Source organism: Wolbachia endosymbiont (group B) of Chesias legatella, from assembly GCF_964026945.1.
Classification (GTDB): domain Bacteria; phylum Pseudomonadota; class Alphaproteobacteria; order Rickettsiales; family Anaplasmataceae; genus Wolbachia.
Genome location: NZ_OZ034711.1, coordinates 922742 through 1038084 on the forward strand (window position 1 = coordinate 922742; position 115343 = coordinate 1038084).

The 115343-nt window shown below is 34.2% G+C and carries 93 protein-coding genes, 2 tRNA genes and 12 pseudogenes (2 of these 107 running past the window's edge); 46 read left to right on the top strand and 61 right to left on the bottom strand.

Annotation, left to right across the window (positions count from 1 at the left end; genetic code table 11):
• A protein-coding gene (topA, locus tag AAGD65_RS04245) for a type I DNA topoisomerase (RefSeq protein WP_264682680.1) crosses the window boundary here: on the bottom strand, window positions 1–838 show its start. The gene continues 1613 nt to the left of window position 1, outside the view; 838 of the gene's 2451 nt are visible here — the first part of the coding sequence; its start codon is at window positions 836–838; its stop codon lies off the left edge, out of view.
• Between the two features lie 657 nt (window positions 839–1495).
• Between topA and AAGD65_RS04250 the strand changes: the two genes are divergently transcribed.
• Together AAGD65_RS04250 and radA are read left to right on the top strand one after the other, a co-directional pair.
• Complete coding sequence (locus tag AAGD65_RS04250; RefSeq protein WP_064085808.1) at window positions 1496–2767, top strand: MFS transporter; 1272 nt, start codon at window positions 1496–1498, stop codon at window positions 2765–2767.
• Between the two features lie 66 nt (window positions 2768–2833).
• Entirely contained in the window at window positions 2834–4177 is a 1344-nt protein-coding gene (gene radA, locus AAGD65_RS04255; protein ID WP_264682222.1) for a DNA repair protein RadA, read from the top strand.
• Between the two features lie 107 nt (window positions 4178–4284).
• Here the strand turns inward: radA and AAGD65_RS04260 are convergent, their stop codons facing one another.
• Entirely contained in the window at window positions 4285–4539 is a 255-nt protein-coding gene (locus AAGD65_RS04260; protein WP_264682220.1) for a hypothetical protein, read from the bottom strand.
• 584 nt (window positions 4540–5123) lie between these two features.
• Window positions 5124–6035 carry a signal recognition particle-docking protein FtsY gene (gene ftsY, locus AAGD65_RS04265; RefSeq protein WP_264682218.1) on the bottom strand — a complete coding sequence of 304 codons (912 nt, stop codon included), beginning with the start codon at window positions 6033–6035 and terminating at the stop codon, window positions 5124–5126.
• 176 nt (window positions 6036–6211) lie between these two features.
• Between ftsY and iscU the strand changes: the two genes are divergently transcribed.
• Genes iscU through AAGD65_RS04285 form a run of 4 tightly spaced genes read left to right on the top strand, consistent with a single transcriptional unit; the run spans window position 6212 to window position 9317 of the window.
• Entirely contained in the window at window positions 6212–6595 is a 384-nt protein-coding gene (gene iscU / locus AAGD65_RS04270) for a Fe-S cluster assembly scaffold IscU (RefSeq protein WP_006012607.1), read from the top strand.
• Between the two features lie 5 nt (window positions 6596–6600).
• Entirely contained in the window at window positions 6601–6987 is a 387-nt protein-coding gene (locus AAGD65_RS04275; RefSeq protein WP_006012614.1) for a HesB/IscA family protein, read from the top strand.
• Complete coding sequence (locus AAGD65_RS04280; protein ID WP_006012616.1) at window positions 6980–7438, top strand: iron-sulfur cluster co-chaperone HscB C-terminal domain-containing protein; 459 nt, start codon at window positions 6980–6982, stop codon at window positions 7436–7438. Before AAGD65_RS04275 ends, AAGD65_RS04280 begins: the two co-directional genes overlap by 8 nt.
• The gene (locus AAGD65_RS04285; protein ID WP_264682204.1) at window positions 7416–9317 is read left to right on the top strand and encodes an Hsp70 family protein; all 1902 of its coding nucleotides are present in this window, start codon (window positions 7416–7418) and stop codon (window positions 9315–9317) included. Before AAGD65_RS04280 ends, AAGD65_RS04285 begins: the two co-directional genes overlap by 23 nt.
• Window positions 9318–9320: 3 nt before the next feature.
• Here the strand turns inward: AAGD65_RS04285 and lepB are convergent, their stop codons facing one another.
• The gene (gene lepB, locus AAGD65_RS04290; protein ID WP_007302623.1) at window positions 9321–10106 is read right to left on the bottom strand and encodes a signal peptidase I; all 786 of its coding nucleotides are present in this window, start codon (window positions 10104–10106) and stop codon (window positions 9321–9323) included.
• Between the two features lie 199 nt (window positions 10107–10305).
• On the opposite strand from lepB, the gene AAGD65_RS04295 reads away from it, so the two are divergent.
• Window positions 10306–10662 (top strand): TrbC/VirB2 family protein, encoded by a 357-nt coding sequence (locus AAGD65_RS04295; protein WP_007302624.1) that lies wholly within the window; start codon window positions 10306–10308, stop codon window positions 10660–10662.
• 2 nt (window positions 10663–10664) lie between these two features.
• Here the strand turns inward: AAGD65_RS04295 and AAGD65_RS04300 are convergent, their stop codons facing one another.
• Window positions 10665–11663, bottom strand: a complete 999-nt coding sequence (locus tag AAGD65_RS04300; protein ID WP_264375491.1) for a pyruvate dehydrogenase complex E1 component subunit beta — start codon at window positions 11661–11663, stop codon at window positions 10665–10667.
• A 60-nt stretch (window positions 11664–11723) separates the two neighbouring features.
• Window positions 11724–13055: an ankyrin repeat domain-containing protein gene (locus AAGD65_RS04305; protein ID WP_264682195.1), complete on the bottom strand. Its 1332-nt coding sequence runs from the start codon at window positions 13053–13055 to the stop codon at window positions 11724–11726.
• A 325-nt stretch (window positions 13056–13380) separates the two neighbouring features.
• On the opposite strand from AAGD65_RS04305, the gene uvrA reads away from it, so the two are divergent.
• Window positions 13381–16194 (top strand): excinuclease ABC subunit UvrA, encoded by a 2814-nt coding sequence (gene uvrA / locus AAGD65_RS04310; protein ID WP_010405033.1) that lies wholly within the window; start codon window positions 13381–13383, stop codon window positions 16192–16194.
• A gap of 51 nt (window positions 16195–16245) precedes the next feature.
• The gene (locus AAGD65_RS04315) at window positions 16246–16950 is read left to right on the top strand and encodes a ComF family protein (protein WP_264682192.1); all 705 of its coding nucleotides are present in this window, start codon (window positions 16246–16248) and stop codon (window positions 16948–16950) included.
• Window positions 16951–17116: 166 nt separating this feature from the next.
• Here the strand turns inward: AAGD65_RS04315 and AAGD65_RS04320 are convergent.
• A pseudogene (locus tag AAGD65_RS04320) lies at window positions 17117–17196 on the bottom strand (IS630 family transposase); the annotation flags it as partial.
• Window positions 17197–17444: 248 nt separating this feature from the next.
• On the opposite strand from AAGD65_RS04320, the gene AAGD65_RS04325 reads away from it, so the two are divergent.
• The 5 genes from AAGD65_RS04325 (at window position 17445) to AAGD65_RS04345 (ending at window position 25612) form a co-directional block, all read left to right on the top strand.
• Entirely contained in the window at window positions 17445–18404 is a 960-nt protein-coding gene (locus tag AAGD65_RS04325; protein ID WP_264682189.1) for an ankyrin repeat domain-containing protein, read from the top strand.
• Window positions 18405–18702: 298 nt separating this feature from the next.
• The gene (locus tag AAGD65_RS04330) at window positions 18703–20034 is read left to right on the top strand and encodes an AAA family ATPase (RefSeq protein WP_264682187.1); all 1332 of its coding nucleotides are present in this window, start codon (window positions 18703–18705) and stop codon (window positions 20032–20034) included.
• Window positions 20035–20267: 233 nt separating this feature from the next.
• Window positions 20268–23456, top strand: a complete 3189-nt coding sequence (locus tag AAGD65_RS04335; protein ID WP_264683383.1) for a glycoside hydrolase TIM-barrel-like domain-containing protein — start codon at window positions 20268–20270, stop codon at window positions 23454–23456.
• Window positions 23457–23544: 88 nt separating this feature from the next.
• Window positions 23545–24693 carry a hypothetical protein gene (locus tag AAGD65_RS04340; RefSeq protein ID WP_264683381.1) on the top strand — a complete coding sequence of 383 codons (1149 nt, stop codon included), beginning with the start codon at window positions 23545–23547 and terminating at the stop codon, window positions 24691–24693.
• Window positions 24694–24784: 91 nt separating this feature from the next.
• Window positions 24785–25612, top strand: coding sequence for a hypothetical protein (locus AAGD65_RS04345; RefSeq protein ID WP_264683379.1), 828 nt, complete (start codon window positions 24785–24787; stop codon window positions 25610–25612).
• A gap of 80 nt (window positions 25613–25692) precedes the next feature.
• Here AAGD65_RS04345 and dnaQ read toward each other — a convergent pair whose 3' ends face one another.
• From dnaQ to rpsD, 7 genes are all read right to left on the bottom strand, one after another.
• On the bottom strand, window positions 25693–26352 hold the full coding sequence (gene dnaQ / locus AAGD65_RS04350; RefSeq protein ID WP_372436136.1) for a DNA polymerase III subunit epsilon: 660 nt from the start codon (window positions 26350–26352) through the stop codon (window positions 25693–25695).
• A gap of 831 nt (window positions 26353–27183) precedes the next feature.
• Window positions 27184–28047: a lipoyl synthase gene (gene lipA, locus AAGD65_RS04355; protein ID WP_149168839.1), complete on the bottom strand. Its 864-nt coding sequence runs from the start codon at window positions 28045–28047 to the stop codon at window positions 27184–27186.
• Entirely contained in the window at window positions 28040–28354 is a 315-nt protein-coding gene (gene rpmB / locus AAGD65_RS04360; RefSeq protein ID WP_007302640.1) for a 50S ribosomal protein L28, read from the bottom strand. The genes lipA and rpmB overlap by 8 nt, the downstream gene beginning before the upstream one ends.
• Window positions 28355–28408: 54 nt before the next feature.
• Window positions 28409–28732: a DUF721 domain-containing protein gene (locus AAGD65_RS04365; protein ID WP_006012687.1), complete on the bottom strand. Its 324-nt coding sequence runs from the start codon at window positions 28730–28732 to the stop codon at window positions 28409–28411.
• 267 nt (window positions 28733–28999) lie between these two features.
• Window positions 29000–29194 carry a Fe-S cluster assembly protein IscX gene (iscX, locus tag AAGD65_RS04370; protein WP_226080047.1) on the bottom strand — a complete coding sequence of 65 codons (195 nt, stop codon included), beginning with the start codon at window positions 29192–29194 and terminating at the stop codon, window positions 29000–29002.
• A 20-nt stretch (window positions 29195–29214) separates the two neighbouring features.
• Window positions 29215–29301: transfer RNA gene (locus AAGD65_RS04375), tRNA-Leu, on the bottom strand.
• A 10-nt stretch (window positions 29302–29311) separates the two neighbouring features.
• Window positions 29312–29926, bottom strand: a complete 615-nt coding sequence (gene rpsD, locus AAGD65_RS04380) for a 30S ribosomal protein S4 (RefSeq protein ID WP_006012690.1) — start codon at window positions 29924–29926, stop codon at window positions 29312–29314.
• A gap of 113 nt (window positions 29927–30039) precedes the next feature.
• Here rpsD and tkt point away from each other — a divergent pair, with 113 nt between their 5' ends.
• From tkt to gatC, 3 genes are all read left to right on the top strand, one after another.
• Entirely contained in the window at window positions 30040–32004 is a 1965-nt protein-coding gene (tkt, locus tag AAGD65_RS04385) for a transketolase (RefSeq protein WP_264683375.1), read from the top strand.
• A gap of 147 nt (window positions 32005–32151) precedes the next feature.
• Complete coding sequence (locus AAGD65_RS04390) at window positions 32152–33072, top strand: ribose-phosphate diphosphokinase (protein ID WP_264683373.1); 921 nt, start codon at window positions 32152–32154, stop codon at window positions 33070–33072.
• Window positions 33062–33415 carry an Asp-tRNA(Asn)/Glu-tRNA(Gln) amidotransferase subunit GatC gene (gatC, locus tag AAGD65_RS04395; RefSeq protein ID WP_052264736.1) on the top strand — a complete coding sequence of 118 codons (354 nt, stop codon included), beginning with the start codon at window positions 33062–33064 and terminating at the stop codon, window positions 33413–33415. Before AAGD65_RS04390 ends, gatC begins: the two co-directional genes overlap by 11 nt.
• Window positions 33416–33453: 38 nt before the next feature.
• On the opposite strand, the gene AAGD65_RS04400 is transcribed toward gatC, so the two are convergent.
• From AAGD65_RS04400 to AAGD65_RS04425, 6 genes are all read right to left on the bottom strand, one after another.
• A complete protein-coding gene (locus AAGD65_RS04400) occupies window positions 33454–34710 on the bottom strand; it encodes a Tol-Pal system protein TolB (RefSeq protein WP_264683402.1) in 1257 nt (418 codons plus the stop codon).
• A 446-nt stretch (window positions 34711–35156) separates the two neighbouring features.
• Window positions 35157–36791 (bottom strand): ribonuclease J, encoded by a 1635-nt coding sequence (locus tag AAGD65_RS04405; RefSeq protein ID WP_264683371.1) that lies wholly within the window; start codon window positions 36789–36791, stop codon window positions 35157–35159.
• A gap of 169 nt (window positions 36792–36960) precedes the next feature.
• Window positions 36961–38079, bottom strand: a complete 1119-nt coding sequence (gene dnaJ / locus AAGD65_RS04410; RefSeq protein ID WP_264683370.1) for a molecular chaperone DnaJ — start codon at window positions 38077–38079, stop codon at window positions 36961–36963.
• Window positions 38080–38161: 82 nt separating this feature from the next.
• A tRNA-Arg gene (locus tag AAGD65_RS04415) sits at window positions 38162–38239 on the bottom strand.
• 262 nt (window positions 38240–38501) lie between these two features.
• Complete coding sequence (locus AAGD65_RS04420; protein WP_264377944.1) at window positions 38502–39014, bottom strand: hypothetical protein; 513 nt, start codon at window positions 39012–39014, stop codon at window positions 38502–38504.
• Between the two features lie 77 nt (window positions 39015–39091).
• Window positions 39092–42169: a phosphoribosylformylglycinamidine synthase subunit PurL gene (locus AAGD65_RS04425; RefSeq protein WP_264683369.1), complete on the bottom strand. Its 3078-nt coding sequence runs from the start codon at window positions 42167–42169 to the stop codon at window positions 39092–39094.
• A 108-nt stretch (window positions 42170–42277) separates the two neighbouring features.
• Between AAGD65_RS04425 and AAGD65_RS04430 the strand changes: the two genes are divergently transcribed.
• From AAGD65_RS04430 to fumC, 3 genes are all read left to right on the top strand, one after another.
• Window positions 42278–45196 carry a PD-(D/E)XK nuclease family protein gene (locus AAGD65_RS04430; RefSeq protein WP_265042279.1) on the top strand — a complete coding sequence of 973 codons (2919 nt, stop codon included), beginning with the start codon at window positions 42278–42280 and terminating at the stop codon, window positions 45194–45196.
• 214 nt (window positions 45197–45410) lie between these two features.
• Window positions 45411–46817: an ankyrin repeat domain-containing protein gene (locus tag AAGD65_RS04435; protein ID WP_264683366.1), complete on the top strand. Its 1407-nt coding sequence runs from the start codon at window positions 45411–45413 to the stop codon at window positions 46815–46817.
• A 188-nt stretch (window positions 46818–47005) separates the two neighbouring features.
• Window positions 47006–48394: a class II fumarate hydratase gene (fumC, locus tag AAGD65_RS04440; RefSeq protein WP_264683365.1), complete on the top strand. Its 1389-nt coding sequence runs from the start codon at window positions 47006–47008 to the stop codon at window positions 48392–48394.
• Window positions 48395–48407: 13 nt separating this feature from the next.
• On the opposite strand, the gene AAGD65_RS04445 is transcribed toward fumC, so the two are convergent.
• Window positions 48408–48908 (bottom strand): IS630 family transposase, encoded by a 501-nt coding sequence (locus AAGD65_RS04445; protein WP_306794344.1) that lies wholly within the window; start codon window positions 48906–48908, stop codon window positions 48408–48410.
• 10 nt (window positions 48909–48918) lie between these two features.
• Window positions 48919–49266, bottom strand: a complete 348-nt coding sequence (locus AAGD65_RS04450; RefSeq protein ID WP_264336399.1) for a transposase — start codon at window positions 49264–49266, stop codon at window positions 48919–48921.
• Between the two features lie 131 nt (window positions 49267–49397).
• On the opposite strand from AAGD65_RS04450, the pseudogene AAGD65_RS04455 reads away from it, so the two are divergent.
• Window positions 49398–49527, top strand: a pseudogene (locus AAGD65_RS04455) (IS6 family transposase); the annotation flags it as partial.
• 148 nt (window positions 49528–49675) lie between these two features.
• On the opposite strand, the gene AAGD65_RS04460 reads toward AAGD65_RS04455, so the two are convergent.
• A complete protein-coding gene (locus AAGD65_RS04460) occupies window positions 49676–50431 on the bottom strand; it encodes an Rpn family recombination-promoting nuclease/putative transposase (protein ID WP_264683363.1) in 756 nt (251 codons plus the stop codon).
• Window positions 50432–50882: 451 nt separating this feature from the next.
• Complete coding sequence (locus AAGD65_RS04465) at window positions 50883–52160, bottom strand: IS4 family transposase (protein WP_264683173.1); 1278 nt, start codon at window positions 52158–52160, stop codon at window positions 50883–50885.
• A 109-nt stretch (window positions 52161–52269) separates the two neighbouring features.
• Between AAGD65_RS04465 and AAGD65_RS04470 the strand changes: the two genes are divergently transcribed.
• Window positions 52270–52713 (top strand): hypothetical protein, encoded by a 444-nt coding sequence (locus AAGD65_RS04470; protein ID WP_264683362.1) that lies wholly within the window; start codon window positions 52270–52272, stop codon window positions 52711–52713.
• A gap of 21 nt (window positions 52714–52734) precedes the next feature.
• Window positions 52735–52983 carry a hypothetical protein gene (locus tag AAGD65_RS04475; RefSeq protein ID WP_264683361.1) on the top strand — a complete coding sequence of 83 codons (249 nt, stop codon included), beginning with the start codon at window positions 52735–52737 and terminating at the stop codon, window positions 52981–52983.
• A gap of 1203 nt (window positions 52984–54186) precedes the next feature.
• On the opposite strand, the gene AAGD65_RS04480 is transcribed toward AAGD65_RS04475, so the two are convergent.
• From AAGD65_RS04480 to AAGD65_RS04500, 5 genes are all read right to left on the bottom strand, one after another.
• Window positions 54187–54633: a hypothetical protein gene (locus tag AAGD65_RS04480; protein WP_341810893.1), complete on the bottom strand. Its 447-nt coding sequence runs from the start codon at window positions 54631–54633 to the stop codon at window positions 54187–54189.
• 175 nt (window positions 54634–54808) lie between these two features.
• On the bottom strand, window positions 54809–55171 hold the full coding sequence (locus tag AAGD65_RS04485; protein ID WP_264683357.1) for a hypothetical protein: 363 nt from the start codon (window positions 55169–55171) through the stop codon (window positions 54809–54811).
• A 437-nt stretch (window positions 55172–55608) separates the two neighbouring features.
• On the bottom strand, window positions 55609–55845 hold the full coding sequence (locus tag AAGD65_RS04490; protein WP_139686560.1) for a hypothetical protein: 237 nt from the start codon (window positions 55843–55845) through the stop codon (window positions 55609–55611).
• 4 nt (window positions 55846–55849) lie between these two features.
• Window positions 55850–56122 (bottom strand): ankyrin repeat domain-containing protein, encoded by a 273-nt coding sequence (locus tag AAGD65_RS04495; RefSeq protein ID WP_264683355.1) that lies wholly within the window; start codon window positions 56120–56122, stop codon window positions 55850–55852.
• A gap of 131 nt (window positions 56123–56253) precedes the next feature.
• Window positions 56254–57243, bottom strand: coding sequence for a ribonucleotide-diphosphate reductase subunit beta (locus AAGD65_RS04500; RefSeq protein WP_006013958.1), 990 nt, complete (start codon window positions 57241–57243; stop codon window positions 56254–56256).
• Between the two features lie 129 nt (window positions 57244–57372).
• Here AAGD65_RS04500 and AAGD65_RS04505 point away from each other — a divergent pair, with 129 nt between their 5' ends.
• Window positions 57373–57711 (top strand): outer membrane protein assembly factor BamE, encoded by a 339-nt coding sequence (locus AAGD65_RS04505; RefSeq protein WP_029237605.1) that lies wholly within the window; start codon window positions 57373–57375, stop codon window positions 57709–57711.
• Between the two features lie 52 nt (window positions 57712–57763).
• Here AAGD65_RS04505 and AAGD65_RS04510 read toward each other — a convergent pair whose 3' ends face one another.
• On the bottom strand, window positions 57764–58291 hold the full coding sequence (locus tag AAGD65_RS04510) for a hypothetical protein (protein ID WP_264683351.1): 528 nt from the start codon (window positions 58289–58291) through the stop codon (window positions 57764–57766).
• Window positions 58292–58487: 196 nt separating this feature from the next.
• Between AAGD65_RS04510 and recO the strand changes: the two genes are divergently transcribed.
• A complete protein-coding gene (recO, locus tag AAGD65_RS04515; RefSeq protein ID WP_264683349.1) occupies window positions 58488–59216 on the top strand; it encodes a DNA repair protein RecO in 729 nt (242 codons plus the stop codon).
• A 22-nt stretch (window positions 59217–59238) separates the two neighbouring features.
• Here recO and AAGD65_RS04520 read toward each other — a convergent pair whose 3' ends face one another.
• The 6 genes and pseudogenes from AAGD65_RS04520 to AAGD65_RS04545 all read right to left on the bottom strand — a co-directional run bounded on the left by AAGD65_RS04520 (window position 59239) and on the right by AAGD65_RS04545 (window position 70479).
• Entirely contained in the window at window positions 59239–60615 is a 1377-nt protein-coding gene (locus AAGD65_RS04520; RefSeq protein WP_264683348.1) for a PleD family two-component system response regulator, read from the bottom strand.
• Window positions 60587–60877: a hypothetical protein gene (locus AAGD65_RS04525; RefSeq protein ID WP_010401887.1), complete on the bottom strand. Its 291-nt coding sequence runs from the start codon at window positions 60875–60877 to the stop codon at window positions 60587–60589. Before AAGD65_RS04525 ends, AAGD65_RS04520 begins: the two co-directional genes overlap by 29 nt.
• 5 nt (window positions 60878–60882) lie before the next feature.
• A complete protein-coding gene (locus AAGD65_RS04530) occupies window positions 60883–65553 on the bottom strand; it encodes an NAD-glutamate dehydrogenase (RefSeq protein WP_264683346.1) in 4671 nt (1556 codons plus the stop codon).
• Between the two features lie 27 nt (window positions 65554–65580).
• The gene (gene clpB / locus AAGD65_RS04535; RefSeq protein ID WP_264683344.1) at window positions 65581–68142 is read right to left on the bottom strand and encodes an ATP-dependent chaperone ClpB; all 2562 of its coding nucleotides are present in this window, start codon (window positions 68140–68142) and stop codon (window positions 65581–65583) included.
• A 388-nt stretch (window positions 68143–68530) separates the two neighbouring features.
• Window positions 68531–69152 (bottom strand): annotated as a pseudogene (locus tag AAGD65_RS04540) (IS6 family transposase).
• A 142-nt stretch (window positions 69153–69294) separates the two neighbouring features.
• Window positions 69295–70479, bottom strand: coding sequence for a hypothetical protein (locus AAGD65_RS04545; protein ID WP_341810894.1), 1185 nt, complete (start codon window positions 70477–70479; stop codon window positions 69295–69297).
• 245 nt (window positions 70480–70724) lie between these two features.
• Between AAGD65_RS04545 and AAGD65_RS04550 the strand changes: the two genes are divergently transcribed.
• The 3 genes from AAGD65_RS04550 (at window position 70725) to AAGD65_RS04560 (ending at window position 73279) form a co-directional block, all read left to right on the top strand.
• Window positions 70725–72002, top strand: a complete 1278-nt coding sequence (locus AAGD65_RS04550; protein ID WP_264683173.1) for an IS4 family transposase — start codon at window positions 70725–70727, stop codon at window positions 72000–72002.
• A gap of 418 nt (window positions 72003–72420) precedes the next feature.
• Window positions 72421–72768 carry a transposase gene (locus AAGD65_RS04555; protein ID WP_264336399.1) on the top strand — a complete coding sequence of 116 codons (348 nt, stop codon included), beginning with the start codon at window positions 72421–72423 and terminating at the stop codon, window positions 72766–72768.
• Window positions 72769–72796: 28 nt separating this feature from the next.
• Window positions 72797–73279, top strand: coding sequence for an IS630 family transposase (locus AAGD65_RS04560; protein WP_252154099.1), 483 nt, complete (start codon window positions 72797–72799; stop codon window positions 73277–73279).
• Window positions 73280–73399: 120 nt separating this feature from the next.
• On the opposite strand, the gene AAGD65_RS04565 is transcribed toward AAGD65_RS04560, so the two are convergent.
• The 3 genes and pseudogenes from AAGD65_RS04565 to AAGD65_RS04575 form a co-directional block, all read right to left on the bottom strand.
• Entirely contained in the window at window positions 73400–74818 is a 1419-nt protein-coding gene (locus tag AAGD65_RS04565; protein ID WP_264683266.1) for an AAA family ATPase, read from the bottom strand.
• Between the two features lie 918 nt (window positions 74819–75736).
• Window positions 75737–76293 (bottom strand): annotated as a pseudogene (locus tag AAGD65_RS04570) (hypothetical protein); the annotation flags it as partial.
• Complete coding sequence (locus AAGD65_RS04575) at window positions 76242–78173, bottom strand: ankyrin repeat domain-containing protein (RefSeq protein WP_264683264.1); 1932 nt, start codon at window positions 78171–78173, stop codon at window positions 76242–76244. The pseudogene AAGD65_RS04570 and the gene AAGD65_RS04575, both read right to left, overlap by 52 nt.
• Window positions 78174–78433: 260 nt before the next feature.
• Here AAGD65_RS04575 and AAGD65_RS04580 point away from each other — a divergent pair, with 260 nt between their 5' ends.
• The 4 genes from AAGD65_RS04580 to AAGD65_RS04595 all read left to right on the top strand — a co-directional run bounded on the left by AAGD65_RS04580 (window position 78434) and on the right by AAGD65_RS04595 (window position 87690).
• Window positions 78434–79480, top strand: a complete 1047-nt coding sequence (locus AAGD65_RS04580; protein WP_264683263.1) for an RDD family protein — start codon at window positions 78434–78436, stop codon at window positions 79478–79480.
• A 194-nt stretch (window positions 79481–79674) separates the two neighbouring features.
• Window positions 79675–84120, top strand: coding sequence for an ankyrin repeat domain-containing protein (locus AAGD65_RS04585; RefSeq protein WP_341810895.1), 4446 nt, complete (start codon window positions 79675–79677; stop codon window positions 84118–84120).
• 120 nt (window positions 84121–84240) lie between these two features.
• Window positions 84241–84489 (top strand): ankyrin repeat domain-containing protein, encoded by a 249-nt coding sequence (locus AAGD65_RS04590; RefSeq protein ID WP_264683398.1) that lies wholly within the window; start codon window positions 84241–84243, stop codon window positions 84487–84489.
• A gap of 957 nt (window positions 84490–85446) precedes the next feature.
• Window positions 85447–87690, top strand: a complete 2244-nt coding sequence (locus AAGD65_RS04595) for a hypothetical protein (RefSeq protein ID WP_264682441.1) — start codon at window positions 85447–85449, stop codon at window positions 87688–87690.
• A 336-nt stretch (window positions 87691–88026) separates the two neighbouring features.
• Here AAGD65_RS04595 and AAGD65_RS04600 read toward each other — a convergent pair whose 3' ends face one another.
• A complete protein-coding gene (locus AAGD65_RS04600) occupies window positions 88027–89355 on the bottom strand; it encodes an IS4 family transposase (protein WP_264682442.1) in 1329 nt (442 codons plus the stop codon).
• A gap of 118 nt (window positions 89356–89473) precedes the next feature.
• A pseudogene (locus AAGD65_RS04605) lies at window positions 89474–90696 on the bottom strand (IS256 family transposase).
• A gap of 77 nt (window positions 90697–90773) precedes the next feature.
• Between AAGD65_RS04605 and AAGD65_RS04610 the strand changes: the two are divergent.
• From AAGD65_RS04610 to AAGD65_RS04640, 7 genes and pseudogenes are all read left to right on the top strand, one after another.
• Window positions 90774–91047: pseudogene (locus tag AAGD65_RS04610) on the top strand (transposase); the annotation flags it as partial.
• A gap of 581 nt (window positions 91048–91628) precedes the next feature.
• Window positions 91629–91757: a hypothetical protein gene (locus tag AAGD65_RS04615; protein WP_019236598.1), complete on the top strand. Its 129-nt coding sequence runs from the start codon at window positions 91629–91631 to the stop codon at window positions 91755–91757.
• A gap of 87 nt (window positions 91758–91844) precedes the next feature.
• Window positions 91845–92159, top strand: a complete 315-nt coding sequence (locus tag AAGD65_RS04620) for a hypothetical protein (protein ID WP_341810896.1) — start codon at window positions 91845–91847, stop codon at window positions 92157–92159.
• Window positions 92160–92236: 77 nt separating this feature from the next.
• Window positions 92237–93073, top strand: coding sequence for a radical SAM/SPASM domain-containing protein (locus AAGD65_RS04625; RefSeq protein WP_341811028.1), 837 nt, complete (start codon window positions 92237–92239; stop codon window positions 93071–93073).
• A gap of 5 nt (window positions 93074–93078) precedes the next feature.
• Window positions 93079–94407 (top strand): B12-binding domain-containing radical SAM protein, encoded by a 1329-nt coding sequence (locus tag AAGD65_RS04630; protein WP_341810897.1) that lies wholly within the window; start codon window positions 93079–93081, stop codon window positions 94405–94407.
• A gap of 1 nt (window position 94408) precedes the next feature.
• A complete protein-coding gene (locus AAGD65_RS04635; protein ID WP_007301907.1) occupies window positions 94409–94819 on the top strand; it encodes a GNAT family N-acetyltransferase in 411 nt (136 codons plus the stop codon).
• Window positions 94820–94831: 12 nt separating this feature from the next.
• Window positions 94832–96076: an MFS transporter gene (locus tag AAGD65_RS04640; protein WP_341810898.1), complete on the top strand. Its 1245-nt coding sequence runs from the start codon at window positions 94832–94834 to the stop codon at window positions 96074–96076.
• Window positions 96077–96385: 309 nt separating this feature from the next.
• Here the strand turns inward: AAGD65_RS04640 and AAGD65_RS04645 are convergent.
• Window positions 96386–96523, bottom strand: a pseudogene (locus AAGD65_RS04645) (IS982 family transposase); the annotation flags it as partial.
• A gap of 78 nt (window positions 96524–96601) precedes the next feature.
• On the opposite strand from AAGD65_RS04645, the pseudogene AAGD65_RS04650 reads away from it, so the two are divergent.
• The 4 genes and pseudogenes from AAGD65_RS04650 to tnpA all read left to right on the top strand — a co-directional run bounded on the left by AAGD65_RS04650 (window position 96602) and on the right by tnpA (window position 98672).
• Window positions 96602–97650 (top strand): annotated as a pseudogene (locus AAGD65_RS04650) (IS481 family transposase).
• 22 nt (window positions 97651–97672) lie between these two features.
• Window positions 97673–97795: a hypothetical protein gene (locus AAGD65_RS04655; RefSeq protein ID WP_264683275.1), complete on the top strand. Its 123-nt coding sequence runs from the start codon at window positions 97673–97675 to the stop codon at window positions 97793–97795.
• Between the two features lie 79 nt (window positions 97796–97874).
• A complete protein-coding gene (locus AAGD65_RS04660) occupies window positions 97875–98204 on the top strand; it encodes a hypothetical protein (protein WP_341810899.1) in 330 nt (109 codons plus the stop codon).
• A 26-nt stretch (window positions 98205–98230) separates the two neighbouring features.
• A pseudogene (gene tnpA / locus AAGD65_RS04665) lies at window positions 98231–98672 on the top strand (IS200/IS605 family transposase).
• Here tnpA and AAGD65_RS04670 read toward each other — a convergent pair.
• Window positions 98655–99068, bottom strand: a pseudogene (locus AAGD65_RS04670) (transposase); the annotation flags it as partial. The pseudogenes tnpA and AAGD65_RS04670 sit on opposite strands and share 18 nt — an antisense overlap.
• Window positions 99069–99365: 297 nt before the next feature.
• Between AAGD65_RS04670 and AAGD65_RS04675 the strand changes: the two are divergent.
• Window positions 99366–100226 carry a PRANC domain-containing protein gene (locus AAGD65_RS04675; protein ID WP_264683274.1) on the top strand — a complete coding sequence of 287 codons (861 nt, stop codon included), beginning with the start codon at window positions 99366–99368 and terminating at the stop codon, window positions 100224–100226.
• A 9-nt stretch (window positions 100227–100235) separates the two neighbouring features.
• Window positions 100236–100529 (top strand): hypothetical protein, encoded by a 294-nt coding sequence (locus tag AAGD65_RS04680; protein ID WP_264683273.1) that lies wholly within the window; start codon window positions 100236–100238, stop codon window positions 100527–100529.
• 200 nt (window positions 100530–100729) lie between these two features.
• Here AAGD65_RS04680 and AAGD65_RS04685 read toward each other — a convergent pair whose 3' ends face one another.
• From AAGD65_RS04685 to AAGD65_RS04760, 16 genes and pseudogenes are all read right to left on the bottom strand, one after another.
• Window positions 100730–102226: a recombinase family protein gene (locus tag AAGD65_RS04685; protein ID WP_341810900.1), complete on the bottom strand. Its 1497-nt coding sequence runs from the start codon at window positions 102224–102226 to the stop codon at window positions 100730–100732.
• Window positions 102219–102659: a DUF2924 domain-containing protein gene (locus tag AAGD65_RS04690; RefSeq protein ID WP_264683225.1), complete on the bottom strand. Its 441-nt coding sequence runs from the start codon at window positions 102657–102659 to the stop codon at window positions 102219–102221. The genes AAGD65_RS04685 and AAGD65_RS04690 overlap by 8 nt, the downstream gene beginning before the upstream one ends.
• A gap of 4 nt (window positions 102660–102663) precedes the next feature.
• Window positions 102664–103125: an ankyrin repeat domain-containing protein gene (locus tag AAGD65_RS04695; protein ID WP_264683226.1), complete on the bottom strand. Its 462-nt coding sequence runs from the start codon at window positions 103123–103125 to the stop codon at window positions 102664–102666.
• Window positions 103126–103151: 26 nt separating this feature from the next.
• Window positions 103152–103862: an ankyrin repeat domain-containing protein gene (locus AAGD65_RS04700; protein ID WP_264683271.1), complete on the bottom strand. Its 711-nt coding sequence runs from the start codon at window positions 103860–103862 to the stop codon at window positions 103152–103154.
• Between the two features lie 167 nt (window positions 103863–104029).
• Window positions 104030–105196: a phage tail protein gene (locus AAGD65_RS04705; protein WP_264683227.1), complete on the bottom strand. Its 1167-nt coding sequence runs from the start codon at window positions 105194–105196 to the stop codon at window positions 104030–104032.
• Window positions 105197–105300: 104 nt separating this feature from the next.
• Entirely contained in the window at window positions 105301–106050 is a 750-nt protein-coding gene (locus AAGD65_RS04710; protein ID WP_264683228.1) for a hypothetical protein, read from the bottom strand.
• Between the two features lie 162 nt (window positions 106051–106212).
• Complete coding sequence (locus tag AAGD65_RS04715; protein ID WP_264683229.1) at window positions 106213–107004, bottom strand: baseplate J/gp47 family protein; 792 nt, start codon at window positions 107002–107004, stop codon at window positions 106213–106215.
• Between the two features lie 2 nt (window positions 107005–107006).
• Window positions 107007–107342: a GPW/gp25 family protein gene (locus tag AAGD65_RS04720; RefSeq protein ID WP_019078516.1), complete on the bottom strand. Its 336-nt coding sequence runs from the start codon at window positions 107340–107342 to the stop codon at window positions 107007–107009.
• Window positions 107339–108157: an ankyrin repeat domain-containing protein gene (locus AAGD65_RS04725; RefSeq protein WP_341810901.1), complete on the bottom strand. Its 819-nt coding sequence runs from the start codon at window positions 108155–108157 to the stop codon at window positions 107339–107341. Before AAGD65_RS04725 ends, AAGD65_RS04720 begins: the two co-directional genes overlap by 4 nt.
• 60 nt (window positions 108158–108217) lie before the next feature.
• Window positions 108218–108472 (bottom strand): PAAR domain-containing protein, encoded by a 255-nt coding sequence (locus tag AAGD65_RS04730; RefSeq protein ID WP_264683269.1) that lies wholly within the window; start codon window positions 108470–108472, stop codon window positions 108218–108220.
• A complete protein-coding gene (locus AAGD65_RS04735; protein ID WP_264683268.1) occupies window positions 108472–108936 on the bottom strand; it encodes a phage baseplate assembly protein V in 465 nt (154 codons plus the stop codon). Before AAGD65_RS04735 ends, AAGD65_RS04730 begins: the two co-directional genes overlap by 1 nt.
• The gene (locus AAGD65_RS04740) at window positions 108923–109396 is read right to left on the bottom strand and encodes a hypothetical protein (RefSeq protein WP_264683267.1); all 474 of its coding nucleotides are present in this window, start codon (window positions 109394–109396) and stop codon (window positions 108923–108925) included. The genes AAGD65_RS04735 and AAGD65_RS04740 overlap by 14 nt, the downstream gene beginning before the upstream one ends.
• Window positions 109393–109885, bottom strand: a pseudogene (locus AAGD65_RS04745) (phage tail protein). Before AAGD65_RS04745 ends, AAGD65_RS04740 begins: the two are co-directional and overlap by 4 nt.
• Before the next feature lies 1 nt (window position 109886).
• Window positions 109887–110066: a hypothetical protein gene (locus AAGD65_RS04750; RefSeq protein WP_264683463.1), complete on the bottom strand. Its 180-nt coding sequence runs from the start codon at window positions 110064–110066 to the stop codon at window positions 109887–109889.
• Window positions 110067–110144: 78 nt separating this feature from the next.
• Window positions 110145–111488 carry a group II intron reverse transcriptase/maturase gene (gene ltrA / locus AAGD65_RS04755; RefSeq protein ID WP_264374788.1) on the bottom strand — a complete coding sequence of 448 codons (1344 nt, stop codon included), beginning with the start codon at window positions 111486–111488 and terminating at the stop codon, window positions 110145–110147.
• 506 nt (window positions 111489–111994) lie between these two features.
• Window positions 111995–112180: pseudogene (locus tag AAGD65_RS04760) on the bottom strand (hypothetical protein); the annotation flags it as partial.
• Between the two features lie 167 nt (window positions 112181–112347).
• Here AAGD65_RS04760 and AAGD65_RS04765 point away from each other — a divergent pair.
• Entirely contained in the window at window positions 112348–113625 is a 1278-nt protein-coding gene (locus AAGD65_RS04765; RefSeq protein ID WP_264683173.1) for an IS4 family transposase, read from the top strand.
• Window positions 113626–114105: 480 nt separating this feature from the next.
• Here the strand turns inward: AAGD65_RS04765 and tatC are convergent, their stop codons facing one another.
• Window positions 114106–114861, bottom strand: a complete 756-nt coding sequence (gene tatC, locus AAGD65_RS04770; RefSeq protein ID WP_264683340.1) for a twin-arginine translocase subunit TatC — start codon at window positions 114859–114861, stop codon at window positions 114106–114108.
• A 3-nt stretch (window positions 114862–114864) separates the two neighbouring features.
• Window positions 114865–115343, bottom strand: partial view of a type I glyceraldehyde-3-phosphate dehydrogenase gene (gene gap / locus AAGD65_RS04775; RefSeq protein WP_019236363.1) — the final stretch only. 493 nt of this gene lie beyond the right edge of the window; only the last 479 of its 972 coding nucleotides appear in the window; its start codon lies off the right edge, out of view; it ends in the stop codon at window positions 114865–114867.

Here is a 115343-nt window from a genome sequence, read left to right on the forward strand (position 1 = left end):
TTTTCACATTAAAATACAGTTTATTCACTGCATCTTGCTGAAGACTTGAGGTGATAAATGGAGGAAGCGGGTTTCTCTTAACTTGCTTGCGTTCTACTGTGCTTACAGCATACTGCCTTGACTCGATCTCCCTGACTAAGTTCTTTGCCTCTTCTTCATTTTTAATATCAAATTTTTCTAGCTTTTTATTGTCATAGTGGCTTAGCATAGCAAAAAAAGCCTCATCTTTGCTATTTTGCATTTCTGCCTTTATGCTCCAATACTCCTGTGTTATAAACTTACTGATTTCATCCTCTCGTTCGCATATAAGCTTTAATGCAACAGACTGCACTCGCCCTGCAGATTTGCTTCCCGACAATTTTGTCCACAGCAGCGGTGACAAGCTAAATCCAACTAGATAATCCAAAGCTCTGCGTGCTTGCTGTGCACGCACTAAGTCCATATTAATTTCACGTGGATTTTTTATAGCTTCTTGCACTGCTCTTTTTGTTATTTCGTTAAAGACTACTCTATGAATGTTGCTTTCATCATTGATTGCTTTTCTTTCCTTTAGTGCCTCTATCACATTCCAAGCTATTGCTTCTCCTTCTCTGTCTGGATCTGTTGCAAGGTATATATCTGATGTTTTACTAGCTTCCTTGACTAACTCTTTTACATACTTTTCTGCTTTTTCAATAATCTCATACTTCATGGCAAAGTCATTATCAGGATCAACAGAACCATTCTTCGCTGGCAGATCTCTGACGTGGCCAAAGGATGCAGCCACTTTAAATTCTTTACTCAAATATTTACCTATCGTCTTTGCCTTTGCCGGCGACTCAACTATCAATAATGCCATAATTATTAGTACTTAAAGGTAATATGTTGAAATATATAGAATAAAAAGTAAAAAAATATTTTAATGGTCTTCTCAGTTTTTTAAGTGAATTGTTTTAATGTTAGCAAAAAACCTAATGAAAGAGCCTACTTTACAAATTTTCCCAACTCCCTTACCATAAGGATAACGCTATACTATTTATCTTCGTCTGTGCAGATTAAACGACAAAAGCATAACGCAGTTGTCGTCTTATTTTTAATTTTTTGCACTATGTGCATCTTATTTCTTTACAAAACTTCCAGTTTTTTAACCATATAAGCTGAAACGGGCTGTTTAAGACAGGCCAATTTTCAGGAGTCACAACTAGCTAATAGGGGGTTTCTTTTGTCTTTTTTCTACTTGGTAAATTTCTTGATATTTGTAGCTAAAGTAATTTAAGAGAGGTGTCATCCCAGTGCTCCGACACTGGGATGACAAGAAAAGGAGTACTGGAATGACAAGAAGGACATTCCACCATGTCATTCCAGCGGATGACCAGATTTTTTTATTTGATCCCAGACTGGCTGGTTATGCAAGTTCCAATTTTAATAATATTTACATATAAGCCATACGCTTGAGTTGCAAAGTTCTAAAAAGCAGCCAAAATAAAAATAAGTAGACATTTACAAATTAAACTAAGTGTACAATCAACAAACAAGAGTATTGATTGCAACAATACTCTGTAGAATCGCAATATGGTATGACCATATGCTCTTTATTGATCTGGTTAATATAATTAGTAGAGAATTTTGTTATGCAAAAGATATCTACTACAGCATATTGCAATTGTTTGGAATTGCAGGACTGGGTGCAATGGTAAGACCACTTGGTGCATCTGTATTTGGTCACATTGGTGATAGGTATGGAAGGAGAATGGCGTTAACGATTGCTATCTTGCTAATATCGATTCCTTCTAGTCTCGTTGCGTTTATTCCAAGTTATAGTAAAATAGGAATAACCTCTACTATGTTGCTTCTTACAATCCATCTGATACAAGGGGTTGCACTTGGCGCTGAGCAAGGAGGTAGCTCTGTTTATCTCATAGAGCATTTACCTAATAAGAAAAAACTAGGAATGTTTTTTGGAATAATAAGTTTTGGTCGCTCTATTGGCATATTGCTCTCTGTGGTTGCAGTGATCATTTGTAAAAAAACCACTGATTTTAACGCTTGGGGTTGGAGGCTGCCGTTTATTTTTTCAGCCATTTTAGGATTAATAAGCGCATATAGTATATATACACTAGGAGAAACTCCAGTGTATGAAAAAAATCGAGAACAAAGAAATTTACCTAATGTACCAATAATAGAGCTTACAAAACGCTATAAAAGAGCCCTGATACTTGCCATTTTAATATCTGTACCTGTTAATGTTGCTGTTGGATTTACCATATTTCTTAGAACAATTGCAAAAGAAATAGTGTCTGTTGAAACTTATGTAACAACGTATGTCAACGAAGTTGTACTCATTATAACCAGTATATTAATGCCGATATCTTCAATAGTGCTTGGAATTTTAGCTGATAAAACAGGAAGAGAACGCACTGCAATCTTATTTATAGTGATAACAATGGTAATATGTTGTCCTATGTTATCTATTGCATATTACTATAAAAGCTACCTAATAATTATGTTGAGTGTGATGGCTCTTTCTATAATCGAGAGGGGTATTAATCCTATAGGGATAGTTACTGCTGAGCTTTTTCCTACTAATGTTAGATTTAGTGGTGTGAGTTTATCACGTAACATTTCTTATGCCCTGCATGGTGGATTTACTCCTATGATATGCACTTGGTTTACTATAATGTTTCCTAAAATAGACTTTGCTGCTGGGCTTTATGTAATTTTTTGCTTATTAGTCAGCTTAGTAGCAATATTGCAAATAAAACCACAAGATAAAAAGTGTGATTGGTAATTTTCTCTATTTAAATTTATTTCACTTATTTAGCTAATTTTTATTACAATTATAATTTTGGCTTTTATGAAAACTGCATACGTATGTCAATTCTGCGGTCATAGCACTGGAAGGTGGGTAGGAAGGTGTATTGCATGTGACAGTTGGGATACGGTTGTCGAAGAAATAGTACTAAAAACAGAAACGAGAAGTACATCTGCACCAATTTCAATAAAAGCGTTATCAGATAGTGAAATTATTACCCCCGATCGTTTTTTAACAGGAATAGAAGAGTTAGATAGAGTTTTTGGTGGAGGTATCGTTCAAGGTGCTAGCATTTTAATTGGTGGTGAACCTGGAATTGGAAAATCTACTCTTTTGCTTAGGATTGCAGCTAATGTTGTACAACTTTCCTCTTTTGAATGTCTTTATGTATCTGGCGAGGAATCTTTAGAGCAAGTGAGCCTCAGAGCAAAGCGTCTTAAGATAAATGAACCTAAAATTAAGCTTTTATCTACAGTATCTTTAACTGATGTAGTAGCAACAATAAGGAAAAATAAAAGTATTAAGTTCTTGATAATTGATTCTATACAAACTATGTATGATAGCAAAGTCACATCAGCACCAGGAACTGTAACTCAAGTCCGTACCTGCGCTCATGAATTGACTGTTCTTGCAAAGCAATATGGTGTTTCTCTCTTAATAGTTGGCCATATAACGAAAGATGGACAAATAGCGGGACCTAAAACCCTGGAGCATATGGTAGATACAGTACTATATTTTGAGGGTGAAAATAGTAATCAATATCGCATTTTACGTACTATTAAAAATAGATTTGGCCCTGCAAATGAAATTGGTGTTTTTGAGATGTCTAAAGCAGGACTCATGCCTGTTGATAATCCATCATTATTATTCTTGACCGTACATGATAGAGAAGTAGTTGGCAGCGCCGTATTTGCAGGAGTTGAAGGCTCAAGACCAATCTTAATGGAAGTGCAAGCATTAATAGCAAGGACTAATATGGCAACTCCAAGAAGAGCAGTAGTTGGTTGGGATATTAATAGATTAGCTATGATAATCGCGGTTCTAAGTGCTCGTTGTAAAATGTTTTTGCATGATAAAGAAGTATACCTAAACATTGCGGGAGGACTCAAAATACAGGAACCATCAGCTGACCTTGCTGTTGCTGCTTCCCTTATTTCAAGTTTAGTAAATTTACCGCTGCCAATTTCTTCAATAATCTGCGGTGAGGTTGCACTTTCAGGAGAAATTAGAAATGTTTCGCATGCTGATCTCAGACTAAGGGAAGCACAAAAGTTAGGATTTAAAAAAGCGATTATGCCTAAAAATGGCAATTATTCTTCTCATGATATTGAGATAATTAAGCTTGGTCATATAAAAGAGTTAAAAGAGATCTTCAATCACAATTAAATATTATCTGCATGAACATTTTGCTTGTGAGAAGGATGTCATCCCAGCTTCCATAATGTCATCTGAGTAGGTGACACTGGCTTCTTTTTTTACTGTTTTTACTGTAATTAAAAATTCATTGGATCTTGATTATATATTTCCTCTGCTATAAGCAATAATTTTTCGCTCTCATCAAAGAGACTTTTTGCTCTAGCTGCTAATTTCTCACTAATTTGTGAATGAGGTTTAAAAACTTCAGAACTGTGCCTCTGAATGCATTCGTCGACGCATCGATAGTATTGATCTGTATAGCCATCTCTGTAGTTATAGCATTCCATGTAACATTGAGTCTTTGCATATTCTGTTGGTGCTTTTTGTTTCATAATATACTCCTTAATTAAAAACTAATACTTATATTAGCATACAAGTATAAATATTGTATTTATATTATTATAATTACTTTTCAAGTATACATGGCAAGTTGAAGTGGTTTTTGGTTGCCCACAAAACATATTAGATCCTTATTTCATATTTTTTAAAATATTTTTTTTCTTATACTTTCTTTATAAAAACCATGGGCGCCCATTATTAGCTAAAGTAAAGATCAAGTATCTGGAATTCTGGACATAAAATCCTCCTGTATAAAAAAGAGTTAGGAAAAAATGCAGTGCACATACGACAGATATACACTGAAGAATACATTCTTTAATAAGTTTGATTAAAAAGTCTGCAGACTAAAGATAGATTTTGAGCTCTTAAAATATCTCTATTTGTAATTATAATGAGATTGAAAATATGCGGAAGTAATTTTTATACGTTAACGGCTCACCCAACCCACTTGCAATCTGGATCCCAGACTGGGATGACAAGAAAAGGCTACTCAAATAGGAAGTACTGGAATGATACCATCTAAAAACGGCTTCTCATGATAATTAAGCTTGGTCATATGAGAAAATTAAAGAGATCTTCAATCACATTTAAACAGCGCTTCAGCAAACTCTTTGCCAGTAAATTCCCTCAGGTCTTCTATACTTTCACCAATTCCTATAGCGTGTAATTTCACCTTATAAGCTTCTGCAAGCCCAATCACTACTCCACCTTTGGCAGTACCATCTAGCTTTGTTACAATTAACCCGGTAACACCAACCATTTTACTAAAGGCCTCTAATTGGCTATAAGCATTTTGGCCAGTAGTTGCATCAAGAACTAAAATAACATCATGAGGAGCAGTATCATCCAATTTCTTTATCGTTCTATGTATTTTTGACAGCTCTTGCATGAGATTTACATTGTTTTGTAGCCTTCCTGCTGTATCAATTAAAACAACATCAACGCTATCTTTTATCGCTTGATTTACAGCTCTATATGCCACACTTGCAGAATCGCTACCGTGCTCTCCAGTAACAATAGAGCAATCAGAACGTTCTGCCCAAATATTTAATTGCTCACTCGCAGCAGCTCTGAATGTGTCGCACGCAACAAGCATAACGGATTTTCCTTTTTCCTTATATTTATGGGCAAGTTTACCTATAGTTGTAGTTTTTCCATTACCATTCACTCCGCATACCATTATTATGTGTGGTTTTTTATTCAAAATGAGCGGCTGCACAACAGGGTTTAATATTGTTTCTATTTCGCTCATTAACTGCTGTGTGATAATGTTATGTTCAACTTCTGATTCAAATTTGATACTTGCGAGCTTATCAATAAGCAATCTAGAAGTTTTATGACCTATATCCATGCTAATCAGCAGCTCTTCCAGATCATCTAAAAGCGACTGATCTAATTTTTTTTTGCTAGAAAAAATATTTTTTACTCCATCACTAAAACGGGAGGAGGTTTTTAATAGTCCTTGATAAAGATTACTGAATAAACTCAAGAAATACTCCTTCTAAAATTACCATATAAAGAATGACATGCACTATATGTATTTGTAAAGTAAATACACTCGTAACCTATATATTTTGTGAGTAAAATGTACCGCTTGCTAGTGTATTTTACTTTAGTTTTTAACCTAAATATGTTATAATGTAAGTAATGGTTTACGGGTAATCTATGAGTTATAATGAGAAAATTTTAGATCATTACGAAAATCCAAGGAATGTTGGTTCTCTGGATAAAAATGATCCAAATGTTGGTACTGGTCTAGTTGGTGCACCATCATGCGGAGATGTAATGAAACTGCAAATAAAGGTCAACGATAAAGGTGTTATTGAAGACGCAAAATTTAAAACTTTTGGTTGTGGTTCTGCTATAGCTTCAAGTTCTTTGCTTACAGAAATGATCAAAGGAAAAACTATTGAGGATGTAACAAAGATAAAGAATACTCAAATAGTGGAAGAATTGTCTTTGCCGCCAGTAAAGATACACTGTTCAGTACTTGCTGAGGATGCTATAAAAGCTGCTATTCATGATTATCAAAATAAACAAAAACATTGAGGAATATGAGTGAATTTCAAGGAGTAAATTCTGTTAAAAAACCTATCACTCTAACTGCAAATGCAGTAGAGAGGGTAAGGTTTTTATTGGACAAAAAGAAGCATGCTAACCTTGAAGAAGCAATAGGAATAAGAGTTCTAATTAAGCAAAAAGGATGCTCTGGTTTAAAATATGATATTGAATATGCATATGATGTTCGTCCTTTGGAGTCGGTAATTGAAGAAAGCTGCAGTGATGATCAAAAAGTCAAGGTGCTGATCGATCCAAAATCTATCATGTTTATCCTTGGCTCTGAAATGGATTATGTAGAGGAAAAATTCTCATCAGGTTTTATTTTCAAAAATCCTAATGAGAAAGGAAAATGTGGTTGTGGAGAGAGTTTTCATGTCTAGCAACCATTTCACATTATTTGGAATTGAACCGGCTTTTAACATCAGCTTTGATGAGCTGGAGAAAAAATATATTGAGCTAAGCAAAACTGATATAAATGAAAGAGAGTCCAAAAATATGGAAAATATCAACAAAGCTTATCAGGTACTGAAGTCACCGCTAAAGCGTGCCGAACATTTGTTGGATCTTTTTGACGTACAAAGCAAAAAAGAGCATCTTGATCCTGAAATATTAAATGAATCAATGGAAATAAGAGAATACTTTCTAGACTGCGATGATTTACAATTTGCAAGTAGGATGATTGATGAAAAGGTAAAAGATTGTACTAAAAACCTAATTAATGCTTTTGCTACAAAAAATTTTGATGAAGCTGCTACGCAAGTTTTTAGATTGAGATATTTATATAAGTCATTTGAGGAGATAAAGGAAAATGCGGCCAGTTCAAATTTCTGAACCAAGTTCAAATGAGGTGGTTTTTGGTATAGATCTTGGAACTACTAACTCTTTAATTGCCATGGTAAATAAAGCTGGCAATGTAGAAATATTTAAAGATGAGCAAGGTCGTGAACTATTACCTTCTGTCATTTCATATGAAAAGGATATACTAAAAGTAGGCTACGATGTTAGCAAGAATGCTATCTGCTCTATAAAACGCTTAATGGGTAAAAGTGTTAAAGACTTGCATAAAGAAGGTATCAATTGTGAAATAGATAACGAAAGTGAAAAAGTTATTAGGGTAAAATGCTCAGAGGAAAAGTATCTTACTCCTATTGAGATCTCTGCTGAGATACTAAAAACTCTATGCAAGAGGGTAAAAAAATTCACAGGGATGAAAGTTAACAAAGCAGTGATTACTGTACCAGCTTATTTTGATGATTCAGCACGTAACGCAACCAAATATGCAGCAAAATTAGCTGGCATAGATGTTCTTCGCCTCATTAATGAACCAACCGCTGCAGCACTTTCTTACTCCATTGAAAAGAACAATAACAGTGGCATATATGCAGTTTATGACCTCGGTGGTGGAACATTTGACATTTCAATATTAAAATTACATCAAGGAGTGTTTCAAGTTCTTGCAGTTGGTGGTGATACTAAACTTGGTGGTGATGATTTTGATCATCTACTTAGTTTAATCGTGCTTGAAAAGTATAGAGAACAGGTAGGTTTAAATAAAAAATGCTCTAGTGTCATCCCGGTGCTCCGACACTGGGATCCAGAAAGTTTGATTGCAAGTGAACACACCAGAAAGTTATATAATAAGAACTGGATTCCAGTGTCAAGCACTGGAATGACACCATCTGATACAACTACCTACAAATTACAACATTCATACACTAAAACTGGTATCTGCAATATACGTGCTATAAAAGAGTACCTAAGTGAAAATGCATCTGGCACTTTTGAATTCAGCATCAATGGTGAATTATTTAAGTGCAAAATTACCAAAGAAGAATTCGAGCAAGCAATCAGTCCTTTGGTTAATAAGACTATAAATATAGTTACTCGTACTATAAGCAACATAGATCTTAAAATCGATGATATAAAAGGGGTAATTTTAGTTGGTGGTGCAACTAGAGTGCCATTAGTGCAAAATTCACTAATCAAACTCTTTGGCAATAAAGTGCTGAATGATGTGGATCCGGACAAAGCAGTTGCCAATGGGGCAGCTTTGCAGGCTCATTATTTAACTTCAAACTCAAAAGATAGGAATATTCTCCTTGATGTGCTGCCTTTATCACTTGGCATAGAAACTATGGGGGGAATAGTTGAAAAAATTATACCAAGAAATACACCACTACCAGTTTCAGAAATAAAAGAGTTTACAACTTACGCTAACGGGCAAACAGCAATGAAAATTCACGTTTGTCAAGGAGAACGTGAAATGATAAAAGATAATAAATCTCTAGCACGATTTGAACTCAAAGGTATACCACAATTGCCTGCAGGTTCTGCAAAAGTTGAAATAGGATTTACAGTTAGCATTGATGGAATATTGACTGTCACTGCAAGAGAAAAAACTACTGGAGTCGAACAGACAGTTGAAATAAATTCAAGCTCTGGCTTAAGTGAAGAAGATATTCAAGATATGGTCAATCAGTCAGTAAGTAACTTTGATGAAGATATGAAGGCTCGTTCCCTTGCAGAGGCTAAAATTAACGGTAACAAGCTCATACATCTAGTTGAAAATGTTTCCACTGAGCAAAAGTTAAAAATTTTACTACAGAACGCAAAAGACGCTTTACAGGAAAATGACTTAGACAACATTAATAATGCTATCTCTGAGTTAGAAAACTCTGCTTTAGAATTATGCGAATCAGCAGACAGATAGAGTTCATACAACTTTGTGAAGTACCCTGTCAAATCTCAGAGCAATAGGTAACCTAAAATCAAACGGCAACCAATCAACTTTGCCTAATTTAAACGATAAACCAACCATGCTTACGCGTCCAACTATATTTTCAGTTGGTATTAACCCAATTTCAGAAAACCTGCTATCAAAAGAATTATTTCTATTGTCTCCCATAACAAAAAATTGATCATCAGGCACATAATAAACTGGAGTATTGTATGATAACTTATTAGAAAGATTATCTATTAGAATTTCATGCTCCTTGCCGCTCGGGAGTGTTTCGATGTATCTTGCTATATTACGCTTTGACTCATAATCAAAAAAATTTTCAATTTGTCTTCGCTTTACTTTCTGATCATTTAAATATAACTCCCCCTCTATCATTTGCACTTTATCGCCCGGTATTCCTATTACCCGCTTAACAAATCTAATGCTGTCATTTCTTGTAGGCTTGAAAACTATTATATCACCACGCTCCGGAGGGGTATAAAAGATTCTACCGCTAAAGATGTTTGGAGAAAATGGAAAAGAGTGTTTACTATAACCATATGAATATTTACTAGTAAAAATATAATCTCCCTCAAGTAGAGTGCTTTTCATTGAACCAGAAGGAATATGAAATGGCTCAAATAAAAAACTACGTATTGATAGCGCAATTAGTAGCAAAAAAAACAGTGAAGATAAAAACTTTCTCGTTCTTGCTATCCGGTTCTCTCTCAATTCTTTCAATTTTATTTTCTTTATAAATTTAAGCTTATCATAACACATAAAAGTGGTAATGTGAAATTTTACTCATGGGTGTTATTGCTCTTTTTCGAAAGTCGAAATAAGCTCTCAAGTAATTGACAGTGATTGATAACCAATAGACATCATTTGCTATGCAATATTGTATAAATCACAATGCTAGTTTTACTGAAAATTATACTATTTTAGATATAATTATAATATTTAAACTTAAGGTATAGGGATGAACCCTACAATTAGAAAGGTTTTTTGTATTCTACTTATAGTATTATTTATTTCTTTTTCTCATGTTGGAAGTGCTGCTAACTCTAATGACGATACAACTGCTCAAGTAATATGTAATATTATTGGCTACGTTTGGGGAATAGGTGGACCGCTTATGACCGTAGTGATAATAGGAGCAGCTTTACTTGCAATATTTGGTAGAATGCCGTGGCCTGCTCTTTTCGCCCTCGGTGTATTTTGCGCTGTGTTTTTTGGCGCTAAAACTATTGTCATAAAAGTAATGGGTGGTATAAACTCTACAAATGCCTCTTTTATGGAAGAATGTGGAACGGGAGATAAAAAAAAGAGTCAATAGGACTATTTCTTTCTAAAGCAGACTTGGTGCACAGCTTCAACTATATCTTCCACTTGTGGTAATGCTTTCTTTTCTAGGTTTGCAGCATAAGGTAAGGGGACATCCTTGCCGGTTACCCGTACAACCGGAGCGTCAAGGTAGTCAAATCCTTGTTCCATAACCATGGCTGAGAGTTCTGCTCCTATTCCTGCAAATGGCCAACCCTCTTCTATGCTTACTAATCTATTGGTCTTCTTAATAGAGTTAATAACTGTTTCAGTGTCAAGTGGTCTTAAGGTTCTGAGGTCGATAACTTCAGCTTCTATTCCTTCACTAGAGAGTAAATCTGCTGCATTTAACGCATCCATTAGTTTCAATGAAAAAGCAGTGATAGTTACATCCTTTCCTTCCCGTATAACAGCAGCTTTGCCTATCTCAAGTAGATAATCTTTGTTTGATAGCTCAGAGTCAGGAACTTCATGCTCATGTCCATAAGCGATCTCGTTTTCTAGAAATATTACCGGATTAGGGTCACGAATTGCAGCTTTAAGCAGACCTCTGCAATCGGAGGCAAAGTAAGGTGCTATTACTTTCAACCCTGGAACATGCGAATACCAAGATGCAAAGCACTGAGAATGTTGTGCTGCAACTCTTGCTGCAGCACCATTTGGTCCACGAAATACTATAGGGCATCCAAGTTGTCCACCCGACATATAATTTGTTTTTGCTGCGGAATTCACAATTTGGTCGATAGCCTGCATAGAAAAATTAAAAGTCATAAACTCGACTATTGGCCTCAGTCCAGCAAATGCTGCTCCAACAGCAAGACCAGCAAATCCATGTTCAGTAATGGGTGTATCAACTACCCTATTTTCTCCAAACTCTTTCAGTAATCCTTTCGTTACTTTATAAGCACCATCATACTCTGCAACTTCTTCACCCATGATAAATATATCAGGGTCATTTTGCATTTCTTCTCTGATCGCTGTGCATAAAGCTTCTCTTACACTTAAGATTGCCATTTGTAAACCTGTAGATTTCAACTGAAATAACTATATCAAAATTACCAGGAAGCGCACAAGTTAAGTTTTACAAGCATCATGTTGCATTGAGCATTGAATACTTACTTCTTTTAATTCAGTAGGTTGCGGTGATAGTGCGTATGTAACTCCACCGACTATCAATGAAGACATCACAGAAGTTGCAATCATCAATAGAATTGGTAATTGGAAGGCTATACTAAAGGCAACACCTACTGTCAACATGATTGCAAAGTTTACAGAAGCAATTTTTAAGAAAGACAGTTGTCTTTTTTCTGTTTTTTCTAGTAATACTTTATTTGCTTTGGTTTTGCTTAATTCACTATTAAGTGTTGTATTCTCGTTTTCCAGATCTTTTATTTTTTGCTTTAGTGATTGATTCTCTTTACTGAGCTTATCAACTATTTCTAACCGAGTCTCATGTCCAGCTACGTCACTCTTTGATTTTTCTAGTTCTTTCTCAACATGTTTTAATTCTTTACCTGGCTTTTCTAACTTCCGAATTTGGCTATCTTTCAACTGAACTTGAGTTTGCAGGCTTTCTAAAGTTTGGTTATCAACTTCATTAGCTGCCCCGTCGTAATTTATTTCGGAGTAGGAAGAAGTATCAAACGTAGTTTCAAGTGCTAAACCGTTGTCGTCACTACTAACGCTTTCACCAATAGGAGTCTGTTTACCACTATATGTAACACTTCCTCTTTGCGGTGACTCAAATTTTTCTACCATATTCTTAACACCAGCATGTAAGTATTGCTCACTTACTATACTGTCACTACTTTCGCACGTAACAGGAGCCTGTGCACCACTACGTATGGTATTGTATTGTTTCACAGAATTTATAACATCTGCTGATACATCAGTTTTTTTCTCATGCTTTGTATAAAAATTTTGTTCTGCTTTCTTTAACATTTCCTCTATAGCTTCTTTATTCTCTGTATTACCAACTATCTCTCTTGGAGTCTTATTTTTGCTTTTTAATGAAGGATTGACTCGATTGTCATTTAGTAACCGTTTTACCATGTCTTTATGTCCACAAGAAGCAGCAATATGCAAAGCAGTTAGCCCATCATTTTTAGAGCCATCTTTTACTCGAGCGCTAACACTTGCTTTCTTTTTTAGTAAAAGTTCCACTATTAACATATTGTTGCATGCTGTAGCAAGATGTAACAACGTCCAATCTTCTGCAGCTTCTTCTAAAATTTTTATACTAAATTGATGTTCTTTACTAAAATTTTTACTAAACTTGTTGTACTCTCCTGCATCTTTTCCTTTTAACTCATTCTTTATTCTTTCAAGTAAATTATCTTCATCCAAACCTCCACTTTTACTTACCTCATTTATTATTTCAAAAAACTTCTCCTTCTCTATTGCCACAACCTTTCCCTCTCAATTTATTTTTATCACTGCATAATCTCACAAAAAAGTTAAATTTATCAAAATTCTATATTTTATATAAAATAAAATTTCCTGTTTCCAAAAATTGGTAAGCATGTTTTTGATGAGATTGTAGAAAACATACTTTTATGACACCATTTGTTGTACGAACTAACTTGGCGAAAACAGATGTTCATATAGTTGTGTGGCAAAATGTTTTGCACTAGTTATGCTACTTCGTTTTCCATAACAGTTAAAAAAATTAGTAGCAAGTTGTTGTGAGTTTATGTATTTTGAGGCTGTAATGGTCAAAGGTACATGAAGTATGATCAGAGTTAAAGGTGCAAGAGAGCATAATTTGCAGGGTATTGATGTCAATATACCAAAAAATAAGTTAGTTGTTATAACTGGACTAAGTGGTTCTGGTAAGTCTAGCCTTGCATTCGATACGATTTATGCAGAAGGCCAACGCCGATACGTCGAAAGTCTATCGGCTTATGCACGTCAATTTCTTAATATTCAAGATAAACCAGATGTTGAGTCAATCACAGGCCTCTCTCCTGCAATATCAATTAATCAAAAGTCGATCTCAAAAAATCCAAGATCAACTGTTGGAACCGTTACTGAAATTTACGATTATGTACGTTTGATATATGCACGAGTGGGAATACCTTATTCGCCTGTAACTGGGTTGCCAATAACGAAACAGGCTGTATCTCAAATTGTAGATACTATTATAGCATTACCTTTAGAAACTAAAATATATATACTTGCTCCTATTGTGCGTGGCAGAAAAGGAGAGCACTTCAAAGAGATATTGGAAATTAAAAAGCAGGGTTACGTGAGACTAAAAATAGATGGTGAAACATACAATATAGATGACTTGCCTAAACTCGACAAAAACAAGAAACATGATATTTTTGTTATTGCAGATAGAATCTCCATGTCAGATGATATAGGAAATCGACTACCAGGCAGTATAGAATCAGCATTGAGGCTGGGCCATGGCTTAATGTATGCAGAAATAGTGAACTTACCTGATAACCACAATTCCGAGTATAAAAATGGTCAAACTTTAACTTTCTCAGAGAATTTTGCATGTCCTGAGTCTGGCTTTACTCTTGAAGAAATAGAGCCAAGATTGTTTTCTTTTAACAGCCCCTACGGTGCATGCAGTTCATGCAGTGGGCTCGGTAAAAAACTAAGTGTTGATGCAAAGCTAATAGTGCCAGACGAAACGCTCTCGATATCTGAAGGTGCTTTAAAGCCAATTGGATCAATGTTCCGTCAAGTGCATACAAACTATGGATTGCTAAAAAATGCAATTCTATCACTGGCTGAAAATTGCAAATTTAGCCTTGATGTTCCGTGGAAGAATATAGACCAAAAAGTGAAGGATTTAATACTTTTTGGCTCTAGAGAAATGAAATTTCAAGGTTTGGTCAGTATCCTAGAACGCCAGATGGATTACGATGCATCACTTATTGATAGGTATTGTTCTGTTACTGACTGCAAAGAATGTGCTGGCTATAGATTGAGAAAAGAAGCACTTACAGTGAAAATTGACGAAAAACATATAGGTGAAATATCAAGGCTCAGCATCGATGAATCCCTTAAGTGGTTTGGAAATTTATCAGACAAACTTACAGAACAACAAAGGCAAATTTCAAATAAAATATTAAACGAAATAATCAAAAGGCTGACATTTTTAAAGAATGTAGGGCTAAATTACCTTACACTTGACCGTGAATCTAGCACTCTCTCTGGTGGTGAAAGCCAGAGGATCAGGCTTGCTTCGCAAATTGGCTCTGGTTTAACAGGAGTGCTATACGTGCTTGATGAGCCCTCAATTGGCCTTCATCAATGTGATAATGATCGATTAATTACCACACTTAAAAATCTGAGAGACATGGGTAATACTGTGATTGTTGTTGAACATGATGAAGACACAATAATGGCTGCTGATTATGTGATTGATATTGGTCCTGGAGCTGGCGTGAATGGAGGAAAAATCGTTGCAGAAGGAACACCAGATCAGGTACAAAAAAATTCAGAAAGCATAACAGGACAGTATTTAAGTGGAAAGAAGGAAATTTCAATTTCAAAAAGAAGAAAGCAAACAACTCAGTTCATAAAGGTAGTTAATGCTTGTGAGAACAACTTAAAAAATATAAATGTTGAATTTCCTATAGGGAATTTTATTTGTGTTACTGGAATATCAGGAGGAGGGAAATCAAGTTTAGTGATAGAAACATTATATAAATACTCAGCACACAAGATAAATCATTCATCTGCAAGGCATGGTCAATGCGACAAAATAGAAGGCCTTGAGTATATAGATAAAATTATAGAAGTTGATCAATCGCCAATTGGTAGGACCCCAGCATCAAATCCAGCAACATATGTTGGTATGTTTACTCACATCAGAAATTGGTTTGCAGGTCTCCCAGAGTCGAAGGCACGAGGTTACAATATAGGCCGATTTTCATTTAATACCAAGGGAGGAAGATGTGAAGCTTGTAAAGGTGATGGGCATTTAAAGATCGAGATGCATTTCCTACCGGACGTTTATGTGAAATGTGAGCAATGTAGAGGACAGAGGTATAACCGAGAAACATTGGAAGTTACTTACAAGGGAAAATCAATTTCTGATGTGCTTGATATGACAATAGATCAAGCATGTGACTTTTTTGAAAATCTTCCAATGATAAAGGAAAAGTTGATTTCTTTACAGGAAGTAGGGCTTGGCTATATAACGCTTGGACAGTCGTCAACAACGTTGTCCGGGGGTGAAGCACAACGAATAAAGCTGTCTAAGGAACTATCAAAGCGATTTACCGGGAAAACATTGTATATTCTCGATGAGCCAACAACTGGGTTACATTTTGAAGATGTAAATAATTTACTGAAAATACTCCATAGGCTAGTTGATTTAGGAAATACTGTTATAGTTATTGAGCACAATTTACATGTTATAAAAACTGCTGATTACATAATAGATATTGGTCCAGAGGGTGGAGTAAAAGGTGGCGAAGTGGTTGCTGTAGGAACTCCAGAAAAAGTTGCACAGACTCCAAAAAGCGTTACAGGCAAGTATCTTAAAACATATTTATTGGATCAAGTATCGACTATTTCTTAATAATTAGGTTATGAGGAGCATTTTAAAAGGTATACCTAACATATTTAATTCATGAATCTTCTCTTATTAAAAAAAGCTACAGATCTCATATTTCCAAACGTATGCGTAAGTTGTGAACGTATAATTGATAAAAGTTATGATTTATGTAGTGAATGCAATAAAAAAATCAATTTCTTAACTAAGCATTATTGCAATGTTTGTGGTGTAGTAATTCCAGATAGTTTTTATACATGCGGCAAATGCATCAGTAATCCTCCGCCATTTAAAGTATTAAGATCAGTTTTTGCCTACGATGAACATAGCAAAAATATGATTATAAATTTTAAATTTTTTGATAACTTAAACTACATGAAAGTCTACGCAAAGTGGATGTACAAAGCTAACAAAGACATGTTTCAAAATGCAGAGGTCATAATTCCCATACCGCTACATAAAATACGCTTATTTAAACGTAAATATAATCAAGCAGCATTGCTCGCGAAGGAATTAAGTAAGTTATCTCATTTATCTTATACACCATTTGCAATAAAACGTATTCGTCACACCAAACCTCAAGCTGGTCTTTCACTTAAACAGCGTGAAAAAAATTTGAAAAATACTTTTAAAGTAAGTAACAGCGAAATTATCAAAAACAAAATCGTGATATTGGTTGATGATGTAGTAACAACTGGCGCAACCGCAAGGTCTTGCTCTCAGGAAATTTTAAACTCTGGTGCAAGAGAAGTGAGAGTGCTATCGCTTGCAAGAACTATATGAAAATCAGCTTTAAGGTATAATTTTCATTTTTGAAAACTGTTTAGTGTCTTAGTAATAACTTCTATATCATTCCTCTTAAAAAAAAGTCTAGTTATAGTGTATACTGAGTCTATAATTATAGCTCTTTTTCTAATAGTTCGAATAGCTGAATATTCTTTCTGGCTCAATTTTTTATAACAAACCAATGGTTTGATTAAAATCAGGAGAATATGGAGGCAGATATATAACTTCAGCACCGACATTTTTTTATCTCTGGATTATATTAGAAATCGATATTGTACAGTCAACATAAATTTTTTACTTCCGTGTTTTTTCTGTTGTTGTTTATAATGGCTATAGTTACATCACATATTTCTTCCAATTAAATGTATCAGTTATTTATTGTAAATTACTGACTTTTTCAATGGTTTCTTTTTCTAAATAATTCCTAAAAATGTGTTTACTTTTGTTTGTAATTGTGTAGTAACTGCATCGTAAAGTTATAGGAGGTAAAGATGAATTTTGAAAATCTAAAAAAAATATTAAGTGCAATTGATAAAGATGCAAGTGTAAATAAAGATAATGTAGTTAATAAAATAAAAGAGGTATTACAAAGGGAAGATGCAACAGCGTATCAAGAGTGGAAAAATAAAAATTTTAGTATAAATCATACATTCATCCAAAGTGATCCTGATGCCGAATTTACATTATTAATTGCAGCTGCAGCAGCTGGCTGTAAGGATTTAGTGAATGTTTTATTAGATAGGCATGCGGATGTTCATGTAGAAGGTGAAAATAGAGAGACTGCCTTGCATCATGCCGTTTATAGTGGATGTGTAGATGTAGTAAATGCTCTACTAAAAAGAGGTGCGGATGTTAATATAAAAGATAGAAATGTTTGTACTCCTTTGCATTGTGCCACTAAAAATAACCTCGTAGAGGTAGTAGATGCTCTACTATACGGAGGTGCGGATGTTAATATAAAAGATGAAAATGGTTGTACTCCTTTGCATTATGCTGCTGCAAATGGCTATATGGAGATAGTAAATGCTTTGCTAAGTAGAGGTGCAGATGTTTATGAGAAAGATAATTTTCAGAAAACCCCTTTATATTATGCCATTATAAATCACCAAGAAGGTACGGTAGAGGATATAGAAAGGTTTTTGAAAAGTAAGGTAGTAGGAGATAGTGTTGTTGTTGGTGGCTTAGTTGCCATGTTAGGGAATTTTGTAGCATCGATGCTTTTTATAACCGAGACAATGGAAGGTACATTAACATCTGTTATGGCAGCAATAGCTGTATCTGCATCAACAGCATTAACATCTGGTTATGCTAAATATCTAATATCAAAATTCGATAACGAAATAAAAGAAATAAAAGAGCGACAAAACGTAATGGAAGGGAGGCAAAGCTTAACAGAAGGGTGGCAAAGTGTAGAACTACAAAGCATATGTATACATAATGCTCTTTCGTAAATTTTTACTTCCGCACTTCTTTAGTGTTGCTTATAATAACTATAGATTTAGATCTTAATTAGAGGCTTTAATTACCTACTTTAAGTTATTGAATTTCTTATCATAGCATCTATCATTCCAGTACCCTGGAATGATAGAAAAAGAACACTGAATTAAAAATACAACATACCATCTTATATCTCTTAATACTTCATAATACCTCAATTATAGATTGATTAAGGATGCCTTAAGTTAGTCTTGCTTTACTATAAAAAGCTTGTATTATTTAAAAATTAACTATTAATCTATAAACTAAAATATGTTTAGTAGAACTAATATACCTTTTCTTATAGCTGGTGCTATTGCTTCTCTTACATTAATTACATCTGGAGTTTTTGCTGTAGCTCCTTACGTTGCATTTTTATCTTCAGTTGCAGCTTTAAATATAGCTCCCCCTGTTATTTTTATTTTATTTGCGCTTTCTGCAGTAGTAATTGTGTTTTCATATAAAATGATTAAACAAAATAAAAAATCTCAAGAAAATTCGAAAGCTGAAGTCGAAGAGCCGAATAAAGGGTTAAGGGAAGAAGAAAATACGCGAGCTCCAATTAAAGAAGAATTAGAGAATGAAGAGGCTAAAGAAAATAAAAAGAAGCTTAGTGATCTAGAAAAAAAAGTCGAGAGAATTTCAGATAGTTTTGTAACGAAAGATAAAGTGGAGGGGTTAGAAAAAGAGGTTAGTGATCTTTCTGCAAGGTTAATTAATAGTCCTGCAACAAAAAATGAAGTAGAAGCAAAGCTGAGTATGGAATTTTATGCAAAAGGTGAAGAAAGAGGGTGGAATACAACATTTAGTGATATTATATTACCAAATGACACAAAAGAAAAATTGAAAGAGATTTATAAGTCAAAAAGCAGAGGATATCTCTTGTATGGTCCACCAGGGACTGGTAAGACTAGTATTGGTAAGGCAATTGCAAATCAAACTAAATCTCTATCTGCTTTTATATTTATTACTGCGTCTTGCTTGTCTAGTCAAAAGAATATAGATCTAGTTTTTGAGAAAGCAGAGACAAACAATCCTTGTATAATTTTTATAGATGAGATTGACGGAATTGGTCTAAATCGCGATAGTGGTTGTAACAAGAATGTAGAATCTTTAACTTATTTACTCACTAAATTGGATGAAAAGTTTTTATCTTCAAAAAATATAACGGTAGTTGCTGCAACTAATCATAAGAAACATTTAGATTCTGCGCTTATTAGAGGTGGTCGCTTGGGCATCCATATTAATGTTTCTGCGCTAGAAAGGGATAGATGTAGAAAAATACTAAAGGAACACCTAGGAAATTTAAGCGTTAAAAATATTGAAACCATTGTAACTAATACTGATGGTTTCTCAGTAGCAAATCTGATTGCTTTAATGGATCTTATAAAAAATAAAAAAGCTAAAGGAGAGAAAATAAGTTCTTTTCATACTCTATGTAACAAGTTTAAGAAGGATCATAATATTAAAGATGAAAACAATAATACGCGAAAGTCTTCGTCTGAAAGCTCATCCTCATCTAGAAGCTTCTCTAGAAGCTCGTCAGTGAGCTCTTCCTTGAATGACGTATTCACTCAAGGAAGTACACAGCAAATCCAGCAATAAGGAGCTTTGCTACACAGTCTGGCCATGCAAGTGACACAATTCAAATTATGTCATTCCAGTGCTTGACAATAGTTTTTATCCAGAAGGGTCATTGAACTTCTAAAAGGGTGTCAGCTACTTGGATGACATCATTATAGAGTACAAAAGCATCAGCCCCTTTTCTCCAATATCAGCTACTGACATTTGCTAACTCAACAATTCAAAAAAATCTATCAATTAAAAAGGAGGACATTATGTCTACAATAATTTTATCATCAATTTTAGGTCAAGCTGGCAGTATTTTTGGCCCAGTTGGCCGGATTATCGGCTCAGAGCTTGGAGCGCTGCTTGGTGCACAGCTCGATAGTGCAATGTTTGGTCTTGATGCTGAGCAAAAGGTAACGCATGGGGCGAGGCTGAAAAATCTGCAAGTTCAAACCTCAACTTATGGCAAAGCAATTCCAATTATCTATGGCACTGCTCGCGTTGCTGGAAACATTATTTGGTCACAGCCAATCAAAGAAGAAGCGATAACTACCAAAATCGGAAGAGGTATAAATGTTGCGTATAACTACTATGCAACGCTTGCAATTGCAATCTGCAAGGGGAAAGTGGAAAAATTAAATAGGATCTGGGCGAATACAAAATCGCTTAGTTTTGATGAAATAGACTATACTTTTTACCACGGCAGAGAAGACCAGAACCCTATGTCATCAATTGAAGGTGAGAAGAGTCTGCCAGCTTATAGAGGAATATCTTATATAGTTATCAAAAATTTCCCTCTAACGGACTATAACAATCGCGTCCCGGTGTTTACATTTGAAGTGCAAACTGCATTAAAATCAAGTGGATTTTCAGTGGCAGAAAATATTAAGAATATCAATATCATACCAGGTTCAGGGGAGTTTGTGTATGATACGAAAATACAGAAGAAAATTGCACGAGAAAGAATAAGCAGTAGTCAATATATTCCCTATGGACCGGCACAAAGAGTAAATCACAATAATCACACAAAAAAGAGCGATGCTATGCTTTCTTTAGACCAATTGAAGGAAAGTTTACCAAATGTTGAATGGGCATCGGTAGTGGTTAATTGGTTTGCAAGCAGTTTGAATATCAAAGATTGTAAAATATATCCTGCAGTTGAATTTCAAGACGATTCTGCTATAGTGCCTGATGATTGGCAAGTGGGAAATATAACCAGGGATAATGCCCAGCTCATTTCAAAAGATAATCATGGAAATCCAAGATATGGTGGTACAGTTAGCGATTCAGCACTAATAAGATATATAGAAGAGCTGCATAGCAGAGGTTATAAGGTGATGCTCTATCCAATGCTCTTGCTTGACACAAAAAACAAAGAGTGGCGAGGAAAATTGAGCGGTACTCCTCAGGATATAAGTGATTTTTTTGAGAATCAGTATAGCAAATTCATAGAGCATTACACGAGCATTGCCAAACAAACTAAAGTGGAAGGGTTTATTATTGGTTCTGAGTTTGCTCAGCTTACCAGAGTAAAAGATGTAGAGGGTAACTATCCTGCAGTAGCAGAGCTAGTTAAAGTTGCAAAGCAAGTAAAACTTCAGCTTGGAAAAGAAGTAAACGTAACTTACGCTGCCGATTGGAGCGAATATCATTCATATGATGGTTGGTATAATATGGATGAACTTTGGTCTTCACAGTTCATCGATGTTATTGGCATAGATGCTTATTTTCCACTCACCGATGGCCCAGAACCTCCTTTTGGCTATTCCGCGAAAGATGTAACGGGTGGTTGGAGCAGTGGAGTAGGGTATGATTATTTTTACGATTACTCAAAAAGTGATCCTGAGAAAATAAAGTATAATGACAGCGAATATGCGTGGAAAAATATCGAGAAATGGTGGAGTGAAGTTCATGTAAATCCAGGTGGTAGTAAAACAAAATGGCAACCAAAAATGAAGAAAATATGGTTTACCGAATATGGATTTCCCAGTATGAACGGCTGCACTAATGAGCCCAATGTGTTTGTTGATAAAGGTAGTATAGAGAGTAAATATCCACGATACTCAAACGGAGAGGTGAGCTTTCTTTCGCAGAAAACTGCAATCGAAGGAACATTAAAAAAGTGGCAAAGCTCAGAAATGGTGGAGAAAATGTTCCTCTGGGCGTGGGATGCAAGGCCATTTCCTTATTTTCCCAACTTGTGTGATATGTGGACTGACTGCCATAATTGGCAAACAGGGCACTGGATTCAGGGAAAAATTTCACAACTTAATGTTTCCGATGTTTTGTCTGATCTGTTGCAAAAGGTAGGTCTCAAAGGCGATCAGTTTGATACAAGTGATGTTAAAGGATTACTATCTGGGTATGTAATAAATGATCAGCAACCCGTACGCTCAATTATTAAAATGCTGCGAAGGTGCTATTTTTTTGATGTGGTTGAACAGAACTCAAAACTGAAATTTATTCAAAAGGGCAGGGGAGTGAAAACTGAAATACCAATTGGCGAGATGGTTACCAATAACGTTGCAAAACTTGTTAATATTAGTCAGCTAGATTTAAATAGTAAAGTCAATGTTGTCTATTTTAACCGCAATTTTGGCTATCCAATTGATGTGAAATATGCTGAACTGCCAAAGCAGGGCAATGCTGCAACAGTTGAAATACCTCTCATTATGGAGGAAGGGGAGGCGCAAAATATAGCTGAAGTTTTACTTTATTCTTCGTGGCAAGAGAGAAATGTATACAACTTTAAGCTCCCGATAAAATATGCATGGCTTTTACCAAGTGATGTCATAGCAATTTCAGATGGCGAGAAAAGACATACGATGAGAATTATAAAAACAAAGTTTGAAAGCATGTCCATTCAAGTAATAGGAGTTGGTTATGATCCCTCTATATACAAGCTCTCTTTTCCTTCAACAAGATCACTTATGCTTAAAGAATACCCTCCTTCTCACATCAGTAAATCTATCGTAGAAATGATAGATTTACGGTATATTAAAGATAATATCGCAAGTTTTACTTTAATTAGTGAAGAGGAAGGTTGGAAAGGAGCAACGCTTTTTATTTCGTATGATGATAAAAATTATAAGCCCATCGCGAGCGCAAATATACAATCTACTTACGGATATGTAATCGAATTTACCGATGAGGGAATTACAGTAGTACTGCGTTTTGGTAAGATAGACGTCATGAGTCCAACTGTGTTAGCGCTGGTTGGAAAAGAGGTAATAAAATTCGAAAGAGCAAAGCTCATAGGTAAGAATAAATATCAGCTTATCGACCTAATTAGAGGCCAAGAGGGTACTAAGAAATATGAACACACCTCAGGTGAAAAATTTATTCTACTTGATGATTCAATAATTTCTTTTGAAGTGCAAAAAGGTAGAAAGTTTTATCTTAAGGCAGTCACTTACGGTGATTCATTAGATAATACGGAAACAAAAATTGTAAACTGAGAGAGCGTAAGTGAAATCTTAATGTCTAGTTGCATTTTATTAAAAAATCCACTATATTATAAACATAGCAATATAGTGAGGTAAAATAATGATCGGTAATGTAAAAAAATTATCAAATGAAGCGCCAATAATACTAACTTGGGTACCAAGAGTATATGGTGCATCTTTACCAGATGGTAAAAACAGTGACTTTAATTACTTAGATATAATAAAAAATCATAAATTAATAAATAAAGAAGAGAGGGATATATATTTGATTATCAACGGTCCTGGATTCAAAGAAAATCAAATAGATGATTTAAAATGTGAACTGAAAGGAATTGAAGGAGTACATGTTATAGACTTGCATCAGTATGACTGGAGCGAAATAGATCAAGGATGGAAGATAGATGGTAAAGATACTAGTATCAAAGATTTCTTTAGAGATATGTATAACATGACAGATGAACAAAGAACATACTTTGCTGTTGAAATAGATACTTTTAGATTAGTTGCTCTGGCACTCTTAAAGCAGTTTACAGGACACGAAGGTGGGATATATATAGATTTTGATTCTTTAAAAGCCATTGACTCTCATATAGGGAAGGATATAACAATCCCTGAGGGAATTTTGTTAGGGCAAATTACTGCACATGTTAATCAAGAGACCGGCAAAATTATTAAAACGGATTTAAATAATGATCTGATTGCAGTAAGTTGTCCACATATAGCGATTAATATTTTATCTCAATATAAAAGCGCAATACTGAGTCAAGAAAAAATGTGCTATGAGTTAGCAGGGCGTTTATCTAATCTTGCGAAAGAAGAAAAATCACGGTTTTTTGCTATTTATAAAGAATTGGGAGAGAAACAGCTGTTAGATGATGAAGCGAAGAAAAAAGGGAAGAGTGTTATAGAGGAATTAGATAAGATAGAGCGCAAAATAGTTGATCTAAGAAATGGTAAGATAAGAGAACTATATGATCCGCTAGTCTGTCATTATTCTAGGTATCGTGAAATAGGTTTAAATTTAGGTCAATTTTATACCGTGGAAGTAGTCCGTAATGGATTGATCGGTCAAGACGAAAGCAAACTAGGGCTATTTTTTTTCGAAAAGAACAATGGCAATTACGTTTGTACAATAAATGGTGACCTATCCTGGATGAAGGGAAAAGATCTATACCATGAACGAGTAGATAACAAGCTGGAAGGAGCAGAAGTAGACAGGGTAGCAATGCGCTTGCATAACAGTTGTTAAAGATAGAAAGTCCTTTAAAGCAAAGGTTCTAAATAATTGACAGTCAATAAAATATAATACTAGTATTAATCTATGTGATAGAGGGAATAATATGGCAAAAAAAATAGTTAATGCATTAAAATCTGAAGTGGAAAAGCTCAAGTATGCTGATTTAAAATCTGTGCCAATAAAATCAGATTGTTGGAACTCTGGTTACAACACATATATTGACCTTGGTAGATCACACAACCTTACTATTAATGAGAAAGAAGTGCCTAATGAGCTTATTGAGAAGCTATATTCAAAACATAAAGATCTCATTTTAGAAGATGAGAATGGAAGAAAGAACTATAGTCCATTTCTTAAGCAAATTTTCATAAAAATATTTGAATATGCTGGTGCAGAAGTTCCGAGTGACTCTATCATGGAAGAATTGATAACTAACTATCATCAAGAAGGGTATAATCATTTTCTGTTTCTTCATATATTAAAGGCTCTTTCTCCATTTGGCTTACTTGTGTTAGATTCTAGCATAACAATAACTTATAGTATGGATTGCCGTGACTCCAATTGTCTAAAATTTAATTTTAGCATGGATTGTATAAAGGTGTGCAGCAGTGATCTTGTTAATGATATTAAAACACCAGGTTTTTGCAGTTCAGTAGAATTTAAACTAAAATGTAAGGGTCGAAATGTAACATATGAAGATGGTAAAGTGCTTATTACTATTCCGAAAGAGCTGAAAAATCATAAAGCAAGTGGTAGAAGTTTGTGTGACATTACTATTGAGTATTTTCAAGAATTTTTTGGAAATTTGGGATTTAAATTTGAGACAAAAGTGGAACATATTCTAGGTGAACCACTTAAAGTGTTAAAAGATGTAAATACATACCATGATAAGAACTTAAACTTGAACCAACAGTTAAGTAATTCAAGATAAGATATTGAGATTCGCATTTTTAAAGCTAGAAAACACATTCATTGAGAGAATAATTTCGCTACTGAAAGCAAAAGGCGTTTTTACAATCTTCTATCTACTACTCCCTCATGAACAGATACGTTAATCTCATCTAACTGCTCACTAACTTCTTCATTACTTGGCAAGTGTCCTCTAAGAGATAAGTTACGTACTGCATGCTGACATCGATCCAAAGGAGTTTGTAATCGCTCAACATATACTTTTGCTAGCAACTCAGCGTCAATTAGCGCTCCATGTAACTCCCTGCTCTCTAGCGATATACCAAAACGCTCACACAATGCACTTAAAGAAGCCGGTGGTCCAAATTTCTTTCTTGCAAGCGGTAATGTATCTAACACTCTGTCTGAAGAGATTAATTTGGCATTCAGTTTACCAAGTTCCATGTTCAAAAATTTAATGTCAAATCCAGCATTGTGAATTACCAAAGTATCGCTAGATATAAAATTAAGAAATTCAGATGCAATCTCTGAAAATAATGGCTTATCCTTTAGAAATTCTTCGCTGATACCGTGAACTTTAAATGCACCTTTGTCTATGCTCCTTTCTGGGTTGATGTATCGATGGAATACTTTGCCTGTTGGAATATGATTAATTAGTTCTACACACCCTATTTCGATAATTCGATGGCTATTGACATCAAGACCTGTAGTTTCAGTGTCAAGTACTATTTCACGCAGCCCATCTTGTTTGGAAAGTTCTATACTTAACCTACTACTAGGATCTGACTGACTATTGGTAGCTTGTATCGTTTTTTTTCTTTTAGCTACTAATTTTTTTGTAGCACCTTCACCATCTTTTACTCTAGAGTGTCCAGGCGCTTCGGTTATTGAGCTTTTTTTTATACTATCAAGGATAACTTCTTTATCATTTAAGAATTTTTTACCGTTACCTTCTACATAAAGTGAGGTGAGATTTTTGAGTGCTATATCTCCTCCATAGTGGTGGCGCCACACTCCAACAATGTTGTTGTTTTCTACATTTAATAAAGTAAGATTTGGGAGACGTTTGCTGCCAATCAAAAATGCAAAACCTATGTCTCCAATATTGTTATTACTTATTTCAAGTAAAGTAAGGTTTTTTAGATTGCTTTTACCTATATATCCTGCACCTTCAAAACCAAGTTTATTGTTCCTTAGAGTAAGCGAAGTAAGATGTGTAAGTTTACCTAACTCTTTTACATCTTTACTATCAATCTCTACATTTATTAAATTAAGCTCGTTAATATCTTTTTTATTCTTTAGAAAGTTTACTAGATCTCTTACATCAATCTTAGCACTTATATCTGATATTGTTAAAGCTTTATCATGTACATATCCACTAAAACCCACCTTACCCTCTGTTAATATACTATGTAAATATTTTAACTGGCATCTCAGTAGCTGTCAATTGCTTATATAAGATCTTAAACAGCTGGTTTAGGTGCTGTAAAATTCATACTTTTTGTGATCAGCTAAGTAAAAAGTCAAGCCTAGGGCAACTCACTAAGCTTTCCTGACTTATTGTCCCAAATTTGGGACAATAAAATCGAGATGTCAATTACAGGACTTGAGCCTGTTAAAATCTTCTTCAGCGTGATATGATGAACGGGTTAATGGACTTGATGCAACTACCAAGAAGCCTTTAGAATAAGCAATATATTTATAATGCTCAAACTCTTCTGGAGTAACATATCTATCAATTTTTGCATGCTTTGGAGTTGGTTGCAGATATTGACCAATTGTAATGAAATCAACTTCGGCGCTACGTAAATCATCCATAACCTGAAAGATTTCTTCTTTTGTTTCTCCAAGACCAACCATAAGCCCTGACTTCGTGAAAAGTTTAGAATTAATCTGTTTCACCATCTTTAGCAAATATAGTGAATGAAAATAACGAGCTCTTGGTCTTATTTTTGCATACAGCCTTGGTACTGTTTCGATGTTGTGGTTATAAACATCAGGTGATGCAATAGCTATTGCTTCAAACGCTCCTTTCTTATTTAAAAAATCAGGAGTGAGGATCTCTATTGTTGTTTCCGAAGTTATCTTTCTAATTTCTTCTATACACCTTATAAACTGATTTGCACCACCATCTGGTAAATCGTCACGGTCAACAGAGGTAATGACAACGTGCTTTAAATTTAACTTTTTTATTGCTTTTGCTAAATTTTCTGGTTCGTGAGGATCGAGCTTATCAGGAATGCCAGTTGCAACGTTGCAAAACGCACAAGCACGAGTACAAACAGAACCGAGAATCATCACAGTAGCATGACGTTTATTCCAACATTCACCAATATTTGGACACGCAGCTTCTTCGCATACTGTATGTAAGTTATGTAGCTTAACAGTGTTTAAGGTTTCATTGAATACTTTACCAGCTGGAGCTTTTGCTCTGAGCCATGTAGGCTTACTATGCATCTGAAACAGCTAGCTCTACCTCTTGTTTTGCTAAAACTTTCTTTAATCTTCTTTTTATCTTTTGCGCTTCTTTACTTAGTTTAATTGTTTTTGTGTTGAGCAAGAAAGCATCAAGATCACCTTTGTAATCTATAGTTCTTAAAGTTCTTGTCGCTATACGAAAGCTAAACTTTTTTTCTAATATATTACTCGTTAATGTAACCTTATGTAAATTTAAGAGAAAGGTACGCTTTGTTTTACGATTTGAGTGCGATACCTTATTACCAAAAGACTTTTTTCTATTTGTTAATTCACAAATTCTACTCACTTCAATATACCAATTTATCCTATGTAACTAGGTTAACCTTATATAGTTAAATAGTCAACTCCCTTGCTTGATTTTTATACCGTATACTGCTTTATAGCCAAAAAACACTGTAATTTTTTCTATTACAAGAGAAACCATATGCTGCATTTCTAATGCTTTACTGCCATTTGTTACTAACAGATGCAGAACACCAGAATTTACGTTTTGTGCGTATGAGATCTTTTGTGGTTTTGTACATTCTGCTAATTCCTCTCCAACTATACTTTTCCAGTTTAAAATAAGACGTATTTCATTTTTGCTGATCTTATTTTTCATGCATTTTAATGCATAGTTTTCTATTATAGATTTTAATTTCTTTGGCCCGCTATATTTAAACATCTTTCCAGTGCTTAAAATTAAATTATATTACAACTTTCTTATACAAAAAACTAACTTATTGTTTTCATGATCCTCGGCCTCACACATAAAAAGCAGTATTTGTATATCTAGCATTTGCCAGAATTTTGTGTTTCCTACCTTGTAATCATTTTTAATTTTAATTTGTTAAATTATTATGAAGCTAATTAAAATTCGAGTAAAGTATAGTATTTCCAAGAAAATTATCTTTTTACTGTATGCCGTAATTTTCTTATAGCTATCTGTTTTTTAAGATCTTTCTGCAATCCAAGCTGCTTGAATGGCCTCTAATATTTTTTCATTACAATACTTTTCATCATCATCAAACTCTTCTAAATCCAAGACTTTTCTTTTAAGTTCAGTGAATCTAATACTAATTATATCTTCACTTGGAAATTTCTCTTCTAGAGCTTCTGCAATATCTTCTATATCAAGCCATTTCATACTTTTTTAATAAATTAAACTGGTGCCCATGGGGAGACTTGAACTCCCAAGGTCGCAAAACCCACGGATTTTAAGTCCGCTGCGTCTACCGATTCCGCCACACGGGCCTTATGTTGTTTATCTAGAGTAAAATTCTACTACTAAATTGACTTCCATGTCTGCTGAATAGGGGACTTCGGAATATTGAGGCGCTCTCAAATACTTCACTGAAAGTGCTTTGCTATCTGCCTCTAAATAATCTGGAGCCTTACGTTCTTGTTTTTGTTCAGCCTCTATTAATATAGGAATTTTTGCTGCTCTTTCCCTTATTTTTACTATATCACCAGGCTTCACTCTATAACTTGATATGTTAACCACCTTATCATTAACTGTAACATGTTTATGAGATATAAGCTGTTTTGCCGAGTAAATTGTTGGCACAAAACCAGAGTGATATAAAACAGAACTTAACCTTGATTCCAAGGCACCAATAAAATTATCAGCCGTATAACCCTTTCTTTTGTAGGCATCTAAAAATGTACGTCTAAGCTGCTTACTTGAAATTGCATAGTAGAACTTAAATTTCTTATGTGCAGCAAACTGCTTACCAAAATCAGATAACTTCTTAAATCCAAGAATACCATGCTGACCTGGAGGGTATTTTCTTTTATTGACTGAATCTTTTGCTCTACCCCATAAGTTTACACCAAGCCTGCGACTGATTCTATACTTTCTATTGATAACAGTTGTCATACAAAAATTCTCACAATCTAACTATAAATTATTAATGATTTTAACATTAAGTGTCAACTTGTTTTTGCCACTATGATATAGTATACTTCACTTTTAAGTTTTCCTATTAATACATGAATCATCTACTACTAAAATCCATGGCAAATGCTGTCCGCTTTTTATCAATTGATGCAGTACAAAAAGCAAATTCTGGACATCCAGGTATGCCACTTGGCATGGCAGATGTTGCCACTGTATTATTTGCTAAATATCTAAACCATAACCCTGATGATTCTCAATGGATCAGTAGAGATCGTTTCGTCCTATCAAATGGTCACGGTTCAATGTTGCAATACTCTATATTATATCTGACAGGCTACATTAGTATAGATGAACTAAAAAACTTCAGGCAACTTACATCAAAAACTCCAGGTCACCCAGAATTTGGCTTAACTTCTGGTATAGAAGCAACAACAGGCCCGCTTGGTCAGGGATTTGCCACTGCTGTTGGCATGGCACTTGCTGAATCGATTCTTGAAAAGCAGTTTGAAATCAGTCACTACACTTATGTAATGCTAGGAGATGGTTGTCTTATGGAAGGTATAAGCCATGAAGCAGCGTCCCTTGCTGGGCATCTTAAATTAAATAAGCTGATAGCACTTTTTGACGACAATGACATCTCTATAGACGGCTCTACTAGCCTCTCTTGCTCTGATGATGTAGAAAAGCGTTTTTCAGCGTATGGATGGAATGTTGACAAAATCGATGGGCATGACTTTGATGCTATATCCCTTGCAATAGAGCAGGCGCAAAAGTCTGATAAACCTACACTAATCTGTTGCAAAACTATTATCGGAAAATTTTCGAGCCGTGCTGGCACATCTTCTGCTCATAGTGGTGCCTTTACAGAGGAAGATGTAAAACAGATGAGAGAAAAATTAAATTGGGACTATGAACCATTTCATGTACCAGAAGATGTGAGAAACGCTTGGATAGAAACAGTTAAGAGGGCAAAGCAAAACTATACATCCTTGATCAATAAAGAACTACAAAGAAGACTTGAGAAACGTTTGCCGAATAATATCGAGAGTGATTTGGCTAACCTGAAGAAACAAATATGTGAGCTAATGCCAAACGAAGCTACTCGATCTTCTTTTGGCAGAGTAATGAAACTATTAACTGAGTCTATGCCAGAACTAATTGGTGGCTCTGCTGATCTTACCGGTTCAAATTGTACTAAATATAAGCACATGCAGCCAATAGATAGTAATAATTATAGTGGCTCTTATGTCCACTATGGAGTGAGAGAGCACGCTATGGCAGCTTGTATGAATGGTATGGCTCTTCATGGTGGAATTATTCCTTATGGTGGAACTTTTTTAGTATTTTCCGATTACTGCCGCCCTGCTATACGTCTTTCAGCTTTGATGAAACAGCAGGTTATATATGTAATGACTCATGACTCGATTGGAGTAGGGGAGGATGGTCCAACTCACCAGCCAATAGAGCATTTAGCTTCTTTGAGAGCTATACCAAATCTGTATGTTTTTAGGCCAGCAGATGCAATTGAAACTTTGGAGTGCATTAGCATTGCACTTGAAAAAAAAGAGTCACCTGCACTATTTGCGCTTTCAAGGCAAAATATTAATTACATGCACTCTTATACTGACCAATTGGTCAACCTATCAAAATTTGGTGCATATATACTATGCGAATATTCAGGGAAGCTAGAAGTGACGATATTTGCTACCGGATCTGAAGTTGAAATTGCAGTTGAGGCAAGAGAAAAATTACAGGAAAAAGGTGTAGGTACAAGGGTCATTTCTATGCCGTGTTGGAGGCTTTTTGACGAGCAAAGTGATGAATATAAAGGGGTAGTATTAAATAATGACAGCATCAAAGTTGCAATTGAAGCTGGAAGTGAAGTGGGTTGGCATAAATATATAGGTTCAAACGGTATATTTATTGGCATGAAAAATTTTGGAGAATCAGCACCTTATGAAGCTCTTTATAAGCATTTTAATATTAGCGCTGATTATGTAGTAAAATGTGTTTGTGAAAACGCTTTTTATCATTCCACTGCCCATAAAATTACTTAATGAACTCAGCAAGTGCCGTTATTATGATAAGAAAGCTGGTGAAATGTTTCGAGTAACTTTTTCGTTTCTATGATCCACTTGGCGGCAAGAATAAAGTTTTAATCGTTCCATGGTTTCTGTATAATTTTCAAAACTTAATTGATATATATGAAGGTAATAATAGGTAGCGCTAGTAAACAATTAGGAGATTCAATAGCAAGTGGGCTAAATGCTCAGCTATTCCCCAATCAGGTGTCAAGATTTGCCGATGGTGAGGTAAATGTAGAAGTAGCAAATGATCTACGTAATCAAGAAGTATATATAGTACAATCTCTTTCTTCCCCTGTAAATGATAACCTTATGGAGCTTCTGCTTACAATTGATGCAGCAAAGAGATCTGGAGCCAAGAGAATAACAGCTATTATTCCTTATTACGGATACAGTAGGCAGGACAGGGTTATTAAAAACAATAATATGCAATCTGCTTTAAGTGCTAAATTAACTGCAAATCTTATTCAAACAGCTGGTGCAAACAGTGTTGCTGCTATTGATTTGCATTCAAGTCAAATTGAAGGTTTTTTTGATATACCAGTTACTAATCTAAGCTGTTTTGAAGTATTTGTTAACTCTATATACAAGGAAAACTTGGCAATAGTTGCGCCTGATGTTGGAGCAATTGGCAGAGCTCGTGCTTTTGCAAAGATTTTAGAGGAAAAACACAAGTTGGATAATAATATTATTATAGTAGATAAATATAGAGAAAAAGCAGGTACATCTCAGGTAATGAATGTAATCGGAGAAGTTGCAAACAAAAATTGTGTCATTGTTGATGATATAGTTGACTCTGGCGGAACATTATGTAATGCAGCTCTTGCTTTAAAAAACCGAGGAGCAAAGTCTGTAGTTTCGTGCATTACACATGGAATACTTTCAGGAAATGCAGTTGAGAAAATCTCTTCCTCTTCTCTGGATAAATTAGTAATTACGGACACCGTATTTCACAAATTTGAAAAAAATGATAAGATAGAGGTTGTTTCAATTGCAAATATTTTAATTTGCTTTATGCAAGGAGGTAAAAGTGCCAGCTAGATCAACAGAAGATGTTATCACTTCGTTAATAGAATTTGCAAATAAGAGAAAAATAACAATTACTAAGGAAGAAATGCTTAAAACTGCACAGCTTGTGAGGATTAAGTTATCCGATGATGAGATTAAATACTACTCAAAAGAACTGACAATGCTGGATTGGATACATGATACTTTGTTGAAAGTTAATACTGAAGGTGTTTCTCCTATGCGTTATGGAACTATAGATAAGGATGTCCATGTACGCGATGATATTATAAATTCTCAAAACATTAAAGAAGAAATATTATCCAATACAAAATCGGAGCATGGGTATTTCGTAGTACCGAAGGTTATAAACGATTAAGATAAAGCAAGATTTATACCGATTTTATAGATCTACTTTCAAAAATAAGACCAATCTGGTAAAGAAGCATTCGTTGGAGTAAAAACCATTTTTTGATTTTTCTTTACTAAATCTACTAAATATAATTTAGAGTTGCTTGGTGATTCTGCGTTAGTAAAGATAATTTCTCTGCCATTTGGTAGCCATGCCGGAGATTCAATTTTATGTCCCTCTGAAAGCAAGCGCTCTTCTTTGCCATCTGGCTTCATAACTCCTATGTAAAATTTTCCTGACTGAATTTTTGTAAAAGCTATCAGATCTCCTTTTGGCGACCAAACAGGTGTAGCATATCTTCCATTTCCAAAACTAATTCTCTTGGGTTTTTTGCTTTTTTTAGTGAAATCTATGATATATAGTTGCTGACTTCCACTTATATCAGAACTAAAAACCATGTACTTTTGATCTGGAGACAAAGAGGGAGAAGTACTTATAGCTGAACCTTTAGTAATTTTTTTTGTTCGTTTACTGCTTAAGTCTAGAGATAATATATTTGTTTCACCACTCAATGAGTGGGAAATAAAAAGAGATTTACCATCAGGAGAAAATCTTGGTGCAGAAATAACTCCTTCAAATGCGCTGATTATTGATTCAGTGTTATCTTTTAAATTTTTTAATATTATATAACTTTTACCATTTGTGTATGAGATATAAACAATACCCTTTCCATTTGGTGAAAATCTTGGTGTTGACACAAATTTCTCACCATTTGTTAAGTACTTTATATTACTTCCATCTTGATTCATCACAGCAATTTTACGTACGGATTTATAATTGCTATCTTTTTCTTCAGCAATATACGTGATTTTTGTGTTGAAGTGCCCTTTCTCACCAATCAGTCTATCATGTATCACATCCGAAACGAGGTGAGCAATTTTTCTCCAGTCTTTTGCCGGAAAAACAACTGACTGAGTGAGTAATTCTCTGTTTGTAAAGCTGTCAGATAAACGAAAAGATAGCTCTAAATTTCTGTTTGATACTTCACTTAAACTTACTGTGACTACAGTATCGCTTTTCCAAGACTCAACTTTCGTGTTACGTTTCACATTAAATAAGCCACAATTAGATAGATTTGTTTCAATTACTTTTGTGATGCTTTCGCTTAGCTCACTTTCCACTTCTGTCTTGCATGCACATTTAGATACAACAAGATCAATATTACCAATATTGCTTTTTTTTATATCGACATATAAAACAGCTTTTGTGGAATAAGGAATAAATAACGAAATAAATAACACCAGTTGAACGAATAGCTTCATTAGATTTCTTGCATTACCTCCTGTCATCTCAGCAAATAGCTTACTTTTGAAGTTAAACTGCATGACAGTAGAGTAAATCAATTTCTGCAGTACTTGACACTGGAATCCAGAAATTTGACTGCAAGTAAGTGCACTGAGGTGGCAAGCATAAAAGTAGCTGTTTTATTCTAAAATAAACGTCTTTGACAAGGTTGCATGAAAAACTGGATTCCAGTGTCAGAGCACTGGGATGACACTCTACTGGTGGAGATTGCTCTAAAACTACAATGTTTGCCTGGGCGTTGAGATGGCACCCTTCTGGTAGATTCAAATCACAATGTTTATATAGTTGTGTGATCTGACACTGATTTTTTTTTACGGATTCCAGTATTTCATGCTGAAATAACATCAAAGAATACATTGTTAACTTCTTACTCAAATAATGGTTAATAAAAAGAGGTATATTTCTATACCTGTTCTATTTGGACTTCAATTATAGGTCTTTTTAGTAAATATTCCTTTAAGATACTAAATATTGAACTTTCAATCTTATTTCTTATTTTTTTTATCGGTTGTGGACTAAATGCTGACTCAACCTTCTCTATGATCTTTTGCATAATGGCTGCATCTTCTTGCGCTTCGAAAACACCAGGTGCAAATACTTTTGGCTTAGCGAGCAATTTGTTTTTCTTATTCACAATTGCTGTTACTACAATAACCCCAGCATCTCTCATTCTCTCACGCATCTTTATAACGCTGCATTCTGGATGGCGTAGCAACGTACCATCAATACCAAAGTAGTCAACATCAATTGAACTAACTTTTTCTCCATTCTCCAAATTAACAATATCACCTGGTGCAATCATTATTGCTTTTTTCACACCGCACTCTTTAGCGAACTTTACATGTGCATCCGTATGAATATACTCACCATGAACTGGAATAGCTATCTTAGGTTTTATCAAAGAATACATTTCCCTTAGCTCTGCTTTTACTGGATGTCCGGAAGCATGAACATTCTCTGTTTTTTCAGTAATAACTTCCACTCCCATCTCAATAAAGGCATTGAGCATGTTATGTGCACGAGTTTCATTGCCAGGAATGATTTTTGATGAAAAGATCATGGTATCACCTTGCTGCATTTTAAATGTTTGATGACTCTTAGCGGCAAGTCTTGAGGTAGCTGCCAGTGGCTCACCTTGACAACCTGTGCAAAGTAGCACCAGCTTTTCCCTTGGAAAATTTACTGCCTCCTTTGCTTCTAGAAACTCAGGAGAATCAGTTAAATAACCACTATCCTGAGCAACTTTCACTATTCTCCATAAAGATCTGCCAAGTAAAACCACTTTTCTATTTAGTGCTTTTGCAGCTTGGCTTATTGTTTCAATTCGCGCCACATTCGAGGCAAATAGCGAGACAGCAACCAATTTTTTAGACCGCTTTATTATATTGTAAATATTATCATAAATTTCACTTTCTGATTCAGGGTCGTGTTTGCTCAGTATGTTTGTTGAATCACAAATTGCTGCAAGTAGATCACCTTTATCGCCAATTTCTTTTAAACGCTCTATATTAGAAATTAATCCAACAACAGGTTTTGGATCAAATTTCCAGTCCCCAGTATGAAGTGCACTACCTGCTTCAGTGCTAATTAATATTGAATTTGCCTCAGGAATTGAGTGAGTTACATTTATAAACTCAACGGTAAAAGGACCCAAATTTATGCTGCCATTTATGTCTACCTCTTTCACAGGTACCACACCTTCCAATCGAAATTCTTTCAATTTTTCTTTGAGAAAGTTAACCGTAAACTTTGTTGTATATATGGGACATTCTAACTCTTCCCACAGATGAGGCACTGCACCACAGTGATCCTCATGTGCATGTGTAATTATTATTCCAAGCAAATCTTTTTTTCTTTGAGCAATAAAATCTACATCAGCGATGAGCAGCTCAACACCTGGCATAGTTTCATCTGCAAAACCGATACCAAGGTCGATCATAATCCACTTGCCTTGATAATGATATAGGCTAACGTTCATCCCAATTCTTCCTACTCCTCCAAGAGGAAGAAATAAAAACTCATTTTTGTTTATGTTCATTAATTTTAAATTATTAAAATGCGAGGATAGCAAAACTTCGACCTTAAATAAAGGAATTTATCACTTTTGCATAACTTAAAAAAATCTTTTCACTAAAAGAGAAGGCTTTCAAATTGGTAAAAAGAATTAAGTGTAGACAGCTACCTCTTTATATCATTTAGCAAATTTCTCATTTTTTTTTTACTTTTCCAAAGAATCCTTCAGATTTCTGCTCTACACTTTCATGTTTCTCTTCCTCAAGCGCTTTTAATAGCTCAATCTGCTTTTGGGTTAAATTCTTTGGATTTAAAGTCTCAACTATTACCTGTACGTATAAATCACCACGAGCATGTGAGTTCATATATGGCATACCCTTTTCCCTACAACGTAGTTTGGTACCAGTTTGAGTGCCTTCAGGGACCTTTACTTTTATTTTAGCTCCATCAATTGATTGAATATCGATTTCACCACCAAGTACTGCTAGTGTCATTCTTATAGGCACTTTACAGTGTAAATCTGCTCTATTGCGAGTGAAGATCTGATGAGTAGCTATTTTCACACATACGTATAAATCTCCGCTTTTTCCACCTCTTGCTCCAGCTTCTCCTTTACCACTGACCCTTACCTTAGCTCCTTCTTCTATGCCTTTTGGAATTGAAACGGAGATATTTACTTCATCTCTTTTACGCCCACTTCCACCGCATTTCTTACATTTATTTTGTATTATTTCTCCTTCCCCATAGCATGTAGTACACGTTCTTTCAATGGTAAAAAAGCCCTGTTGAGTTCTAATTCTACCGCTTCCCTGGCATGTGTTGCACTGAACTGGTTTGATTGCTCCTTCGCTACCTGTGCCTTGGCATGTATTACATTTTATATTTGTCACATAATGTATAGGTGCTTGTATTCCTTTAAATGCATCTTCTAAGGTAATTTTAAGATCGTAGCGCAGATCTGCTCCAGATACTCCTGTTGTACTTCTTTTTGTTCTTGACCTACTTGTACTGCCGCCGAATCCTCCACCAAAAAAATCGTTAAATATATCGCTAAAATCCCCTCCAGCTTGGCTGAAATCAAATCCACCGGAAGCACCATCGTGACCATAACGATCATAACCTGCTCTTTTTTCAGAGTCAGATAGAACTTCATATGCAGCTGTTACTTCTTTAAATTTTTCCTCTGCTTCCTTATTACCAGGATTTCTGTCAGGATGATATTTTAATGCTAGTTTTTTATATGCTTTTTTTATCTCGTCAGTACTAGCATTTCTGCTCACTTCTAGCAGATCATAATAGTCTTTTTTGTTCATATATAATAGCTCAGTATTTTACCTTTAAAGATAGGTATTACACATATGAATTTCAAGTATGACCTCTATTTCCTATAAAATATGGTGCACCCTGAGCGACTTGAACGCCCGACCTTTTGATCCGTAGTCAAATGCTCTAATCCAACTGAGCTAAGGGTGCTTGCACAAAGTTGACTTTAACAGATTTTATAGCTTATTTCAATTGGTTTAGCTAAAAATAAAACTCTTATCATGTATGAAAACTGTAAGAAATTGTACTAGCTCTCTTAAAGGATAACTTAAGTTAACAGTTTCCAATTACTTTGATTTTAGAACCGCTATCCGAATAAAAGCTTTTCATATTATACTGCCAAGCTGCTAACAAATAGCGGAATGACGGTTATAGTTAAATCTAAACTATTTTGGCTATATCAGAAGACGGGTTATGCAGAAACCTTAAAATACTTCTTGCTTGCCAAGGAGAATAAATACATTCCTACAAACAAGCAGATACTCAATATCGATGCATAGGAAAACTTGAAAATTAAATCTTTAATATATCTTGATAAGCATTTACCTGCAGAAATTTTGTATAGTAGTCCAACACAAACAATCGTACTATCAATGACTGATGCTATAATTAAAGTGATGAAATTTGCCATATGAAAATTCAATTTCGACTTTAATTCTTCAAAAACAACTATGCTTGAGAGAAGAGAGATTAAAATTGCAGTATATAGAACCAGTATCATAAAACTAAAATTTTGCAATTTAAAAAGACAGCATATCACTGTACACACTATTAAGCTGTAAGTAGCTTTGCTTCTACCATAAAACTCAACCATTGAGTTTACAACTAAAGTAGCTCCCACAAATAAGGCAGCACATATCATTAATTTATTTGAAGTGTTAAGTAAAGAAAGACTGATAAGCAAGAGTATTGATAAAATGGACATAATCACCTACCCAAATTTAATAATATGCATTTATTTTAATCAGACATTACACATAATGAAAAATTTGTCTAGCGTAATCAAAAGTTATTTAAACTAGTACCTAAGTCTTTCAAATCTATTCTTATAATATCCTTTATATTGAGAGCTTTCTCCTCTGTCACTTTTCCAATACATGAAAAAACTATACCTTTAAACAATTCTTCAAACTTCCGCTGATTTTGCGGGGCAATGGTTACTAATATTCTACTTTGCGATTCAGAAAACATTATTATCTTGTTTATTATGTCTGTATTTTGTGTTTTTCCTATTGGTACTAGTGAAAGATCGATTTCAGCACCAAGGTCTCCTGCAATTAGCGATTTTGCCAAAGCAATAATTAAGCCGCCTAAGTTTGGTGCAATTGCAGAGACAATTATGCCATCTTTTATTGCCTGGTTGTAACGTTCATACAACTTCCTAGCGCTCTTTGCATTAACTTTTGGCACGTTGTTATTATCTATTCCACTATATAACTGATATTCAGATCTACCAAGCTCATCGTGGGTTGTACCAAGCACATATATCAAGTCCCCTGGCATTTTCACATCAAGCGATACCGCATTTTCAATATTGTCTATAACTCCAATTGCTGAAATGAGTAGTGAAGGTGGTGCAGATATCATCACTTTCTCGCCATTTTCATCATATCCCTTAAAGTCGTTAAACATACTATCTTTTCCGGATATAAATGGTGTTTTAAATGCAGTTGCAAAGTCGTAACAAGCCTCTGCAGCTCTCTTTAGTTGCCACAGCCTTTCTGGATTATAAGCATCACACCAGCAAAAATTGTCGAGCAACGCTAGATGATTTATATTTCCTCCTGCAGCTACGTAGTTGCGTATTGCAGTGTCAATCGCACATGCTGCCATGTGATAAGTGTCAATTTCTCCATAACTTGAGCCAAATCCCTGCGATTTTACAACACCTTTGTTTGAAGAAAGGACTGGCCTCGAGACAACAGCTTCACTGCACACTCTTCCCTTGCCTTGCAGTGGTTTCAGTATTGACGATCCTTGAACCTCATGGTCATATTGCACCACTATAAACTCTTTGCTGCGTATGTTTGGTCTGCTTAGCATTTCTTTTAGTGCAAAGGTGTCATTCCAGTGCTTGACACTGGAATCTATCTCAAGCTCAACTCTGCCATCGCACGTATTTTTACATAAAGTTTTAGATTTATTTGCAGACAAAGCCTGCTGGATTCCAGTGTCAAGCACTGGGATAACAGGAGAGAATTCTGGAATGACAGCGTATGGGTTAGATTTTCCAGACCATGGCTTTGTCTGTAAATGCATTTTAGGATTACCATCATGCAGAAATTCAGTTTCGATGTCCATTATTACTGCCCCTGGGGGACATTTAACAACGGCTTTGCCACTTTTGTTGAATTCTCCAATTACACAGACCTCCACATCATGTGTTTTCATGATTTGCTTAAACGCAGGAAGATTTTCTTCTGGCACTGCTAAGGTCATTCTCTCTTGTGATTCTGATATCCATATTTCCCACGGAGCCATACCATCGTTTTTAAGGAGAACCTTGCTCAAATCAACTTCAAATCCGTCTTTTCCCATTTCACCAATGGACGATGATAGACCGCCTGCTCCATTATCCGTTATTGCATTATAAAGACCAAGATCTCTTGCTTTTACGACGGCGTTGGATAATTTTTTTTGTGTTATAGGATCACCAATTTGCACAATTGTTGAAGGGCTGTTTCCCGACAATGCCTCTGAAGAAAAAGTTGCACCGTGAATTCCGTCCCTTCCAACTCTTCCACCAATAATTACGATTTTATCACCGTTTTTGGGTTCTTTTATGTGTGAAGGTGCATTATTTATATTCCGTGGAATAATTCCGATGCTTCCAACAAAAACTAATGGCTTTCCACAGAATCTATCGTCAAAGTATACCGATCCAAGTTGCGTTGGAATACCGGAGCAATTACCAGCAACATTAACACCGTGAATCACTTCTTTCATTATATATTTTGGTGGTAAGATTTTATCAGTACGCTCTTTATCTCTATAAAGTTTGCCTTTTGATTCTTTGGCAAAGCAAAAGTAATAAGTATTCATGATAGGTTCTGCACCTTTGCCAAAACCGACTATATCTCGATTAACTCCAAGCACTCCAGTCATTGCTCCACCGAACGGATCGAGAGCTGAAGGACTATTGTGAGTTTCAACTTTATCTACAATCAAGTAATCGTCATCAAAAATTATTCCTCCTGCGTTGTCGGAGAAAACTGACACGCATATGTTAGAATTTATCTCACGCGTTGCACGCTTAATATAATGAGCATATAGACCATCTTTTATTTCATCAATAGGGGAGCAAAAAATATTGTGTTTACAATGTTCAGACCAAGTCTGTGCCAGAGACTCAAGTTCAATATCATATGGATTTCTACCGAGTTTTTTAAAGTAATCCTTTATAGCTTTCATTGCTGCCAGCGAGAGCCCTAAAGTGCCATTACCATCGATTCCATCTCTGCTGATTTTTTCAAGCTCTTGGTCACTTACATTGAGTTTGACAGATTTTGCTCCATTATTACCTGGTGTCATCCCAGTGCTTGACACTGGAATCCATTCTTTTTTTTCCTGGTCACGCGCTGTAATGACGCCAGGTGGGGTATTTGGTTTACTGTAATACTTCCAATGGCAATTGCCGTTTTCTTTATAGACAAGTGTGCAATATTCAGTAATAGGATTGAATTCCTGTTTTATGTCATCTTCGGTTGGAAAACCTCCTTGACTTAGAATCAATTTTGAACTTCTTGCCTTGATAGAAACACTTTCATCAATGTGGCCTTTGCTCATTAGATATTCTCTAACAATTTGTTTTGCCGTGTTTCCTACGTTATCGGTCATGCCAGGTAAAAAGCTTATCTCCAAGCCCCACTTTTCTTGTGATTCTATGAAGTTATATTGAAGGTTTTCATTGTAGGAATAATAACGGCAGTCTTGTATGACTTTATTATAAAATAGCCCACAAATTTCTTCATGTAATTTTGATGGTAATTCTTTGCTTATGTAAATCAAGTAAACATTAACTACCCTTCTACGGCCAACTTGTTCACATTTATTAAAAACTTCTATTCTGATGTTTGCCATGTAATATTGTGAAAGACTTTAATATATCATAGCATAAGAAACTGCGAGCACATTTATATTTTAAATAATTTCTATACAATAAAAGTGTTGTATTAATTGTTACTGTTAGTGGGAAGAGTTTTTACTGTTAATGTGAATGAGTCCCTTTTTGATGTTCTGGTTCAGCACATATTTTCTGAATATGAAAGAGAAAAAATTCCCGAGATAAAGATCATACTTCCCTGCAAGAGGGATGTGATAGCATTGCTGAGTGCATTCAAGAATTACAGAACTATAATTTTGCCAGAGATAGTTTCACTAGAAAACATTGATGAAGAAGATTTAATATTAAATCTTGATAGAGTTAAAGTTATTAACCCGACAAAGAGAACGCTGCTACTCATTCAATTTATATTGGAGTGGAATAAAAAACACAATGATAGTTTTCCAATCGATCTAGTTTACAGTTTGCCGTCATTACTTCAATATACCCAAATAGCGGATTGTTATCAGCTTGATGAGCATTCAAAGAAAATGGAGAATTTCATAAACTTACTTATCAAAACTTGGAGTAACACTTTAAAAAATTTAGGAGTAGTAGATATACTAAAGCATAAGAGTGACTACATAAACAATATGATAGCCTCCCTGAAGAAAGATCAGCATATGATCTTTATTGGAATTGGAAAGGAGGAGATTTATAAGTTGTTGATTAAAGCTGTATACGACCTGCCATTTGGAAAGATAATTTTACCTAATCTGAATTTGAAAATTAAAGAGAAAGATTGGCAATCACTTGATAAAAAACATTATCAATATTGCCTGAAAGATCTGCTCGATTATTTAAGTATAGGCAGAGAGGATGTAAGTTTTCTGCCAGAAGCTTGTTCTGATGTCATTCCAGTGTCCAGACACTCGGATCCAGAAAACTTAACTTTAAATGAGTGCACCAGGTGGCTGTACAATAGAAACTGGATTCCAGTGTCAAGCACTGGAATGACATCATCTACTACTCAAATTACCTGCAAATTACAATGTTCGTACACTAAAAATCAGAGGGCTGGGATGACAGGCAGTCCTGAACTAGATTATGTCTTTGATACAACTGCCGATCTAAGTAAAGTTAGTAATGGATATATTGGCAATATTGAAGTCATCACTTGTGATTCCAGAGAGGAAGAAGCACAGGTGACGTCACTAATTATGGAGAATGAAGGTTATGAAAACGTTTCTTTGTTTGTTTTTGATAAATTACTTGCAGTTCGTATGGTGTGCCCCATATCGAAAAACTATTCTTATGTGACGCTTCTGCTTTATAGTATTGAGATTTTGAACTCAAAATGGAACGGTGTGGCATTGCTTTCTCTTCTTAAACATAGGCTAGTGACTTTTGGTTACGCTCAAGAAGAGTACACTCGTATTTTATCTGAGTTTGAGATAGAAGTATTGCGTAGCTTTGATATAAATGGTCTTAAGGATATTATCAACGCTATTAGTACTTGTAAAAAGCTAAGATATAAAGAAGATATATTAATTATTATCAGTAGATTAGAAACTATATTTAATCTTTTACTTAATCTTATAAATTATCCTATTTCTGATATAGCAGCAGCTCATTTACAGTGTGTTAATGTGCTTTCTAATGTGAATTTTCTAGAGCTAAATGGTGAAATAGGTAATTTTACTCGTGATTTCTTAAATGCATGTGACGGTATAGCAATTGAGTGTTCCTTAGAGTTATATAGTCAAATCCTGATATTATTTTTAAAAAGGAAGTTTTTTTCTCCAGAAAATAACTTTGATAAATTTAGCTTATATCAAAATAAAGTTGTAATACTTGCTGGATTTAATGATATACCAAATTTTCAGAATCCGTTTTTGAGTGCACTGAATAGAGAAAAATTTAACCTTCCTTCTGTGCAAGAAGAGCAAGGGTACTTTTTGTATACTTTGCGCAATTTATTTGGTGCCGGCAAGGTTTATATTACGAGGCTAGTGAGTGATAGAAAATCAATTCTATTGCGCCGTTTGGAAGTTCTGTTACAAGAACCAAAATATCCTTATCGCAATTGGCTAAGAATATTAAATACACCTGAGTGCATTGTTCCATGTACTCAGCCTATGCCAAAACCTCAAGCCAAAGTCAGAGAAGGAAAAATGCAAGTGATGTCTTGCAGTGCGGTAGAAAAACTGATTCGTAACCCTTATTCATTTTATGTTGAATACATACTGAACCTTAGACAGTTGAAAGACTTAAATTTTAAGCCATCGATATTGGAGTTTGGCACTATGGTACACAATATTCTTGCAAGATATTTACGCAACGAAAAGTCGCTGATGAGTATTGCACGAGAAATATTCTCGTCTAATCGATTCCACTTTTCAAATATGTGGTGGGTAAGGTTGCAGAGGATAATTCAATCTTTTGTTGAGTTTGATAGGACTGGAAACAATCAAGTTGAGTTGGAGAAGAGCTTTTCCTATCCGATATTTCATATTCCAGCGCGTGACACACAACTGCGCGGATGCTGTACAACTTCCACTAAGAATAAGGGTGTCATCCCAGTGCTTGACTACTTGGATCCAGAAAATTTGATTGCAAATGAACACACCAGACAATTGTGTAATAAGAGCTGGTCAGATACTCGAATGACAGAAGAAATTTTATTGACAGCAAGATGTGATAGAGTTGAGTATCTACCAGGTGGGCAAGTAGCAATTATAGACTATAAACTTGGTTCACCACCTTCCAATGAGGAAGTTATGTCAGGATTTTTCCCGCAATTAATTTTACAAGCTTTAGCAGTGGAATACACAACAAAAAAAGAAGTCTCGGAGCTTGCTTATTGGAAACTTGATTATGATAAAATAAAGGTTATTGCTTTGAAAGATTATAGACAAAAAATGCATGAATTTCAGAATATTCTACCAGATTTCTTATCTAATTATTTAAGAGATACTACTCCCTTCATTGCCTCTCCTTATTTTGATAAATTCCTGAGATTTAACATCTACAAACAACTAGAAAGGATAGGGGAGTGGTTATAAATTATATCTCCTCTCATCCAGATCAAAATAGCTGGTTGTACAGCTGGTTTACTAAGTGCAGTAGGAGAATTACTAGATTGTGATATAGACTCATCTTTGCTAGACTCAAACAACCATAAAAAAACACTAAAAAGTGATTCAATCAATTTTAGCCATTAAAACTTGAATAGTGGCTAAAATAGCTTTAAATTGTATATTTATTTTAGAGGGGTATATGCCATCACAAAAACAGCTAAATGCGCAGCTAATTGATGCTGCTAAAAAAGGACAGCTAGATTTTGTTCAGCAAGCTATACAGGGTGGAGCAATTATTAATACAATAGATGATGATTATGGGAGAACTGCTTTAATATGGGCTGCTGACAATGGTCAACTAGAGATATTACAATACTTGATAGAAGAGGGAGCAAATGTTAATGCAGAATCTCCGGGAAACATAACTGCTCTAATTCATGCTGCTGCCCATGGTCATCTTGAGGTAGTACAACTTCTAATAGCAAATGGAGCTGATTTAAATGTGAAACGTAAAGGTCAATTCTCTGCCCTAACATATGCTATTGTAAATGGCCATACGGAGATAGCAAAGCTTCTAACTAGATATCATTTAATAGCTAATCTTGATATGTCAATACCTCGCTTACCTCTTCCTACTTGTATACCAGAGTTATCATCTTATTGGTATGACTGTAAGGATGAGCTCAATAAAATGAAGGAAGAAGATAGTGAATTATATAATTTTCTTGTAAGTAAGAGAATTAATGAACAGGTAAGAATTTGGACAGAGAGTGAGACAATACGAAATATTTCACAAGATAGATTAAATATAGAATACTCAATCTATGCTAAAGATTTAACAGGTAAAATAGAATTAGTGATATTTTTTCTTAACAACAGGGAAATAATCAATTCTTTATCGCGGTATTATAAGGTAAGAATTCAAACAATTGATCAGGTAAAAAGGCTACTTGATCGTTTCACAAGAGAACATGTAGAGCTTGAAGTAGAAATTGTTCCAGCACAATTAAACTTTAATACTCAAGAGTTACAACCCCCTAAACTAAAAACATTATCATTTGCACAAATGATTAACAATCATGCAGGATTATTTTCAGCTGCCAAAAATGGTCAATTAGAAACAGTAAGATACCTGATAGAAAAACAGAAAGAAGATATTAATTCAACAGATCACTATGGAAGAACTGCTCTAATGTGGGCTGCTGGAAGTGGCTATTTAGAGGTAGTAAAGTACCTGATAGAAACAGCAAAAGCAAATGTTAATGTGAAAGATGGCTATGAAAACACTGCTCTGAATTATGCTACTAGAAACGGGCATTTAGATGTAAAAGAATATCTGAAAAGTCATATACAAAAAGAGCTACGGAAGAAATACGTCTGCATTGGTGTTAGTGGTATAGTAGGTTATGTTGCAGGTATGACAATATCATGTTCTGCGGGAGCAGTGATTACAGTTTGTGCAGCATCAGCGACCGTTAGTCTAGCGTTAGGTGCAATGTTGGGTTATATGATTGTAGAAGTAAAAAAAGAGAAAGCAAACAAAGGTATAGCTTCTGCGCTTAAAGATGTTTTCACTATTCAAGCTCTAAGTAGAATAGCCTTATAGAGAGTGAAAGTAGGTTTATTGCTTAAGGTTGCATGATTGCCTTAATAACAATAAAAAAATAATAGAAGCAAAAGATATGGCTTGAAAATTTTCTAAGGTCTTCACTAAAAATGTCTCAACTTGACACTGAAATACAATTTGATTTAATTAATTCATATATGTAGTGTCAAGCACTAGAATGAGGAAATATGGATAAAAAAGTTAGAATAGAATCAGATAGCTTAGGAGAAGTAAAAGTACCAAGTGAACATTACTGGGGAGCGCAGACTCAGCGTTCTTTGGAAAATTTCAAAATTGGTACAGAGAAAATGCCAGAGTTTCTGATTAAAGCGCTAGCAATAGTAAAACTTGCAGCAGCACGTGTTAACATGAAGCAGGGTAGCATAGATAATAGAGTAGGGGATGCAATCTGCTCAGCTGCAAAGGAAATAATAGACGGTAAATTTAATAATCAATTTCCACTTGTTGTTTGGCAAACCGGATCTGGAACTCAGACTAACATGAATATGAATGAAGTGATCAGCAATCGTGCAATAGAAATTTTGGGCGGTGATTTAGGTAGTAAGTCTCCAGTGCATCCAAATGATCATGTAAACTGTGGTCAGTCATCAAATGACACTTTTCCAACAGCAATGCATATAGCAGTAGCAGAGCAAATAAACCGCTTGCTTATTCCCAATCTTGAAGAATTATATAAAGCGCTAAATAATAAGGTTCATGAATTTAAAGATATAATAAAAGTAGGGCGTACTCATCTGCAAGATGCAACTCCTCTAACACTTGGGCAGGAATTTTCTGGCTATGCAGTTCAGATTAAAAAGGGAATAGAGAGAGTAAAGTCAACTCTGATCAATGTATATGAACTTGCACAAGGTGGCACCGCGGTTGGCACGGGAATCAATACTAAAAAGGGTTTTGCTGAGGATTTTGCTAAAGAAGTGGCAAAAATCACTAATTTTCCATTTATTTCAGCAAAAAATAAGTTTGAAGCACTAGCAGCAAATGATGCTTTAGTTGAGCTCAGTGGAGCACTCAATACAGTAGCAGTAAGCTTGATGAAAATTGCAAATGATATAAGGCTACTTGGTTCTGGTCCAAGATGCGGAATTGGAGAAATAATGTTACCAGAAAATGAGCCTGGCTCTTCAATCATGCCGGGTAAGGTGAATCCAACTCAATGCGAAGCGGTGACTATGGTATGTGCTCAAGTTATGGGAAATCATGTTGCCGTGACAATTGGTGGCTCAAATGGTCACTTTGAATTGAACGTGTTTAAGCCGGTGATAATTTACAATGTTTTGCAGTCTATAAGACTTTTAGCTGATGCAAGTTTAAATTTTGCAGAGAAATGCGTAGTTGATATTAAAGCAAACGAAGAAAGAATAAAGGATTTACTAAATCAGTCGTTAATGCTAGTTACTATATTAAATACGCATATAGGATATGACAATGCAGCAAAAATAGCGAAGCTTGCTTATAAAGAAAATATCACTCTAAAAGAAGCAGCAGCAAAACTTCAACTGCTCACTGAGGAGGAGTTTGAAAGGATAGTGAAACCAGAGGAGATGGTAGGTTAAACTATAGTATTTTCTAAAATGAATGATAAATTTCCATTATGGTATTACCAACCAAAAGTTGTAAGTCTGTACATTTATACATTAGAGGTCTGAGGCGGCTTTTGATGGTATGCCAACAGTGTTCTATGGGATTCAAATCTGGTGAATATGTTGGAAGATACAGCACATGACAGCCAAAAGACTCTATTAATGATTTTGTTTTAGTGGTCTTATGAAATGTAGCATTATCCATAACTATGGTTGTGCCAAGTGGCAATTTAGGTAATAACATCTTCTCCAACCATATATTGAATACCTCTTTGTCACACCCACCTTTGAAAGTCATTGGTGCAATAAATCTCATTCCAATCCACCCGGCTACTATACTGATTCTCTCTCGAGTTCTCCCTGGAATATCTGCATAAATTTTCTTTCCTCTTGGAGCACGTCCATATTCTCGGTATAACTTATTATCAACTCCTGCTTCATCTATATATAAGATGCTGGAATGGTCTATTTTTGAGATTTTATCAATAAATTGCTGCCTATCTTCTTGATTGCGCTCTTGATATAGTGTGACTTTTTTTTAAAGTAATTTTTAGCTGTTTTAGTCTATACCAAATTGAATTTATTCCAAATCCAAGATTTTGTTTCATCTCTGCCAGAGTATGATCTGGATTCTTTGTAACATATTCTTCGAGTATTTTTGGGTCTATTTTTCGAATAAAGCTACCGTTTTTAGATGGCTTTAGGCTTTCACCAGCAGCTTTCTTTTTTAACCAGCGGTACAGAGTTGCTATTCCTATCTCCATGAGCTCTGCTATCTCAACCTTTGTCTTCCCTTTTTCTATCATCAATACTGCCTTTTCCCTTAAATCCACACTATATGCCATTATAACTCAAATACTTCATTATACCTTTATCATTTACTTTAGGAAATACTATACCACCTTTTTTAGGGTTCTGTCGCATTTGTAGGGAAGTAGAAAGAAGAATGATATAATTGTCTAAAGAAAAAGCAAAGATGTTTCGTATCAATCAAAAATTGTTGCCATATTTCAAAGGATTTAGCTTTTCAGCGGATGTTATCTGTATACATGAAATGTCGATTCTCTTTGAGCTATCGAGATTTGGAAGAAATGATTACTATAAAATTTAAGTTGTGTAAAGGATAAAAAGTTATCCTTTACACAGAGTTCTTTCCCAAATTAGCGATTCCAATCTATTTCTATATGGTAAGTTTAATATAGATTAATACTATGTAAAGCATAATTTTATGTTTACATGAATTTTTCTGAAAGTTCAATTTAGTATTAGCTTTTCAATCTCGTCAACTGCAAGACCAGTGGATTCAACGATTAGGTTAACAGTTACGCCAGCTTTAAGTAGATTTTTTGCTATTTCAATCTCTCTTGTCTTTTTACCTTCCTCTCTACCTTCCTCTTTAGCATCATCAAGTTTTTGAGCAAGAACAGCCTTCTCGTCACGAATACGCTTTATTTCCTGTTCATAGGCTATAAATTCTTTTTCTGACCAGTTAAATTGGTTTAGCTCTTCATATGCTTTTTTGATTATTGCATCACTTCCTATTATTTTTTCTAGCTCTTCTTCACTAGTCTCATCTGCATATTTAAAGAAGTAGACCCATTTCTCGACTATATTTGAAAGTTGATCTTCCTTATTTTTTGGAAATTTTGGCAGTTCAATAAATGTAAAATAAAAATTTTTTAAATCGTGTTCATTAGTCTGTTCATCTCTAATAGTATGATTTGATTTATACTCAGACTTGTTTGGAAACAGAACACAGTCTGCTATAGCAATAAAGATAATTTCTTTAAGATCATGATATTGATCACCTTTATCAGCTTGCCTTGAATACGCTTTAGCAGCATAATATTGAGCACGTTTTTCAAAGCCTTTAGTTTTAGCAACTTGGTCAGGTAAGGAAGCAGTATTACTACTACTCCCTCCCTTAGAAACGCAGCATGCAGGTTTCCCCACACTACGCTTGAGCCCCTTATCTAAGTTCTTCTTTTCTCGAACCGGCTTGTCTTTCATAAATCCTCAGAATACATCAACTTTAGTGGTGACACTAACAGTAGAGAACCTTCTCTTGAAAAGGAGCTTGCTAACATTCTTGTTCGTTTTACTCTCTCATCAAAATACTTTTTCCATTTTAAGTCAAGGGGATTTGCATCCGCTCTGATTTTAACATGTCGTCTGATAGGTATATCAATCAGCTTAAGCAGTCTTAAATACCGTATCTCTTTTGGTTTGTTCTTGCATATGGGTGCAGCAAAGACCCATTGTCGTCACTGCCATTAAGTTAAGGGAAAGAGAAGTTAAGATTGGACAAAAAATTTGAAGTGATTGATAATTATGGTAAATACTAGGGTGAATTTTTAAGAAAAGGGAGTCTGAAAAGTGCAAGTTATTTAAAAAAGTAATAATTGCAGGTTATTTTGCAAAGAATGTACTAATGCAATGATACTGAAAAGATATCTTGAATTTAAAACACATGTTTTCTAGCTCTTTTCTGGTAGTTGAGTGAACGAATATCAGATATCTTATGACGATCAACTCTTCTCCCTTTTCTCACCACTAAAGTGTTCATCAAAAATAACTGTGATAGTCGATACATAATGCAGTCTATGTCTGACTCTGTAGAAAAAATATCAAAGGCTAAGTTTTTAATCGCATTAAATGAGACAGATTTATTGATGCTTTTTTTTAGTTTACTATTCTGTGAGCTCAATGTCTCTTCATCATCTTCTATCATGATACTTTCTAGATTACTGATGAAGATAGTTGACCAAAAATCCTGCTTGATAGTTTCAATACTTTTTCCTGTGAAATTCTCTAAATTTAATCTTCCCTTCAGCCTAGAAAAAAATGTTTCTACTCCCCAGCGCAAGTAATATAATCTCTCAAACTCTTCAACTGTAAAACGTTTCTCATCTAACAGAGATGTTACTAACACTTCAACTTCGCCAGAAGAAAGTATTATTTTGACTAACCTGAATTTCATCTCATCAGGTAATCCTAGCTTTCGTAGCTGTCTTGCTACTTTAATAGGTGCGGTAGACACTACCACCGTACTAGATGGGCTTTCCGGCTTAAACATAGCGTTTATTTCATTGAAAGACGAACTTGAACAGCGAATTATATAATTGATTTTCCTTCCTGTAAGCTCAGCAAGAAATCGATAAGATACGTATCCTCTATCACAGATTAACAAATCGTCTGATTTTATGGATTCAAGCATACCGATTGCTAAATCAACCTCATAGCTGTCACCTCTACTTAGCACAGATTTTATTGCAATATTATTTAGCACATCGTAGCAAACTTCAAAGGTTGCACTTGTATAGTCTTCAAATCTCTGGATTCCATTCCATACTGCTCTTGAGCTAAACTCACCTATTATTTTGTCGCTCTTTGGCAGAATCAGTATTGAAGCATCAAATGCAAGTACTCTGAAGCCATGGTGGGTTTTAAATTCCTGATCTTGGTAGTATAGGGAAACTATATCATCATTTAACTCTGAAAACGCAGTATGTTTTAGCTTCTTTCTTGCTTGAGTAAATGCACTTGCCGTAATTGTATAATCTTTTCTTGTATGCAGAACAAACTCATTAAGCATCACTTGTAATGACTTTACACTCTTTCTAAAAATCAGGAGAAATACATTAACGAAGGGCAGCTTTCTTTTTCGTGAGAAGTCTTTTGAGGATGCTCTGTGTGCGTTTATAAAGTTTAAACTCATCAATTTATTTTTTATAAACATGATTATTCTTTTTTTTACTCATGTCATTACTTCTTTTAATTTGTGAATCTTACCTGATTTTATAATACAGTTCATCACTTTTCCTTAACTTAATGGCAGTGAGTTTGATATGTTCTTAACAGAAGAACAAGGAAAGTTATTTGACCAGTTATATGAAGAATTCAGAAAGGTTGATGATATTGATGCATCTTTAAGAGAAATAAAAAACAAAGAAGATCTTCTCGCTGTTTTTAATGTATATTATTTCACCAATGGAGATACAATTCTTGGATCTTATGAATCATTAAAGGTAAAGCAAGTTCAAGCGGTTTTAAATCGTGCGAAAGAACTAGATATTCCTCTTGCAGACATTTTAAATATGCGAGTTTTTTTATTAAGTTTTGATAGTGAAAGTAAAAAAAGAGAAAGTATCTCACTAGATGGATGCATTAAAAATCCTGATTTTAAATTTCTGCCAGGCGTTTTACATGCAATTAATGAAAGTTACGGATTAAAATCACTTTGGGAAGTTATATCTGAAGATGATCGTGAAAGGATTAAAACTCGATTATAGAAAGATGCAGCTAAGAAAGGAATGAAATTTGGTGCTATTGGTGGTGCTATAACTGCATTGGCAGTTGGGTTAGGATTGTATTTTGGTACTAGCGCTGCATTAACGGTATTGCCGACTATAATTGGTATAGCCTTAGTCGCTGCATTAGTAGTTGGAGCTACGATTGGTGCTATTACGTACGATGTTTTAAAGCCTAAGAGTTGTGTAGATACCGTTTATACAAAAGGGTTTGACACTGTAAAACAAGAAGCTGATACAGTGGCAATGTAGTTAAGTAAAAAAAGGAAGAAGTTTCTTCTTCCTTTTTCTCCAAATTTTTTACTTCGTTAGGTACCCTTAATCCTATTCAGGGTACCTAGATCTGATAATAGGTGTAACCATTGCTCGAACAGAAACAATGTTTTTAGCGTCGTTCTTTAAAGAATGACACTATTTTTCCATTTGATTAGAAGCCCCTTTTTATTGTTTTAGTTATTCACAGAATTGTTAATAACTAAGTTGATAACCTAGTAGAGTACATAATTTTACATTTCTGAGTACTTTGGAGATTTATAATAAATATGATCTCCAAATACTAATATATATATAATTGAGAATAAAAAAACTGTGAATAACTCTAAAAAGTTATATTTATTTTAATATTTTTTAAAGAAAAGAAACAACCATTAAGGGAGCCAAGCTAATACAATCATATAAAAGATTACATATTTGGTTATAATTTTAATATTTTTCTAACAAAAGCCAATAAGGGGGTCGTATTGGAGCTAAAAGATAAAATTTTTAAGTGCTTTTGAAGTGATACTTTAGGTATTTTTAAAGTAATACTTTAAAGTATCAATTGAACATTTTTGAGCATTAATCTGGAGGTTCAACAGGCACTTTTTTATGCTGTTTGAGAAGAGCAAAAATTTCATTTTCTCTTTCTGAAAGCTTGTGTTTCTTATATTTTCCATAATATACATTATGTAATTTTCGATGCTAATAAAAATATCTGCCAATCTTTTAAATAACAACCTATCGAACCTCCGGATTAGTACTTAAAAGGAATTATTAAAGTACCTCTTTAAGTATTAAGAAGCACTTAAAATTTCAACCTTTAGCTCCAATACGACCCTCTATTTGTCCTCTATTTGTCTTTTCTTAAAAAGCGTTAAGATATTTATCAATTGAGTAAGTTTTTCTGTAAATATTTCAATCTAATCATACTCTTTTTGATGTCTTTTTTGATCTTTTTCAGAGTTATCCACAGTTTTTTTATTCTCAATTATATATATATTAGTATTTGGAGATCATATTTATTATAAATCTCCAAAGTACTCAGAAATGTAAAATTATATACTCTACTAGGTTATCAACTTAGTTATTCACAATTCTGTGGATAACTAAAGATCACAGATATTTAAACAAGAAAAAGGTGCTCTTGCTCGAACAGAAACAGTGTTTTTAGCGCCTTTCTTCAAAATCGCATAATTATTACAGGTCATCAGGACAAGGTATTCCTAGACGGTTTCTTTCGGCGAACCACATGATGAATTCACTTAAGACATCGGCGATATCATCGGTGAACTCAGTTTCCGTATGAATTTTCTCAAATTCATCGAAGATTAAATAATGAAAATCTTTTTCTCCTTGCTCGAGAAAGATATGACCTTGCTCAACAAATTTGCTGCAGGATTGAAACACTTCCATCTTTGACCTGCTTCTTCTTGAGCCTAAAATCAGCGTATCTGGTAGTAGCATTCGAAGATCTGCTATCACCTTAAAGCCAATACCGTGTTCTTCTACGACTACTGCGTGGAGCCTATCCTCATATTTACTTAGAAACTCATGAATATCATGCTCAACTGTAATTTGAAAGGATACAGGAGTTTCAGAACTAAAGATTGCCGTATTGTCTACCGTATAAACATTGCAGAACATAAAATAATTCCTACTTCAGTAGGATATAGAAAAGATGTTTATGATAAGGTACCATTAGATTTAATATAGAATATATTATTATACAGCCCTCCTTCCTGATCCATTCTCCCGATATAATTCTTTATTGAAAATTTTAGGAAAAAATAAAGAAGCCTCACGCTTTTTACTGTATCTGCTACAGAACAGACACTGAATCTGCGAGGATATAGAAGTCATCTCCAATATCTTCTGATGTATTCTTTGTATCACCAAATGATGCATACAATTTATCACATTTTGCTTTGCACACTGGTCTTGAGATTAAGCCCTGGTAATTGTCCTCACACCACCTGTGGCAATCATGGTGTCGAGAAACTTTAATACAATCTGAATTCTTTAAAGCCACATCACATCTCTTTAAACAACCTTCAAGTTCTTTTTTTAAATTATGGTTGTAAACGTAATCTCGAGTACATTCAGTTTTACACTTAACAAAATTTTTTGCTTCTCTATTTTCACATTTTGCCAAATTATTTATATAATCATCTATATCATACATAATATTCTCCTTAAAAAAATTTGTATAATTATAACATATAAGCATTAATAATAGCATATTAGCTTTCCAATACAGTTTTTACGAACGTCAAAACAAGTAATATACATTATACAGCCCTTCTTCCTCTTCACCTTAGGCGGCTTTGCTCAGCTCAAAAATAACCATTTTTTTGGGTACCCCCCACTATGAGTTATATTATATATAATATAACTCATTGAGAGAGGCGACGAAAACAAGATCTTGAGTTTGAGGAGCCTCCGGTTTTAGGTGAAGAATGGATCAGGAAGGAGGTGCTACCTTAATGGTTGTTTCTTTTCTTTCAAAAATGTCTAAATTGATCTAATTTTTCAGAGTTATTCACAGTTTTTTTATTATCAATTATATATAAAAAATTTGGAGAAAAGAGGAAGAAGTCTCTTCTTCCTTTTTTTACTTAACTACACTACCATACTTGCCGCTGTACTAGCTTTTTGTTCTGCATCAACGCTATCTAGCTTCTCACTAGGAACCTGCTTTGACATTGCATATGTAATACCAAAAACAACAAACCCTATTGCTATAGCAACAGCTGCGCCAATAAAAGCCGATATTAGTAATGAAAGACCAGCAGCAGCAAAAAGTCCATTACCAACTCCCACTCCAGCCGTAATACCAACAATAGCACCAAATTTCATTGCTTTATTGCTTGTATTTATCTTCTGCCTTTTTTAAAAGCTGCTTTGATTCATCACGGGCATGTTTTCTTGCAGTCATTCCATAATGATCCTTTATAAAAAGATTAGCACCTGCATCTAGTAAAATTTGTGTTACCTCTTTGTCATGACTATTGTGCAAAGGAGTTTTTCCAAAAGAATCTCGTGCATTAACATTAGCACCTTTGTCTAATAGATATCGTATTAACTTCTTCTTCTCCTCCTCTAAGCAATCAAAATCTCCAACTATTACATGCAATAATGTAACTTTATATCTATACTCTCTTTTCTCTAAGCTAAATAGATGATTTATATCAAATTCTTCCTCCTTCCACCTTTGATATGTATCGCAAGCTTCCGTTGAAACGATAAAAAAGGGTGAAGTTACTGCTATTCACTTTTTGTATCGTTTTTAGCAAAAGCTTCCTCCCAAGTGCCTTGAGTTGCTGCACGGCTATACTCTGTTACTCTATTTTCAAAGAAATTTGTATGTTCCACGCCATTTAGTATTTCATCAAGCCACGGAATAGGGTTATCTTTAACATTATATATAGATTTAAGACCTAATTGCGTTAACCTTCTGTTTGCTATGTAACGTATATAATTGCGCACTTCCTCTGCAGATAGCCCTTCAACATCTCCTAAATCAAAAGCAAGACTTATAAATTCATCTTCAAGTTCAACAATAGTGCGACATGCAGAATATAATTCTTCTTTGAACTCGTCATTCCAAATTTCATTATTCTCTTTAATAAACGTATTGAACAAATTGATAATTGAATTGGTGTGCAAGGTTTCGTCACGTGCTGACCAAGCAATTATTTGCCCCATACCTTTCATTTTTCCAAACCGTTGAAAATTGAGCAAAATTGCAAATGATGCAAATAACTGCAATCCTTCAGTGAAGGCACCAAATACTGCTAAAGTTTTAGCAACATGTTTTTTATCGTGCTTTTTACTTTCCTCAAATTCTAACATGTATTCATACTTCTTTCTCATAGCATCATATTTTAAGAATGCTTGATATTCACTTTCTGGCATGCCAATCGTATCTAGAAGGTATGAATAGGCTGCAATGTGTATAGTCTCCATATTGGAAAAGCTTGCAAGCATCATACATATTTCTGTTGGCTTAAATATATTTGAATAATGCCTCATATAGCAATTATTTACTTCAATATCTGCTTGAGTAAAAAACCTAAAAATCTGGGTCAATAAATTTTTCTCTACATTAGAAAGTTTAGTTTTCCAATCTTTCACATCATCAGCAAGCGGAACTTCTTCAGGTATCCAGTGTATCCTTTGTTGCTGCAACCATGCATCATATGCCCAAGGATAATTAAAAGGCTTGTATATTGGATCTGCTTCTAGCAATGACATAAGGTACCTAATTATTTTGAAGTAAATATTATATTAAATGATATTGAGAATCAGTCAATTTAACTTTTTTGAAATTTGACGACAGATAGTTTATCAGTGTATTATGATTTCAAATAACTAATTGACAAAATGCGAGTATTAATATTTTCTGTTTTACTGTTTTCAGTAGGCTGCATGCACACTATCTATAATCACGGAGTTCCTGGCATTAATGTTGAACTGTGGAGCAAAATAAAAGTAGGTGATGATAGAGAAAAAGTGGTTCATACTTTAGGATTGCCAACATTAGTATCAAAGTTCGACGAAAATGTTTGGTACTATGTCTCATATAAAATTAAACAAGCTAACTTCTTGGGAAAAAGGAAGTACAGTAGTAAGTCTCTGCAAATTTCGTTTAATCAGAATGACGAAGTTACAGATATAAGAGAAATCAACGTTGCAGAAAGGTCTTTAGCTGTTGTTGATTGAAAATTTGCTGATCTATTTTTCATCACAAGTAACTAATTTAGGTAACGTAAATTCACCTGTTTAGAATAAAATCTAACGTGACTTCGCGCCAAATGTGATGCTGCTCAGCAGGTAAGCCAATTAACGGGCTACATTTATACACTGCACGCATTGCATTATCTGCTGCTGATCTAAAAAGAGGATTATTTTGATAAGAACTACTATCTGCTACGTTGGCTACAACGATCTCGCCTTTACTGGATAATAATAAGTTAATTTTTATACTAAAATTTTCTTTATAAACTATGCCCTCAGGAATGCTCCAACACTCTGTCAGTTTATCCCTTATAGAATTAATAATTTCTGTTACAGCCAATTCATCATCTTTGTTCTCAATATTTTTCTTATCTCTTATTTCATTTTTCACCTCTTTGATGTCTTCTCTTAGTTTTCTTTCTACACCCTTTTTTCTTTTGGGAATTGGAATACCCTCATCAATTTCCTGTATTTCAATAATTTGCCTCGGTTGTACTAACTCAACTAATTCTTTTTTTCTTTGTGGTATAGGAATAACTGATGAATCATTCGTTTGGGCTTTCATTGAAAAAAGCAAAAAACAACATAGAGACAAAAGAAGAATATAATTAAAATAGAGAGGGCGCATATGTTAAGCAGCTTGTTTTACTGGTTTAAAGCTAATATTGCACATAAAGTCAATATATTTCAGTTGACTTAAACTAAAATTTGCTACACTAATTTTATTATCTCTATAATATCATATGATCAATATACTCTAAATGAGATGGAAAGATGAAGGTGTTATTATAGCTGTTAAAAAATACGGTGATAAAAATTTAATTCTTTCTCTATTTACAAAAAATCATGGAAAGTGCAGAGGATTAACTAGGTTAACAAACAATAGCAATTATAAGTTTCAAATAAGTAATCTATTACATGCAGAATGGAGTGCTAAGCTACCTGAAAATCTAGGTTTTTTAAAGTGCGAATTGATTGAATCTCCATTTCATCATTTCTTTCAAGATAGGTTAAAAAGCATTGCTATTGTTTCTTTCTCGTCTATATTAGAAAAAGTGCTTCCAGAAAGTGAATCCTGCATCAAGTTGTATGATAATTTTAGACACTTCATCGATGTAATAAAACACAATAGCCAGTTTTGGCAAAGTCATTACCTTAACTTAGAGCTTCTGCTTCTTACGCAACTTGGATTTAAGTTAGACCTATCAAAATGTTCTGTAACAGGTGTGAAAGAAAATCTACAATTTATTTCTCCAAAAACTGGTAGAGCAGTGTCAAAAAAAGTAGGTGACTGTTATGCAGATAAATTACTACCTTTTCCACAGATGTTGCATGATGTATACAATAACAACCTACAAAATAGCTACTCATATCAAGAATTCAGACTAGGGTTAAAAATTACAGGGTATTTTTTAAATAAATATCTATTTCTGCAGTTAAATGCGAAATTTCCGGAGTTGAGAAATTTTATGCTATCATTTGAATCTTAGTTACTACTTATTTAAAAGAACTTCAACCAGTAACCACTCTATTTCTACCACTGTTTTTTGCTTTATATAAATATTTGTCAGCACGTACTATAAATTTTTTAACATCATCAAGGTCAGATCTTTGCATTGCTGAAATTCCAATGCTCACAGTTACATTATGGGTTGTATTTTTATCCACAAGTATAAAAGGTTCTTTGGCAATAATTTTCCTTATTCTCTCTGCAATAGTATACGCATCTGATACATTGGTATCTGGCATTACAACAACAAATTCCTCACCACCAAACCTAGCTAATAAATCTGTCACTCTGATATTTTCAGAAATTCTTTTCTGTATTTCCTTTAAAAATTCATCTCCAGCATTATGCCCAAAGTTATCATTCACCATCTTAAAATAATCTATATCAAGTATCATAAGAGATAAACTTCTATCTTTTTCCACAGAATCCTTAACAATATTTCTTAAGTGTGCATCAAAATATCTTCTATTATAACAGTTAGTTAATGGATCCTTTATAGACATTTCCACATTATTAAATAAATTCATTCTCAAGGCATCTTGATACCTCTTGCGTTTCACTTGCAAATTAACCCTAGCTATTAATTCACTCTCATCTAAAGGTACTGTTAAATAATCATTAGCACCTACATCAAGTGCCTTTACTAAATTGCTTTTATCATAATCTTCAGAAAGGATCAGAATTGGTGTATAACGTGTTTCTACTTTACTACGAAACTTAGAACACAACCGTAGGCCGTCAGTTTTTGAAAACTGCATGTCAGAAATAATCAGGTCGTAATTATCCTTAATACCAACCTTTAATGCTTCTTTTGGATCGTGCAGTATTTTAATTGATCTGAAGCGTTGCTTTAAAACATTGTGTATCTGCTCTGCTTGAAAGGTGTCCTCATCTACAACAAGTATGTTAGCATCAAAAATCTGATTAGAATAATCCATAATACTGCTTTCTGCTACTCCACCAATCTCAGCATTAGTTTCTCCTCTCAAGCACAACTCATCTATTATCATCTTTAAGCGCACAAGAGACTTAATTCTTGCAGATAAAGCAGTTTCATCTATCGGCTTAGTTAGAAAGTCATCCGCACCAGCATTAATTCCTTCCACTCTATCATGAGTGTCATGCAGCGCAGTTACCATAATTATTGGAATATAAGTCGTTAAGGGATCATTCTTTAGTTTCTTACAAACCTCAAAACCACTCATTTTTGGCATCATGACATCAAGTAAGATAATATCTGGCTGCTGTTCCGCTACTAAATCTATCGCCTCCTCGCCATCATAAGCTACAATAACTGTATAGTACTCTGCTTTTAGCTGAGCCTCCAAAAGCTTAACATTAGATGGTATATCATCTACTACTAGGATTTTTGCTGTCATTTTTTGTACTATCTACATTGTAAGTAGGATAAAGCTTGCCATCTTCACCAATTATGTAATTGACTTTTTCAACGTTATGCTCTTCATATAATTCTTTAATTCCGGTATCCTTCAACAATTTCCTAACTCTTGATTTTACAACCCAGAAATACCTATATATATTTTTAATAAGATTAAGAAATACAGGTACTTTACTTTTATCAAGAACAATTATACTCACTAAAGCTACAACTAAAACTTCTGACAGACCTATATTAAACATTTTTCCTATGAAGCAAGTATTTTAACTCTTCTGATTATGAGTATTAATTTACTTAAATCAAGTTTATAAGCGACCATCTCATCTAAAAAGCTATTGTAGCGCTCTATATAATCCTTATCATTAATAGCCCAAGTTTGAACCTTGTCTACATGATTATCAGTAGCTTTTATAACTTTAACAGCTAGCTTATGTTGATAATTGCTTAAATCATCTAATAAATCATTAATTAAGCTGCGATCCCAATAGGAAGAATGGCTTTTCATCTTGCCAGCAACTGTTCTAATCATATCAAATCTTAGCAGCGACTTTAATTCAAAGTATATTCTACCAGCCTCAAGGATGGACAAAGATGTCTGCTCAGCAACAGATATAACGTCCAGCGCATAAATAAGAATACGTAGATCAGCAACCCTTTTTGCTAGATCTTTATTTATGTTAAGCTCTAACAAAGAAGCTAATCCATGATTATAGACCTCTAATAGGTGCTCATCTAAAATATCATGGCCTAAAGTTTCAATTGCACCCCTAAATTTTGTAACACCATCTAGTTCTACAAGATTAAGCTTACCAAGATTTTTTACTAACCAAAATGATACCCTACCAATAAATTTTTGCACACTTCTCACTACTTGCAAATATGAATCAACATCAATTTTTCCATCCAATTCATCAATTTTCTGCCAAAGGCTACTTAAATTATATAGGTGATTAACAACGATATATATGTTAACTGCTTCATGTACTTTAATTCCAGTACTCTCAACCAAATTATTAATAAATATACAGCCCATCCTATTTACTACATCGTTTGTAATGCAAGTAGAAATAATTTCCCTACAAAGTTGGTGTTTCAATATGGAATCCTTGAACTCTGTTACCATCCTTTGTGGAAAGTAATTTAGTAAGTAATCACGGCACAAAAAATCTTTTTCAGGTAGCTCAGAGTGTATAACTTCATTTTTTATTGCTGTTCTTGCATAAGACATCAGAACAGAAAGCTGAGGAGAACAGAAACCTTCTCCATCAGTTAACATTCTTGCTACCTCTTCTTCAGCTGGAAGAAATTCTACATCTCGGTTTAGCAGCCAAAATTTCTCTAAACTGAGTAATAATTTATGGTGCTGCTCCAACTTTTCTTTAGCTTGCAAGCACTCAAGAAGCAATGCTTTTGTTTCAATCCTGTTATGGTTTTCAAGTACCTTAGATGCAACTTCATCTATCATGCTAGCCAGTATTTCATTCCTTTTTTCCAAGGAAATTCCCCCTTCTTTCATAATTGCAACAAAAGCAATCTTGATGTTAACTTCAAGATCGGAACATATTACTCCTGCTGAATTATCAACAAAATCTGCATTGATGTACCCACCTCTCTTAGCATACTCTACCCTTCCAAGCTGCGTGCAACCAAGATTGCCACCCTCTATAAACATAGAAGCTCTAATATCCTCACCATTCACTCTTAACTCATCGTTTGCTTTGTCACCAACCATGCCATGGCTTTCACTCTTTGCCTTAACAAATGTGCCAATTCCTCCATTCCATATGAAGTCCACTTTTGCCTTGAGCAGATACCGAATCAAATCATTTGGAGATAAGATATCTTCCACTATATCAAAGCACTTTTTCATTTCTTGAGAAATGTCTACTTGCTTGCTGCTACGCTCAAATACCCCACCACCATAAGAAATCAAATCTTTATTGTAATCCATCCAAGTGGAAAACGGTAATTCAAAGAGGCGTTTACGCTCTGCGAAACTTTTTTCTGCGTCAGGGTTTGGATCAACAAAAATATGCATATGGTTAAATGCACCAATCAAGCGCATATTTTTTGAAAGCAGCATACCGTTTCCAAACAGATCGCCAGCCATATCTCCAATTCCAATAACAGTTGCATCTTGGTAAATATCCTTATTCATTCTCCAAAAATGCCGCTCTGCTGCAATCCATGCACCTCTTGCTGTAATACCCATTTTTTTGTGGTCATAACCTGCTGATCCACCAGATGCAAATGCATCTCCAAGCCAAAAATTACATTCATAAGCTATTTGGTTAGCATAATCAGAAAATGAAGCAGTGCCTTTATCTGCCGCAACTACCAAATATGGATCATCTTCGTCATACCTAATTACATTCTCTGGTGGAATTATTTTGCCATCAACTACATTATCAGTAATATCAAGCATTCCTCTAATGAAATTCTTGTAGCATTCAACACCTTTCTCTCTTAAAGTGTTTTTGTCTTTATAAACTGGCTTTATTACAAACCCACCTTTTGCACCAACAGGTACAATAACTGCATTTTTTGTCATCTGGGCTTTCATGAGGCCCAAAACTTCAGTGCGAAAATCTTCCGTCCTATCTGACCATCTCAAGCCGCCACGGGCCAATTTCCCTCCTCTTAGATGTATTCCTTCAAAAAGGTTTGAATAAACATACAATTCACGATATGGACGCGGATCAGGTAAATCATTTATCTTACTTGAATCAAATTTTATAGATAAGTAAGGTTTATCATCCTGATAATAACTGGTCCTCAAAATGGCCATCATCAAATTAAATATCGAACGTAAAACATAATCATGTGAAGCATTGCTGATTTCCTTTAGAAGCTCCTCGATTTTTTCTGTCAAAATGCTAGTAGTTTCTACCCTGTCGATATCTATTTCAGGATCAAGTCTTGCATGAAACAATTCTATTAAATACTTTACTACTTTTGGATATTCTGATACTATTTTTTGTATATATTCTGGGTTATAGTTAAATGATGTCTGCTTTAGGTAGGCGCTTAGCGATCTAATCAGAAGCACTTCCTTCCACTCGAGCCCAGCAATAATGATCAAACTGTTAAAATAGTCATTTTTTATTTCCTTGCTGAACACTTTGACAAGTGTTATCTCAAACTGCTCTTTTAAAGTAATGTTGTCTATTAATTCATCGACTCTTGACAACACAAAATGATGTATCCATATTCCACCGTTGATTTCTATATAATAACCATTATGAGATAGAATCTTAGCTCCTAAATTCTTAGTAACCTTTAATATCTTTGACAATTCAAGGCCTCCGTTGCTTGGAGTGTAAACCTTCAATTGATAGTTGAGATTGTCACGAGTAAGCCTCAAATCAACTTCGCTGACTTTTTTCTTTCTCACTATCTCCAATTTTTTCATATCATAATACGCATCATGAGGTTCAAAATTCTCTTGATAACTTATCGGAAATGCCTTGCAATAGCGGATAAATATATCCTCAACAGTGCTAAAAGTATTATATAAATTGTCTATAAAACGATCTTCCCACTTTTCTGTAATGTTTCCTAATTTGTTTTCGATACGCAAAACTTCATCATCAAAAACGCTAGAGCTTTTGGTTCTTAGCACCACGTGTAATTTCATCAAATCATATTCATTGATGATGTGGTTGTTGTAAATATCTGAACTTTCTGCATTCGTTTCATCTTTCAATATATCGCGTATCTTAAACATTAGTCTTGCACTAGCATAACGCATCGGTATCAATACTATGCAACTAATAAAGTTCCCTACCTTTCTCAAAAATAATTTGACTCTTGGTCTAATCGCAAGAGACATGATCGAGGTGCAAATTTCAAATAACTCGTCTTCATTTGATTGGAATAATTCGTCACAAGAAAATGCCTGTAAAATGGAAATTAAAGCTTTATTGTTATGGCCACCAGGAACAAATCCTGCCTTTTTTTCTATTGTTGTAACCTTATCCTTTATTACCGGAATAGTTCGAATATCTTGCACTTCTGCTATAGAAGTAAATAGCCCAAAAAAATGCTGTTCCCTTATTACATCACCCTGATCATTAAATTCTTTCACTCCTATACAATTCATATAGGTACGCCGATGAACTATTGAGATTAGGTCTGATCTTAGTATGTATAAAGAATTCAAGCTTTCAGAAGAAATTGATGAATTTTGGTACTCTTCACTTGCTCTCATTAACCCGAGGCTCTCCTTACCACTTAGAGCAAGCTTCCCTTCTTTATTAGTAATGTATTCTTGATAACCTAAAAATACAAAATTGTTATTTTTCAACCAAGCTAGAAAATCTCTGCCTCCAGCATCCAATGCCGGATACTCAAGAAGCTTCTTGAGCATCAATTGCCAGTCCTTTACAACGCAGTTAACTGCTTTTAGCGTCTTTCGTAGAGATTCTTCTAGTGTATCAACAAAGCTACCGCTTATGCCTTTAATAATTACATATATTACTGACTCTTTGATTCCATTACTTTCTTCCAAAAGATGAATTTTATCTATTAGGCTATTTTTTCTTTGAACATTAATTATGCTGTTACTATAATAGCATATAGTTAAACCGTTTGACTTAATAGTGGAAATGACAGAATCCACTAAAAAGGGCATGTCATAATTTGTGATTTTAATTATAGTGAAATTGCCTTCTATTCCTGAAATATCATTTACATTACTTACTGCCAATTTACTTTCTTCTTTTTCTTTTTTAAGAATGAAGTTGTATGCATCTTCTGCAATGTATAAAAGAAATTTATCGTTGACTTTTAGGTCACTATTATAAACAAAATTATAAAAGTACTGTATAAACTCTTTAATTTTTTCTTTCTCTTTTTTATTCCCTTGATCAACTAGCTTAAATAAAGACTCAACATTAACATTATGATTTATACACATTTTTCAAAACAAAAATACACAGCGAATCTAGATCTTTTTAACTAAGATTTCGTTACCAGAAGTATACACTATTAGCTCATCTCCTTCTACTATTTCCCCCGATAAAACTAACTTAGCTAGATTATTTTGAATGCATTCTTGTATTACCCTTTTCAGAGGCCGCGCTCCATATTCAGGGTCATATCCAGTTTGTGCTATTAGTTCTTTAGCTTCTTGCGATAAACTAATACTCAGTTTACGCTTAGAAAGCATCTTTTGTAAATAAGAGAATTGAACATCTATAATTTTATCAATGTCATCTTTGGTTAAGCTGTGGAATATAATAATTTCATCCAGTCTATTTAAAAATTCTGGACGAAATGCTGACTTAACTATTTTCATCACCTCATCTTTCACAGATTCGGTAGCTCCTCTTAGCATCATCTCAGCTCCAAGGTTAGAAGTTAAAATTAGTATGGTATTACGAAAATCAATTAATTTGCCATGGCTATCGGTTAGTCTACCTTCATCCAAAATCTGCAGTAGTATATTAAATATATCTGGATTTGCCTTTTCTATCTCATCAAACAAAATTACCTGATATGGTCTTCTCCTTACTGCTTCGGTTAATCTGCCACCTTGTTCATAACCAACATATCCTGGAGGCGCACCAATTAACTTTGAAACGGAGTGTTTTTCCATATACTCTGACATATCAAAGCGTAGAAGTGCTGATTGATCATCAAACAAAAATTCGGCAAGAGATTTTGCTAACTCTGTTTTTCCAACTCCGGTTGGACCTAAGAATAAAAATGAACCAAAAGGTCGATTAGTATCCTGAACACCAGAACGGGAGCGCCTTACTGCATTACTTATCGCTTCAATTGCATCTCTCTGCCCTATTACTCTTTTTCCTATTTCATTTTCCATGTTAAGGAGCTTTTCCTTTTCACTATGCATCATGTTATCAACTGGAATGCCTGTCCATTTTGAAACAATATTTGCAATATCACTCTCAGTAACTTCTTTCTTTAGGAAACTATCAGTAACTTTTTCCTGATTTTTTAACTCATTTTCAAGTTGAGGAATCACACCATACATCAACTCCCCTGCCCTTCCTAAATTTCCATTACGCTGAGCCAGTTCCAACTCTTTTCTCGAGTTATCCAATTTTTCAGCTGTTTCTTGTATTTTAGCTATCTTATTCTTTTCCATCTGCCATTTACTGCTTAAGTCAGCAAATTTACTGTTTAGACTCTCAATTTCCTCATTTATCTTTTTTAAACGTTGCTTAGAGTTTTCATCACTTTCTTTTTTCAAAGCCTCTGACTCAATTTTCAGCTGTATAATCTTTCTTTCAAGCTCATCAACAACCTCAGGCTTGCTGTCCATTTCAATTCTAACCCTACTTGCTGCTTCATCAATTAAATCGATCGCTTTATCAGGTAAAAACCTATCTGTTATATATCTATTAGAAAGCGTTGCAGCAGCGATTATTGCACCATCTGTGATTCTAATACCATGGTGCACCTCATACCTCTCCTTCAAACCCCTCAGTATTGAAATAGTATCAGTCTCAGTCGGTTGAGAAATAAACACAGGCTGAAAACGCCTTGCAAGCGCAGGGTCTTTCTCTATATGTTGACGATACTCATCCAAAGTTGTAGCCCCTATACAGCGAATTTCTCCACGCGCAAGAGCAGGCTTGAGCAAATTTGAAGCATCCATCGCACCACTTGTCGCTCCTGCTCCCACTAAAGTATGAAGCTCATCTATAAACAAAATAACTTTTCCCTCTGCTTTTGAAATCTCATTAATCACTGCTTTTAGTCTCTCTTCAAACTCCCCTCTAAATTTTGTTCCAGCAATTAATGCACCAAGATCCAAAGCTAAAACTTTTGCATCACGCAAACCAAGTGGTACATCATTTGCAACAATTCTGTTTGCTAAACCTTCAACTATTGCAGTTTTTCCAACACCAGGTTCACCTATCAGTACTGGATTATTTTTTGTTCGCCTCAACGATACCTGCATAGTTCTTCTGATTTCCTCATCACGACCAATTACAGGATCAAGCTTACCTTGCATAGCAAGCTCTGTAATATCTTTTGTATACCTCTTTGCCGCATTTAATTTTTCCTCGCTATTTGGAGAGTCTGCACTGCCACCTTTTCTCATTTCTGCAATAACTGAATTTAATTTTTGCGGTGTTACACCACCTTCTGCTAAAATTTTACCTACAATCTCATCTTTTTGTGCAGCAAGGCCCTGCAGTAACCGCTCAACAGTAACAAATGTGTCTTTATTTCTCCTCGCAATACCAATTGAATCATCAAAAACTTTTGCTACCTCTCTTGAAAGCTGAAGCCCACCACTACCTGGTCCTCCAACCACTGGAAACTTTTTAATTGCACTACTCACAGCATCAGAAATATTCTGAACATTTCCACCACAAGCGCCTATCAAATCCTGAACTAAACCTGACTCATCTTCAAGCATTACTTTAAGTAAATGTTCAGGCATAAAAATCTGATGCCCAGCTCCCAATGCTTTCATTTGAGCGCTCTGGATTAGGCTTTTTGCTTTTTCGGTAAATTTATTCAAGTCCATAATACAAATTTAACTCATACTTGCTGGTATATATAACAACTACTTTCTCAATTTTAAACTTAAAGTCATTTATCAATAAAAATTTTCTAAGTTCATACAAAAAAAGAAAAAGCAGATTCTCTACAAAAGAGAAAACTTATATTAAAATATTAATTTGTTTTAAAACTAAATTAATGTTAAGATATAAAGCATATAGCTTGATTTTTTTTATAAAAGAGCAATGGATATCAATGATTTTAACATAAAGAACTTAACAACAATTTCTATAGTACAAGAAATAAAGAATGGCGTTAGGCTTGTTCCAGACATAATCAAACCTGGAATACAGGGTATATTTTAGGTTCTGTCGCATCTATAAACCATAGGAAAAAAGGTGGGATTATAGGAGTTATGAAGCCATTAACATAGCAAAATTCTCAAAAGTAGAAACATTATTTTAATAATTTGTCTTTTTTGAATCATACGAATATTTTCTATGCCTGTGATGGTAATCTTTGCGAAATGGAAGCTTTTAAACCCAAGCATTGGCTTTATTAGTTTTTTGATAAATCTATCAACAATATTATTTAGATATTTTATTTGAAGAACTGTAATCTTCAGAAATTTCTGCATTCAAATCATCAAGAGCAGCAGTATTACTGCCGCTTTTATCAATTACAATTTTCTCAGGAAGATAGTTACTCCTGAAGGCTTTACGAAAGAATGCAAGTGCTGCAGACTTGTCTCTACTAACACACAAGTCTACAGTATATAAATAAACCCATTTACCGTTTAATTTAATGTAAGTCTCTCCAACTACTACCAACCTGCTTCTTTCTTTTCCTTACTGCCTCATCTATCAGTCGTGATAACCCACCTTTGTAACGTAGCATTTTGCTCCCCTTATACTCATCATTTCTTCCAAATCTCGATAGCTCAAAGAGAATCGACATTTCATGTATACAGATAACATCCGCTGAAAAGCTAAATCCTTTGAAATATGGCAACAATTTTTGATTGATACGAAACATCTTTGCTTTTTTTTTAGACAATTATATCATTCTTCTTTCTACTTCCCTACAAATGCGACAGAACCGAAAAACTTCCTCTTATGGCTGTAAAAATGTTATGATAAGAGCTAATTTTCATGAGTAGGGAAATACCAAAATATTACTATCTTCCATCTTTTCTCTTTTCAATTCGTGCAACCATTTCTTTTACACTTACATTCGTGGAAGGTAAATTTTTGCTGGCAAGATGGTTGATCGAAGATTTTTTATTCCCTACTGGAAATGAACAAGATTGTTTTCTCTTCACACTGATATCCGTTTGTGTTACTGAAGTAGTTTTGTTTTCAGCAGGCAACACGTTCTTTACTTGATTTCGCTCAAATCTTTCTTTTAATGACTTTACTTTACTACTCTCGCGAGTCACTTCTTTTTTCATAGCAACTACTAGTACTTTTGGTCCATCAGCTTTTTTTGCTGATTCTTTACCATCTTGATTTTCAGATTTTAGTGGTAGTATAGGGTTACTCTCAGCTGATTTTTCCACTACTATTTTTTGCTCTGTGCTTACTTTTTCGCCTAAATCTTTAGGCTTTGGTGGTACTGCAGGTTTATCTTTTTTCGGTTCTTGTCTAATTTTTTGATTGGCAGTAAACATTTTCTCTGGTACTGGTGGTACTCTTGGTGGTTTTGGTGGTGCAAGAGATTGAAGTTGTTGTTTCTTCCTATGTTCTCTTTTTGCTTCTATATGTTCTTTAGAGATTGTTGCATAAATCGGCTCCTCTTTAATTGATTGTAGATTACGCAAATCTTTTGTTAAAGATTTACTTTTTTCCTCTTGATAATTTGATATTTCTTCATACTCAGGATCTTCGTTTAATGAACCTCCATAACCTGAATCTTCTCGCTCATATAAGAGATTTTTCTTTTGCTGTCTATTTTCTAAATTTATTCCATATGACCTATATTTATCTTGACTTCTTTCTATTCGCTCTAAATCTGAAATTTTTTGAATAACATCTGTATATTCGATTGCTGTTCTAGCAGTTGAAGGAGGCAATTTATCTTTTATAAAATTACTTATATTCCTAATCGAAACATCTCTTCCTAATATTCTATTGAATATCCTAAAAATTAATGGCTTTTTATTTGCCTTCTTTACACAATTATTCAAGTCATCACGTATAACAAGCTTAGCTACATCTTCTGCCTTATCTGTAAAATCCTCTAAAGCATGAGACAGATCTGTTACTGTTTTATAACATTGTTTCTCTGGATTTCCTAGATTTATAGCTTTGATCAGAGAATCAAGATTTTTTTTATAATCCTCACTTTTAAATGGATCATTCATACTAATTGTAATATTTTACTAAAATATAGATCTAAAATATTAAGATCTAGTGAATACTACTTTTTTAATTCATATATAGCTATAGTCATACGGCGATAATGCGTAGCAGAATAACGATTTTGTCATTCTAGTGTCCGCTGGTACCACTGCCATTAAGTTAAGGAAAAGTGATGAACTGTATTATAAAATCAGGTAAGATTCACAAATTAAAAGAAGTAATGACATGAGTAAAAAAAAGAATAATCATGTTTATAAAAAATAAATTGATGAGTTTAAACTTTATAAACGCACACAGAGCATCCTCAAAAGACTTCTCACGAAAAAGAAAGCTGCCCTTCGTTAATGTATTTCTCCTGATTTTTAGAAAGAGTGTAAAGTCATTACAAGTGATGCTTAATGAGTTTGTTCTGCATACAAGAAAAGATTATACAATTACGGCAAGTGCATTTACTCAAGCAAGAAAGAAGCTAAAACATACTGCGTTTTCAGAGTTAAATGATGATATAGTTTCCCTATACTACCAAGATCAGGAATTTAAAACCCACCATGGCTTCAGAGTACTTGCATTTGATGCTTCAATACTGATTCTGCCAAAGAGCGACAAAATAATAGGTGAGTTTAGCTCAAGAGCAGTATGGAATGGAATCCAGAGATTTGAAGACTATACAAGTGCAACCTTTGAAGTTTGCTACGATGTGCTAAATAATATTGCAATAAAATCTGTGCTAAGTAGAGGTGACAGCTATGAGGTTGATTTAGCAATCGGTATGCTTGAATCCATAAAATCAGACGATTTGTTAATCTGTGATAGAGGATACGTATCTTATCGATTTCTTGCTGAGCTTACAGGAAGGAAAATCAATTATATAATTCGCTGTTCAAGTTCGTCTTTCAATGAAATAAACGCTATGTTTAAGCCGGAAAGCCCATCTAGTACGGTGGTAGTGTCTACCGCACCTATTAAAGTAGCAAGACAGCTACGAAAGCTAGGATTACCTGATGAGATGAAATTCAGGTTAGTCAAAATAATACTTTCTTCTGGCGAAGTTGAAGTGTTAGTAACATCTCTGTTAGATGAGAAACGTTTTACAGTTGAAGAGTTTGAGAGATTATATTACTTGCGCTGGGGAGTAGAAACATTTTTTTCTAGGCTGAAGGGAAGATTAAATTTAGAGAATTTCACAGGAAAAAGTATTGAAACTATCAAGCAGGATTTTTGGTCAACTATCTTCATCAGTAATCTAGAAAGTATCATGATAGAAGATGATGAAGAGACATTGAGCTCACAGAATAGTAAACTAAAAAAAAGCATCAATAAATCTGTCTCATTTAATGCGATTAAAAACTTAGCCTTTGATATTTTTTCTACAGAGTCAGACATAGACTGCATTATGTATCGACTATCACAGTTATTTTTGATGAACACTTTAGTGGTGAGAAAAGGGAGAAGAGTTGATCGTCATAAGATATCTGATATTCGTTCACTCAACTACCAGAAAAGAGCTAGAAAACATGTGTTTTAAATTCAAGATATCTTTTCAGTATCATTGCATTAGTACATTCTTTGCAAAATAACCTGCAATTATTACTTTTTTAAATAACTTGCACTTTTCAGACTCCCTTTTCTTAAAAATTCACCCTAGTATTTACCATAATTATCAATCACTTCAAATTTTTTGTCCAATCTTAACTTCTCTTTCCCTTAACTTAATGGCAGTGGTGACAAATTGTCCCCATCCTTCAGAAAGCCCTATATCTCTGCTTTTTATCTTTTTTAGATAGTCAGATGGGTTCTTACTACCTGTCAGAAAAGCTATTACTTCTGTTATTACGTACCACCATTCTCCATCGTGTAATACTCTAGTAAAATTGCTATTATCAAAAGCAGTATAGTATTTCCTAAAGTAAATGATAAAGGTATAATGAAGTATTTGAGTTATAATGGCATATAGTGTGGATTTAAGGGAAAAGGCAGTATTGATGATAGAAAAAGGGAAGACAAAGGTTGAGATAGCAGAGCTCATGGAGATAGGAATAGCAACTCTGTACCGCTGGTTAAAAAAGAAAGCTGCTGGTGAAAGCCTAAAGCCATCTAAAAACGGTAGCTTTATTCGAAAAATAGACCCAAAAATACTCGAAGAATATGTTACAAAGAATCCAGATCATACTCTGGCAGAGATGAAACAAAATCTTGGATTTGGAATAAATTCAATTTGGTATAGACTAAAACAGCTAAAAATTACTTTAAAAAAAAGTCACACTATATCAAGAGCGCAATCAAGAAGATAGGCAGCAATTTATTGATAAAATCTCAAAAATAGACCATTCCAGCATCTTATATATAGATGAAGCAGGAGTTGATAATAAGTTATACCGAGAATATGGACGTGCTCCAAGAGGAAAGAAAATTTATGCAGATATTCCAGGGAGAACTCGAGAGAGAATCAGTATAGTAGCCGGGTGGATTGGAATGAGATTTATTGCACCAATGACTTTCAAAGGTGGGTGTGACAAAGAGGTATTCAATATATGGTTGGAGAAGATGTTATTACCTAAATTGCCACTTGGCACAACCATAGTTATGGATAATGCTACATTTCATAAGACCACTAAAACAAAATCATTAATAGAGTCTTTTGGCTGTCATGTGCTGTATCTTCCAACATATTCACCAGATTTGAATCCCATAGAACACTGTTGGCATACCATCAAAAGCCGCCTCAGACCTCTAATGTATAAATGTACAGACTTACAACTTTTGGTTGGTAATACCATAATGGAAATTTATCATTCATTTTAGAAAATACTATAGTTTCAATATCTCCCTCTTTTAAAGTTAAAGTATCAGTCATAGGCAACCTCTATAAGTTAAGAATAAACATAAAAACTAAAAGACACTATTTTTAAGTCAGAAAAACCATTACTTACAATTTAATAATTTTCCAAAATCAATTATGTGTGAAAAGTAACCACTATCTATAACATCATCACTTACATCATTAACGTGGATAAGGACTGGACGACATGAAAAGCCTTTTGGACGATTTAGTGCATCTATTTTCTTTTGTACCTCTTGTATTATTGAATGACCAATTTTATCTTTTGAAAATTTGATTTCGCAAATGTAGAGAGTGTTAAACTTCGTTTGAATCATATAATCAATTTGACAACCTGCACTATTACGCGTTCTCTTCTGAAAAAATGGATTCTCGCTTATTATTCCATCAATTCCTAAGATATTATGTATACTCTTTCTATTGTTCAGCACCAAATTTTCAAATTGAAGCCCAATAATTGTATACCACTCTGGTAAGAACCCTATAGAATAGGTGTCACGACTAATTTTCCCTAGATCTTTTTCGATATATTTTAGATAAAACCTTAAATAATTATCTTGAAGTCTGTACCTCCTGAGTCGTGAATCAGTACCAGTTTTTATACTCCAAGTATGATCCTTTGCAATAAAACCAGCAAGCTCAAGTTCATATAGATACTCAGAAATGCGTCCATGTCTTACGATATTTAAAGTAGCACAAATTTCTTCTTGTTCTTTAGCTCCAGTAGAAAGAGCTCTGACTATTTGCTTATAAAAAGCCGTTTTTCGCATGAATAAATCTGAGAATATTTGATTAAATTCTTCAACTAAAAACCCACCTTTTGTAAAACAAAGCCTTTTAATATTTTCTTCAGCGCTATGCTTAAAATTTACCTCTTCTAAATACTTTGGAATTCCGCCAGTTACTGCAAGCACCTTGAACTTTTCATATGCTGAAATATTTTTTGGCCAAAATTCGTTGCAATCAGAAAGTGATAATTCTCCGAGTGTTAAAGTTAACGATATTCTTCCTACGAAACCAGTACTACTAAGTATATTTTTCTCGATCCAGGATGAAGCTGATCCACAAACAACAAAAATCAGCTTGTTATTATTTTTTAGCTGCGTATCCCAAAAATTCTTTATTTTTCCTAAAAAGGTTGGATCTTTTGAACCCATCCAAGAAATTTCATCAAACAGCAATAATGTTTTTCCTGATAGCAGACGTTCACCAACTGCCCATAGTAAATCGCTCCAGTCATCATACCTAGCAAAAGATGTATTAAATTGTCTAGCAACTTGTCTAGAAAATTCATTAAGTTGGTAGGACATTGTAGTATGCTTTTCTGGTGGCAAACCTATAAAGGAGTAATATTGTTCAAAATACTTACCAAACTCTTGAATTAAACGACTTTTTCCTATACGACGCCTTCCTTTGACTACTACAAAAGATGCAGTATTTTTTTCTGTAAGCTCCAGTAGTTGTTTTAACTCAGTTTGCCTACCAATAAATGATGGAGACATAAAATACGAAATATAAATCTTTGTCTCCGTTATACTAGATAAAATTGGAGACGTAAATAAATAAATTTAGATCTTTGTCTCCATTTTAAGCAGTTTACGAGCTCAGTAGCTTATGTTTATGGCAAAACTTTTTTCCTTTAGCTTCATCTACAAATTATTTATATAGATTACCTAAAGACCCAACTTAAGAGTTCTAGATAAAAATAGTTGTATTTCAATAAGATCTCTAAAATAACCAGCTCTTGTTTCACCTAAATTACAAAAACTGTTCACTTTTTTGAAAAAATATTTTACAATAAATAAAAAACATGATAAAATAAAGTGCTCCTTTTTGTAGTAAGTAAAAGTTTAAGGTAAAAGATAATTTAGAAATGCCTCATAATCGAGTTTTAAGCTACCTTACATAAGTAACTTAGGTCTTGGTAGTATAATTGTACCCTGGAGTCGTGTAATCACTTTAAATCCGCACTAAATACAATTGTCTCAAAGTTGTATTTTTTTCATTAAATTTAAGTAATGTTTTGTGGTAATCTCTCTAGGTCTTCTTTATTTCTATTTATCCAATATATTTTATATTTATTATTACTGTTATTATTTATTACTATTATATATATATAATATATAAGGGTTTTAGGAAGCTAGAATCCGCCTCACTGGCTGACTTTAGACATGTGGTTTCTAGGAACGCTTTTAGGAACGTAGGCAAAAAAGCTAGCTCTCACGCAGAATTTAGGTTCCTGATTTCTAATTACTGATTTAGGAACCTAGGAATTAGGAATGTAATACAATCATTGATGGTGCTATTTCTTAAGTGCTAAGTTTTAGTTGAGTGGATGTAAATTGATAGTAGCTATAGATTGAAAGGGCAATAGAGAAAACTTGGTAAACTCTAAAATATTTTTACCCATAAAAAAAGACTTATCCTAACATTAAATTTTGCCTATAGCTAAAATCTTCAGCTCCAGGGGTGAATTTTCCTATACCACGAGCAAATGGTCCTGTTGGAATGTCAAGCCACTTATCCTCTTTTGAACCTGTAGACATCACTTTAACTAACTGCTTTACCTGTAAAAGTTCCTGTACCATACGCTCTAGTCTATCCCTTCCCATGCTGTGAAAAACTTCAGGTAGTCTATGCCGTTGCTTATATACTCCTGTGCTTCCTGTGTGAGTAAATGGGTGTCCTGCAACAGCAGATCGTGTAATTGCATCAGTAAGACATATTTTAAGGTCTTTTTCACTAGCATTTTAACTGTTAGTTGTATTGTTATATCTTCTAGTAGCCCTGTTTCCTGATTTCTTAGGTAAGTTCTTACAGTGCGATCAGCTAACCCATTGGCCTTCACAACTGCCCCATGAAATAAAGCATTCTGTCTTGGTGTTTCTCCTACTGCCTTAAAGATCTCTAGCCTAGATGTATTTTCTATTGGCCAAAAAGCGTATGAGCATCTAACACCATTAACAAGAGCAGAGGTGCTTTATGTAGAGGAGTTCTACCTTTCCAGTCAACTGCATTAACATCCGCTCCATATTTTATTAATAATTCTAGTATATCTATACTTCCATTGTTGACTGCTATATGGACAGGGTAGTAACCTTCATCGTTTGCTAAATCAAGTCTAGCTTCAGATTCTAACAGAAATTTTATCAGGGCTTTTGATGAACCGTTTTTAATAGCAAAGTGTAGAAGAGTCTGACCCTTCGAGTCAGTTACATTGACATCTGCTCCATGTTCTATCAGAAGATTTAGCATATCTTGTGAAATTTCCCGATCGTCCCTTATAAGGACATGTAATGGGGTGAGACCATCTTTATCCAACACCGCAGCTTCAGTGGTATGGAATTTTTCACTCTTAAGGTAACTCTTCAATTCTTCCACGTCTTCATTTAGCAGATAATTTTTCAAAGTAGCAGAACGACCCGTTTGAACAAAATTAGCAAAAACATCTACATTACGGAAAAGAGAATGTTTGCCGTTTACAAATTCATTTAATTCATCACCTTTAATAAGATCGAAAGGTGTTTCCCCTCTTTTATTAAAAATTTTAATACTTGTAATATCTCTTTCCATAAACCTTAATATTGTTTCTAGGTCACCTCTCATTGCTGCTATATGAAGGGGAGTATTTCCTTCCTCGTTCTGAAGGTTTATTTCGCTACTTTTGTGTATTAGCACTGCTGCTATATCTCTATCTTTCTCAGTTGTCGATACATGATAAAGAGTGTTTCTTGTACTTACCGCGATATGAAGAGGAGTATTTCCTGCTTCATTCTTAGCTATCAAATCAGCTCCTTTTTCTATAAGAAATAAAGCTATATTTAATTCTTGTTTTTTTGCTGCGATATGAAGAGGAGTATTTCCTGCTTCATTCTTAGCCATCAAATTAGCTCCTCTTTTTACAAGGAAAGAAACTAAATCTAAATTACATGTTTTAGTTGCTACGTGCAGAGGTGTATTTCCAGATAAATTTTTACACTCCAAATCTACCCCTTCCTGATCAACTAAATACTCTACTATATTTGATCTTTTATTCTGTACGGCTAAATGAAGTGCCGTATCGTGGTAAGAGTTTAAGACGTTGATATCAACTCCACCACCCTCTACTAAGAGCTTGAGTACCTCGAGGAAGCCATGTCTTGACGCTGAGTGTATAAGGTGGTCACTATCACCATCTTTTTCCTTAGAATCAAAACGAAAATTATCATGCTCTAATATGAATTTCACCATAGCTTTATTGTTTGCTTTTACAGCTACATGAAGTAGAGTTTCACCTGCGCTATTTTCAATGTCCATCTCAATATTATTTCCATGAATGCTACCAGACAGAAGACTCATAACTTCCGTATCAGACATTCCGTGCCTGATTAAGACGTGAAGGATACTATCACCATCGACTATGTTACAACTCGATCTTGATAGTAGTTCTGCATACAAATTGGTACGATATTGATAATATTGATATTCCAAGTTATAAAATCCATAGGTTCGCTTCAACAAAATTTTTAATAATTCTGAGTGAGGTGTACATGCAGCGAACAATTGATCGCCTTTTTCATACATAGCTCCCCTATTAACGAGAAAATCAGCCATTTCTACTGCCTTTTTCCTTTCGTTCGGATCGGAGTTAAATTTTATGTAGTGCTGTAATACAATTTGCAATGGACTTAACCCAGAATTAATGTCGCCCTCTGCTGATACATGTGCAGAAAGAGTACGAATTATTTCATGTGCTATAGGATATTTACCTGACTTCTTTCTGAGATAATCAACAAGCTTATTATAATGCTTTCTACTACCTTCCAGAGAATCTATACGATAGATCTCCATGTTAATAAGATGTTTTCCTTGTGTCATTTTACCTATATTTAAGCTACTCTATAATACAATACTATTTTAGTGATATATAATCAAGATAAGAAATCTACTGTAAAATTCATAATGAAATAAATAAAAGAATTTAATTTAACAGTAGAGAGAGGTATGTTTTGAAAAATTGTGTCTTTTTAGAGCGCACTTTGCTAATAATGATCAATTTTACTGTAAGTAGGTTAACCAACTTTTACTATTATTTAATTGCTAATATTTTAGTATTAAATGATTATGTGAGGCGTAGAATGGATGTTAAAGCAAACTATGCAAAAATTACTAAACGTATTGCAGCGTATTTAGTTGACCAAACAATATTCCTAGTCTGCTGTTCATTCTTTTTTTTATTAATTTCATTTATATTACCAGAAGAATCTCTTACTGACTTTTTTAATTATGTCTTTTCTGATACCGACACTGATACTGGCCTTATATTAGAACGATATGAAATATTAGAAGACTCAGGTACATTACTAGCAAGTTTAGTATATATAGCATTAGAAGTATTAATGATAATAAGACTTGGTTGGACTCCAGGAAAATTACTATTTGGTATATACATAAAGGATGCAAACACACTGAAAAACATTGCTTTTATGCAAGTAATAATAAGAAGCACTTTCAAGACGTTTTTGTTTGTATTTCTCGATACTTATGAGTGGTTTTTAATTTTACCAGTATTGATCCTAATGCTTATACCTATAATATTTGATCAACGTAAACAGCTTTTCTACGATAAAATTGCAAAAACAGTAGTAATGGATTATAGATCTGAAGAATGCTATCCAAGATTAAACTGTGTATATGTGGGAATAACTAGACGCGCTGTAGCATATATTATTGATCATTTCATTGTTAAGTGGACTCTTTTAGTCTTTATTTTTTTTCTTCCAGAAATGACTTTTTTACACTTTAAATTTAAACTATTGATCATGTGTTTACGTATTTTGCTATCAATTCTTTTAGAAGTATTAATGGTAAAAAGATTTGGTGGTACTCCAGGACAATTGTTGTGCCATATTCGTATAAAAGATGCAGATACAATTGAAAATGTCACTCTAACACAAGCAATAATCCGGTGTGTTTCGTTTAAAGTGATTTGCTCATCCATATTCATTATGAGAAGATTTTCTGTTATGTTTGCTTCTGAATGGTGGTTTGATCCTTTACCAGACTTAATCCTTATGACCGTAATACTAATTTTCATGTGTGCAATATCTGATCAACGTAAACAGTTTTTTCATGATAAAATTGCAAAGACAGTAGCTGTAAATTATTGTAAATCTTCAAGCTGATTTCTTTTTCAGTTATGGGTTTATGCTTACTTTTTCTCTACTCAATTTCTAATCTGCATAAAATTTATTAAAGAAACTATTGACACTAAAAATGTCTGTGTTACAAGTAAGCTGTGTTTAATATTTACATAAAGTGTTTACGATCATTTTGTTTGGTGGTGAGGGTAATTTTTAGTTATAATTAAGGGGGTGAAATGCACATGGATCAACAACAATCAAGTAATAGTACAATTAATAGAGTTATCCAGCTACTACAGTCTAGTGTTTTAAAGCAAAAAAATCTTAGCGATAAAGTTAGTGATGCAGAGGTAAGTAGGCTAATAGATGATACAGTAAAACTTAGTCGTTCAAAGCGAAGCAAGAAAGGTAGGAAAGGTTCAAATAAACAGCATGTGCGGAATAAGTGGAATGCGAAGAAGAATAGAGAGAAAGCTCGGGAAATAGTAGGTGAGGCTGTAGATTATTTTGATGGTTATGAAGACCAACTTATTTACAACAGAACGTCACAAGGGGCTATTACTCGAGGTAGCCAAACAGCGATGTCTCTAGAACAGCTTAACTTAGAGCTAATTAACTCTGTAAAACAATCTAATCTTAACAAGGTTAAAGAGTACATTAATGAAGGAGCAGATATAAGTACTAAAGATAATCATGGTAAAACACCTTTACATATAGCTGCTAAGAGAGGTCTTTTAGATATAGCAAAGTTTTTATTGGATAAAGGAGCTGATATTGATGCTCAAGAAAATAAATTTGGTCGAGCACCTTTGCATTTAGCTGCTGCAAAAGGTCACTTAGATATAGTAAAATATCTTATAGAAAAAGGTGCTGATGTTGATGTTTATCAAGGTGGATGGAGTTATAGCACTGCGCTTCACTTGGCTGCTCGGAAAGGTCATTTAGATATAGTAAAATACCTTATAGAGAAGGGTGCTAACCCAAAAGCTACTGATAGTGAAGGTAAAAATCCCCTGCAAAGGGCTGCTCAGAGCGGTCACTCAGATATAGTTGAATATCTTAAGAAGAGCGTTCAACAAGTTACGCAAGTGCAATCAGCTACAGAAAGGCAAAACATTACAACAAAAATACCTCCAGTTACAAAAGAACAACAGGTTAATGATAATAAAACACTACAAGAATCTGCTACTCAAAACAGCCAGATCAGTACATCTGGAACAAATAAAAAAGGAGCTATACAACAACAAGTTACAACAGAAATGTCACAAGTTACAGGAGAAAAACAGTTCGCAGAAGAACAACAAAGCGATTTTATACAGGAAACTTTGGAGGCGCTTTCAGACTTTTTACCTGACTTCAGGGGTGAGCTTTCTAAAACATTAAAGAGGCTTTTTGAAACAAGTAAAGAACAGGTTATAGAAGGACAAAATATTACAACAGGAACATCTAAAGTTATAGATAGACAAAATACTACAACGGAAATACCACAAGTCACAGAAAGACAAAATATTACAATAGTAACACCATTAGTTACAGAAGGACAAAATGTTACAGAGATGTCGCGAGTTACAGGAAGGCAAAATGTTACGATAGAAGTTCCGCAAGTCACAAAAGCACAAAATGTTACAACGGAAATGCCAGTAGTTACAGAAAGACAAAATGTTACAGTAGAAGTCCTACCAGTCACGGAAGTCCAGAATGTTACAACAGAAATTCAGCCAGTTACAGAAGAGCAGAAAATGACTGAGAAGTATAGCAACGGATCTTTACACTTAGGTGCTGAGCAAGGTGATTTAGATATGGTGAAGTATTTTGTAGAAAAAGGCGCTGAAGTTAATGCTAAAGCTAATGATTATTTGGCACCTTTGCAAGTAGCTGCAATAAAAGGTTATTTAGATATAGCGAAATATCTAATTGATAACGGCGCTGATGTTAACATAAAAACTAAAATAAAAAACAACAAAATTGTTATGCCACTACATTTGGCTCTTGATTATAGTAATACACCATTTGGTTACGGCAGAGAGAACCATGCAAAAATAGCAAAATATCTAATCAACAATGGTGCTGATATTAATGTTAAAGGTACTATAACAGACACAACTCCTCTGCACTTAGCTACTGATGCAGGTAAGCTGGACGTAGTAAAACTTCTAGTGGACAAAGGTGCTGATATTAGAGCTAAAGATCGAGATGGTCATATGCCTATTCATATAGCTGTTAAAAATGCTCATAGGATAGGTTTGGATATGGTAAAGTTTTTCTTGAACAAAGGCATAGACGTTAACACGAAAGATGGTGATAACTATACTCTTTTACGGCTTGCTTCAATTGTAGAAGGTGTAAAACACGAAAATCTCGTTAAGTTTCTTATAGAACAGGGAGCTAGTGTAAATCATGAAGAAAATAATGGCTGGTCACCGTTATACTGGGCTGCTAAAGTTGGTAGGTTAGACATTTTAGAGCTTATGATTAGTAAAGGTGCCAATGTGGATTACGCAGGTGAAGATGGTGGCAAACTTCTATATACAGCTGCTGAAGAAGGTCAATTGGACATGGTAAAGTTTTTGTTAGATAAAGGTGCCTACATTGATGCTAAAGTAGAAAACGTTGTTATTATGTTTGGTGTCTTAAAGACACGAGAAGATACACCTTTACATGCAGCTACTGTAGCAGCTATTGAAAAAGGAAGATTAGACGTAGTGAGGCTCCTCTTAAATAGAGGTTCTGATGTTAATGCTAAGGACAGTTTAAAAGGTCACACACCTTTGCATTTGGCTGCTTATTCTGGCAATTTAGATTTGGTAAAACTTTTTATAGAAAAAGGCGCTGATATTAATGCTAAGAACAATGGTGGTGAGACTCCTCTCTACAGAGCTGCTTATAATGGTAAATTAGATGTAGTAAAATACCTTGTAGAGAAAGGCGCTGATATTAATGCTAAGGACAATGGTAGTGAGACTCCTCTCTACAGAGCTGCTTATAATGGTAAATTAGATGTAGTAAAATGCCTTATAGAGAAAGGCGCTGATATTAATGCTAAGAACAATGATGGTGAGACTCCTCTCTACAGTGCTGCTAGGTATGGTTACTTAGATATAGTAAAATACCTTGTAGAGAAAGGCGCCGATATTAATGTTAAGAACAATGATGGTGAGACTCCTCTCTACAGAGCTGCTTATAATGGTAAATTAGATGTAATAAAATACCTTACAGAGAGAGTGCAACAGGCTACAGAAGTACCACAGGTTACAGAAGACTATAGCTATATGTCTTTACACGACGCTGCTAGACAAGGTAATTTGAATGCAGTGAAATATTTTGTAGAGAGACGGGTTAATATTAATGCTAAGGACGACGGTGGATGGACTCCTCTTCACAGTGCTGCTTCTAATGATTACTTAGATGTAGTAAGATACCTTGTAGAGAAAGGCGCTGATATTAATGTTAAGGACAATTCTGAAAGGACTCCTCTTCACAGTGCTGCTTCTCGTGGTAAATTAGATGTGGTAAAATACCTTGTAGAGAAAGGTGCTGATATTGATGCTAAGGCCGATCATAGATGGACTCCTCTTCACTGGGCTGCTTATAATGGTAAATTAGATGTAGTAAAATGCCTTGTAGAGAAAGGCGCTGATATTAATGTTAAGGACAATGATGGTGAGACTCCTCTTCACAGTGCTGCTTCTAATGATTACTTAGATGTAGTAAGATACCTTGTAGAGAAAGGCGCTGATATTAATGCTAAGGACAATGGTGGATGGACTCCTCTTCACAGTTCTAATGGTAAATTAGATGTAGTAAAATGCCTTATAGAGAAAGGCGCTGATATTAATGCTAAGAGCAATGGTGGTAAAACTCCTCTTCACAGTGCTGCTTCTCGTGGTAAATTAGATGTAGTGAAATACCTTGTAGAGAAAGGCACTGATATTAATGCTAAGAACAATGGTGGTGAGACTCCTCTTCACAGTGCTGCTTATAATGGTGAATTAGATGTAGTAAAATACCTTGTAGAGAAAGGCACTGATATTAATGTTAAGGACAATTATGGTGAGACTCCTCTCTACAGTGCTGCTAAGTATGGTTACTTAGGTGTAGTAAAATACCTTGTAAAGAAAGGCGCTGATATTAATGCTAAGAACAATGGTGGTGAGACTTCTCTCTACAGAGCTGCTTATAATGGTTACTTAGATGTAGTAAAGTACCTTAAGTCAAAAGAGGCTCGTCGTTACCGTCGGAGTATTGAAAGTGATAATCTTGCAATAGAAAATACTCAAGCTGTAAGTAGGATCAATAAACTATCATCATGGACAAACAATAGTATTATTAATTGGGTTAAAGGCTTAATATCATCCACAGCCCTGCTTACTTCTAGAGAGCATAACAACCATACTGTTATAGCTGTGCCGGAAATAAACACTACTGTAGTAAATAACACATTAATGTTAGGCATTCTAGCAACTAGCCTGTTTAACAAAACACAACATAGGCAACCAGTTCATGAAAATCTTTTCTCACCAAGAGAGTTGATTATGAGGAATATAGATGATTCAAGCAGGCTTCTAGAGAAAGCATTACAAAAAGGTAAAGAAGAGGGATGGGGTAATAGTCCTAGTACTGATGTCGATGAAGTGGAAGTTATTAGTGGTAACAAGACTGGAATGTGGAAAGTAGATAAATAGTTGATGTTAAAACCTACTCTTTTTTAATAATCCATAACTGCAGTTAAAAACTGATATTGAACAACTGTAAAATAAGGATACCTGTAGATAACAGAGTTTCTTATCGGTAAAGGAGCTGTTATAAATGCTAGTGATAAATACGGTAATACCCCTTTACACAAGGCTACTAAGAATGGTCTCTTAGAAACAGTGAGATCTCTTGTAGAAAATGGTACTAACCTTAATCTTCCTGATAAAAGAGGCAAAGCTCCTCTGCAGTACGCAAACGAAGATATTAAGGAAATGTTACTACGGGAAGCACCACCATCTAGTAGTATGGAAAGTATAAATATAGCAGGTCCAAGTAGGCGTTTTGATAAATTTCATTAAATATTTTTTATGTATCAAAGAGACACTGCATAAAATAAGCAAGAAAATCACTGTTAGCAAACAGAGTCTCCGAAGACATAGAAAGAGCTGTAGTTAGCAGAATTTCCTGCATATGGAAAACAAAGGGCTGTAAATAAGCTTAGAAAAATGGGTTTCTGAAGGTGGATGTGTTGCTAACCTGAGATCTTCGAAAAAAGACTTAAGCTTCTGAGATGCAAAATTCCAACAGAATAGCAATTTAGAAAAGAACAAAGATGGTGAAATTGAAACACTGGTTATTGGGGTTATCAGACACTTATTATATAGAAGGGTATAGGACGAGCAAATTTTTATTTAAGCTTTTGAGCTCAAGAGCTATCTTTGTTTTTGCTATGAATTACCTCAATTTTTCCTTTTATTATCAAATAAATTACTATTAATCTAGCAATGTATTTCACTAATAACTTAAATAATATAACCACTTTCAGCAGTAAAAACCAGCTAGTGAGAGAAGAGTTTGTTTTGGAATGGGTTGGTCTACCATGTGTACCATACGAACTTTTTAATATAATGATTTTGCTATACGCTAAAATTAGCCATATTGGCCTACTTTTGCTAAATCTACGTACGAACTGGTTTACCTAACTTTGCTGCAAAGATTTCAAGCTTCTATTTTTATAACCTTATTTTTACGCGGCTTGTTCTCACAAATATACGATCTTTTTTGCAATTTTAGAAAGAGTCAATAATTCAATTCCTTATAACACTAATTAGTATGGTCTTTTCATTAAATTTATCCTCTCAAAAAGACTGTGCTTTATTCACCTGCTTTAATGGTATTATAATATTTTACACCTAAACCTACTCTATAAAAATTCACAATACGAATTAGTAAATAGATTATATTCAAATTGATTGTATTTATGATATATAGCGCATACAATATATTACTTGTTTATTTTAGTAGGGGGTATAGGTATGTTTAGTTTAAAGCAGGTAGTACAATATAATTTATTTGGTAGTAACGACCTTGAAGGCAATTCATCTTGTGAATTTGAAGATTTTCCTGAAGAGGTATTTGAGATTAGCAATGAAGAAAATCAAGCAATAGATAGTTTGAAAAGTAAAATAGAAAATCTACAACAAGAAAATTTTGATCTTAAAAAAAATGTAGAGTTACAAAAACACTATAAGAAAATAGTAGAAGAGTATTACGAAGAAGTAAGTGAACTTAACAGAGAAATGCAAACCCTAGAAGGGAAAATTAAAAGGCTTGAAGTTGAATTACAAAGAAGGACGAGAAATTTAATTGAAAATGATCAAGACATCGAACAGCTAAAACAGAAAGTAGAAATATTATTATTAGAAACTCAGAACAAAAGTGATATAATTAAGAACTTAAATAATCAATTAAAAGAGGCAAAGAATGAAATTCAGTTAACAGACAAAATAAATGAAGAGTTACAGCAAAAACTGGTTTTGACTGAAGATGAGTTAAATAGAGTAAGAAAAGAAAGTACAGTGCTGATAAACAGTATAGAGGATTTGAAAGGTGATTATGAAAATCAGATATTAGAAAAAGAGAAGGAGCTTAATGATGTAAGAGATCAATTTTGTATTTATTTATCAGAGTATAAAGAACTATTTGCAGAATTCAATAGACTGCAGAAGGAAAACGAAAGTTTAAAACAGAAAAATTTCTATATTAGTAATGAAGTGTCTCTTGCAGATGAAATAAACAAAGAAAACGTAAGAGAAGAAATAGCAAAGCTTCAGTTTGTACCTGAAGTGAAAATTAAACATATTATTGATAATAATGACCAAGAATCAACCTTACCAGATAGAGAAGCAGAAAATTATCGAACAAGTGAAGATAAAAACCTTGAAAATACTGATTTCGAGATTGGAGTATGGAATGAAGCTGACGATGAAAGTAGCGATGACCAGAAATCAACCTGGCTATATGGAAAAACAGAAAATTGTCGAACAAGTGAAGATGAAAACCTTGAAAATAATGATTTCCCAATTGAAGTATGGAACAAAACGGATAGTGAAAGTGACGATGACAACAATGTTAGCCCTTGCCCTGATTATGATGAAAGTTTTGGTAGGCGTTACAGTCAACTATTCTATGATGAAGCCATAATTCATAAAGAAAAAGATACTTTTGTTTTAATTCGTCAAAAAGATTCTTTTTCTTTAGCGAAAGTAAAACCGAATACAAGAGAAGAAGAAAAGTATGAAAGTATTTGGCAAAAAATAAATAAGATCCATGATTATCTGGACATTTTAGGTTACTCTGGTAGCGAAGAAGATTATGAGGAGTGCGAAAAAGAACTTGATAAAGTTATAAACGAAGCACTAAAACAAGGAATAATGTTCACTTTTCCATATAAATCTGATATGTCCTTGATAGATCGTATAGCTGACACATTCCCAAAGCTATATTTATCTGCTGACACTACTCGAATTTATGAGTTTTTACACAAGAAAAAAATATTTCAGATAATATCAGAAGGTGCATCTTTAAACAGATTTAGCGATGAAGAGCATGGAGATGTAGTAAACGTAATTTGTTCAGATAAAGATACCTTAGGTCAGCGAAAAGCAAACCTTTCAAAGCTGAAGGAGTTAGCACTTGAAAGTATTATAAGTAAAAGTGAGCAAATTGATGAACATGACTTTGAACTAGAAATAGATAATGGATATTTTTGTATAGATTACCCACAAAATAGTACTATTGAAGTTGCAAAGATATTCAATAATCAAAAAGCTAAAGATTTAAATCTAAATATTGGTATAGTTCAAGTTGGAAAAAGTATAATTAGAGTTGAAAACATAGAAGGAAGGAGAAATTATACAGACATCTCAGGAGATATCATTGAAATGTCTTTTACCACTGAAGTAGGAGAGATCAGTATTCATCTATGTCCTAATGAGAAAGATAGTAATAAAATAGAGGTGAGGCTTGTCGATGAAGTAAGATTTAACAAATTAGAGAATAAATCAAGTTTAGGGCTAAATTGTCTATTAGGGGGGAAAAGTGTTTTAACAGCTATAGAATATGGGTATTTTAAAAGAAATAGCAGCGTATTTGAAGAGTTAGACAAGGCTATTAAACAGTCAGATTATACAATAGAAAATCCATCTAGCTTTCTAGAGGGGGTTAATAAAAATCAACTACTCAAAGTAAATGCAAGGAGATATGGTCCAGGATTATGATAATACAAATTATCTGCATTATACTAAAATGTAAAAACAAGAGGAGCGAAGATGCTTTTTAATTTAGAGCCAGGCAGTGTTAGTTATAGTGATAAACATAGGATAGGATTGGAACTATCAAAATAAATGATAAAGAAAGAAGGAACTATAGCCCTTCTCATAATAGTCCAAAAAGAGTAAGATATGGATTTATAGTAGTGAAGGTAAGGATGCCAGTAGCATATAGTTATGACTTAAGGAAAAGGGTAATGGAAACGTTGGAGGTGGTGTAACAAGCTTTTTGCCTACCATTTGTCTATTAAGCTTGGGAGTGTTAAATAAACCATACGCGTCAAGTTAAGGAAAAATGAACAAATTTAGTGCACTCAAAGTTGATATTCTTGTTTTTCTATATTTATCTTTTAAGGAGAATTTTGACCAGGTTGAGATGAGTTTTTTGAGGAAAATTTGAACTTTACTGACTACACAATTTAATGTTAAGAATAACTCTCTAACCCGCCTTTTTAGCTCAATAAATGCCTTTGTTAAGCTAAGTTCTGTATTCTTTTTCACTTCTGTGCAACCAACTATGCCGTGAAATATAAGAATTGCGCACAATTTAGCATATAGTTCACATAATACTCTGCATGGCTTTCCTTTTAGCTTATCAAGTCTGATATGGCTTTTATACAATTTAAATAATAACTCAATTTGCCACCTTACTCTGTAAATCGTTAATACTTGCTCAGCACTAATTTTATTTTCTGGAACATTAGTTATAAATATTGACCAGTTCAACAATTTTTGATTTCTTTTAGAGGATGTATATCCCTGCGATCTTGCTAATCTATTAGCTTTCCTTCTTCTGGCCATAGACTGTTCTTCAGTTAGTTTCTGACATATAATTCTTACTCTAATTTTTGCTTCTTTTCCTAACAATACCTCGTTTTCTAAAAATAACTTATCCTCTAAACATTCTAATAACTCCATTTTTTGATTTGTTTCTACATCATATATGTTGGTATCGGATTTATAACGACTTATGAAATAAGCTCCTATTTCATTGATTTGTTTAAAAGAACTTGACACAAAATAACCGAGATCAGATATTAGCAAATCATTGCTTAATATATTACTTAAATGTTTCCTATATCCCTGGTCTGATCTTACTCCCTCCGTTAAATTAAGTTGGTCTATTATCTGATTCATGTAGTCGAAAACTAATTGTAACTTTATTCCAGACTTAGTATTGCTTTCATAGCCACTGTAGCTAGTACCATAACCTTTATACATCTCTTCCATACTGTTAGGTAGAGTAATATAGCTACTGTCCAATAATTTAACACTATTAAATTGCTGTAAGATTTTGCAATCAACTTGCAAGATATTTTTGAAGAGAACCACAGATTCATTATACATCCTTTTCATAAATTCCACTGCTTCTTCAGTAAATCTAAAATCCAAACCTTGTTTTGTTATATCTATCGAGTCCTCGTTTAGTAATTGACACATTGTTTCTACGCTACAATTATCAACCCCTATATTACCCAAGACCATGGCTTTTACGAACGATGAACCTTTTAGCTTTCTCTTTCTTTTTATAAACCTTGTTGTAGTTGAGATTTTATCTGCTTTTTCATTAAAAAATTCTTTGAGCTTTTTTGATAAGCTAGTTATTTTATTCATTGGTTCTCTCACTAAAAGTATTTCTGGGAGAACTTATACCTTATTATTCTATCTCTTTCATACCTTTATTTCCTTAACTTGACGCGTATGGTTAAATAAACTGTGTCAAATCGCATTTTTAGTTCAACTCAATTTTCAATCTATCTGGAAAGAAAATATCAAGTTGAGACATAGTTAAAGCCCAATTAGGGAGAGCCATAATCCACTTTTGCTCTACCTTTTTTATAGCACAATATACCTGTTTGTACAAGGCATTTGTACTAGTAAATGAACCCTTAGTTTTAGTAAATTTCCTGATTTGTCTATGCAACCCCTCAATTGGATTAGTGGTGTAAATCAGCTTCCTAAATGGCCCAGAATACTTAAAATAACTGGATAAGTTTTTCCAATTGTTCTGCCAGGATTTTATAACTAAAGGATATTTCTCACCCCATCAGCTCAAGCAGATAATTCTCAGCAATTTCTTTACTTGAAGCACGATATATTTTTTTCAGATCATTCATGAAAACTTTTACATCTTTACTGGATACATATTTCAGAGAATTTCTTATTTGGTGTACTATACATAGCTGCACTTCTGCACTGGGAAATACACTGTTGATGGCTGCAGGAAAGCTTTTTAGCCCATCTACACATGCAATCAGAATATCTTCTACTCCTCTTTCTTTGAGGTTATTTAGCACTCCCAACCAAAAGTTAGCTCCTTCACTTTCAGCCAAATAAAAGCCCAGGACTTCTTTTCTGCCATTTTGGTCTATGCCCAATATATTGTACATACATTTACTTACGCAATGCCCATCCTCCTTGACCTTAAAGAACATCCCATCCATAAATACTATCGGGTATACTGATTGCAGTGGACGACTACGCCATTCATTGATTATAGGCAGTAATTTGTCGGTAATACTTGATATCTCTGCTGCCGATATTTTGTGATCATAAATTTCCTCAACGTGTGACGCTATATCTCTATAGCTCATACCACTGGCAAATGTGCTCAAAATCTTCGTTTCAAGCTCTGGATGTAAGCTTGTTTGCCTTTTTTTGACTATTTGCGGCTCAAAACTTCCTTCTCTATCTCTTGGCGTTAACAGCTCAAATACTTGTACGTAAAGTCTTTCCATTCCTCCCATTTCTGCGATTATTTTCTTCACTTTCAGCTAATAAATGGTTTTCTATTTCACCTTCTAGACTCGCCTCCAGCAGCTTTTTTATAAATGGTGTTAATGCTTCCTCCTTTCCTGTCAACGGTCTTCCTTCTCGTATAGACGACAGGATATTTGTTTCCAACTCTTTATAATCTACCAATACGTTAGTTCTGTTTACTACTTTTTGACTCATTGTCAAACCTCCATTTTTTTATATCAATTTATTACTTTTTTTCGCTTTGACACACTTTTTTGAACATTCCCATTGTGGTTTTTAATGGCTGGTTCGAGCAATTTCTTGCACCAATTTTACAGCCTGGACAAACAGTGATTTTAGATAATGCAACTTTTCATAAGTCTAAAAAGATTGTCGAATTTGCCAAAAGGGTTGGTGCAGACATTCTGTATCTGCCTCCATATTCTCCAGATTTCAATAAAATTGAGCATCATTGGTTTGCTATAAAAAACAGAGCCAGGAACTCTTTTTAAATCTTTTCGTCAAGCTGTCGATTCTGCTTTTCTTCATTTGTTTCCACTATTATGAGAACAGCTATACCTGAGAAAGCTTACTAACAAAAGCCCTACATTCAAGCAGAAGGGAAGACCATCTTTTACCTTTCTTTTGTATCTTTTGTTGGGAACGCTCACAACCCTATTAAGTGAATAGCTTAAGATAGTTTCTAAAAACCGATGCTTATGATTTTTGGAACTTTGAATTACTTATTTCTACATTAGCAGCATATTTCATATTTGATGAATTTCCTGATACAAATACTTTATGTGGTGCATTGATACTAATACCATCAACTCTATTTATAGTTTACTCAGAGCACAAAAGAAATTTTGCACTTAAAAGTAAGCCAACTTAGAGATCATTACGTAGTATCCTTAACTTTTCACATTATTTAATCACAGCAAAAATGCTTTACCGTAACAGACCAATTCATTAACAAGAAAGCTTAGAGTCTATGCTTGTATAGCATTTTTTCCTGCTAATAAAAGTATACAAAACTTTAGCACTGCGATTAGTCATCTACTAAATAATTGTACTGAATAAAAAATAGTAGCTTGACTTTTAAATTTATCACTACATTATGTAAATTAATTTTACAGTATGGAGGTTATATGGAAGCAAATATGCAGCCACAAGAGTCAACTAAGGAAGAAATAAAAAAGTATGAGGATATAACAGAAGCTTCGTTGTCTCTTGGATCAACTAGTTACAAGGGCACAGTTGAGCAAAGCGCTAGCTAAAAATATGGTACATGAGTAAGGTTTCATTTATGCAAATCTTACTCATGTGGAAATTTTACTTTTTAAGTGAGGTACAGTATTAGTATTATGGTATTTTTAATTATTAATCCTAATTTTCAATATAGGCTAGAGTATTTTGGTTCTTTACTTAGAAATAAGAAAACAGGTCAAGTTTATAAATTAGGTAAAATAAATACATTAGTTTTACTAATCTATCAAGTTTCAAGGTATCAGGATATAATACAAAGTGGTTATAAAAGTTTCAGTAAAGATTTCGGTATTAGTTGTACTCAATTTAACGAAGCTGTTGAGGATCTTGTATCACAAGGCATCATTGTGCCTACTAATAACCGCCCTATAAGCCTACTGGAGGATGTACCTAAAATAAAAAAGCATTTTTAAGAAAATTCTCCAAAAAAAATATAATTAAGCCTTTCTGGTCACACCTTCAACCTTTTACTAGATGCAATCAAAAATGTATTCATTGCTATTGTAAGGGTGGTACTAAGGCAGATCCATTCCTTCTGAGCATTGAACAATGGAAATGTATTATAGAAAGGTTAGGAGGTTATGGGATTTTTGATATTTATATAACAGGTGGGGAAAATTTAATGTTCCCACAATTTTTTGAGCTAGCTTCAATTATTCTATCAAAGAATTTAGGCTTTGGGTTAAGTACAAATGCAAGTATTATTACTTCAACAGTAGTATCAAAATTACGGGAACTTAATATAAAAAAAATACAAGTTTCCTTAGATGGTGCTACATCTCAAACTTATGAGTTTATTAGAGGAGCAAGTCTTGGATCATTCAATAGGAGTGTATTAAAGGGAATAAGAAAGCTGACAGAAATTGCTGAAGTTGTGATAAATACTGTAGTTAACAAGCTAAACTTTCCAGAACTAAAAGATATTATTACAATAGGTCAAAGTTTTGGGGTAAAAAAATTTAAATTTTTTCCTCAGAAAAATTGTGGTAGGTCTAAGGGATATTCTGACATAATTTTAAGTGATAGAGAAATAATTGATGTATTAATACCAGAATGTGAAAGACTTGCAAAACAATACTCCACAAAAATAGAAACTATTGGTAGTGGAAATTGTGGCCCTGGTATATCAGGATTCGCAATTGAACAAAAAGGAGACATTTATCCGTGTATATTTGGAGTCAGTGATAAAACTCAATGTATGGGTAATATACTAAGTGATTCTTTAGATGATGTATGGTTTAATTCTGTAAAATTAGATAAATTTAGAAAACTTGACGAAGGTAGGTTATGCCATAGGTGTGAAACTCCAATGAGTCTATTTGGTTAATATTAATGGACAGGGAAGTAATAATTTATTCTCCACAGTTATTTGATGCACATTTTAAGCAACGTGTAGTAACAGGTAGGTGTTTATCATTAAGTACATATCTTAAGTCTTTAGGCTATAATACTACTTTATTAGATTCCAATTATAAAATTAGCAAACAAGTGGATCTCTTAGCTTATTTATCAAATAACTCACTAAAGTTTTACTTTATACTTGTATTTCTTAACAAAACTGATGCTTATGGTATAGTTTTAAAAAAAATAGCTGATGAGTTAAGATTAATAAAATTAAGTTATAAAGTTGTAATAATAGGTTTCGGTTATCTAGCAGCAAGTGCTTCTGAGGAACTGATGGAGTATGAAGCTGTTGACCTTGTTGTGACTAAGATATCAATACTTTCTTTTATACAGTATGATAGTTATGTACAAACACTTGCAGAAAATGTTCAAGCCAATATTGATAAGTTTTATCAGATTAGAGGTCTACAAAATAGCATCAAATTTTATGAAAATAGTATTATTTCTATAGAAGGTAGTAGTGGATGTAATGCTCGGTGCACTTTTTGTGCATATAATGAAGATGTAGGTCATGGTTGGTATGGGCGTAATGTAACTGAAGCTGCAAAGGATATTCATTACTTGTATGAAGTACATAATATTACAAGATTTGCTTTCAGTGATAATGAATTTGGTGGCAATTTATATGAGTGTAGCTATAGAGCTAAAATTCTAGCAGATCATCTAAATGATATTTGCGACAAAATATCAATAGCACTCAATATTAGATCCGAAGTATTAGATGCAGATTCCATTTTAAATTTCTCAAATGCTGGTGTAAAAACTTTTTTGATTGGAATAGAATCCTTCAATGAAAGAACATTAAAAAAAATTTTTGGAAAGTTAGTTGATCAGGCTCATTTACATAAAGTTATTAAAGAATGTGATAAAAATAATATAAAAACTGTAACAAGTTATATACTGTGGCATCCATGGCAAACTATTGAAAGTATAAAGTTCGAGCTTGATAAAATTGAGAAATTTGGTAGGTATCGAATTCCCCAATTTTTAACTAATAGCATATTGAAGGTAATGCCAGGAACCCCTATCGAGCTAAAAATTAAACGAGATAATCTTTTAAAAAAGTCATTATTTCACAGAAGTTTTGAATTTCAAGACAATAACACAAAAGTTTTATATAACTTACTTAAAACTTGGTATGAAGAAAACGTATATCCTACTTTAAGGCAGCTAAATGATGAAAATAAAGGTGATATACGGCAAATAGCTGAGTTAAAAATAAAAGAATTTGAATGGCTAAAACAACAACTTATTTAACATGATATCTCAAACTATTAACCCTAAACAGTTATATAATTTAATTAATGAATTATATGTACATATTGATAACGAAGATACCTTTATAGCTAATTTTACGTCTTTATGCAATAATGGATATAAAGTTATTGGCAAATACGTAGATAATGATCTTATTGCTATTTTAGCGTATAGATTACTCTATAAGTTTGCGTTTGGAAAATATGTTTATGTCGATGATTTAGTAACTCTACCTGAGTATCGATCAAGAGGCTACGGGCACCAGCTAATTGAATGGCTCAAAGAAGAAAGTAAAAGAATTGGTTACCATCAAATTCACCTCGATGTAAGTATGAGTAATCATTTGGGTTCGAAATTTTATTTAAATAATGGCTTTCAAGCTAAAGCATATCACCTGTCATGTAAAGTTTAATAGTATTAAATTATGGTAAAAACAAATCGCTTGATTAGTAATACTAACTATATTAACTTAGTTATTGCTGACTTTATTTCCAGTTTAGGTGACTGGATGGTAATACCTATTATTGGCTCATTATTCTTTTATGATATTGGTTTATCATCACAAATGCTTGCTATTGTTGAAATTATTATTGCAGCTCCAAGCGTTTTTTTTGGATCAATTATAGGAGTATCTGTAGATAATAAAAATCCAATACCTATTTTGATTTATTCTGATATTTCTCGAGCAGTTTTATCAATTATTTTATATTTTTTAGCTTATCATTACGAAATAGTTTTGTTATTACTCTTTTTGGAGGGAATATGCCGTTGTTTTTTCTTACCTTCTAGGCAAATAGCCTTAAAAGTACTAGTTCTTAATGATCTATTACCAAAAGCATCAGGTTTTTTGCATACTTCAAGTCAACTTGCAAAAATTATTGGTCCAGCATTTGGTGGTTTGTTGATCTTGTATTGCAATATAAAATTTTTGTTTATTATCAATGCCTTAACTTTTCTAGCATCTGCATGCTTTATCAAAGCTATTAGTCTACCTATGAAAATTACAGAAACAAAATTGTCTAACAATAAGATTAGTAAATTGACTTTTATATATAAGAAACTAATAAATGTTGCCAGTACAATTAAAAACAATAAGCTTTTAAGAATTGTTATTATTAATAGTGCATTAAGGTTTGCCATAATATTTATATTCGATCTTTATATAATAGTTTTCAACAAATTTATGAATTTTAGTGCATCAATATATGCAATAGCAATAAGTGCTATAGGAATGGGCAGTGTTGTTGGTGCAGTAGTAGTTACTACTTACATTACGCACTTTAGGTACATACTGTTGATTTCTGCAGGGCAAACTCTTGGTGGATTATTATTATTCCTTTTAGGTTCATTAGCTTTTTATCATATAAATTTGTCTGTGTATTTTTATGTATTAATATGGTTTTTATTTGGAATAACGGGGGCGCTGATTAATGTACCATATGCTAGTCTATTACAGACAGAAGTTGACCAAAGTATAATAGGCTCAGTTTCTGCCTTTAGCGAATCTATTCAAAACTTTTTCATGATTATTTCTCCTTTGGTTGGTGCATTGCTAATCAGTTTTATTACAATTGATATAATGTTTTTATTAGTTGGCTTATTATTAGTGTTACTTGGACTATCATTAATAATGAATAATCAAAGATTGTTGCTAAGTAATTTTTTTTAATGTTAAGTGCAGAACAGATCTTTTATGCTACCCTATAACCGATACAGGGAAAGTTTAGTAAGTCTCAAAACTCTCAATGGTCTTACCTCCCCCTTTGAATTCATAGCCCTTCTCATAATAGTCCAAATTAGGTGAAATACGCATTTGTGGTCTGTCGAGTTAGTGGCACTATGGTTTATTTGGGCTATTGTGAAAAGAGCCATACACACCACTTATCAATAACGCTGTACCAATAAAACCTTCCAGGATTGCTTGTCTTTGCTGCGTTGTTTTTGTTGATGATTTCTCTTCTACAACGCTAACTATGGATTAGCCGACAAAGAAAGAATTGGAAATGGAAGGTTTTTTACGTTGTAAAGAGTATGAAATGAGTGTAGAAAAAATATGAACCAGAAAGTTAAAAGGAGATCGGTGGCGAGTGTGCTCAATTTCTAATCTATTTTTTAGGTGTACTAAATAACACTTGATCTGACACTTTAAAAAAGTAAGTTATAAAATAATAAACAAACAAAAGGAGTGTTAGAAATGAGTACAATACAAACAAAAATACTAAAACCAAAGTTAGGGTTATTGGAGCTAGCAAAACAATTAGGAAATGTATCACAAGCGTGCAAAGTAATGGAGAGATACGTTTTATCGATTCAAGGAATTATATGAAAATGGAGGAGAAGAAGCATTACATGAAATAAGTAAGAAAAAACCTCTATTAGCAAACAGAGTTTCCGAAGATATAGAAAGGGCAGTAATTGCCATAGCTACAGAATTTCCAGCATATGGACAACAAAGAGCTGCAAATGAGCTTAGAAAAAGGGGCATAATAATCTCTGAAGGTGGAGTGAGATCTGTATGGCTGAGAAATGACCTTGAGACCTTCAAAAAAAGACTGAAGGCTCTTGAGGCAAAAGTTATGCAAGATGGAATAATTCTAACAGAGGAGCAACTTGCGGCTTTAGAAAAAGTTAAAGAACAAAGGGAAGCACATGGTGAAATTGAAACAGAACATCCCGGTTATTTAGGTTCTCAAGATACTTATTATGTAGGCAATATCAAGGGTATAGGAAGAATCTATCAGCAAACTTTTATTGATACCTATTCAAGAGTTGCTATGGCAAAGCTTTATACAGACAAAACTGCAATTACTGCAGCAGATCTTCTTAATATACCTTTCTTTGATGGGCAAAACGTACCATTGTTGCGCATTTTGACTGATAGGGGTACGGAATACTGTGGCAAACCAGAAAATCACGCTTATCAGCTATATTTAGGAATTGAAAATATTCTAAAACCAACTCCGCAAACTAATGGCATATGCGAGAGATTCCATAAAACTATGCAAGATGAGTGTTACAATATTATTTTTCGCAAGAAAATCTACAATTCTTTGGAAGATCTGCAGATAGATGTTGATCATTGGTTGCGTTCTTACAATGAGAGCAGGCCTCACTCAGGTAAATACTGCTATGCCTATGCAAACTTTTCTTGATAGCAAACACATTGCTTTTCAGAAAAATATTAGTAGCATTAAACAAGAGACTGATATTAGTTTTAACTACCTCAATTCTTCTGTCAGTTAATTCGTGTCTGTCAGATTAAGTTGTGTCTAGTACAGCAGATTACGATGTTTATGATTCTTACAAAATTAATAAAGAGTACACAGCAGCAGATGAGTTTTATTTTAATGATGATATAATTCTCTATACTATTCCAGGGCTATATTAACCATATACAAAATATAAATAGGTATAATAATTGTTTTGAAAATAAATGTAATATAGTATAATTTATATTATTGTGTGTGATGATATATGGTCCAAATAATAAATTGTCTAATGAACTAAAGTGTGTATTGGGTCTTTTATCTGAAGATGATTTTGGTGCTAAAATATCTGAGCTAGACAAGGTTATTCGTAATTTGAGACATAATGAATCTTCTGATTATGTTCTTGCTGTTCTACCAAGTGATCCGTTCGAATTTTTCCACATGGCAATTTTATTATGCTGTAAAATCAGCCATATTGGCTCGTTTTCTCTATATAAAGTAATTTGCTTAGTTTTGTTGCAACAATTTTACACTTTTGTTGTTCCAAATTTGGGAGAAAAACCCTGGACCATCCTTTCAAGAATATAATTTTAAGGTGAAAAATTTGAAAGAATGTGGAATATTATAGAAAAAGCAGTCACTCTGTATATATATCACATAGTGTGGATAACAAAATATCGATATCCAGTATTAGTTGGAGATATTGGGCAGAAAACTAAAGAAGTTGTACAAGAAGTATGTGAAAGTAGAAATTATCAGAGGTAGAGTTGCGTCAACATGTATACGTTTCTGTACCCCCATACTTAAGTATTAGTAAGTTAGTGCAGTTAATAAAAGGAAAAAGTTCCAGAAAAATCCAGCAAAACTTTCCAGAGCTGAGAAAAAGATACTGGGTTATGGGCATTTGTCAGGACTAGCGGAAACGTAACTGACGAAATGATAAAAAATTATATTGAAAATCACTCTAAAAAAGAAGATAAATTTGGTAAGTCGAAAGTTAGCATTCTATGCTCTCTCTCAATCTTTGGATTTCAATCCATAGTGGTTGAATCCTGAGATTTTTTTACCAGCATCATAGCCCTTCTCTTTGGCAGTATCTGCATTCTTTACACTCTGTGCATCAATTATGCAAAAGCTGGTTTTTTCTTTCCGACCATTATTTTGTCGGACCACGCCAACTATTTTTTTTAACACACGCCCTAGAATGCTTTCTTTAGCTGTATCTGGCTTTTCACTCCATTTTTTGAAATAATCGTAACAATTGTGCCATTTTGGAAATTCTGTTGGTAACATTCTCCACTGGCAACCGCTTTTCAAGACGTACAATACTTCACAAAACACCTCATACAAATCAAGTTTTCTTGGTTTTGTTTTTTTTCTGCAAGACTCTAGATCTTTTACAATAATCTCAAATTTTTTCCGACTTATGTCGCTTGGGTATGATCTTCTCATATTCTTCACTATCTATATTATCCTCTCATTTTATTTCTTTTTTGAGATCATGTACAGGCTCTAAGAGAAATCTTGTCTAAATTTGCTAATCTGCAGACAATCTCTGAGCCATACAAATATGCTTTTACATCGTTGATTCAGAGATAGCAAAGTATTTATTAGTAGTTTGATATAAAAAGTTAAGATATATATAAGCTTGACTTTTCATTACAAAAATACTATCATATAATAGTAGTATGTGGTTAAAGCCCTTATTAAAATATATATTGATATAATTTACAAGTTAGGTGGGTTACAATGAAAGGCGGATATTTCGATGTAGTAAGAATATTTCACGACTTAGATCAATGTGAGAATTTAGATGCAACTAATGTAATAGAAAAAATAAAAAGATGTTTACAAGAGAAAGCAGGAAATCTTTACTCTTCTTGGAAAGAAGGAAACTTTGACATTAATCATAAATTTTTGTTACTGTCAGGGTCTGGACGTAAAGAACAAGAATTTAGTTTGATTGATATAGCTCTCTATAATTGCTATGATGGAAATTTTATCCCCAAACTTCTTCCACGTATGACCCATTTTTACAATATAGCAAAGGCTTTAATAAGAGCAGGGGCAGAAATACACAATGCGCTAGATGATTTACGTTGCTGTATCTTAACTAATCGTACAGACGTGGTAAAATTTTTGATAAAAGAGATATTAATAAAAAATCCTGATGATAGTATACCAGATCTTTTAAGACACAATAATACTATGTTAGAATATTGGAATAAATGCTCAGAGGAAATAAAAAGAATAAAAGAAGAAAAGATTGGTAATGGTATCACATTTTATGATGTTTTAGCAGGCAATAACGATCAATTAGCATGTCATATACGAGTAGCAGGGGCAGCATTGAACGAAGATAAACATAAGAAATTTCCTATATATGCTAATGAAATAGAAAATCAACGTCAAAAATTATGGGAAAGGCTAGAATTAATAGGTGAAGGTTCTAATAATTTATGTAAAGTATTTCCAAGTAGTAGAACAGAATCTGATAAGGAGTTACCTAAAGAACTTTCTAAGAGAGTAGTTGAATTGCTAAGCAATATAGATATAAAGAATTTAAACGAGGCAGTAAGAAGTACATATAGTGAAACTACTCATGTATAAAGTGAAGAGTTGAAAAGTAAGAAACCAAATGATATAAGTAATAGCATCGAGAATAATACAAATCCACAAAGTGAAAAGAAAAATAAACTGTCTGCTGTAACTGTCTCTGTATTGGCAATAGCTGGAGTTACTTTAGGAATAGCCATTGCAGTTTACTTAGAAATGCCAGCAGTGGGAATAGCAGTTGGGGCTTGTTGCTTAGTTATTGCTGCAATCATAAAGCCTTCAAAGTCACTTGAGAATAGCAATGCTGAAGCTGTAGTAAATCAAATAACAGTGCAAAATTATAACTTAAGGGGGTAAGGAGATATAGCAGGAGAGTTGGCTTTGTTACCTATGAAAGGCCGACTATACAAGCAACTTATTGAAAATCTTATTTTTTTACAATCAATTTATCCAATTCAGTGTGAGTGTTAAATTTACTGATCTTTCCATAATTGGGGTTAAAGAGTTGCAGAAAGTTTAATAATCCAAAGATTCTTCTAAAGAAATTATCTTATTTTTTATTGGCAGACAGCTTGTTTAAACCCGTAAAATTTCTCTAGTTGCTCGCTCCACAACATCGGTATTTCTTTTAAATCCATTAACCTCAAACTCCTTGGCTGTCTCCCATTTACTATATCTTCTTTAATCTTTGGTGCTAAATAATTCAGCCTCAAAATTTGCTGTATACGTCTTGTACCTATATTAATTTTGGCACTCAGCTCTTTCACACTTCTATATTTTCCCTCTTCTAGCTGACGTTTCCAGGAATGGGCTCTTACCACTGCTCTAAGTAGCGCATTATTTGTCTTACCTTCTGGCTCGATTACTGTGCATTTCTTTCCCTTCTTCTTTATTGGTATAAATTTTTCCTCTGATTCAGAACATACTTCTATTCCATCTTCTTTTACCATTACTCCCTTTATTAATTTCCTCACTACTTCTTTCTGCTTTCCAAAACTTAAATTTTTCCACTCTTCCGCTTTTTCTCCCCATTTTTCATATAGCTGTTCAGCTCTCTTCATCACTTCTTTTTCTACTTCTCCTGCTACTATTGTTCGATTCACTGATTCACAATTCTTTCCCCTTAAGTGGTTATTACATACGTAGTATCGATATCTCTTATTCTCTTTTTTTGCATATGTCAGTGTCATATTTACATTACAGCTCTTGCACTTAATTATTCCCTTTAGCAGCGCTTCCTTATATTTTGCTTTTCTATATGGCTGATTCTTTATTAATTCTTGTGCTTTTTTCCACTTTTCCTCTTCTATTATTGCTTCATGTTTTCCTTCATACTCTTTCTCATAATGCCGTATTTTTCCCATATATATTGGGTTTGTTATTATTCTTCTCACCGTCGCTTTTTTAAAGATATCTGATTTTATCCGGTACCCTTGACTATTTAACTCTCTTGCCAGTTCTGCCATTGACTTTAGCTCCACATATCTTTCAAATATATAACTTACCACTTTTGCTTCTTTCTCATTTATTATTAATTCTTTATCTTTTACATCATATCCCAGCGGTAAAGTTCCACCCATCCATAAACCTTGTTCTTTTGATGTTGCTATTTTGTTTTTTACTCTCTCTACTATCATCTCTCTTTCTAGTTGTGCTGCACCTGATAATACCGTTTGTACGAACTTTCCCATTGGCGTATTATTATCAAATATCTGCGTTACTGCTATAAAATTTACTCTATGCCTTCTAAAAAATGATGTCACTTCTATACTATCTTTTGTTTCCCTTGATAGCCTATCCAGAGTATACACTACCACACAATCTACTTCTCCTCCTTTAACATCTTCAAATAATTCCTTTATTGCTGGTCTTTCTAAATTCTTTCCTGAATATCCGCCATCATCATACCTTTTGGCCAATGCTACCCAGCCTTCTTTGCTCTTTATGTACTTCTCACATGCTACTCGTTGCGCATCTAAACTGTTAAACTTCTGCTCTAGAACGTCTTCATTTGACTTTCTCGTATATATTCCACATCTTATCCCTTTACACATTTTCCCTTCCCTTTTGATCACGCAAACCAAATAGGAGCGGCCCATTGTAACTCATTCCCATTATTTTTCCGGCTACTGCTGACAATGATGTAAAAAACTCTTCTTTGTAGATTAAACCCTTGTCTGTTACCATTACCGCATGCGTTTCTTCCCCTCTCTCTAATATTAGCTCTGTTCCTGCTACTGGCAATTTGTCACTACTTATTCTTTTTCCCTTCTCTAGTCGATCTGCCAGATACTCTAGTCTTTTTGACCCTTTTCTTGACATTTTTCCATATGCTTCCTCCTGCATTCTATATGATAGTCTTGGTATCAGATATTTCTTTGAATGTTTAGGTGCCTCTTCCCCATATACCTTCTTCCATATTTTTCTCAGCTCATCTAAAGGTTTTCTCTCTAAATTCATTACTTTCTTTTCTATTTCTTTCTCCATATTTTTAGCCCTTCATAAATAGCTTTTCAATTCTGTCTGTTTCTTTCTTCAATACTTCAGCTACCTCTTTACTATTTTTCACATAATCCATCGCTGTCATTCCAAATTTATCTGCTTGCTCTATTTCTGCTCCTGCTTCCACTAACTCTTTTACTATCTCTACTTTCCCCACCATACATGCAAGGTGCAATGGAGTGCATTTATTGCCATACTCTTCAGCATTTACATTTGCTCCTGACTTTATCAACTCTCTCACGGTTTCTAGGCGTTTTTCCGTTACCGCTAGGTGCAGTGCTGTGTATCCTTCTACATCTGCTGCATTCACATTCACTCCTTTTTCGACTAATAACTCCACTGTTTTTACCTCTACTGCATAATGTAGAGCTGTTCTTCCTTTTTCGTCTCTTGCATAAATACTTTTAAATGAGTTCTCTAATAGTGACTCCTCTTTTCCTTTTTTACTCATGACCTACCTCACCTTTTCTTTGAATTTTAAGCCCTCCTTTTCACCACCTCATCTATCATCTCATTTACTTGGCTCATTATCTTGCTTGCTAAATTTTGACATTCTTCCTTTATCAGTGATTTGTCTCTCTTCCTTATTTCTCCTATCTCTATTATTTTTAGCTCCGGCATGTAGCTTACATTCAACATGTCTGCTATTTCTCCCACTAGCCCCTCTATTCCATAGCAGGTCAGTTCTCTACTTTTTGTTATTCCTCCTTTTTCTCTCAAAAATTTACTTGCCTTTTCACTCTCTTTGCTATCACATAGACGATACTTTTCACTTTCCCAGATGTAATACATTGGTGTTGCACCATATTTATTCAGTTGATTAACCTCAGCCCCTGCTTTTACTAGCTCTTTTATTATTTCAACTCCTGCTCCTCCTATTTTGCACGCAGAGTGCAGTGGCGTACATCCAGTGACATATTGAGTGGCATTTACTTCTGCTCCCGACATTAGCAGCACTTTTACATTTTCTAAGCTTTTCGCAAATACTGCACAGTGTAGTGGTGTATAACCATTCTTATCTCTTGCATTAACCTCAGCTCCTTTTTTTATTAATAATCTCACTGTTTTGTAATCGGATGCTTGATGCAAGATCGTCTCTCCTTCTTCATTTTTTTTGTTAATATTTTTAAATCCGTTACTTGATACTTCTTTAAAAAACTTACTAAAAGATTCTTTGCTAAACTTCATACTTACCTCACAAAATTAGCTTTTCTAGCGCCAGACAAATTTCTTATATTTACCTGCTGCTATTCAAGTCATGTCCTTTTTAGCATGAGAAAGCAAGTCTTTTTCTTTTTATTTCATACACTTTTACCTATTATTAATATAATATATGAGGATCTAAATATAAGCGCTTAACTCATTAGAGATATTACTTGACTACTTTTCCAACTTCTGTGCAAATGTCGATGTTCATGCCACTTCAGTACTCCCGGGTAAAATACTAAAATGTGCTTTTCTAATTCGTGTATTGAGTCTTTTTGCTCTGAATCCAAATCATTTTTATAGTAAACGTTGTGTTCTGCTAAAACATATTTTGTGATCTTCTGATCAGTATAATTTTCTACTTTGTAATTATGGATAATGCTGAATCTTTCCAGAATTGGCTTGTGTTTTAAATTCCAAAATTGTTCAGATAGTTTGCTACTCCCTAATAAAAATTTATTTCCTTCTTCTTCTATGCTACCAACCGGAAAGCACGCATTTATTTCTTCTAAGTTCCAACTGTCCGATAATATAACTTGCGCCTTCGCAAACTTAATTTCTGGTAATAAACTCTGTGGTAATGGATATAGTGCTTTTAAATTGTACCACTGATGATTTCTTTCATAGATGCCTTTGTAATCCTTTGTGTGAGGCTCTGTTTCTCCAAGTACTGCTACATCTAATCGATATATGTCATTACTAAATGCTTGCTCATAATGGTTACGTAGATAACTCTCTATAACCTTAATTGATGTACCACTAAACTTAAAAAAATTTACTCTTCCAAACGATAATACTGGTCCATCTTTTTCAACTTTTCTACCTGAATAGTCTGATAATAAGCTGCCAAATACACTCTCATCTAAAATAAACCTGTCAACGTTGTAGTGGTCATTGAAAATCCTCATTAGCCGCGATCTTACAGGCAGTGATAGTTTTGCCAGCTCTACTACTGCATCTACGAAGAAGTCATTTGGAACATCTTTTATTCCAATTTGCAGCTCAAAGAAGTGCTTACCAGGTGGCTCTTCGATAATTGTAATATCTTCTATATTTGCCCACTTTAGTGCTATTTTGAGTGATGCTGGAGTTCCTCTCAGTCTTTGAAATTTTACTCCTTCTATTACGGCTTTTCTTCTATCTTTTACCCAACGCAGTATCTCTTCTAAACCATATTCTTCTATTATCCACGGCAGTATTTCATCTTTGAGACTAAATTTAAATTCCCTGATGCAACTTGGATTAACTTTGTAGTCGATTGCTTCTACTAGCACTTTTTCTTGCTTTGTTGCGTTTGGCGGTAATAAACTTTTCATTTGCTTTTTCTTGCTCTAACTCTTTTGCTTATATGATACATAAGTAAACAAGAGATAGTTCTGACCTTGGTACGGAAATTTCCTCATTAAAAGTGTATCTGTTACTAAATTTGCTTAACGTAAAAACTGCTTGCCGTTACATTAGACATACTACTTCCAGGCTCATTGAGAGATACTCTGTTTTTTTTATTATCTTCTATTCTATGATTTCTACCACCGAGAGATACAATACCTTTGTTGGCAATGCAAATTATCATAGCACCATCAGATTTTGTGAATATCTCTTTCTCCTCGCTTCTAGTATAGTTATGGCTATCATGCAACGCTTTTGCAATACTGTAAATGAGCTTCATATCACCATATGATACTTTTTCAATGCCAGCTCGTGTCAATGCTTTTAGGTCTGAACATATCCTGCTTGCAACTTGGTTAATAATAGCTTTTCTGCCATGCAACCCTCTTTGAATTTCCACAATATCAATCTCAATAATAGCTGTTCTGTCTTCCTTACTAAGCTTGATGTTGGGATGTTCTCTTTGCAGATCGTCAATTTCTTTCTGCTTCAGTTTACTTGAAAAGCACCTGGGTATTGAAAACGCAACAAATCCAGATCCAACTTTCAAGATCTTCATGCCCAACTCTGCACTGCTTCTTAACATTTCTGCGTGTAAACAAACCCTTGGATGGCCATCCACCACTTCTTTTAATGCAACTCTTGCATCTCTTTTAACCTTATCTGATGAATTACACCAATTACATGGATTAAACACATAAACTATTGCATGTAATGGCAAAAGTAGTGCTCTGCCTACAGCCCCGCAAAAGTTTGCATTTGATTGTTGTTCCTGTGCCATTAAAATACCCCCTAATGTTACCTATTTAAGTTTTGTATTCTCCACACATACAATATAATCTGAGGTAATATCGTGTCAATTGATTTACTGCTAATGTAATATATTCAAAAATATTATGAACTTCTTAAAAGTGCTTGCTAGTAAAAGAATACGTTTCAAATCCTATATTTCCTCTAATTTAACATGACTAAGAACTGCACACTCATTACCTAGCACCACAACATCCTCTCTTGGCTCGATTAATTCTACGTTTTCTACACCCTCTACAAATAAATTTGCTATTATCCATGATCTTGTAACATTCCACCCTAATCTTTTTGCTAATTCAAACTTCTCAATAAACTGCTTCCTGATTTCTTCCTCTGATATTAAAGGACTTATGCTCATTCTGCTGTGGATATCTATTTCCGTAATATTGCAACCAATTACTGTTATCGTATCGGTTAAAACCCTTATATCATCTCTAGTAACTTGCTTTTTTACAATTTCAAGTAGCTCTTCTAACGCTATGCCAGTTTGTGTTGATAAAATTGAAATTTGTACTTTCCCTGGTATAGTTGATTCCACTAGTGCATCTTTTACTCTACTATCTGCTGACAGTGCATGATATTTATAATATTCCTTACTTCCTCCTGTTGACCAACCTGCTATTTTTGCTTTTACCCTCTTTCTAAATCTTTCATCATCTTCTCCTTTTTGTCTTTCCACTTCATAAAACTCAGCCAAATTATCAAGATCTTCTCCCGTTGCAAATTTAAGTAAATTACCCTTTACAGCTTCGTTTATCCTTTGTCTGAGTAAAAGTTCTCGCCATGCTGCTACCTCCAGAATCTTTATCGCTGGATCACTTTCAACTAATGCTGTAAAACTTGCGTCACGCTTCACCAACTCTTCCCTCATCCGAGACAGAATTTCTTCGAAGTTCAGTGGCTCAATAATGTTAGGCTGCTCCATCTTTATACCACAACTCCATCAAAGCGAATATTTTTTCCACTTGGTAAGTACAATCCTTCTAGGTCAAGCGTTACTTTTCCTTCTTTCACTTCTGTTATTTTTACTTTTTCTAACTTAAATCTTTTTTCCCATTTTTCCAAAGCTTCTGCAGTTGCTGCGTAAATTTCCAAAGTTAAATCCCTATTTATTGGCTTATCTACTAACTCAAATAATCTTGATCCATAATCTCTTCTCATTATTCTACTCTTAATAGGAGTGGTCAGTATATCAATTATTGATTGCTTTAAGTGTTCTAAACCCTCTAGTTCTTTACCTGTTTCTTTGCTCATTCCCTTCATAACTCATATACTGTCTTACTTCTATTAATTTCTAAGATACAATCTTCCATTTTAGTGTTAGCATGTGATACTTTATATGCAGTATAAGAAGATATCAGTACAATAGATGCACATATAACAGCAACAGCTAATGCAGATAGAACAAAAGTGTATCCTATAGCCGCTATTAACAATGAAGATGCAACACAAACTATAATAATCTTCCTTGCATATGCTTCTTTTCTATCTTTTTCACGTTTTGCAAACTCTTCATATGTTTTGGTTTCTACTTTTTTCAAAGTATCAAATACCTCTATGCTTTTAGCATAAAACCTTGGAATGTGATTATTTTTATCTTTTATTAAAGTACATGCTCCCCTATTTAGCAGAGCTTTTACTACACCTAGATGATCATTGGCAGTAGCAAAATGTAATGGTGTTCCTCCCATATTAGCTTTGCAGTTAATGGATGCTCCCATTTCTAGTAGTAATTTTACTATCCTGATATGTCCATTACTAGCAGCACAATGCAGAGAGGTATATCCACCTGCATCTCTTCTGTTAATCGCTGTACCTTGTTTCAGTACAAGATGCTCTACTATCTTTTGACAACCATTATGGGCAGCTATATTTAATGCCGTGCTATAATAACGAACAACAGTATTCTTTATTTCAAATAAATAGCTTCGATAGAAATTACATTCTTCCCATTTTTTGTAAGTTTCTTCATGCGTAAATAACTTTTGTTTTATTTTTTCAATTACATCATCTTCTTCCAATAATTCCGACTCTATTTTTTTAAATATACTATCGATTTCTTGTTCTGCTATAGCCATCAATACTTAACTAAATATAATTTATTATAGAACATGTTCTATATAAAACAAATTCTTCATCTATTGTGTAAATACACTATTACTTCCGCTCATTACTTTAAATCCACAAGAGACAAGATCACCAACTCTTCCTATACCAAACCCATTAGCAAATACTGTTTTAGATCCTTCTATTAATATTTTTCCTTCACTAAAACTATCTCCTTGCCTGCAAATTTGCTTACCATTTACAAAAACATTGTTACTGCCACTAATGCAAAAATGTGGTGTTGCTTCTGCACAATAATCTCCTACTCGCACAACCGATTTATTCATCAATTAAGGTTTATTTTATCTGCCTTCAATTTTATTCCACTTTTTGTCATTTCTATTCTCGATTCCCCAGCTTTCAGTGTTATTTTATCTACTACTTCAATCTCTAAATGATGCTTCTCTTTATCATATAACAATCTTGTTCCATCTTGAAATTTTACACTATTTATTTCTTTTTTATTTTCTAGTGCAGCGTACTTTTGTTGATATATTCCAGAAAGTACTACTCCTAAAGATAATTCTCCCAGCGGGGAAAGTATAACTACTTGCTCATCAATATCTGGCGGAGACCAATTTCTATCTTTTCCTGCTTTGCTTGTTATCCATGGCAACCAATCTGTTAAAAATTCTCCTATTTTAACTCTTACTTTTGCTTTTTCATAATCTATTTCTTTTACAATTCCTATACGAATAACGTTTGCTAGCTTCCTATTCAGCTCTGAAATTGCAAAACTATGGTCTAACATGCACTTCACCTATCTCAATAACATGTGGCATTATGCCAGTTGACCATACTGATTTACCCGAGTGTACCTCATGAACCCATTCAACTAGCCACACAAGATAAGCATCTAGCTCTGGCCTAAATCCGTCAACTTCCGCAGAGATAAATTCAGCAGGTGAAACATTTTCCACATTCCAAGTATTTTTATTTACTACTCTTGCTACTTCTGCTGCTAATGACCTTACAACTAACGAGGAATACTCGACTGTTCCATCAACTACAATCCTTGCCTCAAATCTTACTTTTAGTGCTAACTCTTCTGTTCCAGGATCATGTCCCTTTTCAAATCCGCTAAGCTCCACAAAAACCTCTGGTGCTACTAATTCTTTTCTTATTACTGGATATACTTCGCATGTTTGTATCGCAGAAATTTCTTTCTTCAGCGTGGTACAAATTTTATCATGTAAATCTTTCAAATTCATCCTTTATAGCTCAATTCACGTTCAAAAAATTTTGTAAAGACTTTCTCAACTTCATAATTAACAAGGTCTTTTATTATTCTTGAGCCTTCAGGTTCCAGTGGTAGCTTTACTTCTTGTATTGGCAGGGCTGTTCTTCCTTCACGCTTAAAAATACCGCTATTTCCTTTTGGCATAACTGCTGCAAATCCTCCTATAAACTCATGCTTTCCTACTTTCGATCCTCTTCTTGTTTTTTGTATTTTGCCAATTGCCGATGCTCTAATGTCATAGAGATTTGCTCTAATTAACACTGCTAGTTTTCGCCTTAAAAATTCTTAATCTCTTTCTTATCAAACTTAATTTTATCTGCTTTTCCTCACTGATTTCCTTAGCTGCTTGCGCTTTTAACCATAGTGCCGTTTTGTTTAATGCCTTTACCGTTGCTAATTCTACTTTTCTTCTTTTAGCATTTACATTTTCTATTACCTCAACTTCTATATGAACAGACATTTTACACCCCAGACGCTTTTATTTTCCACGTTATTCCAGACTTGTCTCTAAGTGGCGGTGAGTGTACTTTATATCTTCGATCACCTATAACAAAAACATCTCCCACTATTGGCTTTAACAGTAGTAGGGTCGAGAACTGGCGCGCCTCTTTAGGGTTTGGTGGCTGATCCATTATTTTCATGTTGGGCCTCAATCCAAAATTCCCATATTCACGTTTCCAGCTCCCGCCTCATCAAACGCAGCATGCAGTTTTCCCGCACTACGCTTTCCTAGTAGATTCTTTACCAAAATTTATAACATATTGTGCTGGTGATGCTTTCGGAATGTAATATCTTATTCTGTAGTCCGAATATAGACCCAGGGTTTTATATATCCATTCTCTACTCCACCTCTTCCAGCCAAATCCTTTTCTTGCTTTTCTGGCTTTCATTAAATTGCGTCTTATTTTCTTCTCTACCCAATGCTTCACGTAGTGAAAGCTTCGACTTGAGTTTCCAATCCTAAAATAGTTTATCCACCCTCTCAATATCGGATTAATGATATGAATCACTCTCTCTATTGGTTGCGATTTATGCCAACGAAATACTTCCTTCAACTTGTGAAGTAGGTTTGTTCGTGCTTTCATCTGTGGTGTTGTTTCTACCGTCCATTTTCCTTGTTTTGTAATTTTCTCTCGAAAATTGAATCCTAGAAAGCTGAACTTTTCCCCTTCTTTTAGGTTAACAACTTTTGTCTTTTCTTCATTTACTTCTACTTCTATTTTTGCTAATTCCTCTTGTAACCTTTTGTATACTGACTTTTCCAGCCATTCCCATTTTGGGTGTCTATCTATCAGTATTACTAAATCGTCTGCCCATCTTGCGTATTCTATATGTTGATATTTTCCTTCTTTGGTCACCTCTTTTGCTTTCTCTAGCATTTTATCTACCTCATTGAGGTATATATTGCTCAATAACGGCGAAATCGTTGATCCTTGCGCTATTCCTCGTTTTCCTCCCATCTTGAGGATTAGCTTGATCAAGTGCATGATTTCTTTATCATTTATTCTCTTGGCAATCTTTTCCATAAGAATATGATGTCGCACATTATCAAAGTAGGATTTCAGATCTATGTCAATAGCTTTTGTATTGTCTTTGATTGCTGCTTTCTCTACCCTTTTTATTGCTTCATGCGCTTTTCTCTTAGGTCTATATCCATATGATCCGTCCTGAAAGTCAGATTCGAATATTGGTTCAATTATTAGCTTTAGTGCACTTTGCACTATTCTATCACGGATGCAGGGTATGTTCAATGCTCTGAGTTTTCCCCCAGCTTTTGGTATTTCCTTTCTCCGGTTCCTATTTGGGCTATAGGTCTTGGTTATTAGTTCATATCTTATTTGTTGGAGATACTTTTCTAAGCCTTCTGCTTCTATCAATTCGAATGTCACTCTGTCAATTCCTGGTGCCCCATTACTCCTCTTTGTTAGCTTGTAGGCTTCTTTCAGTGTTTCCATTTTGCAAACATGAACATAGATTCCCCAGAATCGCCATTCCGGTTCTGCCTTCGCTTTGGTATATATCTTTCTTCTCAGGTCTTGTAATTTTATTGGCATTTTTATCATTTTACCTTTACCTCCCTTTTGTTAAAAGATTTCTACTAGTAGGGTACCTTTGCTCCATGAGCATTACCTCACTTCTTCGCTACTACGCACCCATCCGCCACCCTTTCATCTTCGGTTCATTTCCTGTTTCCAGTTATAGAACCTACCTCTCCAAGATATTTCTCCTTGGGATGAGGAGGGCTTCTCCAGTTGTTTTGTATGTCCTTGTTATCGTGCCATCACTATCACCCCGCTGAAGTAGAACAGTTGTATCAGTCGTTTTTCAACCTTCTGTACTGCCTTCACCATTTGACGGCTGGTTCGGCCTTCAGTACTGTGTTTTCGAGGCCACCTATGTGTTCACTTCCGTTATGGCCCGATAACTCGCCTTTATCCTTACGATAACGTTGTCGGTAGGCTTCAGTATCTTGGTTTCCCTCCATACTGCTACCCAAGCTACAGGACTCCGACTCTTATCCTGGTAGGTTTGACTCCTACTGAACATACTTACCTTCTCTGGACGCACCATCAAACGCACTTACTTCTAACGCTAAAGTTTCTTCCACAAATTGTCCTTCACCAATCTCGTATAATTTATCTGGCTCTTGCTTTAATACTTGTACCATGTACGCCTTATTTTTCGACTCATACAAAGCTACTTCTCCTAAATGGGCAAAACAATCTTCTAATAATCGCTTAATATTCTCTTGCATATTTCTTTTTGATATACTAACCTTTACATGCTAAGAAAGCGCATACCGGTAGAGTCGTTCTGTCCCCACTGCCATTAAGTTAAGGAAAAGTGATGAACTGTATTATAAAATCAGGTAAGATTCACAAATTAAAAGAAGTAATGACATGAGTAAAAAAAAGAATAATCATGTTTATAAAAAATAAATTGATGAGTTTAAACTTTATAAACGCACACAGAGCATCCTCAAAAGACTTCTCACGAAAAAGAAAGCTGCCCTTCGTTAATGTATTTCTCCTGATTTTTAGAAAGAGTGTAAAGTCATTACAAGTGATGCTTAATGAGTTTGTTCTGCATACAAGAAAAGATTATACAATTACGGCAAGTGCATTTACTCAAGCAAGAAAGAAGCTAAAACATACTGCGTTTTCAGAGTTAAATGATGATATAGTTTCCCTATACTACCAAGATCAGGAATTTAAAACCCACCATGGCTTCAGAGTACTTGCATTTGATGCTTCAATACTGATTCTGCCAAAGAGCGACAAAATAATAGGTGAGTTTAGCTCAAGAGCAGTATGGAATGGAATCCAGAGATTTGAAGACTATACAAGTGCAACCTTTGAAGTTTGCTACGATGTGCTAAATAATATTGCAATAAAATCTGTGCTAAGTAGAGGTGACAGCTATGAGGTTGATTTAGCAATCGGTATGCTTGAATCCATAAAATCAGACGATTTGTTAATCTGTGATAGAGGATACGTATCTTATCGATTTCTTGCTGAGCTTACAGGAAGGAAAATCAATTATATAATTCGCTGTTCAAGTTCGTCTTTCAATGAAATAAACGCTATGTTTAAGCCGGAAAGCCCATCTAGTACGGTGGTAGTGTCTACCGCACCTATTAAAGTAGCAAGACAGCTACGAAAGCTAGGATTACCTGATGAGATGAAATTCAGGTTAGTCAAAATAATACTTTCTTCTGGCGAAGTTGAAGTGTTAGTAACATCTCTGTTAGATGAGAAACGTTTTACAGTTGAAGAGTTTGAGAGATTATATTACTTGCGCTGGGGAGTAGAAACATTTTTTTCTAGGCTGAAGGGAAGATTAAATTTAGAGAATTTCACAGGAAAAAGTATTGAAACTATCAAGCAGGATTTTTGGTCAACTATCTTCATCAGTAATCTAGAAAGTATCATGATAGAAGATGATGAAGAGACATTGAGCTCACAGAATAGTAAACTAAAAAAAAGCATCAATAAATCTGTCTCATTTAATGCGATTAAAAACTTAGCCTTTGATATTTTTTCTACAGAGTCAGACATAGACTGCATTATGTATCGACTATCACAGTTATTTTTGATGAACACTTTAGTGGTGAGAAAAGGGAGAAGAGTTGATCGTCATAAGATATCTGATATTCGTTCACTCAACTACCAGAAAAGAGCTAGAAAACATGTGTTTTAAATTCAAGATATCTTTTCAGTATCATTGCATTAGTACATTCTTTGCAAAATAACCTGCAATTATTACTTTTTTAAATAACTTGCACTTTTCAGACTCCCTTTTCTTAAAAATTCACCCTAGTATTTACCATAATTATCAATCACTTCAAATTTTTTGTCCAATCTTAACTTCTCTTTCCCTTAACTTAATGGCAGTGCCGCTGGTACCCCTTATCTAGGTGTGTAAAAGTGAAATCTAGTTTCGCTATATAACACAGTCTCATACAAGTAGCTTCTCGATAATATTCTCACCTTCTTTTATCGAAGTCTGTAACTTATCATATGATCCTTGTTGTGTTTCGTTTAACTCTTCATAGCTTGGCATATCAAACTCTCCTATTAAAAATTACTTTAATTATGATATATTTAAATAATAAAACCAAGAATTTAACTAAGTATCACAAACACTTAAACAAGAAAGAAGAGAAGCTCAAGTATTCATCTACTTTGCTTTCTTTTCAATGTATCTACATATCAGAATAGACAGCTCATATAATACTAGCATTGGAATTGCAAGCCCTACTTGGCTTAGTACATCAGGTGGAGTTAAGATTGCAGCAATAATGAAAATTACCACTATCGCAATTCTGCGTTTATTTGACAAACTTTGTGCAGTGATTAGCCCTACTCTCACCATTAAGGTTAGTATGACTGGAATTTGAAATGCAGTACCAAACGCAAACATGAATTGAAGAACAAGGTCTAAATATTCACTAACTGATGGCATAAACTCTATTGGTATACCGAAAGATTTACCGCTATGTTCAAAAGCAATAAAAAATTTCCAGGCTAGGGGAAATATGTAGTAGTAAACTACAGCGGCTCCCGTTACAAACAAAACCGGTGTTGCAATTAAGTATGGCAATAACACTGCCCTTTCTCTTTTATATAAGCCAGGTGCTAGAAACATATAGAATTGCCATGCAAACACAGGAAAAGAAAACAACAGTGCACTCATTATTGCAACCCTGAGATATACAAAAAACGCTTCTGTTAAGTCTGTATAGATTAGAGAAAAATCATTGCTATCTTTTGTAACTTCTATTAAAGGTGCAAGTAAAAAGCGGTATATATTTTCTTTAAAGTAGTAACAAAACCCGAAGGTAACACAAAAAAATAGAAAGCAAAAAATAACCCTTTTTCTAAGTTCCGCAAAGTGCTCATAAAATGAAGCATATTTTTGTGAGTTTTCGTTCATACTTTACAATAAAGCTATATCTAACATTCTCAGTGAAAAAGCCCATTCATTATCGTACCACGCTGCAACTCTACAGATATCACCTGTGACATATGTACCAGCTAAATCCACAATTGCACTATAAGGGTTATGGACAAAGTCTATTGAAACTAAAGGCTCGTTACATACGGAAAGCACATGATTTGCTGAATTCTTAAACATTTCATTTATTTCTCCAGCTGTTACCTTCTTATCAGTCGTAAATTTAAAATCAACCATAGAAACGTTGCTAACCGGAACTCTAATAGCAGTACCATCTAGCTTACCCTTTAACTGAGGAATGACAGAACCAATTGTTTTTGCTGCTCCAGTTGTAGTTGGCACCATAGAAAGGCCACAAGCTCTTGCCCTACGTAAGTCTCTATGGTTGCCATCAAGAATATTTTGATCATTCGTATAGGCATGTATAGTGGTCATAAAACCGCTTTTTATACCTAAATTGG

Excerpts from the sequence above, each read along its gene's own strand:
- AAGD65_RS04520 (WP_264683348.1), bottom strand. The coding sequence starts at position 60,615 with ATGACAGCAAAAATCCTAGTAGTAGATGATATACCATCTAATGTTAAG.
- AAGD65_RS04550 (WP_264683173.1), top strand. The coding sequence starts at position 70,725 with ATGTTTATAAAAAATAAATTGATGAGTTTAAACTTTATAAACGCACAC.
- uvrA (WP_010405033.1), top strand. The coding sequence starts at position 13,381 with ATGATCAGAGTTAAAGGTGCAAGAGAGCATAATTTGCAGGGTATTGAT.
- AAGD65_RS04500 (WP_006013958.1), bottom strand. The coding sequence starts at position 57,243 with ATGTCATTGCTAGAAGCAGATCCAATATACAAGCCTTTTAATTATCCT.
- AAGD65_RS04470 (WP_264683362.1), top strand. The coding sequence starts at position 52,270 with ATGTTCTTAACAGAAGAACAAGGAAAGTTATTTGACCAGTTATATGAA.
- AAGD65_RS04425 (WP_264683369.1), bottom strand. The coding sequence starts at position 42,169 with ATGGCAAACATCAGAATAGAAGTTTTTAATAAATGTGAACAAGTTGGC.
- lepB (WP_007302623.1), bottom strand. The coding sequence starts at position 10,106 with ATGTGTTATGATAAGCTTAAATTTATAAAGAAAATAAAATTGAAAGAA.
- AAGD65_RS04315 (WP_264682192.1), top strand. The coding sequence starts at position 16,246 with ATGAATCTTCTCTTATTAAAAAAAGCTACAGATCTCATATTTCCAAAC.
- clpB (WP_264683344.1), bottom strand. The coding sequence starts at position 68,142 with ATGGACTTGAATAAATTTACCGAAAAAGCAAAAAGCCTAATCCAGAGC.
- AAGD65_RS04525 (WP_010401887.1), bottom strand. The coding sequence starts at position 60,877 with ATGTTTAATATAGGTCTGTCAGAAGTTTTAGTTGTAGCTTTAGTGAGT.
- AAGD65_RS04260 (WP_264682220.1), bottom strand. The coding sequence starts at position 4,539 with ATGAAACAAAAAGCACCAACAGAATATGCAAAGACTCAATGTTACATG.
- AAGD65_RS04675 (WP_264683274.1), top strand. The coding sequence starts at position 99,366 with ATGAAAGGCGGATATTTCGATGTAGTAAGAATATTTCACGACTTAGAT.
- AAGD65_RS04740 (WP_264683267.1), bottom strand. The coding sequence starts at position 109,396 with ATGAATTTGAAAGATTTACATGATAAAATTTGTACCACGCTGAAGAAA.
- AAGD65_RS04485 (WP_264683357.1), bottom strand. The coding sequence starts at position 55,171 with ATGTATGATATAGATGATTATATAAATAATTTGGCAAAATGTGAAAAT.
- AAGD65_RS04405 (WP_264683371.1), bottom strand. The coding sequence starts at position 36,791 with ATGAACATAAACAAAAATGAGTTTTTATTTCTTCCTCTTGGAGGAGTA.
- AAGD65_RS04505 (WP_029237605.1), top strand. The coding sequence starts at position 57,373 with ATGCGAGTATTAATATTTTCTGTTTTACTGTTTTCAGTAGGCTGCATG.
- AAGD65_RS04620 (WP_341810896.1), top strand. The coding sequence starts at position 91,845 with ATGGTATTTTTAATTATTAATCCTAATTTTCAATATAGGCTAGAGTAT.
- AAGD65_RS04695 (WP_264683226.1), bottom strand. The coding sequence starts at position 103,125 with ATGAGTAAAAAAGGAAAAGAGGAGTCACTATTAGAGAACTCATTTAAA.
- rpsD (WP_006012690.1), bottom strand. The coding sequence starts at position 29,926 with ATGACAACTGTTATCAATAGAAAGTATAGAATCAGTCGCAGGCTTGGT.
- lipA (WP_149168839.1), bottom strand. The coding sequence starts at position 28,047 with ATGCATAGTAAGCCTACATGGCTCAGAGCAAAAGCTCCAGCTGGTAAA.
- AAGD65_RS04565 (WP_264683266.1), bottom strand. The coding sequence starts at position 74,818 with ATGTCTCCATCATTTATTGGTAGGCAAACTGAGTTAAAACAACTACTG.
- AAGD65_RS04530 (WP_264683346.1), bottom strand. The coding sequence starts at position 65,553 with ATGTGTATAAATCATAATGTTAATGTTGAGTCTTTATTTAAGCTAGTT.
- iscU (WP_006012607.1), top strand. The coding sequence starts at position 6,212 with ATGAGTTATAATGAGAAAATTTTAGATCATTACGAAAATCCAAGGAAT.
- AAGD65_RS04710 (WP_264683228.1), bottom strand. The coding sequence starts at position 106,050 with ATGGCACAGGAACAACAATCAAATGCAAACTTTTGCGGGGCTGTAGGC.
- AAGD65_RS04335 (WP_264683383.1), top strand. The coding sequence starts at position 20,268 with ATGTCTACAATAATTTTATCATCAATTTTAGGTCAAGCTGGCAGTATT.
- AAGD65_RS04575 (WP_264683264.1), bottom strand. The coding sequence starts at position 78,173 with ATGACACAAGGAAAACATCTTATTAACATGGAGATCTATCGTATAGAT.
- AAGD65_RS04705 (WP_264683227.1), bottom strand. The coding sequence starts at position 105,196 with ATGAAAAGTTTATTACCGCCAAACGCAACAAAGCAAGAAAAAGTGCTA.
- AAGD65_RS04735 (WP_264683268.1), bottom strand. The coding sequence starts at position 108,936 with ATGTTAGACCATAGTTTTGCAATTTCAGAGCTGAATAGGAAGCTAGCA.
- AAGD65_RS04490 (WP_139686560.1), bottom strand. The coding sequence starts at position 55,845 with ATGAAATTTGGTGCTATTGTTGGTATTACGGCTGGAGTGGGAGTTGGT.
- AAGD65_RS04585 (WP_341810895.1), top strand. The coding sequence starts at position 79,675 with ATGCACATGGATCAACAACAATCAAGTAATAGTACAATTAATAGAGTT.
- tatC (WP_264683340.1), bottom strand. The coding sequence starts at position 114,861 with ATGAACGAAAACTCACAAAAATATGCTTCATTTTATGAGCACTTTGCG.
- AAGD65_RS04365 (WP_006012687.1), bottom strand. The coding sequence starts at position 28,732 with ATGTTTAAATATAGCGGGCCAAAGAAATTAAAATCTATAATAGAAAAC.
- AAGD65_RS04640 (WP_341810898.1), top strand. The coding sequence starts at position 94,832 with ATGGTAAAAACAAATCGCTTGATTAGTAATACTAACTATATTAACTTA.
- radA (WP_264682222.1), top strand. The coding sequence starts at position 2,834 with ATGAAAACTGCATACGTATGTCAATTCTGCGGTCATAGCACTGGAAGG.
- AAGD65_RS04690 (WP_264683225.1), bottom strand. The coding sequence starts at position 102,659 with ATGGAGAAAGAAATAGAAAAGAAAGTAATGAATTTAGAGAGAAAACCT.
- AAGD65_RS04400 (WP_264683402.1), bottom strand. The coding sequence starts at position 34,710 with ATGAAGCTATTCGTTCAACTGGTGTTATTTATTTCGTTATTTATTCCT.
- fumC (WP_264683365.1), top strand. The coding sequence starts at position 47,006 with ATGGATAAAAAAGTTAGAATAGAATCAGATAGCTTAGGAGAAGTAAAA.
- AAGD65_RS04460 (WP_264683363.1), bottom strand. The coding sequence starts at position 50,431 with ATGAAAGACAAGCCGGTTCGAGAAAAGAAGAACTTAGATAAGGGGCTC.
- AAGD65_RS04730 (WP_264683269.1), bottom strand. The coding sequence starts at position 108,472 with ATGAATAAATCGGTTGTGCGAGTAGGAGATTATTGTGCAGAAGCAACA.
- AAGD65_RS04450 (WP_264336399.1), bottom strand. The coding sequence starts at position 49,266 with ATGGCATATAGTGTGGATTTAAGGGAAAAGGCAGTATTGATGATAGAA.
- AAGD65_RS04720 (WP_019078516.1), bottom strand. The coding sequence starts at position 107,342 with ATGAAGGGAATGAGCAAAGAAACAGGTAAAGAACTAGAGGGTTTAGAA.
- AAGD65_RS04420 (WP_264377944.1), bottom strand. The coding sequence starts at position 39,014 with ATGTCCATTTTATCAATACTCTTGCTTATCAGTCTTTCTTTACTTAAC.
- dnaJ (WP_264683370.1), bottom strand. The coding sequence starts at position 38,079 with ATGAACAAAAAAGACTATTATGATCTGCTAGAAGTGAGCAGAAATGCT.
- AAGD65_RS04295 (WP_007302624.1), top strand. The coding sequence starts at position 10,306 with ATGAACCCTACAATTAGAAAGGTTTTTTGTATTCTACTTATAGTATTA.
- AAGD65_RS04725 (WP_341810901.1), bottom strand. The coding sequence starts at position 108,157 with ATGGCTATAGCAGAACAAGAAATCGATAGTATATTTAAAAAAATAGAG.
- iscX (WP_226080047.1), bottom strand. The coding sequence starts at position 29,194 with ATGAAATGGCTTGATATAGAAGATATTGCAGAAGCTCTAGAAGAGAAA.
- AAGD65_RS04545 (WP_341810894.1), bottom strand. The coding sequence starts at position 70,479 with ATGAATGATCCATTTAAAAGTGAGGATTATAAAAAAAATCTTGATTCT.
- AAGD65_RS04510 (WP_264683351.1), bottom strand. The coding sequence starts at position 58,291 with ATGAAAGCCCAAACGAATGATTCATCAGTTATTCCTATACCACAAAGA.
- AAGD65_RS04280 (WP_006012616.1), top strand. The coding sequence starts at position 6,980 with ATGTCTAGCAACCATTTCACATTATTTGGAATTGAACCGGCTTTTAAC.
- AAGD65_RS04600 (WP_264682442.1), bottom strand. The coding sequence starts at position 89,355 with ATGAATAAAATAACTAGCTTATCAAAAAAGCTCAAAGAATTTTTTAAT.
- AAGD65_RS04300 (WP_264375491.1), bottom strand. The coding sequence starts at position 11,663 with ATGGCAATCTTAAGTGTAAGAGAAGCTTTATGCACAGCGATCAGAGAA.
- AAGD65_RS04630 (WP_341810897.1), top strand. The coding sequence starts at position 93,079 with ATGGACAGGGAAGTAATAATTTATTCTCCACAGTTATTTGATGCACAT.
- AAGD65_RS04750 (WP_264683463.1), bottom strand. The coding sequence starts at position 110,066 with ATGAAAATAATGGATCAGCCACCAAACCCTAAAGAGGCGCGCCAGTTC.
- AAGD65_RS04340 (WP_264683381.1), top strand. The coding sequence starts at position 23,545 with ATGATCGGTAATGTAAAAAAATTATCAAATGAAGCGCCAATAATACTA.
- AAGD65_RS04660 (WP_341810899.1), top strand. The coding sequence starts at position 97,875 with ATGATATATGGTCCAAATAATAAATTGTCTAATGAACTAAAGTGTGTA.
- AAGD65_RS04435 (WP_264683366.1), top strand. The coding sequence starts at position 45,411 with ATGCCATCACAAAAACAGCTAAATGCGCAGCTAATTGATGCTGCTAAA.
- AAGD65_RS04480 (WP_341810893.1), bottom strand. The coding sequence starts at position 54,633 with ATGTTCTGCAATGTTTATACGGTAGACAATACGGCAATCTTTAGTTCT.
- AAGD65_RS04555 (WP_264336399.1), top strand. The coding sequence starts at position 72,421 with ATGGCATATAGTGTGGATTTAAGGGAAAAGGCAGTATTGATGATAGAA.
- AAGD65_RS04390 (WP_264683373.1), top strand. The coding sequence starts at position 32,152 with ATGAAGGTAATAATAGGTAGCGCTAGTAAACAATTAGGAGATTCAATA.
- AAGD65_RS04615 (WP_019236598.1), top strand. The coding sequence starts at position 91,629 with ATGGAAGCAAATATGCAGCCACAAGAGTCAACTAAGGAAGAAATAAAA.
- ltrA (WP_264374788.1), bottom strand. The coding sequence starts at position 111,488 with ATGATAAAAATGCCAATAAAATTACAAGACCTGAGAAGAAAGATATAT.
- AAGD65_RS04595 (WP_264682441.1), top strand. The coding sequence starts at position 85,447 with ATGTTTAGTTTAAAGCAGGTAGTACAATATAATTTATTTGGTAGTAAC.
- recO (WP_264683349.1), top strand. The coding sequence starts at position 58,488 with ATGAGATGGAAAGATGAAGGTGTTATTATAGCTGTTAAAAAATACGGT.
- AAGD65_RS04635 (WP_007301907.1), top strand. The coding sequence starts at position 94,409 with ATGATATCTCAAACTATTAACCCTAAACAGTTATATAATTTAATTAAT.
- AAGD65_RS04580 (WP_264683263.1), top strand. The coding sequence starts at position 78,434 with ATGGATGTTAAAGCAAACTATGCAAAAATTACTAAACGTATTGCAGCG.
- AAGD65_RS04275 (WP_006012614.1), top strand. The coding sequence starts at position 6,601 with ATGAGTGAATTTCAAGGAGTAAATTCTGTTAAAAAACCTATCACTCTA.
- AAGD65_RS04325 (WP_264682189.1), top strand. The coding sequence starts at position 17,445 with ATGAATTTTGAAAATCTAAAAAAAATATTAAGTGCAATTGATAAAGAT.
- AAGD65_RS04285 (WP_264682204.1), top strand. The coding sequence starts at position 7,416 with ATGCGGCCAGTTCAAATTTCTGAACCAAGTTCAAATGAGGTGGTTTTT.
- AAGD65_RS04345 (WP_264683379.1), top strand. The coding sequence starts at position 24,785 with ATGGCAAAAAAAATAGTTAATGCATTAAAATCTGAAGTGGAAAAGCTC.
- AAGD65_RS04715 (WP_264683229.1), bottom strand. The coding sequence starts at position 107,004 with ATGGAGCAGCCTAACATTATTGAGCCACTGAACTTCGAAGAAATTCTG.
- AAGD65_RS04700 (WP_264683271.1), bottom strand. The coding sequence starts at position 103,862 with ATGAAGTTTAGCAAAGAATCTTTTAGTAAGTTTTTTAAAGAAGTATCA.
- AAGD65_RS04330 (WP_264682187.1), top strand. The coding sequence starts at position 18,703 with ATGTTTAGTAGAACTAATATACCTTTTCTTATAGCTGGTGCTATTGCT.
- AAGD65_RS04475 (WP_264683361.1), top strand. The coding sequence starts at position 52,735 with ATGAAATTTGGTGCTATTGGTGGTGCTATAACTGCATTGGCAGTTGGG.
- tkt (WP_264683375.1), top strand. The coding sequence starts at position 30,040 with ATGAATCATCTACTACTAAAATCCATGGCAAATGCTGTCCGCTTTTTA.
- AAGD65_RS04685 (WP_341810900.1), bottom strand. The coding sequence starts at position 102,226 with ATGTGTAAAGGGATAAGATGTGGAATATATACGAGAAAGTCAAATGAA.
- AAGD65_RS04765 (WP_264683173.1), top strand. The coding sequence starts at position 112,348 with ATGTTTATAAAAAATAAATTGATGAGTTTAAACTTTATAAACGCACAC.
- AAGD65_RS04465 (WP_264683173.1), bottom strand. The coding sequence starts at position 52,160 with ATGTTTATAAAAAATAAATTGATGAGTTTAAACTTTATAAACGCACAC.